Origin of the sequence: uncultured Algibacter sp. (assembly GCF_947487575.1) — a bacterium.
GTDB lineage: Bacteria > Bacteroidota > Bacteroidia > Flavobacteriales > Flavobacteriaceae > Algibacter_B.
This window is the reverse complement of the sequence record NZ_CANKXG010000003.1, coordinates 1-115,343: the sequence shown is the minus strand read 5'-3', so window position 1 is coordinate 115,343 and position 115,343 is coordinate 1. Positions and strand designations below refer to the sequence as shown.

Here is a 115,343-nt window from a genome sequence, read left to right as displayed (position 1 = left end):
GTACGGTGTTGCTAAAAAAACAAAACTTACTGTAACAACAGGGATTATAGTAATTATTCTATCTGTTGTATTGGTGGGAATTGGGAATTCTATTTAAGTAAGTTTATGTTGTAGTCATAAAGCACAGGATAGTTCTAGTTCAGAATAATACTATTTTCGTTTAATTGTACTAGAAAAAGATATGTTAAAAAAATCACTTAATTTTTGTGTTGTATTTTTAATAACAACATTTGTATTTGCTCAAGATTATCCCTTTAGATTGCCTTCAGATATGGAGGCAACTATTAATATTAATTCTACCTCAACAGAAGTATATAATAATTTGTTGCTTGGAACAAATACGCATCATTTTTCAACCACAAAAGAGAAAGATTTAATAAATAAATTAAAGCCTATAACTATAAGGTTTCCACATGGTTTATGGGCTAATTGGTATGACTGGCGTCGTGACGTTACGCGACTTTTTGGAACAGAAAGCTTTCAGTACGAACAAGGCGTAAATAAGACTATTAAAACAAAATCACCCGATTTGTTGGCGAATATAAATATATTCGATAATCTTGATATTAAAGTTGGGATAGAAGGTCTCACAAGTTTAAATACAAGCAGGAAATCAACAACAGGTGAAGGGTTTGATATGATGTGGACGTTCAACATGAGTGCCGACGGTACCGATTTTAATAATGGATGTCCAGAAACCATAGCGCGATACGATGATTTGATTGCTAGAGGTTTTGAGGTGAAAGTTGTGGAAATGGGTAATGAAAATTTTTATCCAGGTCAAAGGAGCTCCATCATACCAAATGCTGAAGATTATATTGCTAGGGCAAAATCGATGTCTGCAGCGCTTAAAGCAAAAGACCCAAATATAAAAGTATCTGTGCCATTACTGCGAAGAGACAGTTGGGCAAACCCTAATTGGAATGCAGATTTAACAGAAGACTTAACTTATTTTGATGCAGTAACGGTACATACTTATGTAGGTTCAGATCCTGATGATGCTACAAATAGCGATGAAGCTTATGGTACAGCACTTACTGCACGTAAGCACTTAGGAAATTCTATTTATAATTATGCGCATCAAGTAGCACCCAATAAACCTATTTGGTTAACCGAATGGGGTGTGAAATCTGGCGGGCCAAATGCAGTATCTGCTTTAGGAATGGCAGATTGTTATATTTTTATGAGTCAAAATCAAGATGTTTTTGAGCGAGCCAATTGGTTTAGTGTAAATGGAAAACTTAATTCACATTACGTTTGGGAAACCTATATTGCTCCTAGTGGTGCTGAACGCCCAAGAATTAAGTATCCTTTAGAAAAAACACTCTTTGGGTCGGCTTATGAAATTATACGTTTAGCACTAGAAAACACTACGTTAATTGAAAGTAATGTTGAAGTAGCAAACCTTGTAGATGGTGTGAAAGCAGTTAACGCAAGAGTAGTAACAAAAGATGGAAAAACTTCAGTTTTTGTTGTAAACCTTAGTAATCAAGATGTGCCATTTAAAGTTAACATTGATGGTGCAACTTATACAGAAAATGCAATGCATAAAGCTATTTCCTTTAGTGCAATGGATGAAGAAAGAGTTATGGGGATTGATGTAGATCCGTTATCTTTAATTAGTGATGATACTAAAGGTATTACTTTACCTAAATTTTCAATAAATATTATAGAATTATCTAACGCATCATTATCTACTTCCGATATTGCAAAACAAGCTGAAGTTAGAATATATCCAAACCCTAATAAAGGGACATTTAATATAAAACTAACCCATGGAGAAGAAGCTCAATATAGAATTTATTCTATAAGTGGTGTGGAAATTCAAAAAGGGGGTTTTGTGTCAACAAAAGAGATTCGTTTTGATAATAATCACACAGGGATTTACATTTTACAACTAAATACTGAGCAAGGTGTTTCAACTCATAAAATCGTTGTTAACTAATATTTATTGTTTTATTCCCTGCATAAATTAACCTCTTTAAATTGAATATGTGCAGTTATATTCCCAGTATCGCTTGTGTCGTAAGCGCCATATCTCGTGTAAACTCGTTCTGTAGTATGGTTGTGTTCAATGTAGATTTCAGTATCGCCAACTGTTGTTTTTGAAAATGCCGTACCATTAATATCGTATCCTGTTTCATAAACAAAAGTATATTCTTGGTTGTAATTTAGGGTTTTAAAGTTTTTTACGTCTCTGCCACCACCAGTATCTATAGTATATGGATTAATGGTTACATGTGTTTCAATTGTATTTTACCACTAGATTTCTTTGCGTAAAGTAAAAATTGTGCACTTCTGTTTGTGCTTCCAGCTTCTTCCCTTTTTAAATATTACCACCTGCATGGGACTGGATAATACAGGTGTTTCCACCACTTAAATCTACAATTTTAAGTGTTCCAATTAGAATAGTTTTTTTACTTATTCCTTGCGAAATAGTTTTAAAAAATCGTTCTACTCGAGTTCTAGTGCCATCATATCGTATTTCGCCACCAGTAATTTTGTAGCTACCCCAACCATTAGTTAAATTTTCATAACCTCCAACAGTATTATCTGTTCTACAATCTAGTGTGCCTTGATTGTTAGGGTTTGAAATATCATCACAAGATTGTGATTGTGACGCTGAAGGTCCTAACTTTGGAAAATCGGATACCTCATCACAAACCTGGTTAGGAGTAGGATTCGAGCTGTCGTCCTCTGCTTCTTCTATTATAGTTTCTTCTTTTTCTACTTTGTTTTCAGAATCGGTAGAACATGACATTAAAAGGGCTAAAAACAAAAAGAGTACACTTTTACCTATTAATTGAGGTTTGTTTTTCATTGCAAAAAATAATTGTTATAAATTGGGTTATCAAATAAGCTATTAAAAATACTTCTAGAACCATTTGTAAGTGTCCTGTTCTATCTTGTGTTATGTTTTTTAAAGCATGAGAGTACAGGATAATTTTAACTGATGTAAACAATAAATTTATGATGAAAATTTCATAAACCTACTTTTTGCTTTATTAAATGGAAAATACAAATTGGGTACTACAATTTTTAGGACGTTTACATCCACTATTGGTACACTTTCCAATAGGTCTTTTGGTAGTTGCATTGCTACTAGAGATATTAACTATAGGAGGTAAACGAAAAGGACTTAGAGAAGGTATTAATTGGATGATTTATATAGGTGCAGGATTTGCAGTATTTTCAGCACTCTTTGGTTGGTTCTTAAAAACTCAAGAAGCGTATACTGGCGATTTAGTAGATAATCATCAATACACAGGTATAGCAACAGCAGTATTAGCAATAGTTACAGCCATAATTTTAAAAAATAGTCTAAAAAAAACCATTGTAAATTTAAAAGCATATCGGTTTATGCTATTTGCAACAGTAGTTTTACTTACCATAGCAGGACATTTAGGTGCCAACCTAACTCATGGTGAAGATTATTTAACATCTGTTTTTCCAGGTAGTAAAGAGGGATATAGTAATAAAGAATCGGGAGCATTACTATCTAAACTTAAAGGAGCAGATTCTTTATCAGAATTACAAAAAGATAAATTAAACTTAGAAGTAAGGGGTCTTTTTGCTCATAAATGTTACCAATGTCATAGTGAAAACAAGCAAAAAGGCGAGTTAGTGCTTGAAACTAAACGAGGTGTTTTTAAAGGAGGCAAAAGTGGACTGGCAGTTGTACCAGGTAAGCCAGAAGAAAGTGAAATTTACAAGCGTATTATACTTCCGGCTAATGATAAAAAGGTAATGCCTACAAAAGGTAAACTATTAACTACAGATGAGATAGCGCTTGTAAAATTATGGATTAAAGAAGGCGCACATTGGTCTGATAAAGCGGTGAAAGTTTTTCCAGAAGCAGCATTAGCCCTAGTGAAGCCAGAATTACCAAAGGTTGAAGATATTACACATCCTATAGATAAATTAATAGCCATTTATTTTGATGAAAATAATCTTGATTGGCAAGAGGTTATTGACGATAGGGCTTTTATAAGACGTGCCTACATGGATGCTGTTGGGTTATTACCAGAACCAAGCGTAGTTAAAAATTTTATAAATGATAATAATCCAAACAAAAGAGAAGCGTTAGTTGATACTTTGCTAAATGATAATCAAAATTACACACAACATTGGTTAAGTTTTTGGAATGATTTGTTACGAAATGATTACTACAGCGTAGGAGGAAAAAAACAGATTACGCATTGGCTGTATAATTCGCTAATGAAAAATAAATCTTATGACCAAATAGTAACTGAATTAGTAAACCCCATAAAAGGTTCAGAAGGTTTTATACAAGGTGTAAAATGGCGGGGTGTTGTTAATGCTAGTCAAAGAACCGAGATGCAAGCAGCTCAAAACATCGGGCAATCTTTAATGGGTGTTAATGTAAAATGTGCATCGTGCCATAATAGTTTTATTAGTAATCTAACTTTAAATCAAGCCTATGGTTTTGCAACTATATTTTCTGATTCCATATTGGAATTGAATCGCTGTGATAAGCCCATAGGGAAAATGGCGAAGGCTAATTTTTTATATCCAGAATTAGGGAGTGTTGAAGGAGAAACCGTTAAGGATAGATTGTTAAAACTATCAGAGGTGATGGTGCAGAGAGATAATGGGAGACTCTACCGAACCATTGCGAATAGGTTTTGGGATCGATTAATGGGACGTGGTATTGTCGAGCCTTTAGATGAAATGGATAATGCGCCATGGGACGCTGAGGTACTAGATTGGTTATCAGCAGATTTTATAGATTCGGGTTCAGATTTAAAGCATTTAATTAAGCGCATCATGACCTCTAAAGTCTATCAATTACCCATGGTCAATTATAAAAAAGCGGAAGATTTAAAAACGAAGTATGTCTTTAAGGGTCCTGTAACACGCCGATTAAGTGCTGAACAATTTTCGGACGCTGTAAGTCAAATTATTGCGCCTTTATACCCACAAGCAGCATTTAACCCTAACGGAGATGATATTAAAGCCATACGTATATGGTACCTAGAAGAAGAGTTGGGAAGAGTAGTACTACCTGAACCTGGTAAAAGGTATTTTAGAAAATCGTTTAATGTTTCAAAAGAAACTATTAAAAAAGGAGAGGTTTTAATTTCGGTTGATAATTCTTATGTACTTTATCTTAATGGAAAAAAGATATTACAAAATAAAAATTGGAAAGTTGTTGATAAAGTTGATGTTACAAGTTATCTGAAAGCAGGAAAAAACTCTATAGCAATTATAGGTGAAAATGGAGGAACTATTGCAAATCCAGCTGGAATATTATTTGCTTTAAAGTTAGACTATGAAAATGGAAAAAGTATACTCTTAAAATCCGATAAATCTTGGGTGAGTTCTCGTGATTTACCAGAAGGCGATTGGGTTGCGGTTGCGTATGATGATAGTTCATGGAAAAAAGTTAGGAATTATAGTACCGGAAATTTTAAGAATTGGGGGCAACTACTTGATTTTACGTTTAAACCACACAGCGAAAAATTTGCACGTGCTAGTTTGGTAAAACAACATCCGTTTATGAAAGCTTTAGGAAGACCTAGCAGAGAAATTGTAACTACATCAAGAGAAGATCAAGCAACATTATTGCAAGCTTTAGAACTTACAAACGGTGAATTTTTTAACGGAATTTTAGAAGAAGGTGCGCAATCGTGGTTAATAAAATATGGAGAGGATAGTAGTGCTATTGTAGATGATTTATATGAACAGGCATTGAATAGACAACCTTCAAATGAAGAAAAAACAATGATGCTAAATGTTTTAGGAAATGTGCCTAAACAAGAACAATTGCAGGATGCGTTTTGGGCGGTTTTAATGTCGCCAGAATTTCAATTTATTAATTAAAAATTAAAAAAATGGATGTAAATAAGTCACGTAGAGATTTTTTGAAAAAAATGAGTGCTGCTAGTTTATCGGCAGCAGCAACTACAATTCCAGGTTTTAGTTTTTTAAGTTCTTGTTCACCTGAGGTTCAAAAAATGGCATCTACAGCAGATACCGTTATTTTACTGTGGATGGCAGGAGGTATGGCACATACCGAGACATTTGACCCTAAAGCTTATGTACCTTTTGAAAAAGGCGTGGAAAGCAAGCGAGTGTTAAGTACTTTTCCTAAGAAACCCACTATAGTTGATGATTTATATTTTTCTGAAGGATTAGAAGGTATTGGAAGTGTAATGGATAAAGGAGCTATAATTCGTTCCTATAAATCTGCAGATTTAGGACATATTTTGCATACACGTCATCAATATCATTGGCACACTTGTTATGAACCACCACAGTCTGTACAAGCTCCGCACATAGGGTCGTGGATAGCAAAGGAATTAGGACCTGCGAATCCTGTTATTCCTCCTTTTATTGCTATGGGGCAACGTTTTACAATGGGGGAGTCTGAAGAGCTCAAGGCGTTTCACTCTGCAGGATTTTTAGGTACAGAATATGGCCCATTTTTAATTCCAGACCCTTCAAGTGGTTTGGAAAGTGTACGTCCACCAAAGGGTATGTCGCTTAAACGTTTTGAAGCACGTTATAAATTGTATAAAGAACTTGCCAATAAAAGCGAGGTCATGGAGCAGGGTAGTGATTATCAGCGTGAGTCTTTAATGCGTTCTATGGAACAGTCGTATCGCTTATTGAATTCGCCAGAAGCCAAAGTTTTTGATTTATCTGAAGAACCAAAAGAAGTTTATGATACATACAATACAGGGCGTTTTGGGTTAGGTTGTTTGTTGGCAAAACGACTAGCCATGAATGGAGGTCGATTTATTAGTGTGTCTACAGAATACGAACCGTTTTTGGGCTGGGATACGCATGAAAATGGACATACGAGACTTAAAAAAATGAAAGCGCTTATTGATAGACCTATAGCTCAACTTGTTAAGGATTTAGATGAAACAGGTCATTTAGATAGAACACTTATTATTTTGGCAAGTGAGTTTAGTCGAGATGCTATTATGGAAGGGAGACCAGGTAAAAAAGTAAAAGACCAAGTGAATCAACCAGATATTATAGAACACGAAAAACATTATGGAATGCATCGTCATTTCACAGACGGCAGTTCTATTTTAATGTGGGGCGGTGGTGTAAAAAAAGGATTAGTTTATGGTAAAACTGCAGACGAAAGACCTTGTTCATCAATAGAGAATCCAGTAGTAATAGATGAAGTGCATCAATCTGTTTATCATGCTTTAGGGATTCATCCAGAAACCCATTATGAAATAGAAGGTAGACCATTTTATACAACGCCAGATGGTAAAGGAAAGCCCATATTAGATTTGTTTGGGAACCCTATGAAATCATCAAAAGAAAACATCGCTTAAAATTTAATTCCGTTATGACAAAGTCTAATATGAATCGTAGAACGTTTATAAATACAACAGCAAAAGCAAGTTTAGGTTTGGCAGTTGTGCCTCATTTTAACATATTAAAATCTAAACCAGAGATGTATGACGATATTATTGGTCATGGCGATTTTAAATATAAAGTACATAAATCTTGGGGAGATTTAGATAGGGATATTACCCCAGTAAAGAATTGTCATGAAATGGTAATGGATTCTCATGGTAGGCTTATAATGGTGGGTGATGACACACATAATAATGTTTTAATATATGATAAATCTGGTAAATTGTTAGATGCCTGGGGGGTACGTTACAAAGGAGGTCATGGATTGTCTTTGTGGAATGATGGCTCTGATGATTTTTTGTTTATTGCAGATACTAAAGGAGGAGAAATTATTAAAACCACAACTGATGGTAAAGAATTAATGATTATAGGGCATCCATCTTTATATGGAGCTTACGACAAAAAGGATAAATTTAAACCTACCGAAAGTGCCATTGGACCTAATGGAGATATTTACATAGCCGATGGTTATGGGTCGCAGTACATACTTCAATTTACAAAAGACGGAGAGTTTATTAGAAAAATTGGAGAAGGAAATGGCACAGGGCAAAACCAATTTCAAACAGCGCATGGTGTTTGTATAGATTACAGAGGAAAAGGAGAGCCTACATTGCTAATAACCTCTAGAGCTAGTAATTGTTTTAAGCGTTTTACATTAGATGGCGTGTATATAGAGCAAATAGATTTACCTGGAGCCTTTGTTTGTCGTCCTGTTATTCATAATGATAATTTGTATTCAGGGGTATGTTGGTCTTCAGATATTGATTATGATGCTTCAAGGCGTATGGAAACTCACCCTACAAAAACAAGCCCAGGTTCTGGTTTCATTACTATTTTGGATGATAAAGGTAAAGTAGTTTCCAACCCTGGTGGTACAAAACCAAAGTATAAAAAAGGAAAACTACAACGCATGGTTCAAGAAAAACCGATTTTTCGTCATTGCCACGATGTGTGTGTTGATAATGATGAAAATTTATACGTGTGTCAATGGAACGCAAATAAAGCGTATCCTATTAAACTTGAAAGAGTCTAAAAGGCTTGTTTTAAAACAACAATGTAAAAACAGTTTCTACATCAGGTGTAGATTTTACCATTAAGTGTCCTTGATGCAATTGCATAATATGTTTAGAAAGACTTAAACCAATTCCTGTACCTTTTTCTTTGGTGGTGAAAAACGGAATAAAAATTTGCTTAAGATTGTTCTCTGATATTCCAGTTCCGTTATCTATAACTTGTATTTCTATATTTCCAGAAGTTGTTTTTATAGCTTGTAGTTTAATTACTCCGTTAGCATGATGAGTTAACGCATCTATCGAATTCTTAATCAAATTGACTAAAACCTGCATAATCTGATTTTCGTCTGCGAAAAGCTCTAAATTAGTTGGTGTAATTTGAGTTTCGAGAGATATATTTTTATGTGCCTTTTCGTTACTTACTAACGTGATTATTTTTTCGAATAATGCAGACACTTTTATAAGTGTTTTATCGGGTTTAGGAATTTTTGTTAAAGAACGATACCCTGTAACAAAATCGGTTAAACCTAAACTTTGTTCTTGTATTACGGCCAATCCTTTTTTTACTTTTTCTAAATCACTTTCTTTTAATTGGTCCAATTGAATTTTACCATTATCAGTTTTGATGATTTTAGATAAACTATCTGAAATAGAAGTTATTGGTGCCAAAGCATTCATAATTTCATGGCTCATTACCTTTATTAATCCCATCCAAGAATCGACTTGTTTGGTGTCTAATTCGCTATAAATATTTTGAATACTAACTAATAAAAGAGACACATTGTTAACTTCTATAGGTTTAGATTCAATTTTTAATTCAACCGTTGCACGTTCGTTCGTTATAGAAATTACCTGTTGCTTAAAAGGTTGTAGTTTACTAACTAAATTATAGACGCTGTTATCTATTTTTTTTAGCTGTTGAATATGTGTAAGCACATCGCAATTCAACAATTTTTTTGCACTTTCGTTGGCAAATAAAATATGCCCTTTGGCATTAATAGATAATAAGCCAACATTGGTGTATGCTAATAAAGTTTGGTAGTATTGTTCTTGGGCTTGGGTATGCAATTTCTCATCTTGAATAATTCTATTAACCTTATTTAAATGCGCATTTAATTGATTTGTTACCGAGTTATTTGTGTTTTCTGAAAAGCTAATGGTAGAATCTGAGTTTTCTATAGCATTAAAGAAAAACATGAGTTTACGGTTGGTGCTGTTTAGAAAATTGACAAGTGAAATTATTTGTAAAATTAGTACGACTCCTAATAATACAGCAACGCCTTTTATATCATTTAAAATAAAATACACTACGCTAGCACATACCAATACTAGCAATAGTACTCTTAAAATTATTTTTAGATATAAATTTTTAGATAGCATTTTAGAATATTAAATTTTATAACGCTTTGTTTTATTGTATAAGGTTTGACGCGTGATACCTAACTGTTCTGCAGCAGTACTATAATTACCATCGTGTTTTTTTAGCGCAGTAATAATCATATTTTTTTCCATTTCGTCAATGGTTATGTCTGCCGTGTTTAATGCTTTTGTTTGCCGCTGATTAAACATAAAATCGTTTACCGTTAATAGATTATTTTCACTTAAAATAACACATCGTTCCATAGTATGTTGTAGCTCTCTAATATTTCCGGGCCAAGTATATTTAAGTAGTTTTTTCTTGATGGCACTACTCAATTTCAATCCTTTTTTATCGTATTTATTCGCATACTTATTTAAGAAAAATTCTGCCAATTCTATAATATCATTGCCACGTTCTCTAAGTGCGGGTACTTCAATATGTATAGTATTTATTCGGTACAACAAATCTTCTCTAAAAAGTCCTTCATCAACCATTTTATTCAAATCGCAATTGGTAGCGCAAACCAATCTAACATTTACAGGAATAACTTTGTTAGACCCAATACGAACGATTTCTTTTTGTTGAATCACTTTTAATAATTTAGACTGTAACTGTAATGGCAAATTACCTATTTCATCTAAAAAAAGTGTACCATTATGAGCAACTTCAAACTTACCTGCTCTATCATTTTTAGCATCGGTAAAGGCACCTTTTACATGTCCAAAAAGTTCACTTTCAAAAAGGCTTTCGGGTATGGCACTTACATCTACATTTACTAAAATTTCTTGATGTTGCGCAGATTGGTTGTGAATAGCTCGCGCAATTAACTCTTTACCAGTACCATTTTCGCCAGTTATTAAAACATTTGCAGAGGTTTTTGCAACTTTTTCAGTAATTTTTAAAACGGCATTTATCGCTGACGAAGTTCCAATAATTTGCTGCTCTGTTTCGTTGATAAGGTGCTTTAATTTTTTTTCGCTTTGTTTTAGTAAACTTACTTCTTTCTTAGATTTTCCTAATTGAAAGGCTGCATGAATGGTGGCTAAAATCTTTTCGTTATCCCATGGTTTTAATACAAAATCTATAGCGCCTTCTTTTAAGGTATTTACAGCTAATTCTACATCGCCAAAAGCAGTCATCATTATTACAGAAGCATCGGGTGCTATTTCTTTTAATTTTCTTAGCCAATAAAAACCTTCATTTCCTGTATTTATTCTGGATGAAAAATTCATATCCAAAAGAATAACATCGTAGCTTTTTAAATCGGTAACCGAAGATATTCCGTTTGGGTTTTGAAGTGTAGTTACAGTTTTGTAAACATCTTGCAACAACAATTCTAAGGCGCTTAGCACCCCTTTATTGTCGTCTACGATAAGTATTTTTCCAGATTGCAACATAATAATCCAAAGCTACAAATAAGAACAATACTCAACTATAAAGTGTAAAATATTTTTACACTTTGTATAAAAATATTTTACATAAAAATGATGATTAGATATTGATGATACTTGTAATCTATTGAATTTCAGTATATTGATTTTTTTGGCACGCATATCGTTATATAAAATGCAAAACAATAAAAAATGAAAAACACTTTCCTGATTTTTGTAACCTACATTGCCTTTTCTTTAAATGGTAATGCACAAAAATTATGGACTTTAGAGGAATGCATTATTTATGCTTGTGAAAATAACTTAGACCAAAAAACAAAAACTTACAATTCGGAGATTGATAAGGAATCGTTTCAACAATCTAAACGAGATTTTTTGCCAGACTTTAGTGCTGTATCAAATTTAAACAGACGATTTGGTAGGTATGTAGACCCAAATAATAACGAGGTTATCAATACTGCAACATCATCAAACACCTACGGAGTAACATCGTCTTTAAATCTGTTTAATAATTTTAAAAAGTGGCACCAAAGGTCGCAGAAAAAACTACTATATCATGCAAGCTTAGAAGCTGTTTTGCAAGCAAAATACAACCTTTCTTTTGATGTGATGAACGCTTTCTATCTTGTAAAATTTAGAGAAGATTTATTGCAAATCACAAAAGAAAAATTAGAAATTTCTAATTTAAACTACGAGTTGGTAACTTCAAAAATAGAACTAGGACTGCTAGCGAAATCTAATTTATACGATATTGAATCTGAATTAGGTACTAATAAATTAGAAATAGCTCAAGCCCAAAACGCCTTAAATGAAGCGACTTTAAATCTTATTCAAATCATGAATTTTAATGGCACGAGTATAAAGCTAAAACCCGATTTAGTAGCATTAAAATCTCTTGATAGTTTAACTTTAGAAACTGTTTTTTCTAAAGCAATTGCATTTCTTCCGTCTATTAAACAACAAGAATTACAGGTAAATGCTTCAGAAAAAAACTTGGCCATTAGAAGGAGTGATTTTTATCCATCATTAGCATTAAATGCGGCGTATAGAACAGGTTATTTTGAAACGAGTATTGATGAAAATGGATTGATAACTCCTTTTTTAGACCAGTTGTCTAATAATGCTGCCAAATCCATTGGTTTGTCTTTAAGAATTCCGATTACCAATAAATGGTCGAAACATTCCAATGTAAAAATTGCTAAAATAAATATCTTAAAAGAAAAGAATATTCTAGAGCAAAAGAAGCAAGAACTTTATAAAGAAATACAAAAAACAATTCAAAAAAACACTGCGCTTTTAGCGGAGAAAGAGGAGAACGAGTCCAACTTAAAATCTAAAGAACTCGCTTTTAATTTTGCTCAAAAAAAGTTTAACAAAGGGCTGGCTACGATTTACGAATTAGAGGTTGCCAAAAATAATTTAGCACAAGCTAAAATTGAAAGAACTAGAATTAATTTACAATTACAATATCAAAAAAAGGCAATAGATTTTTATTGCGGTATTGCTGTTTTTCCTTTTAAATAATAACAAAGAATGGATACTAAAATAGAGAAGAAAAGAACACTACAACCCAAACATATTGGCATAGGATTACTTGTAATTATTTTAATCGCAATATTTCTATACAATAGTTTAGGCACGCCTAGTACATCATCAGAAGTTAAAAAAAATGAAATTACGATAACAGAGGTTAAGCGCTCTAATTTTAATGATTACATTACAATTAATGGCGTTGTAAAACCCATTACTACAGTATATCTTGATGCCTACGAAAACGGAAGAATTGTTGAAAAATATATAGAAGAAGGCAGTATTGTAAAAAAAGGAGATATTATATTAAAGCTAGAAAACAGGCAGTTATATGAGCAAATTTTAGCAAGCGAAAACAACCTAGCTATTAAGCAAAACAATTTAAGAGAAACAAAAATAAATTTTGAGTCGCAACGTGTTTTTAATCAAAAAAGTTTGCTTGAGGCAGAATACAGAGTTATAAAAGCAAACAGGTCTTTTGAGCAAAACAAATCGTTATTTGAAGAAGAATTAATAGCTAAAGAAAATTATATAAGAGCCAAAGAAGAAAAAGAATTGGCTTCTAAACAGTACGATGTTATCAAGTTTAAAGCAAAGCAAGATTCGTTATTAAGTGCTACAGGTATAAAAGAATTAGACAACGATTTAATACGAATGAAAAAAACCTTAGCCATGGTTTATGAAAGAATTGAACACTTAAATGTTAGGGCAACTATAGATGGCCAATTAGGAATGCTAGATGCCGAAATTGGGCAAAGCATTTCCCAAGGACAACGTATAGGACAGATACACGTGTTAACCAATTTTAAAGTACAGTCTAATATAGATGAGCATTATATTGATAGAGTTACGAGACATGTTTCTGCATCTTTAGAACGCGATGGAGAAACCTACGCCTTAAAAACTAAAAAAGTATATCCGGAGGTAAGAGATGGAGAATTTCAAATAGACCTAAGTTTTATAAACGAAAAACCAAACAATATTAGAACGGGACAAAGTTATTTTATAAAATTAGAATTGGGGACACCTACAAATGCGATACTTGTTAGCAGAGGAGCGTTTTCTAATACTACTGGCGGAAATTGGATTTACGTTGTAGATGCTTCTGGTAATTTTGCTACTAAACGCCAAATAAAAATAGGCAAACAAAACCCCCAATATTATGAAATTCTTGAAGGTCTAGAACCTAACGAAAGTGTAATAACATCTAGCTATAAAAATTTTGAAAACAGCGATAAACTTATTTTAAATTAATAACCATGATACAGACAAAAAACCTAACTAAAATATTTATTACAGAAGATATACAAACTAAGGCATTAAACGATATAAATCTACATGTAAAAGACGGAGAATTTATTGCTATAATGGGACCTTCAGGTTGTGGAAAATCTACCCTTTTAAATATACTTGGACTTATTGATATTCCATCCGATGGTAGTTATATGTTTCATGGAAAAGAAATAGGCAACCTAAAAGAAAAGGAGTTAACTAAAGCAAGAAAAGGTAATATTGGTTTCATTTTTCAGAGCTTTAATTTAATTGATGGCTTAACGGTTTACGAAAATGTTGAATTGCCATTAACGTTTATGAACATCAATCAAAAAGAACGAAAAGAAAAAGTAAAAGCTGTTTTAAAACGCATGAAAATAGACCACCGTTCTAACCATTTTCCGCAACAATTATCTGGAGGGCAGCAACAACGTGTTGCTATTGCTAGAGCTGTAATTACTGAGCCTAAATTATTGTTAGCAGATGAACCTACGGGAAATTTAGATTCTAAAAATGGTACCGAGGTTATGAATCTATTAACAGAGCTAAGTCAAGAAGGTGCAACTATTATTATGGTAACTCACTCCGAAAGTGATGCAAATTACGCACACAGGGTCATCAACTTATTTGATGGAAAAATTGTAATGGAAACAAGCAATTAGTAATACAGCCAATTAACTAAATAACTAGATAAAAATGAACTTTATCAAACTAAATATTTTCTATCGTAATTTAAAAAGAGATAAACTTATTTCTATAATTAATGCAGTTGGTTTAATTATAGGTATACTAAGTGCCTTGTTTATTTTAGAGTATGTGTATTACCAAAGAAGCTACGATAGCCACCACGAAAATGCCAAAGATATTTATCGTGTTGCTTACAATCGTTATCAAAATAACGAAGTGTTATGGAAAACAGCCAATTCATTTCCACCAACCGGAAAATGGTTAAAAGAACATTATAGCGATGTTGTAAATCATGCGAGGATAACTCCAAAAAATGAAATAACCATAAGCTATAACAATGCCTCTGGAAGCAAAATTATTTATTCTGAAGATAAAACGTACTATGCAACCTCTTCTATATTTGAAGTATTTACAATTCCATTATTACAAGGCGAAAAAGACCCTTTAAAAGCGCCAAATACAGTAGCAATATCACACCTCGCAGCAGAGCGTTATTTTGGAGAAGAACGTCCATTAGGTAAAACAATAAAAGTAAATGGTAATGAAGATTACATGATAACTGCTGTTTATAAAAAGATGCCAAAAAATTCAATTGTAAAATCCGATTTTTTGTTTTCTATGGAAACCATTTACAAACAACGTCCTAGAATTAGAACAAGTTGGGGCTACGATTATGGCAGTACTTTTATACAACTAAAACCAAATAGCGATTATAAAAAGCTAGAAAACGAAGGTCTTCCTGAGATGATAGCTACCAATTATAAAGAACGTCTAGATTCGCAAGGCAAAAGAGATACATACTATTTACAACCGTTGCAGGATATTCATTTAACCTCTAATATAGAATATGAATCGGAGCCTCCTGTTAACGGAAAAATTATAAGTATTCTTTTTGGATTTTCTATTTTTCTTTTAATTATAGCTTGGATTAATTTTATAAACCTAACTACAGCACGCTCTATAGAAAGAGCCAACGAGGTAGGTGTTAAAAAAATTAATGGAGCCTCTAAAATGAATTTAATAACTCAGTTTTTAAGTGAAGCTTTCCTTTTTAACATACTTTGCTTAGCCATAACTATTGTATTATTTTATGCTTTAAATCCTTGGTTTAAAACCATTACTCAAATAGGCGATTTTAATTTATTTGAGCACTCTAAATTCTTAGGTACATTTATAGTAATTTTTGTTTTAGGCATTATAATTTCTTGTATTTATCCTGCTGTTATATTGCAATCTTATAAACCTGTAACTGTTTTAAAAGGGAAATTTAAAAACAAACGAGAAGGAGTCTTTTTTAGAAAACTATTAGTTACTCTGCAATTTGTAATTTCAGTTGTATTGCTTTGCGGTACACTTATAGCATACAAGCAAGCTACGTTTTTAATGGAAAAAGATATGGGTATTAATTATGCTCAAAGTATAGTAATTAAAGCGCCCAAAACAGGAGAAAAACAGAGTGAATTACAAAGTAAAATTCTTTTAATGAAAGATGAATTGACTCAAATTCCTGAAGTAAAAGGATTTACTTTTTCATCTGATATTCCTGGTCAAGAAATTCAACATTGGTTTAGTTGTAGAAGAAAGGGGTACGACAAAACAGACACAAATTCTTTTTTCCAACTCTCTATAGATGACCAATTTCTAGAATTTTACAATATAAAACTACTTGCAGGAAGACTATTTAGGAAAGGCGAAAAAGAAACTGGAACCAAGAGTATTATTATGAATGTAAAAGCTATGGAACGTGTTGGTTACAAAACACCAGAAGAAGCTATTAATAACTTTGTTGTAACAGGTAGAAATGAAGAGTTTAAAATTATAGGCATTGTTGACGATTTTTATTATCAATCCATCAAAAACGAACCAGTACCAACGGTATTACGACTTACCGATAGTCACAAAGCCTTTTTAACCTTAAAAGTGGCTAGTAATAATACCACCGAAATTATTCAAAAGTTAAAAACCATTTATGAGAACTATTTCCCAGAACAACCTTTTGATTATTTGTCTCTAGAAAATAAGATAAGTAATACCTTGAAATCAGACCGAACGTTCTTATTTGTCTTTAGTTTATTTTCAATACTTGCTATTATAATTGCCGTAATTGGTATTGTGGGCTTAATATTAATCACTATTAGCCAACGTATGAAAGAAATAGGCATTAGAAAAGTCCTCGGCTCAGAATTAATGGATGTCTCTAAACTACTAGCTAAAGAAGTTGCTTCACAGATTATTATAGCTATTGTTATTGCCATTCCTTTAGCTTGGTATGGTTATCAAAATTGGTTTTTAAAAACCTATATTAATAGCATAGAGTTGCATATATGGATGTTTTTAGTTCCTGTTATTGTGCTTTTTATAATCGTTTTTTTAGTAATTCATCTTGTGGCTTTAAGAGCGTACCAAATGACTTTGTCTGAAGTATTGCAAAATGAGTAATTGAACGTGTAAAGCTATGAGTTGAATTGGTGTAGAGTTTAGTGTTAGACACAATTAAAAAGACTAATTCTCTTTCTGAAAAGTGTAACAACTAGCAAAAATGGGCGTCTATTAAACGAGCCTAAACGAACTTTATGAAACATTACCTTAAATATCTATTGCTGTTGGTTATAATAATTACCAATAGTTGTACAAATTCAACTTCAAATAAAGCACAAGAAGACCGTACTAGAAAAAACTATGGTTAACAACCGTTGTAAAATATTAATAAAGTAAAAATGGAGTTGATGAAGAAACTAATATTTAAGATAACGCTATTGTTTACTATAGGTACAATAGGTCAAACTAACCATTTAATAAAAACTGACTATGGAACAATCCATTATAAAATTTATGGACAAGGGTCTCCAATTCTAATTATTAATGGGGGACCAGGGATGAATTGTGAAGGTTTTTCGTCCTTGGCTAAACTCCTAAATGACGATTACATGGTTATTCTATATGACCAAAGGGGAACAGGTAAGTCTAAGCTTAATAGTTTGAATTCAAACACTTTAAATATGGATTTACTGGTGGAAGATATTGAAGTCTTAAGGAAGCATTTAAAAATTAACAAATGGGCTGTGTTAGGACACAGTTTTGGAGGCTTTCTTGCTCAACATTATGCTTCAAAACATTCAAATAATTTGACAGGAATGATTCTCTCTGGTTCAGGTGGAATCGATATGGATATTTTTACTTATTTAGGAGCTAATTTTCACATTCGACAAAGCGCTCAAGAAAAAGATTCGTTAAATTATTGGAGAAATAAGATAAAAAAAGGAGACACTACTTATCTAGCTAAATATAAAGTTGGGAGATTTAGAGCACCTTTATACCTATATGGAGATAAATACATTGAAAAAGTTGCACATAGATTAACTCAGGGAAAACCTGAAATTAGTAAATTAATATTTCAAGATTTACATGAAAAAAATTATAACTGGAAAAATGCAATGTCTAAACTTGAGACTCCTGTTTTAATTATTCAGGGAAGACAAGATATGGTTGGTTCTGGAACTGCATATAAAGCCCATAATGTTTATAAAAACTCTAGATTAATATTTTTGAATGAATGTGGACATTATGGATGGTTAGAGCAAGAAGAAAGATATATTACAGAAATAAAATCTTTTGTAAAAAACCTAAATTAAAATATTGTAAAAAGTAAATGATTTTAGAGTCTTTACTGAAACTCATTATGAAAGTAAAAAATAAACTTATTGTAATAATTGCCCTTCTTTTAACAATCTTTACCTCTAAAGCACAAATTGCCAACGACACCGAATTATACAAAAACATCATTAAAAAGGACAGTCTGTTATTCAATATTGGCTTTAATACTTGTGAAGTAAGTCAGTTTGAAAAACATTTAAGTAGCGACTTTGAATTTTATCACGACAAAGGTGGTCAACAAAATAAAGTAGCATTTTTGAATGCATTGAAGAATGGACTTTGCAAATCTCCAGACCAATATCAATCACGCAGAGAGTTATTGAATTACTCAACAAAAATATATCCGCTTTACAACAATAAGAAGTTGTATGCTGTTATTCAAACTGGAATCCATAATTTTTATGAAACCTTCAATAATGGAAAGGCACAATTTGCGAGTTCTGCGAACTTTAATCATTTGTGGCTTTTGGAAAACAATGATTGGAAACTCAAAAGAAGTTTAAGCTATAATCATAAGAATAAAAAGGAAATACAAACTAAAGATTTGTTCAACCCATTTGAGCTTAAAAAATGGCTAATAGCAAATGATATCCCAATACTTGGACTTGGCATCATAAATAACGGACAGTTAGAGGAAGTTAAAGTAATAGGGAATCTAAACAAAAATAAAAAAGCACCTATCAACACCATATTTAATGTTGCTTCTTTAACAAAACCAGTTACAGCCTATATAGCTCTAAGGTTAGTAAGCCAAAACAAGTTAAGCTTGGACGAGCCAGTTTACAAATACTGGACTGACCCAGACTTAAAAGATGATGAAAGACATAAATTGCTAACAATAAAGCACTTGATAAGTCATCAAACAGGCTTCCCTAATTGGCGTGATGAAAAGTTGAAATTTCAATTCACACCTGGAACAAAATACCAATATTCTGGAGAAGGCTTTGAATACTTAAGAAAGGTATTGGAAAGCAGGTTTAACAAGTCTCTAAGTGCATTAGCGTCAGAATTAATATTTGAACCTTTTAATATGGAAGATACTAGGTATGTTTGGGACGATAAAATAGAAGAGCAAAGACTTTCTTTAGGTTTTGATAAAAGTGGAAAGAGTTACAAAGTTCATAAAAGAAAAGTGGCTAATGGAGCGGATGATTTACTCACAACAGTAGAGGATTATGGAACGTTTTTAACAGCCGTATTAAATGGATATGGACTCTCTGAACACGTTTTCAAAGAAATGCAATCTAACCAAGTCAGTTCCCAAAAAGGAAAGCATTTTGGATTGGGATTTGAAAAATATGACTTCAGAGATGGCAATTTCGCACTTTCACACGGTGGCTCTGATAATGGCGTTCAAACCATTGTTTTTATCTTCCCTAAAACCAAACAAGGAATGTTGATTTTTACAAATGTTGATGATGGCTATAAAGTTTATGAGAGTTTATTAAGCCAATATCTTGGAGAATACGGAAAAGAAATTATTGAAATAGAAACTAAAAAGTAACTATGCCCAACATTAAAAAACTGAAAAGCTTAATGAATAAACTGATAAGCTACATTTTATTGTTCAATATATGTGTTTCCTTTGGGCAAACCACTAAAAAAATAGGAATTGACAAGGTAAAACTTGATAGTTTATTTATAAATCTTGACAAGTATAAACTTGGAATGGGTAGTCTTGCCATTTCAAAACACAATCAGTTAGTATATCAAAAAGCTTTTGGGTACTCTTTATTAAATCAATCAGAAAAAAAATATCAACAACAGAAACATTTTATAGGATTGGCTCAGTTACAAAAACGTTTACAGCAGTTCTTGTTTTTCAATTTATTGAGAAAGGTCAGTTATCGCTTGATGACCATTTAAATAAATTTTTCTCAGAAGTTCCCAACAGTGAATTGATTACGGTTAGAAATTTACTAAATCACTCTAGTGGTTTAGCAAACTATTCTGATAAGACAGATTTTCAACAATGGAAATATGAAAAAAAATCAAAAAAGGATTTACTTGCAATAATCGAAAAATACAAACCACAATTTAAACCAGGAAAAAAACACCAATATTCAAATACAAATTTCTTTCTATTAAGTCTTATTCTAGAAAAAATTTCAGGCGAGTCTTATCAAAAACTATTACAAAAAAGCATATTTCAAAAAATTAACCTTAAAAATACTTATTATGAACAAGCTAAGGACTCCACAAGAAAAAAAAGTAAATCGTATAAGTATACTGGAGGTAATTGGAATCAAGAACGTGAAGATATTGCAGAAAATCATTTAGGTGCAGGTGTTATTGTTTCTAATACATCAGATTTATTAAAATTTATAGATACTCTATTTTCGTATCAATTGATTGAAAAGAAAAGTTTAAACTTAATGACTTCTTTTGATAAAGATTATGGATTGGGTATTTTCAAATTTCAATTTGACTCCTCTTTGGCTTATGGTCACGAAGGAAGAATAAACGAATATTATACTACTCTGATTCACTTTCCTGATGTAGGGCTTTCAATTGCTTATTGCACAAACGGAATTTTATACCCTAGGGATGATATAATTAGTGCTGTTGTCGCAATTTGCTTAGAAAACGACTACAAATTGCCCCATTTTAATGGTGTAAAAATAAATGATAAGAAACTGACAGGCTTATTGGGAACATATGCTTCTAATACTATGCCCATTCAAGTAACCTGTAAAGCGGATAATAACCAGTTGATTGTGGAAACTCAAGGAAAAGAGTTTGAAACCATTAAGATTAACAATAATTATTTTGCTAATTATAAATACGGGTATTTTTTTGAATTTCAACCAGAAAAGAATACTCTACTAATAAAAGAAACGGATAATATTTACATTCTAAAAAAGAAATAAAATGTTTAATAACTCCTAGAATACAGTAACAATTGAATGATTTTAAAGTCCTTATAAAAACTCATTATGAAAGTGAAAAATAAACTTATGGAGAGCTTAAGAAACAATTCGAAACTACTAATATTCTTTTTTATCATCTTTACAGTCCAATCTAAAATATTAGAAATCTTTCGAATAACTCTCCAAGGTTTGCCAAAGCCAAAAAAAAAGCTAGTTTTTAGCTGTTTTAAAAATCACATATTCGATAAAACACCCCATCCTTATATTTTTATTTTAACCACTTATCTTTTTGTTCTTTAGTAATATTTCCTCCAGAAATAACAGTAGCAACGTTTTGATTCTTAAAAGCGCTTTTGTTTTCCAAAATGGCTGCTATACCAACTGCTGCAGAAGGTTCTACTTCCAAATTTAAATGTTTAAACAGTAACTTCATTCCTTTAATAATACTTTCATCCTCAACAAGTATGGCATCATCTACCATACCTTTCATGTCTTTTAAAGCTTGCGGAATAGGTATTCTAACATTAACCCCATCTGCAATAGTTTCACTTTTCTCATGCTTTATTAATGTGTTTGTTTTCCAAGAATTTACCATTGCAGGTGCGCCTTTAGCTTGTACTGCAATAATCTTTATTTCAGGATTGTAATGTTTTAAAAATCTTGCTATTCCATTTAATAGTGCGCCATTTCCTAAAGCTACTAATACTGTGTCAATTTTTTTAGGATATTTTAAAAGTTCTATCCCAATGGTTCCTGCTCCTTCTAAACTTTCTATATCAAGGCTGTCTTCAATAAATCGTGCTTTAATTTCTTGTGCTTTCCGTTTCGCTTCAACCTTTGCCTCGTCAAAATCGTTTCCATATAAAATAACATTTGCTCCTAAAGATTTCATTTTCTTAATTTTAACAGCATTTGCATTATGACTTGCATATACAGTTAGGTTGATATCTTTTTTCTTTGCTGAGTAAGCCATTGCTTGTCCAAAATTGCCTGCACTAGCACATATTATATAAGAACCTGATTTTGCCTTCGAAATAAAAACTTCGCTTCCTCTTGCTTTAAAACACTTCACAGGGTTTTCAATTTCGTTTTTAATAATCAAATTTAATCCTAGTGTTTCATTTAAACTTTTACATTCAAATTGAGGGGAATTCAAAAATATTGGATTAATGATTTTAATAACATCTTCTATATTTTCAATAGATAATCTATGATTTGTATTATTCATGAAATGCAGAATTATTAATCTGAAACTAAATATTTGTGTATTATAGGATTGATGATTTTAGCATGTTTTTTCTTAAATACAAAATGATTGGTATTTGGTAATATACATAATTGCTTCTTTTTACAATTAAGATTTTTATACATATCAATCATAGCATCGAAATGAAAAGCATCATTGTCACCATACACCATTAATAGAGGCGTGCTTATTTTAGCATAATCACGATTTTTAATATATGGGTCATGTAGCCACATTTGCCCCATTAATTGCATAAATCTTTGGTATTTCTCGGGCTCTGGATTAATAGTGTCATATTTTTTCTTTTCACGTTTTATGTAAGCATTCTTTAAATTATTATCGGTAATCATCGTTTTGGCAAAACCAATGAACTGTTTATTTAAGTCTGAAACTGATTTATTTGCACTAACAACAATCATCTTTTCAATTTTTTCAGGGATATCAATTGCTAGTTTTAACGCAACTATACCTCCATCACTATATCCGATAATTTTAATAGTATTCAAATTAAGATAGTTAATAAATTGGATAATATCTTTAGTAAGCAATGAATAACTCATTGCATCCAGATTATTATTTGTTCGCCCATGTCCTCTAAAATCTAGTGCATATACTTTAAATTTTTTTGATAGATACGGAATTAGAAATTGAAATTCTGATATTGACCCTGTTCCGCCGTGCAGTAGAATAATAGGCTCTCCTTCTCCATATTTTTCATAATACATAGTAATCCCATTTACATTTGCATAGGAACCAACAATTGAATTATTTCCATATTGAATATCTTGAAGAGCCTGTCCTGAAACCTTAAAACTAATCCAACAAAAAAATATTAGTATATATTTCATTAAATATATGTTATGGTTTTAGTATTTAATTTTTAATCCGTCATAATTATCAAATTTCCCAGTTATTAACCAGCCTCCAAAACTTTCAGAAACTGCCATAATAAGTGTGTTTTTTCCTTTTTTTAAATTGAGGTATGCAGCATCAAATAATCCTATGGTTCCTAAATATCTGTAGTCTCTAGTTCTAAAGCTATTGTTGCCTTTATATATAGAACTCCCGTTTAATATGGCTACTACTCTATCACTATACCCAAAATGAAATAGTTTTTGTTGGTCTTTATCTGATATAATTTCAATTTTTGCAAAAACAGTATTGGCATTTTTTCTATTTATTTGAATTTTTCTTGAAATATTTGCAGCCATTCCTTCTTCAACTTCTATATGCCCCATCCATTTAGCGTTTTCAAGCTTTGATTGCAATTGGTTAGAATCATCCAAGATTTCTTCTTTAAAAGCATTTGAAACCTCCCATTTTTCTATTAATTTAGGTATGGGCTTTCTGTTTATAGTTTTAAAATCAACCAAATCATTAGCTTTTTTATCAACCGTAATATTAGCAATATGTATAGCGTCCTTATTTGCTAAGTTAATAACCAAATCTCCCCATTTCGTTTCGGTAAATAAATTCCATGACAAATTGGGCTTATCTGAATAATCTAAAAATACTTGAGCCTTATCATCGTTTACAACCAGTTTTACATGAGTCCAATCGTTGTATTTATAATCATATTTAAACGAATACTTTTTACCAAAATATAATTGCCAAGGTGTTACTCCATTAATAATTGCTGCTGCTTGGTTTGCATCTGGATTACCAGATTGGTGTGGACGCAAATACCAATGCTCTCCATTCTTGTCATCAATCATTCTAAAATATACACCAGGAAAAGCACGATTTCCTTTCAATACAATATCAAACTCTATAGTGCCGTTTAAAAACTTCGTGTTTTTAAGCTTAAAAGACCCTGATTTTATGTTGATAGCCTCTTTACCTTTAAAGGATTCAAAGGAATAAGACTTGGCTTTAATTTCCCACTTTGTAGTGTCTATAGAAATGTTTTTTTGTGCTTTTACACTATTAAAGCAAACTGTACTAATTATTAAAACTATAGATAATAATTTTTTCATCGTAAATTATGTTTTTTTGATTAATGATAATAACACTTCAAATATCTATATATGACCAACAAAAGCTAGAGACAAGTTGATACAAGTTCATTCAATGTTGTACAAGTATAATTTTTTAAAGATTTTTGCATAATTATGAGTTTATATCCAGAGCATATATTAGTTAAAAAATGCCTTCAACTAATTGAAGATGAATTACAGTGGGGAGATTCGAATACTTGGCATAATAAAACCTTTATTGAGTTAAGTGAAAAAATTAGAGAAGAAACGTCTATATTACTAAGTGTAACAACATTAAAACGTGTTTGGGGTAGAGTAAAATATAATAGCACCCCAAGTATTAGTACTTTGAATACATTAGCGTTATTTGCAGGTTTTAACACTTGGCGTGATTTTAAAACCAATCATGAAACTACTAAAAATAGAGTATGGTTTGAAAAGAAGATGAATGCTAACAGTTATATTATAATTGTTTTAGCAATTATATTTGCTTTGGGTTTTATTTCTATTTATTCAATGATAGATTCCTCTAAAACTAAACCAAAACATGACTTTTCGAATATTAAATTTAGTAGTAAACCAGTTACTAATAGTTTTCCGAATTCTGTGATATTTGATTTTAACTTAGATAATATCAAATCAGATAGCATATATATACAACAGTATTGGGATGTTACGAAAACAATAAAAATAAAATCTGACCAAAAACAAGCTACGGGAATTTATTACTATCCAGGATACTACAATTCTAAACTTCGTGTTGATGGTAAAATAATCAGGAGGCATGACTTATTTATCAAATCAGAGGGGTGGGTTGGAACGATAGATTACAAACCTACTCCTAAGTATTTATCTGAAAAGCAAATTAAGAATGATAAAATGGGTTTTTCAGAAGCTATTCTTAATGAAATAAAGAAAAGTGGAAAACCTTTAGAATCTACTTTTCATTATATAGATGATTTTGGAAATATATCTGGAGATAATATCAAGATAAGTCAATCTGTTAAAAGTGTTTTAAATGACAAATGGGCTGTTTGCCAGAATTTTAAAATTGTTGTTCTTGGAACAGAAGGGGCTATTATTATGCCTTTTTCTAAGTTAGGCTGTGTGTCTAATCTAGATATTTTATTAAGCAATAACGTTTATTCAGGTAAAGAACACGATTTGTCTGCTTTTGGTGTAGATTTAAATGAAAATAAAGCGATAGATATAAGTATAAAAGATAAGACCGTTAATGTATTTGTTGATAATAGAAAAATATATGAAAATACATACCACAAATCTATAGGGAAATTTGTCGGACTTAGATACCGCTTCTTAGGCGCAGGACAAATTAATACTATTAAAATAGAAGATTTAAATAAAAACGCAAAAGTTCTGGAGTGTTTTTTTAGTAACGATAATTAATTTAAAGCCTAAGAGAATAATCGCATTTTATACACGATAAGTTGTAAAAGCAAAGCAACAATTAAGTGAATAAACTTTTAAAATATAGAGAAAAATCAAGTCTAACTCAGTAACAATTAACTCTCCGAAAGAACTAATATATCTGTTAGAACAATTCAACGTATTGAGGCTGGAAAAGAATTTAAAGGACATACTTTAGAAGCTTTATAAAAAGCTTTAGAAGGCTAGTAAATAATTAAAAAATGCAATATAAGTAGCTAAAAAAGGTTTTAAATGCTATAGGATATTATGAACCGTTACCTACAAATAAAAAAATGAATTACCCGTTAATACTTGCTTTTTTAATAATCAATTTTTCTTTGTTCGCTCAGCATGACATAAATAGGGTTATGCCTGAAAAGGTTGGCTTATCCAGTGATAGCTTAAAGAAAATGAACAATCATTTTCATAAACTTGTGGATAATAACAAATTACCAGGGATACAAACAGCTGTAATGAGGCATGGTCAATTAGTCCATTTTGATAGCTATGGATATGCCGATATTGAAAATAAAAAGATATTAGATACGGAAAGTATTTTTCGAATTTTCTCAATGACGAAACCCATCGTTTCTGTAGCACTAATGCAACTATATGAACAAGGTAAATTTAAGTTAGATGACCCCGTCGCTAAATATATTCCACAGTTGGATTCTGTGTTTGTATATACAGACTCTGCAATTAGCCTTGCTAAAAAACCTATTACCATTAGGCAGCTACTTACACATACAGCAGGTTATGGTAATGGTAGAAGTCCATACCCTAAACTAAATCAGTTATACCGGAAGGCCAACCTTTTTAATTCTAAAAATAATAAAGAATTTGTCGAAGCTTTGAGTAAGATTCCATTGCAGTTTGAGCCAGGTACAAATTGGCAATATGGTCATTCAACAGCCATATGTGGCTATTTAGTTGAAGTTCTTTCAGGCAAAAATCTTAATACCTATTTAAAAGAAGAACTATTTTTACCCCTTGGAATGAACAATACTTTTTTTCAAGTCCCCATAGAGAAAGTAAATAATTTCGTGGTAGGCTATAGATGGAACAAAACGCAAGGAATTACTGTTTCAGATACACCCAAAAATAGCAGGTACACAAAAAACATGACAATGTACCATGCTGGAGGAGGTTTGGTTTCAACAACCTTAGATTACTTGAGGTTTTGTCAAATGCTTCTTAATAAAGGAACGCTGAATCATACACAAATTTTGAAACAAGAGACGGTCGATTTGATGTTGCAGGACCATATCCAAGAAACTAGAAAGCATCAACCCAATCTAAAAATTAGAACTGGAGAATCTGGGTTTGGGTTAGGCTTTGTGATAAGCGGTACTCCTGATACCCTAGAAAAGGTATTTGGATGGGGTGGATTGGCAGGTACTTATTTTAAAATAGATGTGGAGAATAATTTAATTTATATTTTAATGGTTCAATTGCGACCTCATTCGCAATTAAAACTGAGAAGTACCTTTCAAAACTTCATAAAAAGCGCATTAATTGATTAGTATGAAATTCATGACCCGAAAAAACTTAATTCTGCTATTAACGTTAACCTTAACATCTGTTGTGTTTAGCCAAAATATATTTAGGACAGCCTGCAAGGGCAATTTGGTAAGGTTAGATAGTATGCTCGTAAATAGTACCATTAATGTGAAAGACAACCGAGGAAAGTCGTTATTACATTGGGCAGTCGCTTGTAAACAGCGGGAAGTATTTGATTTTCTAATAAAGAGAAACATAAAAATTAATGAAACTGATAATCAAGAAAAAACACCCTTACACGTAGCAGTTCGGTTCAATAATATAGAATATCTTAATTATTTAATTGAATTACAGCCTAACAATAACTGGCAATCTTTATACGGAGCTTCATTAATTGAACAGGCTATATTGAATGGAAACAAAGAAATAACAAAGAAATTAATTAAGAGTGGCGTTGACATAAATATTAAAAACAAAAGAGGAAGTACTGCTTTGGAAATCTCGAAACGATTAGGCACTAAAAATATTTCTGAATTTCTAATTTCTCAAGGAGCAGATAAAAATCTTGTTCGAAAGTTCAAAATGAAAGGAAAATATATGGGGCTAAAAGGACGTGAAACGATTCCTAAAATGTTTGCGCCTAACTTCATTTCTACTGAGGAACAAGAATTCGGTTCAACATTTAACAAAAAGGGAACTGAGTTTTATTTTGGAGTAGATGTAAACGGGCGGAATGAAATTCGTTTTTCAAAAATAGAAGGCAACCAATGGTCTAAACCAAAAACCATTATTTCACATAAACGTTACAGCTATAACGACCCTTTTCTTTCGAATGATGAGAATAGACTCTATTTTATCTCAAAAAGAGCATTAGATGGCATTGGTAAAATTAAAGATGTAGATATATGGTATGTGGAGAGATTGAGCAATGGGTGGTCAGAACCAATAAACGCAGGTTCAACTATTAATACAAATGGGAATGAATATTATATGTCTTTCACAAATGATGGAACAATGTATTTTGCTTCTAATGGGCACACTCGAAAAGACGTCTCCAGAACAGACCATGATATATATTACTCAAGAGTTATTAATAATGAATTTCAAAAGCCTGTATTACTAGATGCGTCAATAAATACAACAGGATACGAAGCAGATGTTTTTGTTGCACCAGATGAATCTTATCTTATATTCTGTTCCATTCGTGATGGCGGATTTGGAAGAGGGGATTTATATATTAGTTTTAAAAACTCGAATGGAAATTGGACAAATGCGGTTAATATGGGTAAAAAAATAAATACCGATAATTATGAATATTGCCCATTCGTTACAAAAGATGGAAAATACTTATTATATACTAGTAATCAAGATATATATTGGGTTAGCACAAAAATTATTAATGAAATAAAAGAAAAAAATAAGTAATTATTAGCTAAATTTATACTTAACTCACACCAGTAAAAATATACACAACACACTAGTTTTAATGCACCATGATTAAAATAAAAAAGGACTTCGTATGGATACTTTTGGTTATTTTAAATTTGCCCTTATTTGGTCAAAATATTAAAATCTCAGAAAGTTTAACAGTCACAAAACTTTCTGAGAACACTTATATTCATACACAAAAGAATAATAATGGAATTGTGTATTTTAATAATGGCGAAGCTGTAATTGTATCTACTCCTGATTCAGAGATAGAAACTCAAAATCTAATAAATTGGGTAAAAAATAAAGCGCGTATAGTAGCTTATGTAATTGATAGATGGCACTCTGATGCAATGAAAGGCTTAAATATTGTAAGGGAAAACAATATTAAAACTTATGCCAATAAACGCACAAAGCAAATTGCCAAACAAAAAGGGTTACCTATAACAGATTTTGTATTTAATATCAAAAAAGAAATCAAGGTAGGAAATGAAAAAATAATTTGTCATTATTTAGGAGAAGCACACACATCAGATGGAATTGTGGTTTGGATTCCAACCCCAAAAATACTTTTTGGAGGAAATGAAATTAGAAACTATAATGGATGGATAGGTAATATAGGAGATGCTAACCTACGAGAATGGTCTAATACGGTAAAGAGAATAAAAAAACATTATGGTACTGCAAAAATTGTAGTTCCTGGCCACGGAAAACATGACGACTCAAAGCTAATTGATTATACAATTAAACTTTACGATTTTTATCCCAAAAAATTAACTGTAGAGGATAAAAGTAAAAAGATAATCAATCCTTTAAAAAACAAAATTATCTCAATAGAATCCAAATCTGATACGATAATTAATACTAAAAGAATATTAACTGATGCAAAAGTAATTGTACAGGATAAATCAAAGTTAATTATAGTTGAAGCAAGTAGAATTGAGTTAAAAGACAATGAACTTAGCATTAAATCAAAAGCCGGAAGAGTTCAAATTTATGATAAAGAAAAAGAGTTTATTTCTTTACGAACAGATGTAAATTTCAATACATTATTTGTGTCAAAACTCAATGAAAACGTTGGGTTAGTTGTAGTCTTGAAAGAAATAACAACTGCCCACAAAATATAAATTTTATTCGATTTTGGGTGTTGATAAAATATAAAACCACTTGTTATATCAGACCGTCTTCACTATTAAATTTTTCAACTATCACTATCATTAAAATCATCCTCAAAAACTATATTTTCTTTTTCATCAGAAAGTTTTACATAGTCTATAGAACCTGTACCTTCATAAATAAATACAAGACTAACTATTTTGTTAAAATCTTATAGATTGGCAAAACGATTATTGGTATCTAAAAGATAATGAAAAATTTGTTGCCCCATCCTCTTTACATTCAGAAGTGATAGACTTTACTAAATGGATGATTGCTGTAATGAACAAGAGATTATTGTCTAAAGAAAGTTATAACGAACTATTAAAAGTACATTCAATTCCAAAGAAAGGAAAATATTATGCTTTGGGATTTGAGACATTCGAAAAACCTTATCACACATTGTTTTTTCATGGTGGGAATAACGACGGATTTACTGGTGCTTATATTTTGGATGTTGAGAAAAAATGGGGATTTGTATTGTTTACAAATTCTGAAATGGGACAAGATTTTTTTAATAAATTATTGTATTTCTTAATAGAAGAGTAATAAAAACAGTTCTTCTAAAAAAATGGTATTATTCGATGTGTTGCAAAATGAGTGATTAAAAAATGAAGAAATATCAAAGCTTTTTAGAAATATATAAGCGTGTATTGAATAATAGTTGCTAAAGGGTTTTGTTTTTTTGTTCACGAGTGTACAGGACACTCTTTGTTTTAAAAATCTGTAGTTTTGAGCAGATTAATAGCAAAAAAATAAGAATGACAAAGAAGTTACTTTATTACGGTCTAACAGTGGTAATATCAGCATCATTACATGCTCAGGATTACCCTTTTAGTTTACCTTCGGATATGGAGGCAACTATTAATATAACGTCTTCATCCAAGGAAGCATATAATAATCTATTACTGGGAACAAATACACATCATTTTTCAACCACAAAAGAGAAAGATTTAATAAACAAATTAGAACCGATAACAATAAGATTTTCACATGGTTTATGGGCCAATTGGTACGATTGGAGACGTGATGTAACAAGGCTTTTTGGTACAGAAACCTTTCAGTACGAGCAAGGTGTAAATAAGACTATTAAAACAAAAACACCTGATCTGTTGGCGAATATAAAAATATTTGATAGTCACAATATTAAGGTAGGGATAGATGGTCTAACAAGCTTAAATGCAACCAGAAAATTTGAAACAGGTAAAGGTTATGATATGATGTGGACCTTTAATATGAGTGCAGATGGCACTGATTTTAGTAATGGGTGTCCAGAAACTATAGCTCGATATGATGATTTGATTGCTAGGGGTTTTGAAGTGAAAGTTGTGGAGATGGGTAATGAAAATTTTTATCCAGGCCAAAGAAGTTCTATTATTCCAAATACAGAAGATTATATAGCTAGGGCAAAATCAATGTCTGCTGTATTGAAAGCCAAAGACCCAAACATAAAAGTGTCTGTGCCATTACTGCGAAGAGACAGTTGGGCAAACCCTAATTGGAATGCAGATTTAACTGAAGATTTAACTTATTTTGACGCCGTTACTGTACATACTTATGTTGGTTCAGATCCGGATGACGCTACCAATAGCGACGAAGCTTATGGAACTGCACTAACGGCACGTAAGCATTTAGGAAATTCTATATATGATTATGCGCACAAAGTGGCTCCAAATAAACCCATTTGGTTAACCGAGTGGGGTGTGAAATCGGGTGGGCCAAATGCGGTATCTGCTTTAGGTATGGTAGATTGCTATATTTATATGAGTCAAAATCAACATGTTTTTGAGCGTGCTAATTGGTTTAGTGTAAATGGGAAATTAAACTCGCATTACGTTTGGGAAACCTATGTTGCCCCAAGTGGTGCGGTACGCCCACGAATTAAGTATCCTTTAGAAAAGACACTCTTTGGGTCGGCCTATGAAATTATAAGATCAGCGCTTGAAAACACCACATTAATTGAAAGTGATGTGCAAGTTCCAAACCTTGTAGACGGCGTAAAAGCGGTTAACGCTAGAGTAGTAACTAAAGATGGTAAAACTTCGATTTTTGTTGTTAATTTGAGTAATCAAGATGTGCCATTTAAGGTGAATATTGATGGTGAGGACTATGTAGAAAATGTGGTACACAAAGCCATATCGTTTTCTAGTATGGATGAAGAAAGGGTTATGGGGATTGATGAAGATCCATTAACTGTGATTAACCAAACTGGTGGGAGTATCACTTTACCTAAATTTTCAATAAATATTATAGAGTTATCTAATGCATCGTTGTCTACTTCAGAAATTGGAAAACAAGATGAGGTTCGCATATATCCAAATCCTAATAAAGGGGTATTTCATATTAAACTGAGTTCTGGAGAAGACGCTAAATATAGTATCTATTCCATGAGTGGGGTTGAAATTCAAAAAGGAAAATTTGTTTCAGGAAAAGGCATTCGTTTTAATAATTACCAAGTGGGTATATATCTTTTACAAATCAAGAGTAGTCATGGTGTTTCAACCCACAAAATTGTGGTTAACTAATTGATTATTTCGATATAGAATTTAGGCAAACATATTGAAGCACTCTCTAATCTTATAAAGGGAGTGCCTCATTATTTATTGATATGGCTTATCCGTATTCTGTTGTTTTTCAATTGCAGTCATGAATTACAATGCTATGCATGAAAGTACAGGATAAGGTTTTTAAGGTATTCTGGTACCTTCAACAATTAATATTTTAATAAAATAATTTTATAAATCAGATCATAATAATGATGAAAAAACAACACTTATTTTCAATTGTATTCTTGTCTTTTTTTTGCTTGTCATGTAATCAAGTAACAACTTCTGGAGCACCAATAGATTTTGAAATGTTATTAGTTAATTCAAAAGAAAATCCGTCGACCATAGAAAGTGAAGAACCACTTTTTTCTTGGATAATAGATGTTGAAGGCTTTAATAAGTCACAATCGGCTTATCACATTTTGGTTGCCTCATCTCAAAAACTATTGGGTGAAAATAATGCAGATTTATGGAATTCAGATAAAGTAAATAGTGATAAATCTACATTTGTAAAATACCAAGGAAAATCTTTACAAGCGCTCCAGAAATACTTTTGGAAAGTTAAAATATGGGATGAACAGGGAACGGTTTCAAAATGGTCTGAGGTTCAAGAATTTGAAATGGGTTTGATGCATCCTGACAATTGGGGTGCTTCAAAATGGATTACACTAAATGAAGATACGCGCACTTCAGAACACCGTTTTAGAGGTTATAAAAGAGGTAACATGAAGAAAGCGAAACCAGTTGACGGTTTTGCAGCTAGTTATTTTAGAAATGAGATAGACCTTAGTAAAGATATCGAAAATGCGCAAGCATATATTTGCGGTTTAGGTTATTATGAGTTATATTTAAATGGAACTAAAGTTGGAGACCATGTTTTAGATCCTGCACCATCAAATTACGATAAGCAAGCCTATTATGTGAATTATGACATTACCGAACAATTAAAATTTGGTAAAAATGCCTTCGGAATTATAGTAGGAAATGGATTTTATGGACAAAATATTTCTTGGAGTAGAGATCCTGAATCCAACAAAAAAGGAGTGTCTTACGGTCCGCCAACCGTACGTTGTTTGGTGAAATTAAATTATAAAGATGGTACATCAGCAGATTTTTATACTGACGAAAACTGGAAAGAAGCTACAGGACCAATAGTATTTAATAATATTTATGGAGGAGACACCTATGATGCACGTTATGAATTAGGAAATTGGAATACAGTAGGTTACAATGATGCTAAATGGGGTAATGCAAAAGTAGCATCACCACAAGTTAAAAAAATAAGTGCGAGTCAAATTCCTCCAATTAAAAAATTAAAAGAATTTGAACCACAAAAGGTTTTTAAAGCACCAGATGGTAATTGGATTGTTGATTTTGGACAAAACATTGCTGGTTGGGTAAAATTAAGCGTTCAAGGAAATGAAGGGCAATTAATTGAAATCACAACAACCGAAGCATTATTAACTAACGGAAAAGATATTTTTCCAGGTTCAACAGGAGGTGGTGCAAATGGAATGGCGCAAATTTACAAGTACATCTGTAAAGGTGATGGTGTGGAGTCTTGGGAGCCAAAATTTAGTTATCATGGGTTTAGATATGCAAAAATAAAAGGTGTTTCTACAAAGCCAGATGCTGATATGATTAAAGCGGTTTTGGTAGCTACAGATATTCAAGAAACTGGAAGTTTTATATCATCTGACGAATTATTAAATAAAATGCACAGTATTAGTAAATGGACTATTGTAGACAATGTTCACGGTATTCCAGAAGATTGTCCACACCGCGAAAAATGTGGATGGTTAGGTGATGCACATGCATTTTGTGAATATGCACTTTACAATTATGATATGTATGATTTCTACAAGAAATATATGGAAGACATCCGTACACAAATGCGGCCAACAAAAGGACATAACACCCCAGATATAAAATTTCAAGTACCAACTATGATTGCTCCAGGAAAGCGAACATCTACCTATGCAAAAATAGATTGGGGTGTGGCTACTATGTATTTGCCTTGGTATAATTACAAGTTTTATGGTGATGATGCCATAGTTAAAGAGTACTATGAAGACATGAGAGATTTAACCAATTTCTATTTAAATTTTAAAGGTGAAAATGGTATTATGCAAGATGGTATGGGAGATTGGTGTCCGCCAAGATGGGACAGACGTAAAAATCCTAGTGCTATGGAATGCGACCCAATTATTTCAGCTAATGCTTATTTTTATGATGTTTTGGGTATTATGGAAACCTTTGCTGAAATGAATAATGATGTAGCTTTCTCTCTAAAAATGAAACAAGAACAACGCGAATTGAAAGAGGCTTTTAACAAAGAGTTTTTAGTTGAAATACTTAATACTAAACACAAATGGTATCAAAGCCAAACGGCAACTGTTCAGGCTTTACAATTTGGTTTAGCACCAGAAAATGAGATTGAAAGTATTGTGAATGGTTTAGCACATGATATTGTAGAAGTTAAAGGCGGGCATCATTCAACTGGAATTCACGGTAATAGATACATTTACACCGTTTTGTCTAAGTACGGAAAAGCAGATTTAGCACATCAAATTTTAACAACACCAGATTTCCCGAGTCAAACTTATGTAATGAATTCCGGGTTTACCACATGGCCAGAGCGTCAATTTGTTTGGGAAGAAATGGAGGGGCCAACAAACTCTTTAAATCACCCAATGCATAGTGGTTTTGCAGCTTATTTTTATGAATCATTAGGTGGTGTTAAATCTTCAGAAGACAAACCAGGTTATAAAGCATTTACTGTAAACCCTGAGTTTCCTACTGCGATTACAAAAACGGAAGTAGTAGTACCAACTCCTTATGGAGATATTACCAATAATTGGATGATAAAAGATGAAGTATTGAGTATGAATCTTAATGTACCGTTCAATACGCAAGCAAGGGTTTTAATTGCACCTTCGGAATTTGAAAGTTTAAAAATAAATGGGGCGTCTATTTCAGAATTTAAACAAAATAATCCTATTGAAATAGAAAACGGATTTGTAATTTTAGGATCAGGAGATTACACAATAGCGTATTCTAAAAATTAAGTTTACAAGACACTAAAAACATCTAAAATGCATACTATGAAACTAACATATAACACTGTTTTAAAACCACTAATCATTATACTATTAGTGTCATTTACCAGTTGTAATTCAAAACCAGAAAACAAAACAACAGCTTCAAAAAATGTGGCCCAAGCGCAAACAGGTAGTTTTGGAGATCAAGGTGATGGTACGTATATTAATCCCATTTTAAACGCTGATTATCCAGATTCTGATATCGAGCAAGTAGGGGATACGTATTACATGATTACATCAAAACAACACATGTCGCCAGGGATGCCTATTCTAGAATCTAAAGACATGGTAAACTGGACTAATGTGGGGCACGTGTTTGAAAGTTTATCATGGGCGCCAGAATACAATTGGGATCGCATGAATGGCTACTCTTTTGGTACTTGGGCAGGTGATTTAGCGTATCATGAAGGTACTTGGTATTGTTACCAAATAGATTATCAACATGGTTTAATGGTAGCAACAGCAAAGGATATTAAAGGCCCGTGGAGTAAACCTATTATGATGCTCCCAAAAGCAAAAGTACTAGACGACCCAGGTGTGTTTTGGGACGAAGAAGCGCATAAAGCTTATGTTATTATCAACACAGCAGGCAAACAAAAAAGCCCAGATAATAAAATTGAAGGCAACGAAAACAGAATTTACGAAATGAGTTGGGATGGAACAAAAATCTTAGGCGAAGGTAAATTAGTCTACACAGGCATGGGAGCCGAAGCTGCCAAAATCTATAAAATAGATGGAACTTGGTATATTTTTTTAGCACAATGGACTATGGGTGATGCATCTACCAAACCAGGTGTAAAAAACCCTAAAAACGATAGAAAACAAATTGTACTACGTTCCAAAGAAAGTATCTATGGTCCATATGAGGTGAAAACTGTTTTAGAAAAAGGAACAGCTTTTAACAACCGTAGCTGTAGCCAAGGAGGGCTAATGCAAGCACCAGATAAATCGTGGTGGTATATGCATCAATTGATTCAAAATGATGATATTCCGTTTCAAGGCAGACCACAATGTTTAGCACCCGTTACTTGGGTAGATGGTTGGCCAATAATTGGCGTAGATGAAGATAATGATGGTATTGGTGAGCCTGTAAAACAGTACAAAAAACCAATAGACGGTTACCCAATTGCAGCACCAAGTTCAGATGATGATTTTTCATCGTCTAAGTTAGGTTTTCAATGGGAATGGAATCACAATCCAAGAAACACACATTGGTCATTAACCGAGCGTGAAGGTTGGTTACGTTTAAAAGCAAGCAAGATTTTACCAAACGAAAAAGGTTATGGGCCAAATATAAACGAGTGGACTAATAATGATGGCTCAGATTCAGATTTCTGGAGAGCTTGTAATACTTTAAGTCAGCGTATCATGGGTATTACCACTGGAACTGCTGTCGCTAAATTCGATATTTCAGGGATGAAACCATACCAATTAGCAGGATTTGTTAGATATGGCGGCGTATTCAATTTATTGGGTGTAGAGGTAGATGAAAACGGAAATAAGAATCTATTTTACATGAATCCTATGGCAGAAAAAACCAAAGGACCAGAGCTAAAGGGTAACGATTTATACGTAAGAACATCAAATAAAATAAACCAAGCCACTTACGAATATAGTCTCGATGGTGAAAACTATAAAAGCTTTGGGCCGACGTTTGAAATTGCTTTTGGAAAATGGACGGGAGACCGTTTAGGGTTCTTTTCATGGAACGAAAAAGAGGATGCAGGATACATTGATGTCGATTGGTTTACCTATGATTACGACGGGCCAAAATTGGCTAAATAAATAGGTTTATAGTTTTGAGGTAATGCCAGATCCAAAATAATTGATATTATTATTCAGCTATTTTGGATTTTGCATTTAAAATAATATCTGAGAATTATCAATCTTGATATTTATAAAAATTGTAGTTTTCTGGAAATTGCTTTAACAAAAGTTTTTTCATATTAGCTTCTACCATTTCGTATTCAAAATTCCCAGATAGGTTCTTATCAGTGATTAAATGAGTTTCATGATTAAACAATTCTGTAGAAAGAACTTTCTTAGTTTTTGAGTCTCGCCATTCTGTATATCTAAATTTGCCATTAGTAACAGTGCACCCCATATATTTTTTTCCTCTTGGGAATAAACTATAGGCAGCTTGGTTCCATGCTTTGTTTGGGTTGTCAATTAGCGGTAAAAGACTTCTTCCATCTACCTTGTGAATGTTTAAGCCACAAGCTTCGGCAATGGTTGGTAATATATCAATGTTTTCAACAAGAGCATCAGATTTCATTTTTTTGGTCTTTGTGCCATAATTAATAATTAATGGTACTCTTGTGTCTATTTCCATATTTGAATGCTTGCACCAAGCTCCATATTCACCTAGTTTATATCCGTGGTCGCTCATAAAAATAATAAGCGTATTTTTTCTTAAATCTAAAGTGTTTAATGTATTTACGATTTTTCCAATTTGGGCATCAATATAGCTTACACAAGCATAATAACCGTTTATGAGTTCTTTAGTTAAATTATCATTTAAGTCACCTTCATCTGGAATATTAGAATAGTTTTTTAATTCGCCCCATTTGCTTAATGAGAGTCTAAACATGCCTTCAGGTTTATTTCTTGAGGGCACTTTAAAGCTGTTTTTATCATAAATATCCCAATATTTTTTTGGTGCATTGAACGGTAAATGCGGTTTGCTTAAACCAACTACCATTAAAAACTTATCATCTTTTAACTGCTTTAACGCTTTTATAGCATTGTTTGCTGCTCTTCCATCTTTATAAGCTTCATCTTCTATATCAATTTTTTCAAAAGCAGGGCCTTTTGCTTTCTTTCCTTCTTTTTTAAGGCGCTTAATAAGGTTCATACTTTCTGCTTTAACATAAGTATTAGCTTCTTTAGCATGATATATGTCCCAAACATCTTTGTCGTCTCTAGAATGGTGGTACACTTTACCAATGCTAACAGTTTTATAGTTGTTGGCCTTAAAAAATTGAGGCATAGATACAATGTCTTTACGTAGCTTTCGCATAGGTGTAAATATATCATAGATGCCAATAGTCTCTGGACGTAAACCTGTAAGAATACTCATTCTTGAAGGTGCGCAAATTGCCTGTTGGCAATACGCTTTATTAAATAAAATACCGTTTTCAGCTAAAGTATCAATGTTTGGGCTTTTAACAATGTTGTTGCCGTAGCAACCAAGCTCATTACGTAAGTCATCAACCAAAAATATTAAAACGTTAGGTTGCTTTTGAGCAAAAGAAATCCCAATTGATAAATAGCAAAAAGCAAATACTAATAATACTTTTTTCATTAATTTTTAAAATTTTAAGATAAAAACAAATTTAATTTTTAAGGTAGTTTGAACCATCCTGCACTGTTATGATAATTTTGTTAAAACTAAAAGAACTTTTGTTCAGCACCATGATAGTGCAGGGTGATGTTTTTTGGATAAAATTTTATATTTGCTAATAATACTTACTTAAAAAACTATATAATGTATACTCCCCATAGGAAAATAGTTGTTTCATTAGCATTTATCTTTACTAGCTTTATGTTTTTTACCTGTTCAAAATCTGATCAAATAGATGAAGAAGAAGTTTTTGAAAATCCTAAACCAGAAGAACCAGAAGAGCCTATAGTGGTAGATCCAGATAAAGTTGTAATGATAAATACGGGGGCGGTAATTGGTGAGATGTATAACTTTTGGTCTACAAGACCTATGATAAACCAAACTCGATTTAGTGCTTCTGGGTTTAGAACAGATATACAAAAGATAAAACCCTATGTGAAAAGTTATAATTTGGTTCGTGTTCTAGGTGGTAGAACAGACAATAAAAATGATTTTTATAAAGGTGTAGATGGCTCAGGCAATATTATAACAGATTTTAGTGACTTGCTAAATGATATGCGCAATTTTATGCTTACAGGTTTTAAACCTAGAATTGTTTTAGATAACGTGCCTTGGGAAATGAATGCTGTAAAAGAAGTGAATACATATGGTAATACCAATCCGCCAGATGATTATGATATTTGGAGGCAATATATTAATGCTTTTTTACAAACATTGATAGGTGAATTTGGTATTAACGAAGTTAAAACATGGCGTTTTAGAGTAGCTACAGAACCTAATTTTACACCACAGCACTGGAATGGCACTAAAGAAGAATTTTTTAAGCACTATGATATTACTGTGGATGAAGTACTAAAAGTAATTCCTGATGCCATTATTGGTCCAGGAAATAATTTGACAGAAGGCGTTGCAACCTTTTCAACCGAAATTATAGATCATTGTGCTACAGGTACAAACTATGCAACCGGTGAAATCGGAACAAAAATGGATTTTTTCTGTATATCATACTACGAAAAAATGGATCAAAACACAATCAAACTCCCTGAAACCGTAGAATCATATAGGGCTAAGCTAAATAGTTACTCACAGTTTAGAGATATTCCTTTTGATATACAAGAGTTTGGAATATTACGTGATGAAAACGGAGAAAGAGGTATTAGTTTAACCGATGGAACAGAATTTGGTGCTAGTTGGTATGCTAGAATTGCAGATTTAGCTTATGATTATAAAATAACTGAAATATATGATTGGGGTCAGGAAATTGAAAATAGTGATTTGCCCCAAGGAAGAAGAAACGTTACTGAAATGTTTTTAAAAATGGAAGGAGGTAATAGACTAGAGACTATTGATAACATTACTGGGCATGCAGGGATTCTGGCAGTTACCAAAGAGGGTAAGATATATTTGTTAATATATAACCACAATACTACAAGAAACAGTTCTTCAAAAAGAACCTTATATCCTCAATTGGAAGGGGGCTTAATTTCTGGTGATTCTAAATGGAAAATGAATGAGTGGACGGTTGATAAAACCCACGGTGTAATGATGCATGAACTTTATAAAGATATAAGAGCAGCAGGTGTTGGAGAAAAAACAAATGGACGTATTTATGGTAATAGACCTTCAGACCGTTTTGAGGATGGTTGGAAAACAGTTTTGAGTACAAACTTATCTAAGTATAAAACTATGGCAGAATTACCACAAACTGTCACTGGTTCTATTGTTGAAAGAATAGACGGTAAAGTTACTTTAAAAGTAGATTTAGAGCCTCATAGTGTTAAGCTTATAGAGCTAATTCCTCAATAAAACAGATATTACTTTTTTATTCATACGTTTTTTAAAATCTCAGGTTACATGTTAACTTGAGATTTTTATTTTATATACATCATAATTTTGTAATGGATTTACTTACAGTTTTAACATATATAGCAGGCCAGTACAGGATAGTAAGGGAAGGAGCAGGATAGTTTATAAATTATTCCACAATATTTTAGGATCTTATTAACAAACAAACTAAAATTAAATGAATTTAAAAACTACACTAGGCACATGTCTAAGTTTTCGTAAAACTTGGATGTGTGTTGTTTTGGCATTGGCATGTATGTCTATGTCAAACGCACAGACTGTAAATGGTACAGTAACTGTCGACGGCCAACCACTACCGGGAGCAACGGTTGTGGTAAAAGGAACTGCCACGGGAACAACTACAGATTTTGATGGTAATTATACCATTAAAGCGGATTCAGGAAATACACTTGTATTTTCTTATGTAGGTTATTTAGTCAAGGAAGTATCAGTTGGGGGACAGACTACAATTAATGTGGCTTTGGAACAAGATAATGAGCTTGATGAGGTTGTGATTATTGGTTATGGTACACAGCGTAAATCTGATTTAACGGGGTCAGTTTCTTCTGTAAGTTCAGAAGATTTAACTGCTGTACCGGTTTCAAGGGTAGATCAAGCCCTGCAAGGTCGGGCTTCTGGTGTACAAGTAACTCAGGTTAATGGGGCACCTGGAGCAGGTACGGTTATTAGAGTAAGGGGTGGTAACTCTATTACTGGTAATAACGAACCACTTTGGGTTATTGATGGTATTATTGTTGGAACAAATTTCAACTTAAACAACATTAATAGTAATGATATCAAATCCATAGAGATATTAAAAGATGCATCTTCAATTGCTATTTATGGTTCTAGGGGTGCAAACGGTGTAGTTTTAGTAACTACAAAAAATGGAGCTGGAGCTGGAACAGGTAAACCACAGATTAGTTTAAATCTTTACACGAGTTCACAAATGTTACCAGAATTACCAGATAGACTCTCTCAAAGGGAGCAAATAGAATTTACAAACGAAAGTGCTCGTTTTAGGTCTGCTGCAGAACCATTTCCAGGTGATCCATCTTCATATCCTGACAATGATTGGGTTGATTTAGTGTTAGGGACTGCTCCAATTTATAATGCAGATATATCTATTTCTGGAGCAACAGATAATATAAACTATTATACTTCATTAAATTATTTTAATCAAGAAGGTATAGTTAAAAGTTCTGGTCTTGAAAAATATATTTATAGAGCAAATCTAGACCTTAAAATAAGTGATAAAGTAAAAACAGGGTTTAGATTAAACTACTCTAGATTAGAGCAAGATAATGCTTTGGCGAGTTTTAGTCAAGCAGCTTTCGGTATTCTTCGCACGCAACCAGTTTATAATGACGATGGGTCTTTTAATGGGTTTAATGATGTTGTTGGTTCGCCATTTAATAATCCTTTAGCAGCAATAGCACTAAATACTAATGAAACGCTTACTAATAACTTATTATCAACGGTTTATTTAGAATATAGACCTTCACCTAAGTGGGTAATTCGTTCTACATTTAATCCTGAATTTAATAATGTTAAACAAAATAGATTTTCGTCAAGTCAATTACCAGGTAATTTAGCTATAGGTGTTACTGATGGAGGTACAGCAAGTGTGAGTATTCAGACAAGAAGTGGCTGGAATAATGAAAATACGGTACAGTATCAATCTGATTTTGGAGAAGATCATAATATTACGGCATTGGCTGGACTTTCATTTCAAAAAGAAGTTAGCGAATCTGCTTTGAGTTCGGCAGCAGGAATTACTAGTGATGCTACTGGTTTTAACCGTTTAGAAAACTCTAGACCAATATTAGCTTCAAATACAAGTGGTTTCGGACAGAGAACAATTGAGTCTATTTTTGGAAGAATTAATTATATTTATAAGGATAAATACCTGTTAACTTTAGTAGGTAGACGTGATGGTAGTTCTGTTTTTGCACCAGGTAATAAATATGCGTTCTTTCCATCTATAGCAGGTGCTTGGAAAATTTCAGAAGAACCTTTTATGCAAAATCAAAATGCTGTTCAAGATTTAAAGTTAAGAGCAAGTTGGGGAAAATCGGGTAACCAAGCTATTGATAATTTTAGTACACTTGCAACCTATACATCTGCTAACACAACACTTAATGGGTCAGAAGTACCTGGTTTAACAATAGATAGACCTGCTAACCCTGACTTAAAATGGGAAACAACGAGTTCTTTTGATATTGCATTAGAAGCCTCTTTGTTTGGTGGTAAAATATTTACAGAATTTAATTATTACTACAAGAAAACTGAAGATTTATTATTGGATGTTACTATTCCAAGACAAACTGGCTTTGAAAGTCAATTACAAAATGTTGGTTCATTGGAAAACCAGGGATGGGAATTGCTTGTAAACTCTACCAATGTTAGAACTTCTAACTTTAATTGGAATTCTACAGTAACATTGTCAGCAAACAGAAATAAAATTTTAGATCTTGGTGGTAAGCAATCTCAAGATATTATAGTAGATCCTATTATAGGGTCTGGTAATACACGTTTAATTGTGGGAGAGTCAGTTCCTGTTTATACAGGAGTTAGATACTTAGGGACTTGGAAAAATCAAGCAGAGATTGATGCATCAGGTAGAACAGATCCACAGGTTGTAGGAGGTCCTATATTTGAGGATTTGAATGGAGATGGTATTTCTTCAACAGAAGACAATATAGTATTAGGTAGCCCATTTCCAGATTTAATTTTTGGTATTGAAAACTCATTTTCATATAAGAATTGGGACTTTTCTTTCTATTTTCAAGGTACACAAGGTAATGAAGTCTATAATTTGAGCATGAGAAATAATTACTTTAATCGTGGGGAGACAGTTAAATTTGGAGACTTACGTGATCGTTGGGTGGAAGGTGTTAATGAAACTTCTAATATAAGTAGAGCTGGTGGAGATTCTGTAACTAACACACCAAGTAACTCAGAGTATGTTGAAGATGGATCGCATATACGTCTTAAAACCTTAAGATTGGCTTATAACTTTCCAGTTGATAAATTAGGATTAGACGGAATTAAAAATGCAACCGTTTATTTTTCAGGAACTAATTTATGGTTATCGTCTAAAACAAGATTGATAGATCCTGAAGCAAGTAATTTTGGACGTAGTAATATAGCACAAGGGTACCTTAGTGCTCAGTATCCTAACCCAAGAATTATAACGCTTGGTCTAAACGTAACTTTTTAAAAAAAACAGATATGAAAACAAAAAATATATTTTTATGTGTCTTTATAGCTTTTGCATGCTTTAGTTGTGAGAGTTTTTTAGAAGAAGACCCTAAATCAATTATTTCTCCTACAACCTTTTTTGCTTCAGAAAATGACGCAAGACAAGCAGTACAGGGGATGTACGCAATTTTAAAGAATAACTCTTTGTATGGTCAAGTAGGGCTGGATCATTTTTATGATAATGGGTGTGATATTATTGAGCCTAATCGTTCTGCAAACTTTGTAGAACCTATTGGGAATTACTCAATGAATGAAGCTTTGGCAGATATTTCTATTCAAAAAATGAGTGTTTCAGATACTTGGAAAGACCTTTATAGAACGATATTAAATGCTAATGTAATTATAGACAGAGTAACAGGTAATGAAGCTATAGGTACTCAGGAGGTAAGGACTGATATTGTAGCTGATGCTAGATTTATTAGAGGTTTATGCTATTGGCATATTACCAATCTTTGGGGTGATGCACCTTATCATACTGAAGTTTTAACACTAGAAGAAATTGGTTCATTAGGAAGAACAGATGAGGCTACAATAATTACAGGTACTCTAGAGGATTTGCAGTTTGCTCAAGATAATTTACAAGATGCCTACACTGAAGACCAAAGTGGTAGAGCTTCAAAATGGGCTGCAGCGATTGTTATGGCTAAAATTTATATGAAGCAACAACAATGGCAGCTAGGTTTAGATAAGTGTTTAGAAATTTTAAACCAATCTCCTCACAGTATATTGCCAACTTACAATGAAGTTTTTGACCAGTTTAACGAATATAATCCAGAGATTATTTGGTCATTGGATTTTGCAAAAGATATTACAGGGCAATTTGACCCAGCGTTTCCTGGCGCTGCTTTTGCCGGTAATAGTAACTGGAGGCCAAGTATGTTTAATCCGCGTTTAAGAGATGAGCCTGCAAATACAGATGAAAGAGAAGCTTTAGGTGATGCACTTAGAGCGAGGGGAGAAGCTTTTAATGGCACTGGCTTACAAATTGCTTCAAAGGATTTTGCAGAAAAATTTCCTGTCAATGATTTAAGAAGAGAGTTAAATATTGTAGATAACTATTTAGGTTTCGATTTAGTTTTCCCTTATATGGCAAAATTCTGGAATCTAGAGTTAGATAGATCTCCTCGTTTTAATCACTCTGATAACAGAATGGTATTTCGTTTAGCAGATGTTGCTTTAATGGCGGCCGAGTGTGAAAACGAACGCCCAGGTGGAAATCCGAATGCAGCTTTTGAGTACATACGTGAAATTAGAGAACGTGCTTATGCTACAGTAGGAGAAGCTGAAGCTATTTTAGGTTTAGACCAGCAAGGGTTTAGAGAAGCTATTTACGATGAACGTAAATGGGAATTAGCTGGAGAAATGCATAGAAGATATGATTTAATAAGATGGGGTATTTTATTAGATGTGGTTCAAAATCTTGAATTTAGATTTTGGAAACCAAACGAAAATATTAAATCATACCATGTGAAATTACCAATTCCACTACAAGAGTTAATAAATAATCCTGCTTTATTAGAGTCAGATCCAACAAATAATGGATATAGATAGAGTATAGTTTTTTAAGTTAGTATTTAAAGACCGAAATTTTTTATTTCGGTCTTTTTTATGTCATAAATTGTAATTTATGTAAATAGTTTTACAGCACAGTACAGGTTACTTTTTAAGGATTCAAAATCTATCTTGCATAGAATTTTAACCTAAAATTACTTCATGAAATTACAGTTTATTTTTTTTGTGTTTTGTTTCACATCCATTATGACTTTTGCTCAAATAAAACATGGGCTAAGGGACGAGCAAGGGCGACATATTATCCCAAGAGGATTTGTTGTAAATACTAATGACCATGTAGGTGAGGTGTTTTTTGATTCAGATGATTATGCTAGAATGGTTAGAATGGGTGCTAACACACAAGTTATTCGGTTGGAGTTAGGTAAACTAAGTAATTTTCCAGGAGGAAAACTTGATCAAAACTACCTTAAGAAGCTAGATGATTTAGTAGCTTTAGGTAAAAATCACGACATTAAAACTGTTTTTAAAATGACGGTTTATGGCGTTGATAAATTTATCTGGGAAGAATTCTGGCAAAATAAAAAGAATGAATATAGTACTTATATAGATGCGTGGAAAGTGATATGGAATAGATATGCCGATGACCCTGCTGTTTTGGGGTATGATGTCGTTAACGAACCAAGGAAATTAACCATGGATATTTCTTATGAAAATCTTACAAATAAATACCTTATTCCGCTTTATCAAAAGATAATTGATGAGAGTCAAAAAATAAATGTGGATAAAATGATACTGTTTCAGTCTATTTTTATGAATAAAGGAGAGAAAATAGATAACAACCAGTATTCTGAAATAACCGCGCCTATTAACAGAAAAAATATCATTTTTGCACCTCATATATACCAAAATGATATCGATTTTATTAAGCGAAATATGGACAGATTTGATAAAGAATCTGATATGTTAAAAGCTCCAATTCTAATTGGAGAATGGGGGTTTCCAACTTTTGCAACAACTGACACCCTTATAGATGGTAAATTAGGGCAACTAAAATATCGTGAACTATATATTAGAACAGCCGAAGTTTTTGACCGTATGGGAGTAGGCTCCATAAAAGCTTGGTTTTTAGGAAACAGAACGATGCAACATTTTCTGTCAGGAGGGCCATCAACTTGGTCAATTTTTAGCGATAGCACTGATGCAGGAACCGTAGAGCGTAAATATATTACCGATGTAATATCAAGACCCTTTCCTCAAACTATTGCAGGTGATATTGATTCCTTTTTGTTCAATCATGCTACGAGGACTTTAGGTATTAAAATAAAACCAGATAACAGTAAAGGCGCATCAAAAATATTTATTGGTGCTAATAGGCATTATCCTGATGGTTTCTCCATTTTAATTGATGACGATATTGTTATGTATTACAATCCTTTAAAAAACGTAGGACTTGAAACTTATAAATGCTCCAAAGACGTAAATCCATCAAATTTTATTTGGGACCCACAAAGCCAAAAACTAATTGTTTTAAAATGGCCAAATAATAGAATAAATTTAAATATAAAAATTGTTCCAGGGCTTCGGAATTTTGATTAAATAGTATAACCAATTTTAAAGAAATGAAGAAATTAGTATTAGTAGTTTTTGTTATAACCACATTATTAAATTGTGATTCAAAAGATAGTACAACAGAAACCACAAGTAAAAAAGATTCTGAAATCGCCTCAAAAGTTGAAGATTTAATAAGTCAGATGACTTTAGAGGAAAAGATGACAGAAATGATACAGGATGCACCTGCCAATGAAAGGTTGGGTATTCCTGTTATGAAATATGGAGAAGCATTGCATGGACTATGGCTTGTTCTTGATTATTACGGTAATACAACGGTTTATCCACAAGCAGTGGCGTGCGCCTCAACCTGGGAACCAGAGTTAATAAAAAAAATGGCTACTCAAACAGCAAAAGAAGCTCGTGCTTTAGGGGTAACACATTGTTACTCTCCTAATTTAGATGTTTTCGCTGGAGATGCTCGCTATGGTCGCGTTGAAGAATCTTATGGAGAAGACCCTTATCTAGTTTCTCGAATGGGCGTTGCATTTATCCAAGGTTTGCAAGGTGAAGGCGATGAGCAATTTGATGAAAATCATGTTATTGCAACAGCTAAACATTTTGTTGGATATCCTGAAAACCGCCGTGGTATAAATGGTGGATTTAGCGATATGTCTGAACGTCGTTTACGTGAGGTTTACCTGCCGTCGTTTGAGGCCGCAGTAAAGGAAGCTCAGGTAGGTTCTGTTATGCCTGGTCATCAAGATTTTAATGGTGTACCATGCCACATGAATACCTGGTTATTAAAGGATATTTTACGAGATGAACTAGGTTTTGACGGTTTTATTGTTTCTGATAATAATGATGTTGGGAGGTTAGAGACTATGCATTTTATTCCTGAAACTAGAGCTAAAGCAGCTATTTTGGGATTAAAGGCGGGTGTTGATATGGACTTGGTAATTGGGAAAAATGTTGATTTGTCAACCTATCATATCAATGTATTGAAGGATACAATAAAGCAGGATCCTTCATTGATGAAGTATATAGACAAAGCCACATCACGTATTCTAACAGCAAAATATAAATTAGGCTTATTTGATTCAAAACCAAAAGAGATTGATGAGAAAACTGTAGAAGCTGGTACTGATGAACATCGTGATTTTGCTTTAGAAATGGTAGAAAAATCTATGATTATGCTAAAAAATGATAATAATCTTTTACCACTAGATTTATCTAAAATAAAATCTTTAGCAGTTATTGGCCCTAACGCTCATGAAGAGAGACCTAAAAAGAAAACCTATAAACTATTAGGTGGCTATTCAGGGTTACCACCATATTATGTTTCAGTTCTTGATGGTTTAAAGAAAAAAGTAGGAGATAATGTGAAAATAAATTACGCTAAAGGTTGTGATATTGATAGTTTTTCAAAAGAAGGATTTCCTGAGGCTATTTCTGCAGCTAAAAAATCAGATGCTGTTGTTCTAGTAGTAGGTAGTTCGCATAGAACCTGTGGTGAAGGTGGAGACCGCTCTGATCTTGATTTGTATGGTGTTCAAAATGAATTGGTAGAAGCCATTCACAAAACAGGAAAACCAGTCATTGCTGTTTTAATTAATGGACGCCCATTAAGTATCAACTATATCGCCGAAAATATACCGTCTGTACTTGAAACGTGGTATGGTGGTATGAGAGCAGGTGATGCTGTTGCCAACGTCATTTTTGGATACGTAAACCCAGGAGGTAAATTAACCATGTCTTTTCCACGCTCCGTAGGACAGGTTCCTGTAACTTATCTTGAGCGTCCTGACTTTATTGGGTCTGGAAAAGGTAAGTATAGATTTAATGATAAGTCTCCCTTATTTTCATTTGGTTATGGGTTAAGTTATACAACGTTTAAATATGGAGAGCCAAAATTAGAAAACGCTACTATTAATCTCGATGAATCAACTACAGTTTCAATAGAAGTTACCAATACTGGGGACAGGCTAGGAGATGAGGTAGTACAAATGTATGTTAGAGATGATTATGCATCAGTAGGGCGTTACTTTAAAATGTTAAAAGGATTTGAGCGTATTACCTTAAAACCAGGTGAAACCAAAACAGTAACCTTTAAATTAGGTTTTGATGAGCTTAATGTATTAAACCAAGATATGAAAAAGGTGGTTGAGCCAGGAACATTTACAATATCAGTTGGAGCTTCATCTCTTGAAAAAGATTTAAAAACTATAACATTAACCGCTAAGAAATAAAAGTAGTTTCTGATTTGATTATTTAATAATATGAATAAGTGTTTTAAAAGTATTATTTGTCTATTTTTTTGTTTCACAGGTTTATTAATAAATGGATGTAGTTTTCAAAATCACGAAAAAAACTTATCTAAAGGCAATAGGTTTAAGTATAATTTCAATCTAGATTGGAAATTTATAAAAGATAATCCAGATCAAGCAGAACTAAAAAATTATAATGATAAATCATGGGCTACTGTAAGTTGTCCGCATACTTTTAATGATGTTGATACTTTTGATGATTTAAGTCATGGTCATCACGATGGAGAAGATAATCAATGGCGCGGTACAGTTTGGTACAGAAAGAATTTTAAACTTCCAGAATCAGAAAAAGGAAAAAAAATATTTATCGAATTTGAATCGGTACGTCAAATTGCCGATGTTTATATTAATGGTAAGCATATTGGTCAAAACCAAACAGGGTTTATCCCTTTCGGATTTGATTTAACTTCACATATTAATTACGGGGAAGAAAACGTGATAGCCGTAAAAGTTAATAACGACAGAGGCGATCATTTTAGAGATAATTTTCCTTTAGTTTGGAATCATGAACATTGGCACCCAACACATGGTGGCATATACAGAAATGTGTTTCTGCATGTTATGGATCCTTTGCATGTAACTTTGCCTTTGTACGATAATTTAAAAACAGTTGGCACGTATGCATATGCAGATAACATCACTAATGATAAAGCAACTGTTATTGTAAAATCTGAAGTTCATAATGAATATCAAGAACAAAAAAGTGTTGTACTTGAAACTTATATTATTAATAAAGAAGGAAATATTGTTCAAAAAGGAACAAATACTCAAGATATAAAAGCAAATGAGAAACTTACATTTGAAACACAATTAAATATTGATAACCCACAACTTTGGTACACTCGTAACCCATACATGTATAGAGTATATACCATAGTTAAACAAAATGATGTTGTTTTAGATAGTTATGAAACACCTCTTGGAATAAGAAGTTTTGAATTTAATAAAGACTCTGGGTTTCATATAAATGAAGAACATATAAAGTTACATGGTTGGGGACAGAAACCAACCAATAGTTGGGCAGGACTTGGTGCTGCTTTACCAGACTGGTTAAGAGATTTTACCTATGATTTAATGGATGAAGCAGGCGGCAATTTTATACGTTGGGGACATTGCGCAGGATCGCCTTCTGAGATTGCTATGGGAGATAAATATGGTTTTGTAACCTTAATGCCAGGTGTTTCAGGTGAGTCTGAAGATGAAGGAGAAACTTGGGATATTCGTATTGCTGCTTTTAGAGATATGATTGTTTACTACCGTAACCATCCATCTATTTTTATATGGGAAGGTGGTAATTGGGCTGAATCTGAAGCACATTATCAGGAAATATTAGATGTTATTAATACTTTCGATCCTAATGGAAAACGATTAATGGGAAATAGGCGTGCCGATAATGCACCATGGTCAGAAAAATATGTGAGTATTGAAATTGGTACTGAAGGTTGGGAAGGAGAATATCCAAACTTACCAATTATAGAAAGTGAATATTGTCGTGATGAATCGCCACGTAGATCATGGGATAAATATTCGCCAGACGATAATTTTTTCAGTCACCCAAATTTAAGCAGAAATACGTATAAATTAACGTCAGAAGAGTTTGCAGTAAGACAAGTAGAGCATTGGTGGAAAAAAATGGGTAAAAAGCCTTACCATAGTGGTGGTGCAAATTGGATTTTTTCTGATGGACCTCATGGTGGTAGATGTCCTACAGAAGTTACCAGAGCAAGTGGAGAAGTAGATGCGGTTCGCTTGCCTAAAGAAGGGTTTTATGCATTAAAATCTATGTGGCGACCAGAGTCACAAGTTCATATAGTTGGGCACTGGAATTATACCGAAGATACAACCAAGCCAATATATGTTATATCCAATACAGCAGCAGTTAAATTATTTGTAAATAATGAGTTGATAGGTACAGATAGTATTCCAGACAATGGTTATGTTTATAAATTTGATAATGTACAATGGAAACCTGGAGAAATAAGAGCAGAAGCTTATATTGATAATGAACTTTCAGTAACACAAGCTAAACGCACCATTGGAAAACCTGTAGCCATTAAGTTAATACCTATAACTGGCTCTGAAGGATGGTTAGCAGATGGATCAGATATTGCTTTAATAGATGTTGAAGTAGTTGATAAAGATGGTAACAGATGTCCATTAGATAAAGGACGTATAGATTTTACTATATCAGGTGCAGGTATATGGAGAGGTGGTTATAATAGTGGTAAAGAAAACACAATTAATAACCTATATCTAGATACAGAATGCGGTATAAATAGAGTGGCAATTAAATCATTATTAAAAGCTGGAGAAGTTATAATTACAGCAAGACGAGAAGGAATAAAAGATGCTACCATTACTTTAAATTCTAAACCCGTAAAATTAGAAGGTGGTTTAAGTACTAAAATGCCACAAATTTATAAAACGGTAGTAAAAGAAGAACAAAAACCAGCTTATACACCACATATTCCGCCTTATGTACCAGGTGTAACTAATAAGAGTAAGTTATTTACAAAGTTTAGTTATACGGGTGACTCTAAAGCGATTTTAAGAACAAATGTGTTTTGGGGAAAGAAACCGTATACTGACTTACAATATAATTATACAAAAATTCCAAGTTATTTACATGGTTCAGAATATGTACGGCTACCAAATTCGGATAGTCGTTATTGGGCAAGAGACCTGTTACAATTTATAGCAGGAGAAGATATGACACTTTATGTAGGACATGATGATAGAGTGTCTCGTCCAGAGTTTTTAATTGAAGATTATGTTGATACAGGGGATGATTTCATTATAGGAGAAGTTAAAATGTCATTATTTAAGCGTAACGTTAAAGCAGGAGAGAGTGTAGTTATGGCAGGAAACAGTGATGGTGATGCGCCAGAAGAAGCAAGAATGTATGTTGTTATTGCCAAAAAAAGGAAAAAGTAAATAATTTTAACACTTACAATAAACTCATATTAAGATAATATTTTAAGGCCACATTGATGAATACAAATTTGAAAGCAATATTTAATATTTTTATAGGAGGTATAATCTGTTTCGTGTTTTTTAATTGCCAAAACACTAAAAGCGTAAAAGAAGAGGTGGTAAAGGAAGCGCCAATAGAACTGCCTAAGAAACCTAATATTTTATGGTTAGTTACAGAAGATATGGGAGCTTATATTCCACCTTTTGGAGACTTAACGATTAAAACACCAAATTTAACTCGTTTAGCTAACGAAGGTGTTATTTATCCTAATTTGTATTCAACTTCAGGTGTTTGTGCACCAAGTAGGGCAGCCATAGCAACAGGAATGTACCCTTCAAGTATTGGTGCAAACCATATGCGTACAACATCTAATACTAAGCAAACAGGTTTGCCTAAGTATGAAGCAGTACCCCCTTCTCAAGTAAAAATGGTTAGTGAGTTGCTACGGGTAAATGGCTATTACTGTACTAACAATTATAAGGAAGATTATCAATTTAGAGCACCAGTTACAGCGTGGGATGAAAGTAGTCCTTATGCACATTGGCGTAACAGAAAAGAAAATCAGCCTTTCTTTTCAATATTCAATTTTACAGAAACACACGAATCTGGCTTATTTGAACCTTATGGTTTTAGACAAATAGAAACAAGACATTACCGTGCTGGAGATAGAACTTATACTTGGAAACAAAACGGACTACCTGAAGCAAAAAATAGAATTGCAGAAGAAGATATTACAAAGCATTTATCTAAAGATACAAAGTTTAATATTCCGCCATACCTTCCAGATAACGACGTTACTAAACGTGATATGTGGAAATTGTACAACAATATTGCCGAAATGGACAATCAAGTTGGAGCCGTTTTAAAGCAATTAGAAGATGATGGACTTTTAGAAAATACCATTATCATTTTCTATGGTGACCATGGAGGGCCATTGCCTAGGCAAAAACGTTTAATTTATGATTCAGGCTTAAATACACCAATGATTATTCGTTTTCCTAATAAAATGAATGCAGGAACTAAAGATGAGCAGTTAATTAGTTTTACAGATTTTGCTCCAACATTATTATCATTAATAGGTGAAAAGCCTAAAGAGTATATGCAAGGACAAGCGTTTTTAGGAAATTATAAGGCTAAAAATAAGCGTAACTATATACATGCAGCTGCAGACCGTTTTGATGAAGTGACCGATGCTATAAGAGCAGTAAAGGATAATCAATTTAAATACATTCGTAATTATAGACCAGAACAAGGCTATTATTTACCACTTGCTTACAGGGAAAAAATTCCAACAATGCAAGAATTATTGAGATTAAAAGATGCAGGTGAATTAAACGATTTACAAATGCAATGGTTTAGAAACTCAAAACCTAAAGAAGAGTTGTTTGATTGTAAAGCAGACCCTCATGAATTAAATAATTTAGCTAATAACCCAGACTATAAAGACAGGCTTAATGAATTACGTTCTGAAATGGACAGGTGGTTAGTTGCTATAGGTGATAAGCCAAACTTACCTGAAGCAGAACTTATCAATCAACTTTGGGAGGGCAGTAAAAGTAAACCTCAAACTTCTCAACCACAATTATCTTATTCTAATGGGAAAGTTCAGATTAGCTGTCAAACAGAAGGCGCATCAATAGGATATAAAGTTAAATATGAAAGCTCTAAAACTCCAGATAACTGGACAGTTTATGATGAACCATTTTCAGTTCCTGAAAATACTAAACTTATAGTTCAGTCGCACCGTATTGGTTTTAAGCCAAGTAATCCAAAAACTATTGATGTTTTAGATTTAAAGTAAAAGAGTCATTTGGACTATAAATTATCCAGATGATAGTATTTAATTTATTTGATTGAATTGAAAAACACATTGGTGGTAGAGATTTCTTTGTGCTAAAAAATGTTTAAAAATGAATACAAAAAGAGTTAATGTGCTATGTAAAAGTATAGTCTTGTTGTTGTGTTTTTGTTTTTTTCAATCATGCAAAGAAAAAAATCAAAAGAAACAAAAAGATGATAAAGATTTTGTAAGCATATTTAATGGTAAAACGCTAGAAAATTGGAAAGGTAATCCCAAATATTGGAGTGTAAAAGATGGTAATTTAACCGGAACTGTTACACCAGAAACCATTCTAAAAAGCAATTCGTTTATTATTTGGCAAGGTGGACAACCTGAGGATTTTGAACTGAAATTAGATTATCGTATTTCAGATTTAGGTAATAGTGGTATAAATTATAGAAGTGTGTCTCTTGAAAATAATCCTTTTGCATTAAAAGGTTATCAATGCGATATTGATGGAAAACAACGTTATACAGGACAGAACTATGAAGAGAAAAAAAGAACAACATTAGCTTACCAGGGAGAAAAAGTAGTTTTAAATACTCAACTAAAGCCTGATTTATCGGGTAATTTAAGAAGTAATATAAAAAAAAATTGTTGGCAAAGTAGAAACGTAGTTAGTGTTCTAGGTAATAAAGATGCTCTTAAATCAAAAATAAATAGCGAAGATTGGAATCAAGTTCATTTGATAATAAAAAACAATACACTTAAACATTATGTAAATGGTGTTTTAATGAGTGAAGTTATAGATGATGATAAATTAAATAGAACAACTAGAGGTTTTATAGGCGTGCAGGTACATGTGGGACCTCCAATGAAAGTAGAGTATCGAAATATTAAATTGAAAGTGCTTTAGAAACTGTTTTACACCTTCTTTTTATGAAAAAAATAAGTTGAATTGTAATGGGGTTCTTGGTTTATTTACAGCTCAAAAAAGAATAAGAAATAAATGCTTACAATAATTGTTAAATATACAGTTGGTTATTTAAGCTCAATATTTTTAGTAAAAAATAATAAAACTAAATAGTATGAAGAGATTAGCTTTTAGAATGAAGTTAAATGAAGGGCAAAAAGAAGCCTATAAAAAACGCCATGATGAATTATGGCCAGAACTTAAGCAATTATTAAAAGATAATGGCGTGAGCGAATATTCCATTTTCTTGGATGAAGAAACTAGTATGCTTTTTGCGTTTCAAAAAGTATCTGGAGAAGATGGTTCTCAAGATTTAGCAAATAATGATGTTGTAAAAAAATGGTGGAATTTTATGGCTGATATCATGGAGACCAATCCAGACAATTCACCGGTTTCAATACCTTTAGAAGAAGTGTTTTATCTGGAATAATTAACTGCACGGTGAGGTAATTGTTTAAAAGCTATCAGTATACTGCAGGACACTTTTTTATTCAAATTGTATAAATTTGTATTTAGAAACCTTTCTTGTTAAGGTAAAAAGAAAAGCTATGAAAAAAGATTACTCCATTAGATTGGTAAACAAAGGGTGTGTATTCGTCTTTTTGTTATTATTACTACCAACGGGTATTTTGAATGCTCAAGTTGTTTTAGAGAAAGAAGTTAAAATTACCGACATAGGGTTGCATTTTGATGGTAATAAAGTTTCAAGTGGTACTGCAAACACCGGAGATAGTGCACCATATGATTATTTTTTCGGACGTAATATTTCTGCTCATGGAGATGCCATAAAAACCTATGGCGATTATGTTTTTATGACGTGGTATCGTGGTGGTAAAGCAGACCGCCATGTGATGCTAACACGGTATAATACAAAAACAGATGCCATGGCGACCATAGAGTTTCCTCATAGGCACACGGGATATCAAAATCAATATTGGATTGGAGAATCTCATAATACTATAGCTATAGGTGTAAGCCCTTTAGATGGAACAATTCATTTGTTGTACGATATGCATGCTTACAGTGCTTCAAGACCTTCCAATGGAAGTTTAGCTAATGATTATTTTAGATATTCATATTCAGTAAAAAATGCAGCCTCTTTGCCAGATGCAGATTTTACTTTGGATAAATTTGTTCCGAATGGTACAGGAGGATATAAACATTTAAGAATGCCAGGAGCCGCTGCTCAATCAGAATTCTTGTCATTAACTTATCCAAGATTCTTCCAAAATGACGGTGGAGAGCTGTTTATGCTTATGCGTGAAGGAGGAAATAACAATGGTATGTATAAGTTTGTTAAATACGATACCAATACTGGAACATGGGGTAACTTCGTAGATTTTAATAGATTAAATGCAAGAAGCCAACCAGGAATCGATTATAACTGGGGACTTTACGGTGATATGAAATATGTAAACGGAAAGTTTCGTATTGGTTTTCAACGTAGGTCTCAAAACAATGATGATAAATATCTTTATCAAAACGGGGTGTATTATGCCTATTCAGATGATCAAACGGCTGCCACAAGTTGGAAAAATCACAAAGGAGAATCTTTTAGTCTGCCATTATGGGATGCCGATTTTATCAAAGTTATGGAGCCGGGAGATTACGTAGCTACAACACAGCCAAATAAAGTATACATCGTAGGTGGTTTTGACTGGACAGTAACTGCTAACGAAGATGTTCATATTATAAGTCAAGTTAGAGATACTGAAAATAACGTAACCAAGAATTTACATACTTATCGACCCTCAGGAGATGCAGATTTTATTACTTCAGAAGATTTTTCTGGAGGTTCAGCAATTTACACATCTGGAGATAGTGTTTTTCTAATTGGGCTAAACAGTGGTGGTCGTGTATTTGTTGAGAAAGCAGAAGGAGGAACAAATAACTTTACTAAAGTATATGAAGCAACAAGTGGGAGAACTTTTGATCATGGCGTAGTGCATATTGAGAATGGAAAAGTTTATTATTACTTAATGGAAGATAAAACGGGTAATGCTCAACCTCTATATCTACAAATTATAGATTTAGATATTGTCCCATTAGATCCTTTAGGTCCCAATAACTTTACAATTGAGTCTAAAGGAGAGACTTGTTCGGGTGTGGGTAATGGAAAGCTAGTAATAAGTGGAGCGGCTGCTCATGATTATGTAGCTACTATTAATGGAATTGACGACTATAGTTTTACTAAAAATAAAACTATTGAAGGCTTGAACCCTGGAATTTATGATTTGTGTATAGAAGTAGTTGGTGAAAATTTTAATCATTGTTATCAAGTAACTATTGAAGCAGCTCCAACGTTAAGTGGTAAAATTAGTATAACAAAAAAATCAGCAAAAGTTTCTGTATCATCAGGAGAAGCGCCATATACCGTAATAAAAAATGGAATGGAGTTGTTTGAAACCTATCAAACTAATTTTACTTTAGATGTTAACGATGGCGACACTATTCAAATAAAAAGCAAAGAAGCTTGTCAGGGAGAAATGTTGAAAACCATTAACTTACTTGAAAACGTTAAAGCATATCCTAACCCTACAAACGGATTGTTTGAGATGTATATTCCAAATAACATAAAAACTATTGATTTAGAAGTGTACAATATGCAATCTCAATTAATAGTTTCTAAAACCTATACGGCAAACGCTGGTAAAGTGCAATTGAATTTAGAAGATAAGCCAAATGGTATTTATTTTGTAAAAGTTAATTCAGAGCAACCAATATTTGTTAAAGTAATAAAGAAATAAAATGAAAAAGATATACTTATATTTAATAGTAGCTGTGGCATTGATTATGATATCTTGCAGTGGCGGTGAAGATGATTCAAACGATACGAAAAAGTCAGAAGAAAATACTGCGCCAACAATACCAATACAAGTTTATCCATTAAATAATACCATTTGTATTGATAATAATATTGTGTTTGAGTGGGATACGTCCACAGATGCAGAAGGAGATAGAATAACCTATACTGTTGAAATTGCTGAGAATAGTGGTTTTTTACCAATATTAAATATAGAAACTAGTGCTTCGTTATCCAAATTGATTAGTTTGGAAAAGGGTAAAGCTTTATACTGGCGCATCAAGGCAACCGATAGTAAGTCTGCAGCTAGTTCCTACTCCCCCGTGATGCAATTTTTAACAGAAGGAGATGGGGTGAGTAATCATGTGCCATTTGCACCTAGTTTAACAGCTCCTTTTTTGAATTCTGAAATAGACGGTACGAGTACTACATTAAGTTGGTCAGCGTCAGACATTGATGGGGACCCATTAACCTTTGATGTGTATTTAGATACAAATGCAGATCCGATAACTAAAGTTGCTGAAAACCAATCTGAGACCACTTACAATGCTACAGGTTTAAGTGTAGCATCTACGTATTACTTTAAAGTGGTCGCGAAAGATGATAGAGGAGGTATAAGTATAGGGCAAGTTTGGAGTTTTACTACGAAATAAGGTGCTTTTATTTGAAATTTTCTGTAGTAGAAATATATATAGCGCAGGGTGGTTTCCAAAAAAAATAAAGGTAAATTTATAAACTAATCTGTTAACAGGTTAATATAAAAGGCTATGAAAAAAAGTTACTCTCATAATTATACTCTGTTATCTGTATTATTGATGTTTTCCTGTGTTTTAAGCAGTCAAGTTGTTTTAGAAAACGAAGTTAAAATTACCGATTTAGGTCTGCACTTTAATGGTAGTAAAGTAGGTAATTCTTCAGCAGATAACGGAACTACTACTACATATGATTATGTATTTGGTCGTAATATATCAGCACATGGAGATTGTATAAAAACATATGGTAATTATGTATTTATGACTTGGTATCGAGGAGGTAAAACAGATAGACATGTTATGTTAACACGATATAACACAGTTACAGAAACAATGGCTACAATAGAGTTTCCTCATAGGCATACTGGTTTTCAAAATAGGTGGTGGCTAGGAGAATCACACAATGCTATCGCGATTGGAGTAAGTCCTTTAAATGGAACTATACATTTATTATATGACATGCATGCTTACAGTGCTTCTAGACCATCTGACGGTTCTCTTGCTAATGATTATTTTAGATATTCTTATTCTTTAGCAAATGTTGCATCTTTACCAGATGACGAATTTACACTGGATAAGTTTGTTCCAAATAATAATGGAGGTTATAAGCACTTGAGGTTAACAGGAAGTGTGTCACAAAATGAATTTATTGCCTTAACCTACCCTAATTTTTTCTTAAACGATGCAGGAGATTTGTTTATGTGGATGCGTGAAGGAGGTAATAATAATGGTATGTATAAGTTTTCTAAATATGATGCTAATACTTCCACTTGGTCTAATTTTATAGACTTTAATGCATTGAATGCCAGAAACCAACCAGGAATAACATACAACTGGGGGTTATATGGAGATATTAAATACGTTAATGGGAAAATGCGTATTGGTTTTCAGAGACGATCACAAAATAATAGTGATAAGTATCAATATCAAAATGGCGTATATTATGCGTATTCTGATGATCAAAGCGGTGCTACAAATTGGAAAAATCACCAAGGACAAGGTTTCAATACACCACTTTTTGATGCCGATTTTATAAAAGTTATGGAACCAGGAGACTATGTTCAAGGAACAAATACAAATGCACTAAGTATAGTTGCTGGTTTTGATTGGACAGTTACTGAAAATGAAGATGTACACATAATAAGTAGAGTACGAGATAATCAATTTGGTGTAACCAAAAATTTACATACCTATAAACCTGCTGGTGCTACTGAGTTTATAACATCAGAAGATTTTTCTGGTGCGTCATCTATATATACTTCTGGAAATGACGTGTTTATTATAGGATTGTCTGGAGGTAGAGTATTTGTAGAAAAGGCTGTAGGTGGTACCAATGATTTTACTAGAGTGTATCAAGCTAGCTCAGGAAGAACTTTTGATCATGGTAGAGTTTATGTTAGTAATGGCAAGTTGTACTATTATTTGATGGAAAATGCTTCAGGTAGTGCACAACCGCTTTATTTACAAATAATTGATTTAGGTATTATACAAGAACCTTTTAGAGTATCTTTAACTTCACCTTCTAATAGTGAATCTTTTGATATTGGAGAAACAATTCAAATTTCGGCAGATGCTGTTGATGAAAATGGAAGTATTTCTAAAGTCGAGTTTTGGGTAAATGGTACATATTTTAGCGAGGATAATTCTGAGCCATATTCAGTGGATTGGACACCAACTGAAGTAGGAGGCTATACCATTCAAGCAATTGCCTATAATGCAAGTGCTGAAACGGTTAATTCTTCCATAATTACAGTGAATACTAAGGTCTTCGATCCAAATGATTTAACAGGCGATATATATAGAATCAAAAATTTTGTAACAGGGAAATATTTACATTCTGTTGGTTCAGACGTTGTTGAAAGTGATACTGGAACGAATGTAGCCTCTGGAGATAAGGAATGGGAATTTGTAAAGGCTGGTAATTTTTATAATATTGAAAGTAAAAGAGCGGATAGAGGTATATTAAGGGCTGCCGGAAATCCTCCAAATGATATTATTAATACTGGTTTTGGAGCGCCGCGAGAAGATGGTGATAAACAATTTAATGTCGTTTATAATGCCGCAGATAACTCATATCAATTCCGAACCCCAAACAATGTAAATTATATATATCACAATGCTAATGGTATTATTGAGCATGTTGCCAATAGTGATGATAGATCTAAATGGATTGTTGAATCTACAACACTAAGTACTCCAAAATTAGAACCTAACCCTTTTCTAGCAAGGATTTTTCCTAATCCTGCAACCAATAGTTTTACTGTTTTACTTAATGATGCAAATAAGGCAAATATTATTATAAACGATATGCTAGGAAAAGTAATTTATCAAAACGCGATACATTCTAATAGAATTGAAATTGAAAATAATGGACGTTTCAAGTCTGGTTTATATATTATTAAAGTAGTTGATCATAACCAAAGAATTTTTCATTCTAAACTTATAATTAGGTAAAAAAGTAAAAAACATTTTTACTTGTAAAATTCAGATGATAAGCGATTCATATTTGAATTTCGAGACAGTACAGGATAGTTTTTTATGAAAAAAAATGGAATTTGGTGATCAGTTTTTTTGTCTAAATTTAAAAACTGAAAAGGACTATTATCTAGTGTGTTTAAAATGAAATTATCAAAAAAAACAGTAAGGTTAACTTTATTTTATTGCTGTATTGTGACATTTTTTGTTTGTGTGTCCTGTAATGAGGAAGCAATAAAAAAACCACAAGAATTAAAACTTTCAGAAGGTTTTAAAAACCCAACAGGATTTTATAATGCAAACCCAACGTTTTCATGGAAACTACCTGTTTTAGAACAAATTAAATCGCAATCTGCTTATCAAATAGTTGTAGCATCATCAAAAGAACTATTACCAGATAATGCTGATTTATGGGATTCTAAAAAGCAAAAAAGTACGCAATCTACTTTTGTAAAGTATCAAGGAAAAGCATTAAAATCAAGACAAAAAGTATATTGGCAAGTAAGGTATTGGAACCAAGATGAAAAGGCTTCAGATTGGAGCGAAACCAATTCTTTTGAGCTGGGACTATTAAATAATTCCGATTGGCAAGCCCAATGGACAGGATTAGATACTGCAAAAGATAGCATTAAAGGTGTTCGTAAATTTTTAATGCACAGGCCACAATATTTAAGAAAAGGTTTTGAGTTAGCTTCTGATGTTGTTTCAGCAAGAATGTATATTACAGCAAAAGGTGTTTTTGATGTGCATTTAAATGGAAAAGATGTTAGTGACGATGTTATGACTCCAGGTTGGACACCATATAATCATCGTATAGAAACATTGACTTATGATGTTACTGAACTTTTACAAGCAGGTAAAAACGCTTTAGCGGTTGAGTTAGCTTCAGGATGGCATTCAGGAAGAATTAGTAGAGGTAGAGCGTTATATGAAAATTTTGCATCACCAAAAATTCTATGTCAGTTAGAAGTTGTGCTGAAAGATGGTTCGAAACAAACCATTGTTTCTGATGAATCTTGGAAAGGAACAACCAACGGACCAATACGTTTAGCAAGTGTTTACGATGGCGAAGTATATGATGCAAATTTTGAAATACCAAATTGGAACACTGTTGCTTTTGACGACTCTAACTGGAAATCGGTTGAAGTTGAGGCAATTGCTAAGGATGTTAAATTAGCTCCCAAAAGACATCACACCGTAAAAAATCAAATCGTTTTAAACGATGTAGAAATTATTTCGGTTAAAGAAAATACATCGGTTTTTAATATGAAACAAAATATGGTAGGTGTGCCAAGAGTAAAAGTACCCATGAAAAAAGGCGATACTTTAAAAATACGTTTTTCTGAAATGTTACTGAAAGACAATACCTTTTATACTAAAAACTACCGTTCTGCAAAGTCAACAGATTATTACGTAGCAGCTAAAGATGGTATTGTAGAATATGTTCCAAAATTTACGTTTCACGGATTTCAATTTTTAGAATTGAGTGGTTACGATAAAAATGCGAAACCAAACGCTTCTTGGGTGCAAGGTATAGTACAACATTCCAATTTTGAGAAAAACGGAACGTTTACATCATCTCACGATAAGTTAAATCAATTACAAAGTAATATTACTTGGGGGTTACGAGATAACTTTTTTGATGTGCCTACAGACTGTCCGCAACGTGACGAACGCTTGGGTTGGACAGGAGATGCACAAGTAATTGCACCAACAGCATTGTTCAATTATAGTACTCACGCTTTTTGGACGGCTTGGTTGCAAAGTTTAAGAGAAAATCAGTCTGAACACAAAAATGGTTTAGTACCTTTTATAGTGCCCGATGTGCTGCAAAACAAAAACGGTGGTTCTGGTTGGGGCGATGCCTGCGTTATTGTTCCTTGGGATATTTATAACATAACAGGAGATGTTACTGTACTTGAAGATAGTTATGAATCTGCAAAAAAATGGGTTGGATACTACCAATCTAAAGTTAGAAAAAAACCTTATATCCCGATAATGCATTCTTTTGGAGATTGGTTGCAGCCATATCCTTCTAAAAGTTTAAAAAAGGGAAATAGAGGAGATACACCAAAGGAATTGATTAATACCGCTTATTTTGCGCATTCCGCACATTTAATATCTAAAATTGCTGGTGTTTTAGGTAAAACGGATGATGCAAAAAAATATGCAGCTTTATACAAAGCTGTTGCCAATGCTTTTGAAAATGAATTTTTTGATGAAAACGGAAAGTTTAAACAAGAAAGACAAACGCAAACAAGTTATTTACTAGGTATATATTTAGAATTATTTCAACCAGAAACCAAACTAAAAGCACAAAATCACTTGCTTGAAGAAATTAAGAATGCCGATTATCATTTAGGAACAGGATTTTTAGGAACACCAATTCTACCAAAGGTTTTAGATGATATGGGAGAAATCGATTTGATGTATAAAATTTTGTTTAAAGAAACCTATCCATCTTGGTTTTACTCTATAAACCAAGGGGCAACGACGATGTGGGAACGTTGGAATAGCTTTAGTAAAGAAGGTGGTTACAATTCACAAAGTATGAATAGTCTAAATCATTATGCATACGGAGCTATTGGGCAATGGATGTACGAGCGTATCGCAGGTTTAGCATCGTTAGCACCAGGATATCAGAAAATTAGAATTGCACCTTTACCAAATACCGAGTTTTTAACGTCAGCTTCAGCAAGTGTAAAAACACCTTATGGAAAAGCGTCATCATCTTGGAAAATTGAGAATGATTCTTTTAAACTTGATGTTGTTATTCCACCTGGCACATCTGCAGAAGTGCATATTCCTTATGGAAATAAAGATAATTTATTAGAAAATGGAAGTATTTTTACAAAGAATTCAAATTTAAAATTAATGAGTTCTGATGATAATTCAGTAATAATTTTAGCAGAACCAGGAACTTATAACTTTCAAACTAAACTTTAAATCATGTTAAAAAAAATGAACTTAAAATATTTTGGATGTGCTTTGTTTGCTTGTGTGTTTTTGAGCTTTACGGCATGTAAAGAACAGGTAACTATAGCAGAAGCTCAAAAATTAACCATTTCAGAAGGGTTTGAAAATCCGTTAGGGTTTTATGATAAAACACCTAGTTTTTCATGGCAATTGCCAGTTTTAGAAGGCGTTTTAAGTCAATCAGCATATCAAATAGTAGTGGCTAGTACCCCAGATTTGTTACCTGACAATGCAGATTTGTGGAACTCAGAAAAGCAACAAACAGCTCAATCTACTTGGGTAAAATATGATGGAGCAGCTTTACAATCACGTCAAAAAGTATATTGGCAAGTAAAATACTGGAACCAAGATAACGAAGCTTCAAAATGGAGTGAAATTAGTCATTTTGAGTTGGGTTTGTTAAGCAATAACGATTGGAAAGCAAAATGGATTGGCTTAGATACCAAAAAGGAAAAGCTTTTAGGAAGTCAAGAAAATATCATTCACAGACCACAATATTTAAGAAAAGGTTTCGAATTGTCTAATGATGTAGCATCAGCAAGATTATACATTACAGCAAAAGGAGTATTTGATGTATCTATAAATGGAGAAGATGTCAGTGATGATGTAATGCCTCCTGGATATACGCCTTATAAAGAACGTATTGAAACAATCACTTACGATGTTACCGATTTAATAGAATCTGGACAAAATACCATAGGTGTTGAGCTTGCTGCAGGATGGCATTCAGGACGTTTAGGTTGGAAAAAAGAGTTGTGGGTTGATACAGAAACGCCTAAAATGATATTTCAATTAGAATTAACGATGAAAGATGGTTCTAAAGAAATGATTTTATCTGATGATACTTGGAAAGGTACAACAAACGGACCAACTAGAATATCAGAAATTTACGATGGAGAAACCTATGATGCCAATTTAGAAATGCCAAATTGGACTACAAATAATTTTAATGATAAAACATGGGAGTCTGTAAATATGTTTCCTGTAACGAATGACATCCGTTTAGAGCCAAAAAGACATACCACTGTTAAAACTAAAATTGAATTAGCAACACAAGAAGTTGTAGAAAAAGGGGGAGTAGCTGTTTTTGATTTTCAACAAAATATGGTAGGTGTGCCGTTACTTAAAGTACCTATGAAAAAAGGGCAAACGCTAAAAATTCGATTTGCAGAAAAGTTATCTCCAGATGGTACATTTTATACCCAAAATTATAGAAGTGCGCAGTCAACGAATTACTATACAGCTTCAAAAGATGGTGTTATAGAATGGATGCCAAAATTTACATTTCACGGATTTCAGTATGTAGAATTAAGTGGATATGACACTTCAAAAACCCCATCAAAAGATTGGGTAACAGGATTAGTGCAATATTCAGATTTTGAAGAAAACGGAACATTTACATCGTCTCACGAGAAGTTAAATCAACTACAAAGCAATATCGTTTGGGGATTAAGAGGAAACTTTTTTGATATTCCAACCGATTGTCCACAACGTGACGAACGTATGGGATGGACAGCCGATGCACAAGTATTTGCCCCAGCATCTATGTTTAATGCCGATGTATATAAATTTTGGGCAAGCTGGATGCAAAGTGTTGGCGAGTCGCAATCTGATAATGGAGCTGTGCCATGGGTCGTACCAGATGTGTTATTTAATAATAAAGTAAGTGCAGGTTGGGGAGATGCATGTACCATTATTCCTTGGAAGATTTACTTAAGAACAGGAGATAAAAAAATCCTCGAAGAGAATTTTGAAACCATGAAAGGTTGGGTAAAATACCATGAAAGTGTTACTAAAAATTACATCTCTTCTATGGGCTTTTTTGCAGACTGGTTACAGCCGCTTCCAGAAAATGATAGCCCTAAAGGTGATACTTCACATTCCTTAATAGGAACTGCGTTTTTTGCACATTCGGCAAACTTAACAGCAAAAACAGCAAAAGCTTTAGGTAAAACCGAAGCGTTTGAAAAATACAATGCGATTTACAAAACGGTTGCAAATGCTTTTGAAAATAAGTTTTTTGAAAACGGAAAAGTAAAAGGTGTTGCAGAAACACAAACCTCTTATTTATTGGCTTTAGCCTTTGATTTACTATCTGAGGATAATAATGCAAATGCTAAAAAACATTTATTAAGAAAAATAGCAGAAGCCGATAATCATTTAAGAACAGGATTTTTAGGAACACCATTATTATCTGAAGTTTTAGATGCAACAGGAGAAATAGATTTGATGTATAAGATTTTGTTCAATGAAACGTATCCTTCTTGGTTCTATTCTATAAATCAAGGCGCAACCACTATTTGGGAACGTTGGAATAGTTATAGTAAAAAAGATGGTTTCAATCCAATGAAAATGAATAGCTTAAACCACTATGCTTACGGTGCTATAGGAGAATGGATGTATGAGCGTATTGCAGGAATAGCACCTTTGGAAGCTGGTTATAAAACCATTAGAATAGCGCCTGTGCCAAAAGAACCATTAACATCTGCGGCAGCTAGTTTAAATACACCTTACGGAAAAGTAGTTTCTTCTTGGGAAATAAAAGGAAGTAAATTTGAATTACATGTAGTAGTTCCTCCAAATACAACGGCAAAAATTACTATTCCTGCTAATACAGAAAAAGAATTGATATTAAACGGTAAAACATTTAAAGGCGATAATCGTGTAAAATTAATTGATAATACAGTATCTGGTTTTGAATTGTTAGTTCAACCTGGAGATTATAAATTCACGTCTCAACTTTAATTTGATGAAATTTAAAATTTCACTTCTTTTTTTTGTGATTGCTTTGGTAAGTTGTAAAAATCAGAAAAACCAAACAAAAGAGAAACAGGTTGAAAAAATTGAAGTATCAATAGAAAAACAGGAGAACAATCCTGTAATTCGTCATATGCGTACTGCAGATCCGTCTGCCCATGTTTGGGAAGACGGAAAAGTATGGATGTACACTTCTCAGGATATGGAAGATGCTACATTCTATGATTCCATGGATGGATATCATGCCTTTTCATCAACAGATATGGTAAATTGGACAGACCATGGTGAAGTATTACATTCTAGAGATATTCCCTGGGGAGCAAAAGGGTGGATGTGGGCGCCAACTGCCATTTATAAAAATAACAAGTACTATTTACTTTATCCGCATTCTGTAAAAGGTTCAAAAGACGACATGCGTTGTGGTGTAGCAGTTAGTGATGTACCTCAAGGACCATTTAAAGACATCGGTTGGATAAAAGGTGTTGAAGGACAATGGTTAGATCCTTGTGTTTTTACTGATGATGATGGGAAAACGTATTTGTACTGGGGTGTTAGAGAGCCGAAAATGGCTTTGTTAAAAGATAACCTTTTGGAATTGGCTGAAACTCCTAGAAGTATAGCGTATGGAGCTGAAAATTTCTTTGAAGCCAGTTATATGCACAAATACAACGGAAAGTATTACTATTCTTATAATGCAGGTTTAGGTGGTTTTTATGCTATGGGAGATAGTCCTTACGGACCATTTGAATACAAAGGAGCCATCAATCCAAAGCAAAGACAAGATCATCATTCTATAGTTGAGTATAAAGGACAACATTATTTCTTTTACCACTGGCAAGGTTGGAATGGTGGTTCAAAATTTAGAAGAAACACGTGTATTGAATATTTATATTATAATGAAGACGGAACGATACAAGAAATTAACGCAACCAAAGAAGGAGTTCAAAAAATTAAATAAAACCAACCCAACAATTATTCAAAAAATGAAAATTAAATTATTTTCGATAACTCTATTACTAACCGTAGTTACTTTATCAAGTTGTAAAAAAGAAACAAAATCTGAGTCAGTATCAGAAAGTTCTAAAGAAGTATCTAAAAAGCCAAACATTGTATACATTTTAACCGATCAATGGAGAGGTTCTGCATTGGGATATGCAGGAAATCCTGATGTAAAAACACCTAATTTAGATGCGTTTGCAAAAGAAGCTGTCAATTTTACAAATGCAGTATCTGTAACACCAGTTTGTACACCACATAGAGCAGCGTTGTTAACAGGTAAGTTTCCAACAACTACAGGAATGATTGTAAACGATGTGTATTTGCCTTCGGAAGAATTGTGTATGGCAGAAATATATAAAGAAGCGGGCTATAATACAGCTTATTGGGGTAAATGGCATTTAGATGGTCATGGACGGTTAAACTACACTCCAAAAGAAAGACGCCAAGGTTTTGACTATTGGAAGGCTCTAGAGTGCTCACATAATTACACCAAAATGCCGTATTATTATAATGAGGATCCTGAGATAAAATACTGGAATGAGTATTCGCCATTTGCAATTGTTAAAGATGCCAATAATTATATAGCTGAAAATGCCAAGGACGACAAACCGTTTTTAGCATTCATTTCAATTGCAACACCGCATTTTCCACATCATAATGCGCCTAAGAAGTATAAGGATATGTACCCACCAGAATCTTTAACCTTAAACCCAAATGTTGCTGAGAAGTTTAAAGATAGAAGTCGTGAAGAATTACAAGGATACTATGCACATGCAACCGCAACCGATGAAGCCATTGGAACCGTTTTAGATAAATTGAAAGAGCTTGACTTATTAAATAATACTATCGTTGTATTTTCGGCCGACCATGGTGAAATGATGGGAGCACATGATGTTAGACCTTTCCAGAAACAGCTGGCATGGAATGAATCTATTAGGGTTCCGTTTTTAATTAGTTACCCGGGAATAGATAAACAAAAAGGTGCAGTTGTAAATGCGCCTATAAACACGCCAGATATTTTACCTTCGTTGTTAGGACTATCCAATATAGAAATCCCAGAAGATATAGAAGGAGAAAATTTGACAGCACTAATACAGAATCCTGATTCTAATTCAGATAGGGCAGCATTAGTAATGAATGTTGCACCTTTTGCAGGAAGTTATAATAATCTACCATATAGGGCCATAAGAACTAAACAATATACCTATGCAAGAACAACAGATGGGGCAAGTATGTTTTTTGATAATGTTGCAGACCCATTTCAAATGAACAACTTGTTAGGTAAACCTGAATTCAAAACAATTCAAACACAATTAGATAATAAATTGAATGAGAAATTAGCTCAAATAAAAGATGAGTTTAAACCAAGAGATTATTATCTCAAAAAATACAACTACACATTTGATAAGAAAAAGCCTGCTGTTCCCCATTGGGAATTTGAAAAAGGTAAGGGAGTTGTACAGTCACCAAAACCAGTAAATTAAAACTTCCATATATCTATATTAATCAATATTATTAAAATGAATAGATTACTAGCATTATCAATAATAGGATTGTCATTTTTAGCTTGTAATAAAAACAAGTCTACTGAAATTAAAGAAGAAAAGCCTAACATCATTTTTATTCTTACAGATGACCAAAGGTGGGACGCTTTAGGTTATGCTGGTAATGAGTTAGCCCACACGCCAGAAATGGATAAACTAGCAAAAAGTGGTGTGTTTTTTAAAAACACCATTGCCACAACACCCATTTGTGCTGCAAGTAGGGCAAGTATATTTAGTGGGTTGCAAGAACGTACACACAATTACAGTTTTACCAGTAAAGCTATGAAAGATGAGTATATGGAGCATGCTTTTCCTAGAGTTTTAAAAAAATCGGGATATTACACGGGTTTGTACGGTAAATTTGGAGTGAAATATAAAAAACTGGACTCACTTTATGATGTTCATGAAAATTACGATTTAAGGTACGACCGTAAAGATATTACCAGTTATTATTACAAAACTTTAGAAAAAGATACAGTACACTTAACACGCTATACAGGAGAAAAAGCACTACAGTTTTTAGATAAAGCGCCAACAGATAAACCATTTTGTTTGCAGTTGAGTTTTAGCGCACCCCATGCAAGCGATAATACAGTTGAGCAATATTTTTGGCAAGAAGAAAACAATCATGTTTTAGAAAATGTAACCGTGCCAGATGCTAATATTTCTTCAGATGAAGACTATAATAAATTGCCAGAATTGGTAAAGGATGGATTTAATCGTTTACGTTGGTATTGGCGTTATGATACTCCAGAAAAGTACCAACATAGTGTTAAAGGGTATTTCAGGATGCTTGCTGGAATTGATAACGAAATAGCTAAAATTAGAACAAAACTAGAAGCCAAAGGTATAGCAGATAATACCATAATTGTTTTAATGGGCGACAATGGGTTTTTCTTAGGTGAAAGACAAATTTCAGGTAAATGGTTAATGTACGATAACTCATTAAAAGTGCCTTTAATTATATATGATCCAAGAAATAAAACACATAAAGATGTTGATGCTATGGCATTAAATATAGATGTACCATCTACGATTTTAGACTTTGCTGGCGTAGAAGCCCCTAAGAGTTGGCACGGAAAAAGTTTAAAACCATTTATTAACGAAAAAAATGTGGATTTAGAACGTGATACGATTTTAATAGAGCATTTATGGGACTTTAAAAATATAGCACCAAGTGAAGGGGTTAGATCCAAAGAGTGGAAGTATTTTAGATATGTAGATGACAAATCTATTGAAGAATTGTACAATTTAAAAGACGACCCAAGAGAAACAAACAACCTTGTGAATGATAAGCAATACCAAGATGTTTTAAATAACTTAAGAGCTAAATGTGAAGATTTAATAGAAAAGTATAAAGATCCTTATGCTTTAATTATTGAAGATAACACGTTTGATGGTAAAGCATTTCATTGGAAAGTATCTAACACAAATCAAAAACAAACAGCGTTTCAAATTTTAGTAGCATCATCTCAAGAAAATATTGATAATAATATTGGAGATGTTTGGGATAGTAAAAAAATAGAAAGTGATACAACCGAAGTTTTAAAAGCGAATCAATTTAGGCTTAAAGAAAATACAAGCTATTATTGGAAAATGCGGATTTATGACGAGTTAAATAGAACTGGTAGTTATACAAAAGCTCTAAAAATTTGAAAAAATCAATAAGTATTAAAGCATTTTATAAAACAATCTAATTACGTTTTTGATAGGAGAAATTTGCCATTCCTTTTGGAACTTTGTTATAGCTAAGGGTATTACAATCACTAAAATCTGTTCAATAATAAATGAAGACAGCTTTGTTAAACAGTTATATTAAAAAAACTTTGTTTAATTTAAATATAAAATGATAAAGAAGTTTACTTGTTTGCTGTTTTTGGTAATTGCTGTATCATGCAAAACTAAAGATGAAAAGCCAAATATTCTTTTCATTTTAGCTGATGATTTAGGGTATTCTGATTTAAGTTGTATGGGAAGTTCTTATTATGAAACGCCCAACATTGATGCTATAGCAAATAACGGTATGGTGTTTACAAATGGTTATGCGGGGTGTCAGGTTTGTAGTCCTTCGCGAGCAACACTCATGACGGGTCAATTTACAGCTCGACATGGTATTACAGATTGGATTGGTGCTCCAGCAGGAGAAGATTGGCGCACAAAAAAGCGCTTTTCTAAAGTGCTTCCTGCGGAATACAAACATCATATGGACACCAGTACAATAACACTGCCTATGGCTTTAAAAGATGCGGGTTATTCTACATTTTTTGCAGGAAAGTGGCACTTGGGAGATGTGGGGTATAGTCCTGAAGATTATGGTTTCGATATTAATAAAGGAGGGTACCATAGAGGTAGCCCAGCAGGAGGATATTTTTCACCCTTTAATAACCCGAAATTAGAAAATAAAGAAAAAGGAGAAAATCTTTCTATGCGATTAGCTAAAGAAACGGTTGGTTTTATGAAAGCATCAAAAGATAAACCATTTTTGGCATACCTGTCTTTTTACGCTGTTCATGGTCCAATACAAACAAATAAAGAGAAGTGGAATAAGTACCGTAATAAAGCAGAGGAAAATGGTATTCCAGAAAAAGGTTTTGAAGAAGGTTATTTTTTACCTATGCGAAAGTATCAAGATAATCCAGTATATGGTGGTTTAGTAGAAACTATGGATGATGCAGTGGGCTTGGTTTTAGAAGCACTTAAACAAAATGATTTAGATAAAAATACAATCGTGATTTTTACTTCTGATAATGGTGGAGTGACTTCAGGTGATAATTACTCAACCAATTGTTTACCATTAAAAGGAGGTAAAGGTTATCAGTGGGAAGGTGGTATAAGAATTCCATATATAGTAAATGTACCATGGATGAATCATCAAGGTAAAAAGAGTCATATCCCTGTTGTAGGAAGCGACTTTTTCCCAACAATACTCGATTTAGCAGGTTTGCCTTTGCAACCGCAAGCGCATATTGATGGTAAAAGTATTTTGCCTGTATTAAAAGGATATAACATAGAAGAACGTCCGTTATATTGGCATTATCCGCATTATGGAAATCAAGGGGGGAGACCCGTTTCTATGATGCGTAAAGGAGATTGGAAACTTATACATTATTGGGGAGATGGGCATGATGAGTTGTATAATTTAACTCAAGATATTCATGAGGACAGCAATTTAGCTTTATCACAATCAAAAAGAACTCAAGAAATGATTGAAGCATTAATGAATTGGTTGAATGAAGTTGGAGCTAAATACCCTAGTCCCGATCCACTTTATGATTACAAAAAAGAACAAGTAGCAATATCGAAAAAGAAAGCAAGTATGTTTAAATTTCATGAAAGATTGCGTAAAGATATGTTGCGTAAAGATTGGAAGCCTAATAAAGCATGGTGGGGAAGTCTACCAACTGATGATTAGGTTAACTGGAGTTTTTTAAAATGAATTAAATAATAAAAAGCACTTAAAAATAGTATGGAAATTAATTTAAAAATTAAAATTTGTTTAGCTTTTACATTCGCGTTTTTGTCAATGCTATGTTTTTCGCAACACACAGAAATTAACTTTAATAATAGCTGGAGTTTTGTTCTAGAAGATAATCCTTCATTTTCAGAAGAAAAAATAGATGATTCTGCTTGGCAAACATTAAATATACCACACGATTGGTCATTTGAAAAAGGGGTAAGAAAAGGAGGCGATCAAGGACAAGGTGGTGGTTATCATGATGGCGGTATTGGTTGGTACAGAAAATACTTCAATATTAAAAAAGAAAGCCTGTCAAAAATCACTTACATCAATTTTGATGGCGTGTATATGAATAGTGAAGTTTGGATAAACGGGAATTACATTGCAAAAAGACCTTACGGGTATATTAGTTTTAGATACGATATTTCAAAATACTTAAAAGAAGGAAGAAACACGATTGCAGTAAGAGTAGATAATGCTTTAGAACCTTCTGCAAGGTGGTATCATCCTTGTGGAATATACGCACCTGTAAAATTGATTGAGGTAAACAAAACCCACATTCAACCCAACAGCATTTTTATAAAAACACCTTCCATCAATAAAAATAAAGCACAGGTTGTTGTTGATGCTGCAATTAATGGAGAAATTAAAAAGTTGAAATATGAAGTAAAACTATTCTCTCCAGAAGGAAAAGAGTTGACCAATAATTGTGAAAAACTAGAAAATACAAATCCATCATATCAGTTTGAAATAGAGAATCCACAATTATGGAGTCCAGAAAGTCCAACGCTATACAAAGCAGTGACTCAAATTTTAGATGGTAAAAAAGTAATTGATGAAATAGAAACAAGGTTCGGATTCAAAACCGTAAAATGGGAAACCAAAACAGGTTTTTGGCTAAATGGAGAAAACGTAAAACTGAAAGGTGTTTGCGAACATTGGGAAGGCGGACCAGTAGGTGGTGCTTGGACAAAACCAATGCTACGTTGGAAATTACAGAGTCTAAAAGATATGGGCATCAATGCTATTCGTCCTTCACATAACCCAACACCACCGATGTTTTATGATATCTGTGATGAAATTGGGTTGCTGGTTATGGATGAAATTTTTGATGGTTGGCACAAAAAAGCACCTCAAGATTATGGAAAACAAGCCTTTGACGAATGGTGGAAACGCGATGTAAAAGAATGGATTACAAGAGATAGAAATCACGCCAGTATTTTTGTTTGGAGTTTAGGTAACGAAACACATAGTGATGTTGCCCCAGAAATGGTGGAATTTGGAAGAAATTTAGATCCAACACGATTGTTTACTTCAGGCGCAGGAAATCCAGAAGATATGGATATTGAGGGTGTAAACGGTGGTTCAGAAACCAAATCCTTTATTGAAGGTAAAACGTTAGAGAAACCGTTTATCTCAACTGAAGCACCTCATACTTGGCAAACTAGAGGGTACTACAGAACGCAAACTTGGTGGCGCGATAACGAATTACCAGGAACTTACGAATTACCAAATTTAACAGAAAAAGAAATTTTCTTTTACGAAGGCATTAATCCTAAAAACTGGCGTAATAGAAAACAAAGTTTCAATTCGTCTTATGATAATACAACCGTAAGAGTTTCAGCAAGAAAATATTGGGAAGTTGTTCGGGATAATCCTTGGCATAGCGGAAATTTTAGATGGACAGGTTTCGATTATTATGGAGAAGCTGGTTTAGTACATGGCGGTTTACCTTTTAATTTATTTATGGGTGGCGCTTTAGATGTAGCTGGATTTAAAAAAGATTTATTCCATTTTTATAGAAGCCAATGGACAACTGAACCTATGATACACATGTTGCCACATTGGTCGCATCCAAGAATGAAAAAAGGAACGGTTATTCCTGTTTGGGTATATTCTAATGCCGATGAGGTAGAATTATTTTTAAACGGAAAATCTTTAGGAAAAGACAAACCAGGAACCGTTTGGAACGAAATGCAATGCGAATGGATGGTGCCTTACCAAGAAGGGAGGCTAGAAGCGGTAGCGTATATTGATGGTAAAGAAGTAAAAAGAACCTCATTTTCTACAGCCAAACAGCCTTCAAAATTAAAGACAAGTTTGCAGAAATTAGCAGGAGAAGGTAGTTTTGAAGCAAGTTACATCATCACATCAGAAAGTTTAGATAGCAACAACAGTTTGTATCCTTACGGAGAAAATAAGGTATACTATAATATTCAAGGAGATGTAAATAAGGTTTCTATGGAAAATGGAAATCCTATAGACCAAACTAGTAGAACAAAATCAGATTACAGAGCATTGTTTTTTGGAAAAACAAGATTGTTTTTAAGAGAACTACCAAATGCAAAAAATGCGACTATTGTTACCGCATCAATTTTAGGAGATAAAGCACTATACATTTCAAATCTAATAAGTATTAATGCAGCTTCAGTTCAAGTTTTAGGCGAAAATAAATCTTCAAATTTAGAAATTCTATACACTTTAAACGGAGAAAACCCAGAAACAAATGGACTAGAGTATAAAGGTGCTTTTGAAATTTCAGATGGTACAACTGTAAAAGCCATTGTAAAACAAAACGGAAAAGTGGTTTTACATATGGAAGAAACTTTTGGTAAAAATGAAGGCTTGTTTTGGGGAGATGAACATTCTAAAGACATGTGGATTGGAAGAGGAGTAAATATTTCTGCCGAAGAGGGGATTCTTGAAGGTGATGCAAAAGTAAGCAACAAAGCGCGCCGTTATAAAGGTAGCGGTTTTGTGAGATTTGATGGAAAAGAAGGCGCAATAACTTTTTATCAAGAAAACGATGGTGAAGAAGGGGATTACAGTATGCGTTTTAGATATATGCATAATAATGAAGGGAAATTGCATACTATGAAATTGTATTTGAATGATGAATTTGTAAGGACTTTGGAATTCAAACCAACAGGAGGCTGGGAAAAAGAATGGAAATTTGTACCCGCTATATTAAGGCTTAAAGCTGGAGCAAATAATATTAGGATAGAAACAACTGGTGAAAGCGGACCTTATATTGATGAATTATTTATTGATTAAAATAAAATTTTAACGATGGCAACAGTAGTATTTATTATTTGCGGTTTAATAGTGCTTAATGCCTTATTGATGATGTTTAGTTGCAATAAAGATTGATTTAAATAAACCTATTAATGAAATTATGTAAAACGTATTTGTTTTCAATAGTCCTTATAGCGGTCTTTTATGGTTGTAATAATTCAAGCGGTAAAACTAGTATAAATGTTTCATACTCTTCTGATTTATTTCAATTTCATAAAAATGTTTTAGAGTATTATATAAATCAAAAAACTGATGATGCTAAAATCCAAGGTTTATTATCAGATTTTCAAGAAGATGGTTCTTGGTCAAACATAGATTACACCAATAAAATAAGAGGTGGTTGGCCTGTGAAAAACCATTTAAAGTATGTGCAAACTTTAGCAATCAATTATAAAAACGAGACTTCTAAATATTATTTGGATAAGAATCTTTCAAAAAAAATTCATAAAAGCTTAAATTTTTGGTTGGATAACGATTTTCTAAGCACAAATTGGCACGACCAACATATTGGCGTTCCAGAGTTGCTGTTGCCAATACTTTTTTTAATGGAAGAAGAACTAAGTCAACAGCAGTTAGACAAGTCTTCGATTCTACTTCATAGGGCTAAAATAAAAATGTCTGGTCAGAATAAAGTTTGGTTATCTACCAACGTCATGTTACGCTCATTGTTATTACGAAAACCAGATTCGGTTGCTATAGCCAGTAAAGCCATTCAAAATGAATTACAAATAGCCAAAGGTGTTGGTGTTAAATTAGATTGGTCGTATCATGAGCATGGTGCGCAAATGCAATTTGGTAATTACGGTTTGTCTTATCTAGAGGATATGATAAAATGCTACACGTTTGTGAGCAATACACCATTTAAATTTGAAGCCAACAAAATTGAATTTTTAAGAAACATTATTCTTAAAGGACAGCAATGGGTCATTTGGAATGATACTTACGATGTTAGCGCTTCTGGAAGACAGCTTTTTGAGAATGAACAAATAAAAAAAGCAAACCGTCTTAAAGCATGTATTCAAAGTATGAAGATGCTAGACAAGGACAATGTGAAAGTTTATAATGAGGCTCTTGATGCTAAAACCCTCGCAGGAAATAAACATTTCTGGAAATCTGATTTTCAAGTACACCGCAGAAAAAACTTCTACTTTTCTGTTAAAATGAGTTCGGAGCGCGTTGTAGGTACAGAGTCTGTTAATCAAGAAAATATTCAAGGCTATTACATGGGGGATGGTGTGTCCTTAATATCAACGCATGGAAAGGAATACGAAAATATCTTTCCATTTTGGGATTGGAAAAAATTATCAGGAACCACTATAATTCAAGATAAAGACCCATTACCAATTATTAAGTTTAGTGGTTTCAAAACCAATAGTGTTTTTGTTGGAGGCGTTAGTAATGGTGAAAATGGTATTGCTGTAATGGATTATAATCGTGATGGATTAAAGGCTAAAAAATCATGGTTTATGTTTGATGATGCCATTGTTTGTTTGGGGAGTGGCATTTCAACAAACGCAAACCATCAAGTTACAACATCAATAAATCAGTCTTTTTTAAAAGGTGGCGTTGTAATCGGAAAAGATGGTGCTTTAGAAACCAGTGTAAGAAGAAAAAGAGGAATTATACCAGATTGGGTTTTGCACGATAATATTGGGTATTTATTTCCTGATGGAGGCAATGCAAGTATTTCTACTCAAATATTAGAAGGTAGTTGGAACAAAGTTGCAAAACGATACAGACCTGTAATACTTACAGAACATATATTTAAATTGTGGTTATCTCATGGTAATCAACCTAAAAATGGCTCCTATAGTTACATTTTAGTACCAAATGCATCAGAAGAAAAAATGATGAGTTTATACAAAAGCAATCCTTTTAAAATTATGAATACCAAAGTGCAACAGTCTGTTGTGATGACTGACGAAAAAAAAGCAGGTATTGTATTTTATAAAAAAGGAACAGCTACAATTAAAGGAGGGGTTTCTGTAGACGCACCTTGTGTGATATTATTAGAAGAACAATCAGATCATTTAGATTTTGCAATTAGCGATCCTTCTCAAAAGCTCACTAAAATTGGCGTATCTATTAAAGGGAATTATAGTATTGAAAATAGTAATTATAACAATGGTAAAACTCATTTTGTAATTCATTTACCTAAAGGAGAACAAGCAGGAAAAACGGTTCAATTGCAATTAAAAAGGAATTAAAAAAGTATGAAAAAGACAGTTATAATTTATATACTTAATTTAATAGTAGTCACATTTACGTTTTCAGCTAAATGCCAAAGCATTGAAAATCAGGAAAAAATAAAAGAAGAACTAGTAAAAGGCTTTCAAAATCCACCAGATAGTGCAAAACCATTAACATGGATGCATGTAATGAGTGGCAATATGAGTAAGGTTGGTATAACCAAAGATCTTGAAGCAATTGCAGATGTAGGTATTGGTGGTGTTTTAATTTTTAATATTACTCATAATATTCCTAACGGGCCTATACAATTTAACTCTACCGAGCATATTGAAATGATGACATTTGCAGCTACAGAATGTGAACGTTTAGGCTTAAGTTTTGGTATACATAATTGTGACGGCTGGACAGCAAGTGGAGGACCATGGGTACCCGTAGAACATTCTATGAAACAATTAGTTTATCGCGAAACCATTATTGATGGTGGAGAGATAAACATGATTTTACCCGAACCAAGTAAAATTGCTAACTTTTATCGAGATGTTGCTGTACTAGCATACCCAGCTTTGAATTCTGAGCTTAAGGATAGCAACAACCCTACTAAAATCTCGTGTTCAGAACCTAGTTTTGATATCAATATAGCTACTAATGGTAAAATTGATGAACGCTCAGAATTAATAGTTCCTAAAGATGGAAATACATGGATTCAATGGGATTTTATAGAACCATTTACCGTGAAGTCATTTCTTTTAAAAGCACAAAAGCAACGTTACAAAAATCCTTTTAAGTTGCAGAGTTCTAATGACGGAGTTCATTTTAAAGATGAATTAACAATGAAGATGTCTAGGCATGGTAAGTATGAATATACTATTGACGAAACTTTTGAAGGTATAACAGCGCGTTATTTTCGTTTTGTAACAAATGTACCGTTAGACATTGCAGAAATTAGCCTTACCAATACCTCACGTTATAATAACATGATATCGCGTACAAGTATTCTAAGAAAAAATAATGGAGGGCTACCAAACATAAAAGAGGTGGATAAAAGCATGGTTATTAATAAAGATGCTATTCTAGATTTAACCCGTTTTATGGATGATAAGGGCGTGTTGAAAACAACATTACCAAAAGGGAAATGGACCATTATGCGTTTTGGGTATACTACAACAGGAGTTGTTAATGATCCAGCATCTATTGCCGGTACCGGTTTAGAAGTGGATAAATTTAGTCGTGAATCTTTTGATGTGTTTTACGAAGGACATGTACAAAAGATGATTGACGCAGCAAAAGATATGGCTCCTAATGCTTTTCAGTTTATAGAAATAGACAGTTACGAAGTAGGAGGACAAAATTGGACAAAAGCATACGAAAAACAATTTGAGGATGCATATGGTTACGATCTTATTAAATTTTTACCGCTCTATGCAGGGCGTTACATTGATAATGCACAGACAATAGACGGCGTGCTTTGGGATATCCGTAATTTTAATAGCAAGCTCATGTCCGATAATTATTATGGTTATTTTAATGATAGGTGTCATGCTGATGGTTTTAAAACATATTTAGAACCCTATGGTAATGCTGGTTTTAATAATTTAGATATTGCAAGCAAGACTGATATTCCAATGGGAGAGTTTCATGCAGGTCATAAACTAATGCTTAGAGATGCCGTTTCTGCTGCCCATATTTATGGGAAAAACTTAATTTCTGCCGAAGCATTTACTTCGGGAGGTAATATTAGTTTTGAAGGACATCCAGGATTTTTTAAAAATAATGGAGATGAAGCTTTTAGTCATGGTGTTAATGAAATTATGTTTCATCGTTTTGCACACCAAGCCAATACGCATGTTAAGCCAGGTATGGGTATGAGTAAATTTGGTTCTCACATAGATCGCACTCAAACATGGTGGGATAACGCTGGTAAAGCTTGGTTTAAATATTTAGCTAGAAGCCAGTACTTGTTACGTAAAGGTATTCCTGTTGTCGATATTTTAGCTTTTGTGGGTGATGGTTCTCCAAATACAACAGCGACTCGTAAAGGGGTAAGAGATTTACCCAACCATATTAACTATGATGGTATAAATACCGATGTACTTTTAAATCGGGTTAAAGTAGAAAATGGCAAATTAGTATTGCCAGAAGGTGGTAAATATCATGCACTTTATTTAAATAATGTGAAGCAAATACACCTTTCAACATTAAAGAGAATAGCCGATTTAGCGAATCAAGGTGTTATTGTTATAGGACGAAAACCTAATAAAATAGGGGGTTACAGTATTTCTGAAGCCCAACAAATAGAATTTAATCAATTACTAGAAAAAGTTTGGGATAAACCTACAACATATGATGTTATTGAGTGGGAAACACTATATGAAAAACATAATATCCCTGTAGATTTAAAGATAAAAGCGGGTGAGCATATTAATTATACGCATCGTAAAACGGCTAATGAGGATATTTATTTTTTCTTTAATCCAGATAACACCAAGCGTGTTTACGAATGTACTTTTAATGTAGATGGTAGAATTCCAGAACTTTGGAATCCTATGAATGGTGAAACTACATTATTAAGTACTTTTGAACATGTTGATGGCAAAACTAAAGTTTCTATCTCAATGGAAGCTAAAGCGTCTACTTTTGTTGTGTTTCAAAAATCATCAAACGGAATTAACTCCGTTAAACCTTCAACAGCTGTAAATAATACGAATCTAAGTTTTAAATTAAATAATTCTGGAGATACAGAAATAGAAGCAATACAAAACGGTCTTTATGAGGTTGCCTTTACTAATGGTAGTAAACAAGAAGTAGACATTCAAAATATACCTTCTCCCATATTAATAAAAGGGGATTGGAAAGTTACTTTTCCCGATTTAAAAATGGGGTCTCAAACCTATACTTTTCCAAAATTAAGCAACTGGACTTTACACGAAACAGAAGGTGTAAGGCATTATTCTGGAACGGCTATTTATCAGAAGACGTTTAAAGTAGATAAAAAACTATTGAATACTAATTATAAGTTAAAACTAGACTTAGGTCAAGTTAATGTAATAGCCCGAGTTATTATAAATGATCAAGATATGGGGGTGCTTTGGATGTCTCCTCATAAAGTGGATATTACTTCAGTACTAAAGGCAGGAAAAAATGATTTACGAATTGAAGTTACAAATCAGTGGACAAATCGTTTGATTGGAGATGAAAATTTCCCTAATGTTTCTGGTTACGATTTACGACCACATCTTAATAGCACATTGTTAATAAAAGATCCACAGTTATCACTCATTAACCGAAATAATATGGTGGATTGGTATACGAATAATGAGCCTGCACCTTTGGGCCAGCGCTCTACTTTTACCACGCATCCATTTTATAAAAAAGGAGACGATTTGTTACCTGCAGGATTGGTAGGGCCTGTGAAAATAGAAGTTTCGAAAATAATAATTGATAAGCGATAGATATAATGAAGAAGAAAGTAAGTGTAATTTTAACGGTTTTATTATGTGTTATTACCCTTTATGGGCAAGATACAAGTCGGGTTTTAGAATCAGGTTTTAAAACACCTCCAAATGAAGCGAAAGCGAGAACTTGGTGGCATTGGATTAGTGGGAATGTTTCCAAATCAGGCATTACAAAAGACTTAGAAGCCATGAAACAAGTGGGCATTCAAGAAGCACAATTGTTTAATGTGCACTTAGGTTTTCCAAAAGGTGGCGTTACCTATTTGAGTGAAGAATGGCTGGATTTATTTCACTTTGCAGCTTCAGAAGCAAAACGATTAGATTTAGACTTGGCATTTCATAACAGCGCAGGTTGGTCCTCTTCTGGTGGTCCTTGGGTTACAGAAGAAAACGCCATGCAAACTGTAGTTTTTAGCGAGCTTGTTGTTGATGGTGGTAATGTATTGAAAACAGAACTCCCTAAGCCAAAAACCAAATTCAGTTATTACCAAGATATCGCTGTTTTGGCGTTTCCAAAGCCTAAGACGTCTGTAAAAATTGATGGATTAGATTATAAAATATTATCAGATAGAATCAGAAATCATTTGTTGCCAGATACCAAAGAAATTCCAAATGCAGCCATTATACAAAAGGAAAGTATCATTGACATTACGTCTAAATTTTCTGAAAATGGTATTTTAGAATGGAACGTTCCAAAAGGCGAATGGGTTATTTTACGAATTGGGCATACGCCTAATGGAGCAAAAAATAGGCCTGCTGTTGATGGAGGCCATGGTTTAGAGGTCGATAAAATGTCTACAGCTGCTTTAGATGATTATTGGAACAAAGGTGTGCAGCCCATTTTAAATAAATTAGGAGACTTAGTAGGGAGTACTGTAAATAATTGTTTGATTGATAGTTACGAGGTGGGTTCGCAAAATTGGACCACTGGTTTTGAGCATCAATTTAAAAAAATACGAGGTTATGATTTAACACCGTATTTACCAACTTTAGCTGGCTATTACGTAGAAAGTGGCGAAATTACTGAGCGTTTTCAATGGGATTTTAGAAGAACTATAGGCGATTTAATTGCTGAAAATTATTATGGTCACTTTGCAGAATTATGCCATAAAAACAAATTAAAATTTTCTGTAGAACCCTATTGGGGACCTTTTGATAATATGCAAGTTGGCGCCAAAGGTGATATTGTGATGTGCGAGTTTTGGAGTGGAGGTTATCCGTTTTTTGATTCATCAAAATTTGTCTCTTCTATAGCCCACTTAAATGGAAGTAGCATTGTTGGCGCAGAATCCTTTACAGGAATTGGCGGATGGGACAAACACCCTGCAACCATTAAATCTATTGGAGATAAAGCTTGGGCAGAAGGCATAACCCGTTTTATATTTCACACCTATGTGCATCAACCTTGGGATATTGGACCAGGTATGGCACTAAGTTATCACGGTTTTGATTTAAACCGTTTGAACACTTGGTGGACACAAAGTAAATCGTATTTAGATTATATCGCCAAATCGCAATATTTATTACAACAGGGGACTAATGTTGCAGATGTTTTGATGTTTACTGGAGATTCTTCTCCAAACACCGCTTTTTTATTACCTGAATTAAAGAAATCTGGTTATGATTATGATTTAATTGGAGCTAATAAATTGGCAGAATTATCTGTGAAAAATGGAAAAATTGTTACGAAATTTGGAGTAGCATACGAAGTATTGAGCCTACCAGAAAGCGATTGGATAACACCTAAAACACTAAAGATTATAGAGTCATTGGTTAAAAAAGGCGCAAAAATTATTGGTAATAAACCAAAGCGTTCGCCAAGTTTGAGCAATTACCCAGAAAGTGATGTTTATGTAAAAACAACAGCTAATGCACTTTGGGATAAAGGTTTGATAAAAACTATTTCAATTGCTGAGTTCTTAAATAACGAGCATATAACACCAGATTTTTCCATTGTTGAAGCAAATATGGAAGACATTGGGTTTATTCACAGAAAAACAAAGGACGCTGATATCTATTTTATAGCCAATGACAAAAAGGAAAAAGTAGCATTTACAGGACGTTTTAAAGTCGCAAACAAATTACCTGAAATTTGGAATGCTGAAACTGGAGACATAAAAAAAGTAGCCGTTTGGAAAAGTAATGATGATGGTACTGTAAACATTCCAATTACTTTAGATAGTGAACAGGCTGTTTTTGTAGTATTTAAAGAAAATTCAGTAGATAAAAATTACATTGTTGAAGCTGATGTAAAATTAGAAAAACCAACACCAACACCACTATCTAACTTAAAAATCATAAAAGCAGAATATGGTAATTTTTTACAAGAAGGATTGGTAGATATTACGGATAAAGTAGCTGCAAAGGTAAATGGTGGAGCATTAAATTTTCAGATGTCTAGAGGATTTTGCGATTGCGACCCAGCAATGGGCTATGTCAAAGAGTTTAGAATGGAATATCAAATTGGAGATAAAGTAGAACACATTCATGCCGAAGAACGAGAGTTTGTTAAAATTGATGCAGGCAATCAACCCCTCAAAATAATTTCTGCGGTATTTGGTAAATTTAAAGCAGAAACCAAAGGTGTGCCTAAAAACTTTGAAGCTTTTGATATCACTAAAGACATCGAAAAACAAGTGACTTCTGGAAAATTGAATATCAAAGTTTCAGATGAATTGGTAAATGGAAAAGCATTAAAAAATGCTAATAATTTTCTGAAAATTACATTTGAAACCGATGGGAATTCAAGAACAACTATAATTCCAGAAGGAGAATTTTTGAATTTAAGTAGGTCTATACCTTCATCAGAAATTTATAAAATAAAAGGCAATACCATTTGGAAAACACCTTTTTCTGGAAGTTTGTCGTATACAAAGGCATCAGGAAAATCTAAAGAAATAAAGGTTAAGGTTCCACAGCCAATAGACCTGTCTGAAGATTGGGACGTTACATTTCCTTTAAAAAACGGTCCAGCACTAAAGAAGCATTTTAAAACATTATCGTCTTGGTCGGAAGCAACTGAAGAAGAAATCCAACATTTTTCAGGTACTGCGATTTATGAAAAAGAATTCACTTTATCTAAAAAACAGTTATGTAAAGAGAATGCTTTTGAATTGGATTTAGGGAGTGTAGCTATTGTAGCCGAAGTGTTTGTAAACGATAAAAAGGTAAGTACCTTATGGAAGGCACCTTTTAGAGTTGCTATTGATGATTATGTGAAAAAAGGCAACAATACTTTAAAAATAAAAATTACCAATTTATGGGTAAATCGCTTAATTGGCGACGAAAAAGAACCTTTAGATTACCAGCGCCAAGGTAATAAAACCAAGGCACTTCCTAGTTGGTTGTCACATCCAGAATCTCGTGATTCCAAAAGACAAACCTTTTCCTCTTGGAAACATTGGGAAAAAGATGATGAATTAAAAATGTCTGGTTTATTAGGACCCGTGAGAATTAATGTATTTAAATTGAAACACATAAAATAAGTTTAATCATGAAAACCAGTAGGTATATAGGTTATTTTGTCCTAATCAACTTTTTGTTTTTTAGAAGTTTAGTTGCACAAACTAAAACTTACTTGTCCGGTACTTATGCTGATACTGCTGTAGACTGGGAATTTAAAATGTCTGAAGGACGTAATAGTGGCTATTGGACTACCATTCCTGTGCCATCAAATTGGGAAACCAAAGGCTTTGGCTATTACACCTATGGTAAAGACCATAAGGATTATAAAACAAAACCTGAAATTGGATTTTATCGTCATAATTTTAAATTCAATTTAAATTCAGACAAACGCTATTTTATTGTTTTTCAGGGTTCCATGACAGAAACAACTGTGGTTTTAAATGGACAACAAATAGGAGAAACACATGTAGGTGGTTTTACAGAGTTTAAATATGAAATCACTAAATTTTTAAAATCAGGAAACAATATTTTAGAAGTTGAAGTATTGAAACCAGCAACGCATCCACAAGTAGTAAAAGCAGAACGCATTGCAGATTACTGGTTGTTTGGAGGCATTTTTAGACCTGTTTATATTGAAGAGTTACCCACAAATTTTATAGATCGCGTTGCTATTGATGCTCAAATGAATGGCGATTTTAAAATGGATGTATTTACAGATGCTTTTAAAGAAAATGTATCATTAACAGCACAAATTTACGACAGTAATAATCAAAAAGTAGGGAAGTCATTTTCTGGAAAAATTTTAAAAAATAAAGGTCATTTAAAGGCTAGTTTAAAAAATGTTGCACTATGGTCTCATGAATATCCAAACTTATATCGTGTTGAGGTTACTTTAAAACAAAAAAAGAAACTATTACATACCTATAAACAAAAATTTGGATTTAGAACCTTTGAAGTCCGAGACCACGACGGTTTTTACTTAAATGGCAAGCGAGTTTTATTAAAAGGAGCAAACATGCATAGTTTCAGACCAGAAACAGGGCGTACATTAACCAAGCAAGATATGCTCGATAATGTAAAACTAATGCAGGAGATGAACTTTAATACCGTGCGTATTTGTCATTACCCGCCAGATGCTGAGTTTTTAGACCTATGCGATTCTTTAGGGCTAATGGCAATGGACGAATTACCTGGTTGGAGGCATCCCTATCCCGATGAAATTGGTAGTAAAATCGTAAAAGAACTGGTGGTAAGAGATGTCAATCATCCATCAGTAGTACTTTGGAGTAATGGTAACCATTTGGCACACAATCCTAAATTTGATGACGTTTTTTTTAAATGGGATATACAAAAACGACGTCCTTTAAAAAACGAAACCAAAACAGGGGATATTTATAAAAACTACTCACCCGATTTTGATATAGTAAAAACCAATTTTTATCCTTCTTATACTTTATTAAAGCAACGTTTGTTTAAAGAAAACCATATAGTGTTACCCAATGAGGCCTTACATGCGCTTTATGATGGTGGGGGCGGTGCAAACCTAAAAACCTACTGGGATGCCATTGAAAAATCTAAAGTTGGTGGAGGGTTGATGATTTGGGCACTTTTTGATGAAGGTTTGCGAAGAACCGATATGAATAATCAACCTTTTCATCAAGGGAATAATGCACCAGATGGTATTGTTGGACCCAATGGAGAAAAAGATGGCAGTTATTATGCGGTAAGAGAAATTTGGTCGCCAGTACGTATTAAAGAAGATAAAATAACATCACGGTTTAATGGCAAATTAACTATTGAGAATAAGTTTGATTTTGTGAATTTAAATGAATGCAAAATCAAATGGAAGCTCATTGCTTTTGAAACTCCAAATACATCGACATCAGGATTTAGAACCGTAGCATCAGGAAATGTTAATTCGCCTTATATTTTACCAAATGAATCAGGACAGTTAAGGACAGATTTACCAAAAAACCTCCCTAAATTCGATGCTTTAATTATTGAAGTTTTTGATAATAAAGGGCTATTAGTCTATGAAAAACGATTACAACTTGAAAAAGAAACAGTCTTTTTTCAAACATCAGCACAAAATAAAGTCATTCAAGACCAAAAGAATCCATTCCTTTTTTATATCGGGGATACCACAATTTTGTTTGATGAATATACAGGAGTTTTAAAAACAGTGGCTGTAAAAGGAAAAGCAACGAGTATAAAAAATTTCCCTTTTGTTGATATAAAAAGGGCTGACACACTAAAAGTGAAATCTAATAATAAGCTTGCGATAAAGGCTTCAATTAAAAATAAGGATGATTATTTTATTATTGAAAGTAAAAACCAAAATGGTTTTGAATGTATTAGATGGACGATTAAACCAACGGGAGAATTAAAATTAGATTATACATATGCGGTAAAAGAAGGTGTTTATGAATATGCTGGAATTGGTATGGAAGTAAGCGCTAAAGCAATAAAAAGTAAACGTTGGCTAGGAGAAGGCCCTACAAGAATATGGAAAAATCGTGTAGAGGGTGGTATTTATAATGTGCATGCAGTAGAAAAAAAGATAAATATTCCTGGAGAAATTTATAATCAACCAGAATTTGAAGGGTGTTTTGCACCTTGGAAATGGGCTGTATTTCATATGGAAGATAATGTGTCTGTAGGTTTTCAAAATAATAGCGATGTCATTTTAGGGGTATTAAACCCTATAAATGGTGAAAATGCAAAAATGGCAGATTGGAAATATCCTAAAAAGGAAGGGTTTTATTTTTTTAATGCCATTCCTGCGGTAGGCTCAAAATGGAAAAAACCAACAGAGTTTGGACCTGATGCGCAACCAACTAAAATAAATACATCCTTATCAGGATCGGTGTCCTTATTTGTGAATTGGAATAATGTTAAAAACGATAACAAAATTTTTAAAATATCAATAGAATAAAAATATACAAAGCATCAAAGCGATGAAACTATTTTTTCTTAGTGGAATATTGAAGTAAAAGAGCGAATAATTAGCATCAGACTTATTGCCGAGTGTTAAGATTAACACATTAATTTTCAATGATAAACAAACATCATATAATTAGAATTTGTCTATGTTTCATCTTGATAGGATGTAACTACAAAAATAAAGTGATACATAATGTTGATGTAAAGAATCAAAAGGTAGACTACTTTGCCAACAACGGTTTTGGAAATGCAGTTGCTATTGTGCAGCATCCTGCAGGGGTGTATCATAAAGACATCACTTACGTTGCTTACCAAGGGCCGTTGGAAGATCCTTATGTAGTGTCTTATAATCACACTACAAAAGAATGGAAAGGACCATTTAAAGCGGGAATAAGTCAAATGGGAAAAGACCCAAACCGTAAGAAAAAAATAGATAATCATGGTAAACCTGCAATTCTTATTGATGATTCAGGCTATATTCATATTGCCTATGGAGGGCACGGAGGCACCCCTGCAGATGGTGAAAATACATTAGGAAATCATCACTACGGAAAAAATCTTCATGCAGTTTCTAAAAAACCCTTAGATATTTCTGACTGGGAAACATTAGATAATATTTCTTTATTTGGAACCTACAGTCAGTTTATAAAAATGGATAATGGCGATATGTATTTGTTTTACCGTCATGGAGCACATAGGAGTAACTGGGTATATCAAAAATCAATTGATAATGGTAAAACATTTGAAGAGCCAGTTTCCTTTTTAAAGCATAAAAGAAGAACTGATATTGAAGCCGAAGATTCTTGGTATCCTTGGGTAAGCAAAGGTAATGGAGATGATATTATTATAGCTTTCGATTACCATATTTGTAGAGATAATAAAAACGCTCAAGATGCAAGAGGACACATTCCAGAAAGACATAATTTGTATTACATGGTTTTTAATACGAAAACCAGAAAATGGAAAAATGTTAAAAATGAACCTTTAGAAATGCCTTTAACCAAGGAAATGGCAGATAGAAAAACATTGGTAAAGGAAATACCTAACGATTGGACGTTTCAAGGTGTAGCAGATGTTGACCCCAATGGCAATCCACATGTTGGTGTTTTGGTTGGGCCTGACATAGGCGAAAAAAGAAGTGGTCCTAAACGTTTACAACTTTTTAGATGGGATGGACAAGAGTGGTTACAAAGTGAGAATCCAGGTCTTCCTAACGGTAATGGCGATTTAGAAGTAAAATCTACCACTGAAGTAAGCCTATATTTAGAACATGAAAGTAAAGGTGATGTTGGAGAAATAAGCAGATGGGATAGCTCTGATGCTGGAAAATCGTTTAAAAAGAGCACCGTTTTTTTAAGTAGAAAGAATTCCGGTTTTGTGATATCGTCGCTTATCGATAATCCACATCCCGATGCTAGAATCATTGTTGCACAAAAAGAGGATGGTACTGATTTTAGAAAAATGTATCTTATAGGAGAAAATGGACCTATAAAAAGAAATAAAAAAGAAAGTATAATAGCAAAACCAATAATAAAACAAACCAAAAATTAATATATCTAACCTAAAATGAAAATGATTAAAAAAATATCTTTAGGAATATTAGTAGTAAGTATCTTAGTTTCTTGCGGAAAAGGAACTAAAAAAGAAACTGAAAGTGTTTCTAATAAAGAGCAAACACCACCTAACATTGTATTCATATTATCAGATGACCAATCGTGGACAGACTACAGCTTCATGGGAGATGAAAATATAGAAACTCCAAGGATAGACAAATTTGCTTCAGAAAGTTTAACCTTCACACAATCCTATGTGCCAACGCCATTATGTTCGCCTTCTTTGGCAACAATCATCACGGGCTTATATCCTAAAGACCATGGAATCTTAGGAAATGATAAGGTTTATGATCGTGGAAATATCCGTGGAAAAGCAAGAGCAGAAGCCTATAAACCTGTAATTTCAGCTTTTGAAAAACAAACCACACTCCCAGATATGCTTAAGGAAAAAGGTTATCTGTCATTTCAAACAGGTAAATGGTGGCACGGTAACCACAAAATAGGTGGGTTTGATTATGGTATGACACATGGAGATCCAACGCGTGGTGGAAGGCATGGTGATTATGGTTTGGAAATTGGAAGAAAAGGTTTAGATACAATTAACAGCTATGTAGATTTAGCATTAAAAGAAAAGAAACCGTTCTTTTTATGGTACGCACCATTTTTACCACACAGACCTCATAATCCTCCGCAACGTTTATTCGAAAAATATAAAAAGAAAACAGATTCAGAGCATTTAGCAAAGTATTGGGCAATGTGTGAGTGGTTTGATGAAACTTGCGGACAATTATTCGATTTAATTGAAAACAAAGGTTTAACAGAAAACACACTTTTTGTTTATGTATGTGATAATGGTTGGGCCCAAAACCCTGACAAAAGCGGATACTTAAAACATTCTAAACGTGCGCCTTACGATATGGGAATCCGTACGCCAATTATGTATAAATGGGCAGGTAAAATAAAACCTAAAATGGATGATAAAACCATTACAAGTAGTATAGATATGATACCTACAGTACTTGATGTTTTAGGAATTGAAAAACCAGAAAATTTACCAGGTGTAAGTGTTTTAGATGAAAACGCATTAGCTGAGCGTAAAGGAATTTTTGGAGAAGTATATGCACACGATTTTGATACAATTGAAAATAGTATGTTTTATAATATGGCCATTTTTCCACCGTATAAAATTATCATACCAGATCCTGTACGAAAGAAGGACGAAGTGGTGCAGTTATTTAATATTAATGAAGACCCTTTTGAGAAGAATAATATTGCAGAAAGCAATCCTGAGATTATTGCACAATTAACGGAAAAGATTAAAACCTTTAGAACGGAGTAGAGCATGAAAAAAGCGCACCTTTTATTATTGTTAATGTTTGCTTTTGTTTTTTCATGCAACAATGAAAAAAAGAAGGAAGAAAAAGAAGAAGTCTCTAAACCCAATGTACTTTTTATAGCAGTAGACGATTTAAACAATTGGATAAGTCCAATCGATAATTTTTCAAATGTAAAAACACCTAATTTTGATCGGTTGGCAAAAATGGGAGTTACTTTTACAAATGCCCATGTGCAAGCGCCACTTTGTGGACCTTCAAGAGCTTCATTAATGACGGGTTTACGTCCTTCTACAACTGGTATTTATGGAATGACTCCTGATAATAAAATCAGAAGAGCAGGTAACCCAGCTACAAAGGACATTACATTTTTACCCGAATATTTTGAAGAAAATGGGTATCATACCATGGGTGTCGGAAAATTGTTTCATATCCATGCACCAGACAGTGTGTTTAACGAATCTGGTGGTCGAGTAAAAGGTTTTGGGCCTTATCCTAAAAAACGATTTGTTTGGGATGGTTTTGGAAAAGGTATTAGAGGAACGCATGGAAGAACAAGTACAGACTGGGGAGCTTTTCCAGAAAGCGATACCTTAATGCCAGATCATCAATCTGTAAATTGGGTTACAGAGAGACTGCAAAGAAATTACGATAAACCATTTTTTATGGGACTTGGGTTTTTACGTGTTCACGTACCATTATACGTCCCTCAAAAATGGTTTGATATGTATCCTTTGGAGGCTATTCAAACTCCACCTTACAAATCTGATGATTTAAATGATATTCCTCCAGTGGGGATGCAAATTAACGATTTACCCATGATGCCATCTACAGAATGGGCAAAAGAAAGTGGCGAATGGAAAAAGATAGTACAAGCCTATTTAGCCTGTATGAGTTATGTAGATTATGAGCTAGGCCGTGTGTTAGATGCTTTAGAACAGAGCAAATATGCCGATAACACTGTGGTAGTTTTATGGTCGGATCATGGCTACCGCTTAGGTGAAAAAGGTACCTTTGCTAAGCATGCCCTTTGGGAAACAGCAACAAAAGCGCCATTAATGTTTGCGGGGCCAAATTTACCGAAAGGCAAGAAAATTAATGCACCTGTAGAAATGCTATCTATTTATCCAACACTTCTAGAATTAAGTGGATTACCAGTCTATGAAAGGAATGAAGGGAATAGTTTAGTGGCCATGATGGAAAATGACGAAGGATTAGAAGAAGCTAGAGCCATAACAACCTTTGGTATGAATAATCATGCTATAAAAGTAAATGGTTTCAGATATATACAATATGAAGATGGTACAGAAGAACTTTACAATCACAGTACTGATCCTAATGAATGGACTAATGAAGCTAATAATCCTAAATTCAAAAATAAAATTGAAACGCTAAAAACGTTTTTACCAAAAACGAATGTCAAGTGGGATTCAGAATCCAATTATACGTTTCAGCCATATTTTGTAGAGCAGAAAAAACGCGTAAATGGTTTATAAGAAAACACTTATACATGGTTAGGGTAAATAGATAAAACTTCAAAAGATAAATTTCATTATAAATAGTTTTCTTATTAAACAGGATATTTATATGTAAAAATACATGTAAATTTGTAAAAAAAAATGTTATTTAATCTTAAATTATAATAATTATGCTATATGAAAAAAAAATAAAAAAGGGATTAACTTTTATTATATTGCTTTTTGGCTTATCAAATATTGATGCACAAGTTACACTCTCTACAGATTTTACAGACAATGCTAAGCAAAATGAACCTTTGCATAATATATGGTCTGTCGCAAATCGCATTAGTCCAAAAAATGGATCCAATATTCGTCCAGGACTGAAGATGAATACGGTTAGGATGATTGGTGGAATCAAAAAGACTGTAAATGGCGAAAATGTAAAAGACTTAGATTTTGATACCTGTTTGTATGATTCTATCAATAATGTGTATGTGTATAGATTTGAACGTTTAACAGATAGATTAGATAAAATCATCAACTCTCAAACAGAAATTCATCAAATTGTGTTAGACCAACCTTCTTGGGCTTTTCAACACGGTTACACTTTTATTCCTGAAGGAACTAGAGATAATGTTAATTTTAGAGAAGATGAGCAAATATCTATTTACGGAAATTCTTTACCACCAGCAAATAAACAGGCATATCACGATTATATAAAAGCGTTAATGACGCATTTAGTAGCTACTTATGGAGAAGAAAAAGTATTGTCTTGGCGTTTTAGAGTAGGTTCAGAAATTGAAACTCCGGACCATTGGTTTGGAACCAAACAAGATTTTATAGAGCATTTTGAAAATACAGAAAAAGCAGTAAGAGAAGTGTTGCCAAATGCTGTTATTGGTTTACACACAAGAGCTCCAGATTTTGTTTTTAAAAACGGAACGGTTTTAAATTATAAAGGCGAACCTTTTGCTTCTTTTGCAGAAGATTTAATTGAATATTGTGCTGATAATAATGTAAGATATGATTTTTGGGGAGTCTCTGACTACGTGGTTTTAGGTAATGGTACTTTACGTGATATGAGCATTAAGTATAATCATTTATTTGCTGATTTGGTAAATCATCCAAAGTGGAATGATAATGCTATTATTGATTTAATGGAGTATGCTACTGTTACTACTATGAATGGTGCTGATGGCAAAGGATTTATAAATGCAGAAACAACCCACGCAGAAATTGTAGAATTGTATTTTTCTAATATTTATTATAAAAATAAAGACAAAGGTTTAGATTTAATTTACAGATGGGGTAATAGAACAGGGTCTCAAGATCCTCCAGGAATTACTGTATTAAATACAATGAATGGTAAGGATCATTATACAACAGTTGTTTCTGGGACTCCACAAACTTCTACAAATGATTTGGATGCTATTTTTTCTAAAAAAGAAAATACTACTGAATATGATGTGTTGCTTTATAATTACAACAACAGTTCTTTAAACTACAGAGATAGCGAAAATGTAAACGTGTCTTTTACCTCAGAATTACCAGAAGGTACCACCTTGTATTACAGAAGTATAGCTTATAGTGAAGACAATAATAAACTTCAAAATTTCTTAAAAGAAAATGCTGGTTTTGTAAAAAGCGGGTTTAATGATAGAGGTTCTCCAGATAGAATTTTAACTGAAGCTGGTTTAGCTGCGTATGATGCATATGATAATCCAAATCCACATACCTATAGTGAATGGAAAAGCATTATGACAACTGCACGTAATGACGGTGAATCTGGCTCTGTAATGTCTGTAGATACTGAACTGCCTTCATTTGCGTTCGAAAAGTTTGAATTTAGAACCGAAGATTATTTTGTAACAGCTATCGCACCAGCAACTGTAGTATGGACAACTACAGAAGATTTTGCACCTTGGACAGCAGTAACTGCAGGAATGAATGTAAATACTGATAATGATAAATTGACTTTAAATTATTCAAGTGGATTTGCATTGCCTATGGCCGCAATAACAGGATTAAATATCAATTCAGATTTATATGAAACATTACAATTGGTAGTTAAGAATAATACAGAAGGTACAAGTCTTCAAATGGCAGCAAATATTCCAGGAGCTGAATTTGCCACAGGTAGAAAAAAAATCACTATTCCTAACGATAATCAATGGCATACCATAGATGTAGATTTAACAAATTGGGGGCATTGGGCAGGAATTATCAATGAATTTAAGGTATATGAAAAAGTAAATACAGGTAGTATTGTTTTTGATAGAATAGAATTTATTCCCAATGCAAATGTTGAGGTATTTGATGTAACTCTAAACAAACAAGGCAATGGTTTGTTAAATTATACAAGCGGGACTTCTTTTGGAGGGCAGCAATTTGATTTTAACGCCATTGCAGAACAGGGTTGGGTGTTTCAAGGTTGGTCTGGAGATATAGTAAGTACCGAAAATCCGTTATCAATAACCGTAAATTCAGACTTAAATATTACGGCAACATTTGTTCAAGATGGTTTGTCTGTGGATGATTTTCAACAAAACAAAATATTTACCGTGTATCCAAATCCAAGTGAAAGTGGTGTGTTTATGCTGAAAAATTATGACTCAGAAAACTGGGATGTTTATAATTTTACAGGAGCCAAGGTTTTATCTGGTAAAGGGGAAACTATAGATATTTCTAACTTTTCAAATGGCATGTATATCATTAAAATAAATAATAGTTATAAAAAAATATTATTTAATTAATTGAAAAGAATTCCTCGACGTTCTGCGTCTGGGTTTCCATTGAAATTATCATTCCCATGAAATCAAAGATTCATGAATCCAATGATTTTAAATATGAAATAATGAATAAAACGGGAATCTAAATATGAAATTTTGGTTTTTGATATTAATAGTCAACATAAAAACCAACAGAATGCCCCTATGGCTTTGCCTTAGGGGTAGATTGTTTAAAGAAATTTTTTATTAAAAATAAATTAGGGTGAAGTTGTTTTCAAAAATTTCAGTATTCATTTTATTAGGCATTCTTTTTTTAAGTTGCAAATCATCGTCTTCGCAAAAGGAAAAGACCATTGAAAAAAAACCAAACATAGTATTAATCTTTGCCGATGATTTAGGTTGGACAGATGTGAGCACGGGCAATACGAGTGGAGGTAGAGGTTCTAAAATATACGAAACCCCAGAAATTGATAAATTGGCAACTCAAGGGATGTCATTTACACACGCTTATACTAATCAAAACTGTGCGCCGTCAAGAGCGTCGTTGATTAGCGGTCAATATCCAACAGGTGCAGATAATCAAGTGTATAATGTAGGGTCATTAAGCAGGCAAGATAAAAGAACAAAAGGTTTTCCAGATTTACCCATAAAACCGTTTCAACAGAAAAAAGTGATTGCGGAAGATGGTGTTAATTTATTTGACGTACTTAAAACCCAAGGTTATCAAACAGCTTTTGTAGGTAAGAGTCATGGCACACCGCACCCTTTAGTGGGGAATTATGGAATTGACTTACCTGCGGATATTCATCATATCATTGCTGCTCCTGTAGACGGAAAGCGCATTAAGTCGTATTACTTGGCATTAGAATCTGATCGAAAAGGCTGGACGTTCAGCTCAGAATACGTAGATAAATACGCGATACCTTACAATCAAGATTATATCAATACAATTCTTAAACCTTATGCTTCACGAAGCGAAGTATCTCTTTTAGATAAAACTCCAAAACACCTCACCGATGCTATTGGCGATTTTTCAGTAGATTATATTAAAGAGAAAGCAAATGGGGGACAACCGTTTTTTTTATATGTGCCTTTTCATGCGGTACATTCTAAGGTTGTAGGTCGAAAAGATCTAACCGAAAAATATAAAAAGAGAGGTTTAAATAAACGCGTTGCAGAATATGCTTCTATGATTGAGTTGTTAGATCAAAATATAGGTAAGATTAACCGTGCTATAAAAGATCCTAATAGCGATGACGATTTCTCTGACGATATCAGTAACAATACAATTTTTATTGTTTATTCAGATAATGGAGGTTTGAGAGACAATAAACCACTTACAGGGAAAAAGGGGAATTTAACAGAAGGTGGTATTAGAGTACCTTTAATCTTTCGTTATCCAAATGTAATTAAGGAAAACACGGTGACAAATCAATCAGTACATTGTATCGATTTTTTACCGACACTGGCAGAATTTGCAGGAGTTAATATGTCAAAACTAGAGAAACCCGATGGTAGTAAACCTTTGTATGATGGTGCATCTTTTGCCAAAATTCTTAAAGGCGAAGAAAAATGGTTGTCAAGAGAAAATTTATTTTGGCACCTTCCGGGATATATGGATGAGCGGTTTTCGCCTTCAACAGTAATTCAAAAACGAGTTGGAGAGGATTATTATAAACTCTTCTATTTTTATGAAACAGAAACGTTTGCCATGTATCATTTGAATGAAGATTTACCCGAAAAAAATAACCTTTTAGAAAGTCCTACTTCAAAAGAAATAGAAATTGCTTTAAGTATGAATGCAGATATGCTGGCATGGTTAAAAGCAAATAATGCCCCAACGGGAACTTGGGTGAAGAATGGAGAAAACGTGCCATATCCTTTAAAAGATGGTGTTAAAAAACATAAAGATTAAGAATAAAAAGAAATGAATAAAAAACATCTAGTACTAATTTTATTAGGGTTTTTAGCTTTAGCATTTACATCGTGTTTAGGAAATAAACATACAGATACGAAACAAAAGGACTTAGCTAAGGTTGAACAAAAAACAAATGTCCTAACCAAACCCAATCTAATTTTCTATTTAGCCGACGACCAAGATGTATATGATTATGGGTGCTACGGCAATGAAAAAGTGAAAACAGTAGCAGTAGACCGTTTAGCTAAAGAAGGCATGCTTTTTAACAATGCTTTTACTGCTCAAGCCATTTGTGCGCCAAGTAGATCGCAACTTTTTACGGGTAATTATCCTTTGAAAAACGGCTGTTTTGCAAATCATACAGCTACAAGACCAAATATAAAAAGTGTGACGACTCAAATGAAAAATTTGGGATATGAAGTAGTTTTGGCTGGTAAAAGTCATGTAAAACCAGCAAGTGTATACCAGTGGGATAAAGAGTGGGAGCCCGTTCCTAAAAAAGATGTGCCTAGAGATTATATTCCTTTAGATAGTATAGAAAGTTATTTCCAATCAACGAAAAAACCATTCTGTATGTTTATCACTTCAAAATACCCACATGGAAAGTATTTTGATGTTGAAAATCCAAAAGCAGAAGCTATTAAGTTTTTCCCATTTAATGAGGATAAAAAAAATGACAAAGCTTTTGTAAAAAAGAAAGCAGGGTATTACAGAAGTATTGAAGAAGATAACACACAAATAGAAGGTGTTTTAAAATTGGTAGATGAGTATTTAGGTGATAACACATTATTTATTTACAGTGCAGATCACGGGGTTTCAGGTAAATTTACGGTAAAAGATATTGGTTTAAAAGTGCCATTTGTAGCGCGTTGGCCAAAAGTAATTAAACCAGGATCTACTTCAAATCAACTCATTCATTATACCGATGTTCTCCCAACATTTATGAACATAGCAGGGGGGAAGTCTCCAGAAGATATGGATGGGAATAGTTTTTTACCGATTTTACAAGGAGAAGATGTTGAAGTAAACAAATATGTGTATGGGGTAAGAACAAATCAAAATATTTTAAATTCTGAGGTTTTCCCTTCAAGAATGATACGTAATCAACGGTATAAATACATTCAAAATTTTAATTCTTTAGAAGTTGTTGAACAAAATTTAACGGGAAAACCTAATGTAGATTACTTTATAAAAAGAGGTGCAAATAAATATAAAAGTGAACCTTTTGAAGAGTTATATGATTTGCTAAATGACCCTTATGAGCAAAACAATTTAGCTAAAAACGGAGAATTACAAGCGATTAAAGAACGATTAAAAAAGGATTTATTTAGTTGGATGAAATCACAAGGAGATATTTTAGATGAATCTCTTGGTAATATGCCAATTATAACCCCTAAAGGAAAAAAAGGATTTAAACTAGATCAAGATACCCCTAGACGAAAAATCCCCGATTCCATAAAAAACACACTAAAAAAAGACGACTATATTGTCATTGAGCATTGGTAAAAAAACTTAGAAAAATGAATAAATTCTTCACATTCGCATTTGGTTTAGTAATCCTTTTCATGTCATGTAAAAATGAAAAAGAAAAAACCACAGAGAAAAAAGGCAAAAAACCAATGAACGTTTTGTTTATTGCTATTGACGATTTACGACCTGAATTAGGTCTTTATGGTGCGCCACAGGTAAAGTCGCCCAACATAGATCAATTTGCAAAAGAAGCTGTTGTTTTTAATCGTGCCTACTGTAATGTGCCTGTTTGTGGTGCTTCAAGAGCTAGTTTATTAACAAGTATTTTACCCACAAAAAATCGTTTTATTGATTATAGAGCTAAGGCGCAAGAAGATGTACCAAATGCAAAAACACTACCAAGCATTTTTAAAGATGCTGGCTATACTAGTATTTCTAATGGGAAAATTTTTCATTATAATAAAGATGTGCAGGAAGCTAGTTGGAGTGAAAACCCATGGATGCCAGAAGGAGGGCACAGAGTGAGTTATGATTCAACAACAAATGCGGTACTTATGAAATCGGGTAATGGTCGTGTGTATGAAGCCCCAGAAGTAGATGATAGTGCATATCCTGATTATAAAATTGCACAAAAAACCATTAGTGATTTACGTCGTTTTAAAGAAACAGGAGAATCTTTTTTTATGGCTTGTGGGTTTTTCCGTCCGCACATGCCATTTTATGCGCCTAAAAAATATTGGGATTTGTATGATAGAGATGCTATAGAGATAGCAGGCAACCGTTATTTACCTGAAAATGCACCTAGTTCTTTACGAGGTAGTACTGAATTTAAAACCTATAGTTTGGGAGACTATAAGCCAAATACTGACGAATTTCATAAAATGATGCGTCATGGTTATTATGCTTGTGTGAGTTATGTAGATCAGTTAGTTGGAGAGGTTCTTGGTGAGCTAGAAACTCTTGGTTTGGCCGAAAATACAATTGTTGTATTATGGGGAGACCATGGTTGGCATTTGGGAGAACACGAATTTTGGGGAAAGCACAATACATTGCATAATGCGTTACAGGTACCATTAATTGTAAAAGTACCTGGAAAAGCCAAAGGACAACATACCAAAGCTTTGGTAGAGAGTGTTGATATATATCCGACACTTTGTGATTTAGCCAATTTAAACACGCCTAATTATATTATGGGCGAGAGTTTTAAATCTGTTATAGATAATCCTAAACAGTCATTTAGAGAAAACGCTTATGCGCGTTTTAAAAAAGCTGATGCTATTGTAACTGAAGGTTTTACATATTCTTTATACGAAAACGGTGAAGAGATGTTGTATAATCTTGAACAGGACCCTAAAGAGAATAGGAATATCGTGGCGGATGCTAGCTACAAAAAAGTGCTTGAAGACATGCGAAATGCGCTGAAAATAAAGCAAGAACAAGCTAATAGCTATAAGTAAGGTAGCTTGTAGTAGAATTGTGATAAAAATCAGTTGGATGTTTTCTAAAAATAAGAAGAGGCTTTTTAAAACTAAAATAGTTCTGCTACTAATACTATTAATTACAAGTTATTTAAATGTAATTAGTCAAGAATTAGAGCGTCCATTCATTTTAGTGAAGTCTAGTGAACGTAATCAAATCCTTGAAAAAATAGATGCTCAGAAATGGGCTAACGACATCTATTTTGATTTAAAAACAAAAACCGATATTCAGGTTAATAAATTTCACCAAAACCCAAAATCATATTTAAAGCAACTTCCATTTAATTGGTCTGAAGCTCAAGAAAATAGTTTTCCACCTTTTTATAAAACTTTCCATATAGAAAACGGTGTCCAAAAAAATCTTGATAATGCAACAGATGCCGAAAAGAAACATATGGAATTATTGATTAAATACCTGCAAGTTGCTTTGGATTGTGGGATGATGTATTATTTAACACAAGATGAAAAATATGCATACGTAGCGAGTAGTATATTATACTCATTTGTGAAATCAGTACAAAAATCTAAAGTTTCAGATTGGAAAGGCAGAGGAGGCTGGTTATTTCCTTACGATGGCTTTAGAGAAGTTCGTGTTTTAGGGTATAGATTGCCTTTAATTTATGATTTTATTCATCCCTATATCAATAAAGGAGGTGCTTCGTTTGATATTATAAAAAACATTAAAGTTGGTTTCTTATTTGAAGAAGCCCAAAATGTATTTAAAACCTACGCCAATATTACGGTAAACTATGGTCAAACTGGATCTAATCATTGTGTGTTAGAAGCGCCAAATTTGGTGTATAACGCATTGGCTATCGATGATGAAGCCGAGCGTGAAAAATGGTTGTCTTATTTCTTAACTGAAAGTACAGAAAATCAAGATGCCTTACCAGTTATGTATAAAAATTATAAAAACAAAGGTGATATTTGGCCAGAGACATCGCAGTATTTAAATCATTCTACATCACTTTTAGCAAAATTAATGCTAGTAGTAAACCGTTATAAGCCACCATTAAAGTTAGGAGAAACCTACCCAAATATTTTATATGCTTTACCAAGGTTAGACTATTTTGTATATCCTAATCATGAAATTGTACGTTGGGGTGATGGGCACAGAAATGCTCATGCACCCTACGAAGCTTATGAAAACGCTTATGTTTTAACTAAAATGGATGGTTTAGAGGGTTTACAGGGAAAATTTTTTCCACTTATAAAAAGAGCGATGGTTAAAGGGAAATACCGAAGAAATAGCCCAGAGGCTTTGTTTTGGTATACTGAGGCCATCAATAATAAAAATACTAAAATTGAATTATCAAGGACAGATAGAGTTTATCATGCAGGCATTGTTTTACAACGTAATTTAAGTAGTACAAATAATCCAATAGATGGGTTAATGTGTTTTGTAGGAGGAGCACACATGGTTCATGGGCACGCGGAAGGCATGAATATAGAGTTGTATGGAGAAGGGCAGGTTTTAGGTGTTGACCATGGAAGGAAAAATTATGGACAAGATCTTCATGAGAACTACTCTAGAATATTTGCTGCGCACAATACAGTAATAGTAAATGGTAGTTCTCAAGGAGAAGGTGGATGGGTTAATTTAGGTATAAATACGGTAAAATTAATTTCTATGGAACCAGAAGTTGGGAAGGAAGGAGTTTCCCCATACCATTCTTTTAGTCAAACTAGTTTTGTGGATGATAAAGGTGAAAAAGCAGAAGCAAAACAAGAACGGACTCTGGCTTTAATTAGAACATCTCCAACTACGGGTTATTACGTTGATGTATTCCGTTCAAAATCTAAATTACCAAATGAATATCATGATTATCTGTATCATAATATAGGGGATAAGTTGATTTTTGAAAATACAGATATGGGTTTTAAAAAAACACCGAATCGGTACATGGCTAATACAAATGTAGATTGGATTCAAAACAAAAAATATAGAAACCCAGGGTGGCACTTTTTTAAAGATGTTAAAACATCAAAAACCTACGATAAAGCTGTTAAAGCTACTTTTGCTACAAAAAGACTAAGCCCTGGGGAAATTTTCATGCAACTTCATATTCCAAGTTTTAAAAATAGGTCATACACCAAGGTAAAAGCACCTATAACTTTTGAAGCACCAAAACCTTATGGTAATTTACCAACACCAACATTAGTAATTCGCAACAAAGGAGAAGCTTGGAAAAATCCTTTTGTGGTAGTATATGAGCCTTTTAGTAAAAGTGAAGGTTCATCTGTAAAATCGGTAAATAAAATAGAAGAAAATGGTGTTTATAAAGGTTTAAAAGTCGAAACTTTTGTGTCATCGAAAAAAATGACTCAATATATTATAACACAATCTAAAAATCAAGTTTTTAAAAATGAAGCCTTAAATTTTTACTTTAAGGGCACTTTTGCTATAATTTCATTGGATGAAAATGAAGTGTTAAAAAGTATATATATTGGAGAAGGCGAAAAATTAAAATTTAAGAATGAAGAAATTGTCACTGGAGGAAGTACTGCTTTCTATAAAGAGTATTAATAAAGAATTTAGATTTATAATTATGTTTTCAAGAGTACTGGTTTTACTTTTTGGCTTACTACTCTTAACAGGATGTCAATCAAAAGATGATTTAACCTTGGTTTTTGTAGGAAGCTTTACAGATAAGAAATCTGGTGAAGGTATACATGTATATGAGTTTAATACTAGAACAGGAGAAAGCACTCTTAAATTCACCTTAGATAGTGTAATAAATACCTCTTTTTTGAAACTTTCTCCTAACGGAAAATATTTATATTCCGTTGTTGAAAGCCAAATGAATTACAATGGAAAAGTAGCTTCTTTTGAAATAGACATTATAAATCAAAAAATTGATTTAATAAATACACAAGATTGTGGTGGTCGTAACCCTGCTCATATAGAAATTGATAAAGGTGGAATATTCTTAATAAACTCAAACTATTCTGATCCAAGTTTGAGTGTTTTTAAAATTAATAAAAACGGAAGTCTTAATCCATATAGTCAAGTTTTAAGGTTTAAGGATAGTAGTATTGTAGAAAGCCGCCAGAGTGAAGCACATATACATTCTTCTAATTTTTCACCAGATAATAAATATCTATTTGCTCAAGATTTAGGGGCAGATAAAATTAGAGGATTTGAGTTTAAGGACGAAGCAAGCAATATTATACTTCAAAATGAAAATCAAATAAAAATAAAACCAGGTAGTGGCCCTAGGCATTTTACATTTCACCCAAATGGAAAATTTGGATATAGTATTTCGGAATTAAGTGGTAAAGTGGCTCTATTTAATTATCATAAAGGTAAGTTAGGTTTTATTGAAGATTATCTGTCTAATAAACAAAAGCAAGAAGTTTATAGAGCTGCCGATATTCATATCTCTCCTGATGGAAAGTTTTTATATGCTTCTAATCGTGGGCCGAAAGAAGATAGTATTTCCATTTTTTCAATTAATCAAGACAATGGAAAGCTAAGTTTAGTTGGTCATGAACCTGCTTATGGCGAGCATCCTAGGAATTTTGCTATTTCTCCTGATGGAAAATTTTTATTAGTGGCAAATCAATTTTCAAACAATATTGTTGTATTTAAGAGAAATGATAAATCAGGAAAACTTTATAGGCTTCCTAATGAAATAAAGGTCAATAGTCCCTCAAGTATTCAAATGCGAACCTATAATATAAATTAAAGTAACGCTATTTTAGAGTGAATCTCTAACAATAAAATTAAATGGAACTTTTACCTTGCCTTGTGATTTGTTTAGAATCATTTGAGCTGCGGTTTCCCCCATAACCTTAAAATCGGTGGACATTACAGTAATTCCCAGTAATTCTTTTAAAGGCGTGTCATTATAAGATATTATGCCTATTTCCTCACCTAATTTAAACTCATCTTCTCTTACCTGCTTAACAAGATTAACTAAATCGGCTTCTTCAATAGTTATAAATAAATCTCCTTTTTTTAATATCATATCATCATAAACCTCGTTTAGAATTTCAAAATCTAACTTGTGTTCAACACAAAATTTTCTAAATCCATGTAAAATCCTTCTAGGGTATGGGTATACAGCCTTTTCTGGGTATACTAACATGATTTTTTTGTATTTTTTTATTTTTGATATTCCTTCTGTCAAAGCATTGTAGATGTCATTTTCGAAATCCTGATAGATTTCTACAAGGCTACTATTTATGTTTGGTTTTATATTGTCTAGAATTATTAATTTGTCTTTTGGTATTTTCTTTATGGATTTAATGACATTATCTGTTAGGCTTACATGTTTTAGTTGCTCTGTTTTAAAATGTGGCATTATAATAAAGTAATCATAGGCAGACTTGTTTTTATCTAACAAGTTCAAAAAAAGTGTTTCATCACAATGGTATATGTGTAAATCGGTGTGGGAATTTGGGCCAATGGTATCAATAAAGTGATTGTAAGTTCGTAATTTATATGAACTTAATTTATTGATTAAAAATAAAATATTGACTTTTGAAATTAATTTGGTTCTTGAAATATAAAATCCTTTACCTCGTATAGAGGTTATAATGTTTCTGTCTTTAAGGATGCTATAAGCTTTTTCAACAGTGTCTCTAGATAAATAAAACTCTTCACTAAACATATTTATTGAAGGAATCTTTTGATCCATCGTTAAATTGCCAGCAGATATATTATCAATAATTGAATCTATAATTTGTTGGTATTTTGGTATTCTTGAGCTTTCATCAATCTTAATATATTTAATTAGGTTCATTTTCTTTAAATTAGATAAATGAAAATAAAGCTTTTTTTTGATAAACTAAAATAATTTGTAGTTACAATTATTTTAGTTTAAAGCGGATAGTAATTTGGGTCTTATATAGATTGTCTATCAATAAAATTAAAAGGCACTTTATATTTGCCGTTTTCATTATTTAAAATCATGCTAGCTGTTGTTTCTCCCATGACTCTAAAGTCCGTTGAAATAACAGTGATACCTAGAAGCGCTTTTAAAGGTGTGTCATTATATGAAATAACACCTATGTCTCCACCTAAAACAAATTCTTTATCTCTTAGTTGCTCAATCAGATTAACTAAATCGTCCTCATCTATAGTGATAAATAAATCGCCTTTTAAAAGAATCATATCATTGTAAACTTGATCTAAAATGGAAAAATCTAAATTATGCTCAACACAAAATTTCATAAATCCATTCTTAATGCTTTTGGGGTAAGGGTAAATTGTTTTTTTTGGGTAAATAAGAATTATTTTTTTGTATTTAGAAATCTTTTCAATGCCATTCTTTAAAGCATTATAAATGTCTTTTTCATAATCCTCATAAACTGTGATAATATTATCTTTTAAAGGAACCTCCTTATTATCTAAAATAACTAGTTTGCTTTTAGGGATTTTATTTATTGCTTGAGAAATGGCAGTAGTGGTACTAGTGTGTTGAAGGTCTTTAGTTTTAAAATGAGGCATTATTACATAATAATCATAGGCTTTTTTATGCTTGCTTAATAAGTTTAAAAATAATGATTCATCACAATGGTATATGTGCAAGTCAATATAAGCATTAGGTCCAATACTGTTTAAAAAAGAATGATAAATTTCCATTTTGTACCAGCTCAATTTATTGATGAGAAACAAAATATTTAATTTCTTTATTAGTTTAGTTTTAGAAATATAGAAGCCTTTACCTCTTATGGGAGTTATTATATTACGATCTTTAAGGATGCTATAGGCTTTTTCAACAGTGTCTCTTGAAAGGTATAAATTTTCGCTAAGCCTATTTATAGAAGGTATTTTATCATCGAATTTAAAATTTCCTGAAGATATATTGTCTATAATGGAGTCTACAACTTGTTGGTACTTAGGGATTCTAGAGTCTTCGTCAATCTCTATAAATTTATGTATTTCCATTAATATATGTTTTTAGAACTTGTATTTTTTATCACTTTAGCGCTGTAAAATTCTATAAGCTATTTCAAGTACATGGGGTTGCATTCAGTAATATCAATTTTTTAGAGGTAGGCTTGATTTGAAAAAATATGGTTTTAGTTGTTTTCTTTTGGAAAATATTTAAATCCCACTAGATTATCAATGCCATACTCCAAAACGATTTCATATTTCTTATCTATATATTTGTTTTTTTAAAAGTGAATGTTGGACTACGAAATTTCAAAAACTCTAAGTTAGCTTTTAACTAGAAGTGTTTATCCTGTAGTGTCCTGTTGTTATAATCTTTTTAATGGATTCTAAAAAAATATAAAAATTTACAGCTATCAGAAAACTTAATTATATTATGAATAATAGTACTTCGCGAGCTTTTGTGGGTTATAATTTTAAATTCTTTAAAGTAATATTCATTTTTACGGCATAGTACAGGATACAAAAGTTTTTAGTGTACTATATTTTTGGTTCTATAATTTATTTTACATCAATATGGAAGAAATTACCAATACAAAAAAATTTAAATATGTGGATTATTTGTGGGATGAAGCAAAAGCTGCATCACTTGGAGATAATCAAGTAGATTTATTTTTATACCGCTCAAATATTTTAGGGGCAGATTTAAGAATCACTAATTATGGTGGTGGAAATACAAGCTGTAGAACCGTAGAAAAAGATCCTCTTACCAATGAGGATGTTGAGGTAATGTGGATTAAGGGTTCTGGTGGTGATATAGGTACTTTAAATAGAGCAGGTATTGCTGGTATTTATGTGGATCGCTTACGTAATTTAAAAAATGTTTATGGAGGCATAGAAGATGAAGATCGTATGGTAGGTTTATTTAATCATAGTATTTATGATTTAGATAGTAAAGCGCCTTCAATTGACACGCCACTTCATGGATTATTACCATTTGCTCATATAGATCACTTACATCCGGATGCTTTAATTGCAGTTGCAGCAGCAAAAGATAGTAAGCAAGTAACCAAAGAAATTTGGGGAGATACTATGGGTTGGGTACCATGGCAACGACCAGGTTTTGATTTAGGTCTGCAAATTGAAAAATGTTTAGCTGATAACCCAGGTATTAGAGGTATTGTTTTAGGGAGCCATGGTTTATTTACATGGGGAGATACATCTTATGAGTGTTATATGAATAGTTTAGAAGTTATTGAAATGGCTTCTGAATTTATTGCCAAAAAAATTAAAGAAAAAGGAAGTGTATTTGGTGGACAAAAAATTGAGAGTTTGCCAAAAAATGAACGTTTAGAAAAAGCAGCTCAAATTATGCCTTTGCTAAGAGGGTTGTGTTCTTCCGAAAACAGAATGATTGGTCATTTTTCTGATACAGATGTAGTCATGGAGTACATCAATAGTAATGATTTAGAAAGATTGGCGCCAATGGGTACATCGTGTCCAGACCACTTTTTAAGAACAAAAATTCAGCCGTTAGTATTAACCTTAGATAAAAATGAAGATTTATCTGATGCTGATGCAATCTTAAAGAAATTAGAACCAGCATTTGAAGCTTATAGACAAGAATATGCTGATTACTATAATACATGTAAGAAGGGCAATAGTCCTGCAATGCGTGATGCAAATCCAGTAATCATTATATACCCTGGTGTTGGTATGTTTAGTTTTGCAAAAAATAAGCAAACCACTCGTGTAGCTAATGAGTTTTACATAAATGCAATAAACGTAATGCGTGGTGCTGAAGCTATTACAGAATATACTTCACTACCAAGACAAGAAGCTTTTGATATTGAGTATTGGTTGTTAGAAGAAGCTAAGCTACAACGTATGCCAAAAGAAAAGCCATTATCTCGAAAAGTAGCTTTGGTTACAGGAGCAGGTGGCGGAATAGGTAAAGCAATTGCTGATAAATTAGCTGCTGAAGGTGCTAATGTTGTACTTACAGATATTAATGAAGAAGCACTTATTGAAGCAAATGGAACTTATGCTAGAGATGTTTCTACTTATGCTATTTGTGATGTAACAAATACTGAATCTATAGCAAGTGCTTATAAAAAGGCAGTTATTGAATTTGGAGGTGTTGATATTATTGTACATAGTGCAGGGTTAGCAATTTCTAAACCTTTGTTAGATACAACAGATAAAGATTGGAATATATTACAAAGTATATTAGTTAAAGGTCAGTTTGACTTAGCAAAACAATTCTCTGCAATTACTCGTAAACAAGGTCTAGGCGGAGATTATATTGCTATTGCAAGTAAAAATGGCTTAGTAGCTGGTCCAAATAACGTAGCTTACGGTACTGCTAAGGCAGCACAACAGCACATGGTTCGTTTATTAGCTGCTGAATTAGCTAAAGATAAAGTACGTGTAAACACAGTAAACCCTGATGGCGTTATTGTAGGAAGTAAAATATGGGAAGGTGCTTGGGCAGAAGGTAGAGCCAAAGCTAACGGAATTACCGTTGAGGAACTTCCAGCATTTTATGCAAAAAGAAACTTATTAAATGAAATTATTACACCAAATGATATTGCAAACGGTGTATTTTCTTTAGTAGGTATACTTGACAAATCTACAGGAAACATTATTAATGTTGATGGTGGAATGGCAAATGCTTTTGTAAGATAAAAAAATAGTAAAAATATTGTTTAGTTTAGTTGAGTAAAAGGAAAACTTCCATAAATTCCAGATGGAGTTTATGAGGTTTTCTTTTTTTTATTTGAAGATGTTAAAATTATGAAAATACAAAAAGAGCAAATATCAGATTATAATAAAAAGGGATTGGAAAATCATAATGAGAGTTTTGATTTTCTGGCAAACAAATTAAGTAAAAATGGCTTTGATGTTAATAGTATCATATCCAAATTAGCCGATTTTCAAGTTGCTATTCCTAGTTGGGCATTAGGTGCCGGAGGAACGCGTTTTGGACGTTTTTCTTTTTATGGAGAGCCTTCCAATTTAGAGCAAAAAATTGATGATGTTGGAGTTTTACATAGTTTAACTCAAACTGCAGGTGCAGTATCTTTGCATATTCCTTGGGATATACCTTCGGACTATGCAGCTATAAAAGAACGTGCCGATTCACTTAATATTAAATTTGATTCTGTAAATTCTAATACCTTTCAAGATCAAAAAGATGCTAAAGAAAGCTATAAGTATGGTTCTTTAAGCAATACAAGTAAGGCGGTTAGAGATCAAGCTATTGCTCATAATTTAGATGTAATAAATATAGGGAATAAATTAGGTTCAAAAAGTTTAACTGTTTGGTTAGCTGATGGATCTTGTTTTCCTGGTCAAAATAATTTCCAAACTGCATTTCAGAATACTCAAGATAGCTTAATAGATATCTACAAAGGTCTTCCGGATGATTGGAAATTATTAGTAGAATATAAACCTTACGAGCCAAACTTTTATAGTACGGTTATTCAGGATTGGGGTGCTTCTCTTATGTTGGCTAATGGGTGTGGCGATAAAGCTTATACACTTGTAGATTTAGGACATCACTTACCAAATAGTAATATAGAACAAATTGTTTCAATTTTACAATTAAAAGGTAAATTGGGAGGTTTCCACTTTAACGATAGTAAGTATGGTGATGACGATTTAACCGTGGGAAGTATTAAGCCTTATGCATTATTTTTGATTTTTAATGAATTGGTTTATGGAATGCAAAACAACCCACAAAACCCAGATTTAGCATGGATGATTGACGCAAGTCATAATGTGAAAGACCCTTTAGAAGATTTAATTCAATCTTTAGAGGCTATTCAAGAGGCTTACGCTAAAGCAATGCTTATAGATCAATCAGCATTAAGGGTGGCGCAAATGGATAATGATGTTGTTAAATGTCAAGAAATTTTGCAAGGAGCTTATAGAACAGATGTTAGGCCTTTAATAGAAAAGGCACGTTTAAATAGTGGTGGAGTTTTAAGTCCTATTGGTGCTTATAGAGATTTAAAGGTTAGAGATGCACTAATTAAAGAAAGAGGAAGAAATACAGTAGCTACAGGACTTTAATTTTTTACTATGAAAAAGGTAACAGCTGTATTTGATATAGGTAAAACTAATAAAAAGTTCTTCTTATTTGATAAAAATTTTAAAGAAGTTCATAAAGAGTACATTTCTTTTGATGAAATTGAAGACGAAGATGGGCATCCTACCGAAAACCTTCCTGCGCTAAAAAAATGGTTAAAAGAAGTTTTTGATAGAATTCTAAAATCGAATAAGTACGATGTTAAGGCTATTAATTTTTCAACTTATGGAGCTAGTTTAGTTCATATAGATGAAAATGGAAACCCGTTAACACCATTGTATAATTATACGAAGTCATTACCAGCAAACATTGTTTCTTCTTTCTTTGAAACTTATGGGCCGAAAGAAGAATTTCTTAAAGATACAGGTTGTGCAGATTTAGGAATGTTAAATTCTGGATTGCAGTTATACTGGATAAAGTTAACCAAACCTGAGGTTTATAAAAAAATCAAATATTCTTTACACTTGCCACAATATTTGAGCTATGTTTTTACAGGTATTGCTTTAAGTGAATATACAAGTATTGGTTGCCATACAGCATTGTGGGATTACGGTAAAAAAGATTACCATAGTTGGGTTTATAGCGAGGGTTTTGATAGAATTTTACCACCTATAGTTTCTACAGAAACAAGTATAAATATGAACTACAATGGTAGTCGTATAAAAATTGGTGTAGGTATTCATGATAGTTCTGCAGCTTTATTACCTTATGTTAGAAGTATTAAGAAAAAATTTATTCTGGTATCAACAGGTACTTGGAGTATTGTTTTTAATCCTTTTGCAGACAATTCTAATTTAGCTACTACTTACAAAGAAGATACACTAAACTATATGCGGATTAATGGTAAACCTGTTAATGCTTCCCGTATATTTTTAGGTAACGAATATAAATTGCAGGTTACAAAATTAGATAAACATTTTGGTGTTAATGGTGATTATCACCGTTCTGTAAAGTTTGATTATGATACCTATTTTGAAATTGTAAAAGACTTTAAGCATAGTTACAGATGGGATAGCATAATAGATGAAAATATGCCTGAAGAAACAGATATATCTTATCATAAATACGAGCACGCCTACCATCAGTTAATGATTGAACTTGTTTTATTGCAAATCAAATGTATTAAGGAAGCCCTAGGAGGTGATAGTATTGCAAGAATATATGTAGATGGCGGTTTTAGTAACAATGATATCTATATAAAGCTCCTTTCACACCATTTCAGAGATAAAAAAATAAGTACAACAGATGCTTCTTTGGGATCAGCCTTAGGAGCGGCAATATCAATTTCTGATAACAAATTGAATTCTAAGTTTCTTAAACAAAATTATGCACTAAAAAAACATGTGCCCTTTATTGTAAAAGGTTAGTTTTTAAAAATACAAATATTAATGAATTTTATTTACTACTAAATATTTCATTTCAAATTATATAAAATGTCAAAAAATATAAAGTTAATACACCCAAGAGATCAAATTACCGAAATTATAGATAGAATCTATAAAAGAGGAATGACTACCACTTCTGGTGGAAATATATCTATTATTGATGATAGTGGCGACATATGGGTTACACCATCAGCTGTTGATAAAGGTTCGTTAAGACCTTCAGATATTATATGTGTTAAAAAAGATGGAACCATTATAGGAAAGCACAAGCCATCTTCAGAATTTCCGTTTCATAAAGCTATTTATGAAGGAAGACCTGATATTAAATCAGTAATTCATGCCCATCCTCCAGCTTTAGTCTCTTTTAGTATTGTGCGTCAAATACCTAATACTAATATTATTTCACAAGCAAAGCATATTTGTGGGCCTATTGGTTACGCAGACTATAGAATCCCTGGAAGTGAAGAATTAGGAGAGGTTATAGCAGACGAATTTAAAAAAGGATATAAAGCTATAATAATGGAAAATCATGGAACCGTTTTAGGTGGTAGTGATTTAACTGATGCTTTTGAGCGTTTTGAAGCTTTAGAGTTTTGTGCTAGTACTATTTTATATGGTTCTCAAATAGGGACACCAAAATATTTAACTGACAATCAGATTGATGAATTTGAAGCACAGGCTACTGGTGTGTTGCCAGAAATGGAAAATACAGAATATCCTTCAGATGAAAATGAAAAGCGTTTAGAAATTTGTCAAATTGTACAACGTTCTTGCCAGCAAGGCCTTATGATAAGTTCTTACGGAACTGTTTCTATGCGATGGAAAGATAACGACTTTTTAATAACACCTACAGGTATAAATCGTTGGGATATAGATGTTGACGATATAGTACAGATTAAAGACGGAAAGCGAGAAGCTGGAAAAATTCCTAGTAGAGCTACATGGATTCACCAAGAAATCTACAATCGTAATCCAGATGTTAATTCTATTATTATGACTCAGTCGCCTTATTTAATGGCATTTGGAGTTACAGGAGAATATTTAAATGTTAGAACTATTCCAGAAAGTTGGATCTTTTTACAAGATATTAGTGCTGTTAAATATGGTGACCATTTCAGGAAAAACAATAATTCTCAAATGGTAGATGATTGTTCTACTGCTTTAATCATTGAAAACGATTCAGTTATTATTACTGGAGATAAACTTTTACAAACCTTTGATTATTTAGAGGTAGCTGAGTTTAGTGCTAAATCTATTGTCTTAGGGAACTCTCTTGGAGATATGGTGGCTATTAATGATGAACAAGTAGAAGATTTAAGAAAGAAATTCTTATCATAATAAAACATTATGGCAGTAAAGTTTGATACCCGATATCCATCTATTGATGATTTGAGAACTAAAGCTCAAAAGAAAATTCCAAAGTTTGCTTTTGAATATTTAGATGGAGGCTGTAATGAAGATGTTAATTTAATTAGAAATACATCAGAATTGAGGGAGGTACAACTTAAACCTAATTATCTTCGTAAACATCATGGGTCTTCTCAAAAAACCAAGTTGTTTGGAATTGAATATGATGCGCCTTTTGGTATTGCTCCTGTAGGATTACAAGGCTTAATGTGGCCTAATTCACCTGAAATTTTAGCTAAATCAGCTTTTGAGCATAATATTCCTTTTATACTCAGTACGGTAACAACTACAAGCATAGAGCGAGCAGCTGAATTAACGGAAGGAAAAGCATGGTTCCAATTATATCACCCTACAGAAGATAGTTTAAGAGACGATATTATAAAAAGGGCAGAAACAGCAGAATGTCCAGTTTTAGTTATTTTATGCGATGTGCCTAGTTTTGGTTTCAGACCAAGAGATATTAGAAATGGATTGGCAATGCCACCAAAAATGAATATTAGTAATATTCTACAGGCCTTTGGAAGACCACATTGGAGTTTACAAACTTTAAAACATGGAATTCCAAATTTCGCGAATTTATTACCATACATGCCTAAAAATTTAGATTTAAAACAATTAGGTAAATTTATGGATCAAACATTTTCTGGGAGACTTAATGAAGAAAAAATCAAGCCAATTAGAGATATGTGGAAAGGTAAATTGGTTTTAAAAGGTGTTGCTTCTCATTATGATGCAGAACAAGCTATTCGATTAGGGTTAGACGGAATAATTGTATCTAATCATGGTGGTAGACAACTAGATGCCGGAGAATCAACAATAAAACCACTAGCAAGTATTGCCGAAAAATATGGCGACCAAATAGAAGTGATGATGGATAGTGGTATTCGTTCTGGTCCAGATGTTGCAAGAGCTATGGCTTCTGGTGCTAAATTTACTTTTATGGGACGCTCCTTTATGTATGGTGTTTCAGCATTAGGTAATAAAGGAGGGAATCATACTATATCATTATTAAAAACAGAGTTACAGCAGGTTATGGAGCAATTATGTTGTGAGAAAACAACAGATTTTCCAAATCATTTAATAAAATGATTTTTTAATTAGCAAGACTAAGTTAAGGAAGTTTTTCTATAAAAAATGTATAGGCTTTCTATTAGAAGAAACGTATAACTAAACCAACTAAAACATTATGAAAAATTATAAGCAATACATTAACGGACAATTTGTTGAGTCAAAAGCGACTTCAGTAATTGAAATATTAAACCCATGTACTGAAGAAGTAATTAGTACAATATCTTCTGGTACGGTTGAAGATGCAAATAATGCACTTGAAGCGGCACAAGCTGCACAACCAGCGTGGGAAGCTTTGCCAGCAATACAAAGAGCTGCGTTTTTGCATAAAATGGCCGATGTTATTAGAGAAAACAGAGTCTTTCTTGCTGAAACGTTATCTAAAGAGCAGGCCAAAGTTATTGGTTTAGCACAAGTTGAAATTGATGTAACAGCTGATTATTTTGATTATAATGCAGGTTGGGCAAGACGTATTGAGGGAGAGATTATTCAAAGTGATAGAGAAAAAGAGCATATTTATTTACACAAAGTTCCAATTGGAGTAGCTGTAGGTATTTGTCCTTGGAACTTCCCATTTTTTGTAATGGCTAGAAAAGTAGCGGCATCTTTAATTACAGGTAATACATGTGTTATCAAACCAAGTTCTGAAGCGCCAAATACCATTATGGAATTTGCAGATTTCATTCAAAAAATAGATTTGCCAGCAGGTGTATTAAATTTTGTTTGTGGTGCAGGTAGAACGGTTGGGAATGCGCTTTCAAAAAGTCCTATTACAGGTATTATCAGTTTAACTGGTAGTGTTGGTGCAGGTCAGCAAATTATATCTGCTGCAGCAGAAAATATAACTAAAGTATCTTTAGAATTAGGAGGTAAAGCACCTGCTATAGTATGTGCTGATGCTAATATGGATTTAGCTGTAAACTCAATAGTGTCATCAAAAGTTATCTTTAGCGGACAAGTATGTAACTGTGCAGAACGTGTTTATGTAGAGGATAGTATTTATGATGAGTTTGTTGAAAAAATAACTAAAAAAATGAGTCAGGTTACTGTTGAAGATGCTTTAACAGGAACAAATGCTGATATGAGTAGTTTGGTGTCTAAATCTCAAATAGATAAAATTTCAGAAATGGTAGAATTTGCCAAAAAAGAAGGGGCTGAAGTTTTAGTAGGCGGTAGGCGTCATGAAAATTTTGATAAAGGATATTTCTATGAGCCAACGCTTTTAACGAATGTTTCTCAACAATCTGAAATTATTCAAGAAGAAGTTTTTGGACCAGTATTACCAGTAATGAAATTTAATACTTTAGATGAAGCTATTGCATTATCAAATGATTGCCAATTTGGATTAACATCGTCAATATTCTCAGAAAATTTCAATAACATTATGAAGGCTACAAATAGTTTACATTTTGGAGAAACTTATGTAAATAGAGAACATTTTGAAGCTATTCAAGGTTTTCATGCAGGTTGGAAAAAATCTGGAGTAGGTGGCGCAGATGGTAAGCACGGCATGGAGGAGTACTTACATACTCGTGTAGTTTATGCTAAGTATTACTAATAAATATCATTAAGAATGTCTAGTCCTAAATAGTCGATACAGATTATTAAAGGATTAAATTTATTAATTAAAACTGAACAATCATATGATTGT

General features: G+C 33.0%; 68 protein-coding genes (1 of these 68 running past the window's edge). 59 read left to right on the top strand and 9 right to left on the bottom strand.

Annotation, left to right across the window (positions count from 1 at the left end; genetic code table 11):
• Positions 1-97 carry the final stretch of an L-rhamnose/proton symporter RhaT gene (rhaT, locus tag Q0870_RS04155; RefSeq protein WP_298551388.1) on the top strand. Its footprint begins 956 nt before the window's first position, so the window shows 97 of its 1,053 coding nt (coding positions 957-1,053); the start codon falls outside the window, past its left edge; its stop codon occupies positions 95-97.
• An 84-nt stretch (positions 98-181) separates the two neighbouring features.
• A complete protein-coding gene (locus tag Q0870_RS04150) occupies positions 182-1,945 on the top strand; it encodes a T9SS type A sorting domain-containing protein (protein WP_298551386.1) in 1,764 nt (587 codons plus the stop codon).
• 381 nt (positions 1,946-2,326) lie between these two features.
• Here the strand turns inward: Q0870_RS04150 and Q0870_RS04145 are convergent, their stop codons facing one another.
• Positions 2,327-2,821 (bottom strand): hypothetical protein, encoded by a 495-nt coding sequence (locus tag Q0870_RS04145; protein ID WP_298551384.1) that lies wholly within the window; start codon positions 2,819-2,821, stop codon positions 2,327-2,329.
• Between the two features lie 188 nt (positions 2,822-3,009).
• Between Q0870_RS04145 and Q0870_RS04140 the strand changes: the two genes are divergently transcribed.
• Genes Q0870_RS04140 through Q0870_RS04130 form a run of 3 tightly spaced genes read left to right on the top strand, consistent with a single transcriptional unit; the run spans position 3,010 to position 8,437 of the window.
• Positions 3,010-5,844, top strand: coding sequence for a DUF1553 domain-containing protein (locus Q0870_RS04140; protein ID WP_298551382.1), 2,835 nt, complete (start codon positions 3,010-3,012; stop codon positions 5,842-5,844).
• A gap of 11 nt (positions 5,845-5,855) precedes the next feature.
• Positions 5,856-7,319, top strand: a complete 1,464-nt coding sequence (locus tag Q0870_RS04135; protein ID WP_298551380.1) for a DUF1501 domain-containing protein — start codon at positions 5,856-5,858, stop codon at positions 7,317-7,319.
• A gap of 14 nt (positions 7,320-7,333) precedes the next feature.
• Positions 7,334-8,437 (top strand): 6-bladed beta-propeller, encoded by a 1,104-nt coding sequence (locus tag Q0870_RS04130; protein WP_298551377.1) that lies wholly within the window; start codon positions 7,334-7,336, stop codon positions 8,435-8,437.
• A gap of 10 nt (positions 8,438-8,447) precedes the next feature.
• Here the strand turns inward: Q0870_RS04130 and Q0870_RS04125 are convergent, their stop codons facing one another.
• Both Q0870_RS04125 and Q0870_RS04120 read right to left on the bottom strand, forming a co-directional pair.
• Positions 8,448-9,614: a PAS domain-containing sensor histidine kinase gene (locus Q0870_RS04125; RefSeq protein ID WP_298551375.1), complete on the bottom strand. Its 1,167-nt coding sequence runs from the start codon at positions 9,612-9,614 to the stop codon at positions 8,448-8,450.
• A 192-nt stretch (positions 9,615-9,806) separates the two neighbouring features.
• A complete protein-coding gene (locus Q0870_RS04120; RefSeq protein WP_298551373.1) occupies positions 9,807-11,174 on the bottom strand; it encodes a sigma-54 dependent transcriptional regulator in 1,368 nt (455 codons plus the stop codon).
• A gap of 186 nt (positions 11,175-11,360) precedes the next feature.
• Between Q0870_RS04120 and Q0870_RS04115 the strand changes: the two genes are divergently transcribed.
• From Q0870_RS04115 to Q0870_RS04080, 8 genes are all read left to right on the top strand, one after another.
• Positions 11,361-12,692, top strand: coding sequence for a TolC family protein (locus Q0870_RS04115; protein WP_298551371.1), 1,332 nt, complete (start codon positions 11,361-11,363; stop codon positions 12,690-12,692).
• Between the two features lie 9 nt (positions 12,693-12,701).
• Positions 12,702-13,952 (top strand): HlyD family efflux transporter periplasmic adaptor subunit, encoded by a 1,251-nt coding sequence (locus Q0870_RS04110; protein WP_298551369.1) that lies wholly within the window; start codon positions 12,702-12,704, stop codon positions 13,950-13,952.
• A 5-nt stretch (positions 13,953-13,957) separates the two neighbouring features.
• The gene (locus tag Q0870_RS04105) at positions 13,958-14,632 is read left to right on the top strand and encodes an ABC transporter ATP-binding protein (protein ID WP_109403607.1); all 675 of its coding nucleotides are present in this window, start codon (positions 13,958-13,960) and stop codon (positions 14,630-14,632) included.
• A 34-nt stretch (positions 14,633-14,666) separates the two neighbouring features.
• Entirely contained in the window at positions 14,667-17,096 is a 2,430-nt protein-coding gene (locus tag Q0870_RS04100) for an ABC transporter permease (protein ID WP_298551362.1), read from the top strand.
• Positions 17,097-17,383: 287 nt separating this feature from the next.
• Positions 17,384-18,289 carry an alpha/beta hydrolase gene (locus Q0870_RS04095; protein ID WP_298551360.1) on the top strand — a complete coding sequence of 302 codons (906 nt, stop codon included), beginning with the start codon at positions 17,384-17,386 and terminating at the stop codon, positions 18,287-18,289.
• Between the two features lie 47 nt (positions 18,290-18,336).
• Entirely contained in the window at positions 18,337-19,815 is a 1,479-nt protein-coding gene (locus Q0870_RS04090; RefSeq protein ID WP_298551358.1) for a class A beta-lactamase-related serine hydrolase, read from the top strand.
• A 32-nt stretch (positions 19,816-19,847) separates the two neighbouring features.
• Positions 19,848-20,177 (top strand): hypothetical protein, encoded by a 330-nt coding sequence (locus Q0870_RS04085; protein WP_298551356.1) that lies wholly within the window; start codon positions 19,848-19,850, stop codon positions 20,175-20,177.
• On the top strand, positions 20,066-21,181 hold the full coding sequence (locus Q0870_RS04080; protein ID WP_363317923.1) for a serine hydrolase domain-containing protein: 1,116 nt from the start codon (positions 20,066-20,068) through the stop codon (positions 21,179-21,181). Before Q0870_RS04085 ends, Q0870_RS04080 begins: the two co-directional genes overlap by 112 nt.
• 268 nt (positions 21,182-21,449) lie before the next feature.
• Here Q0870_RS04080 and Q0870_RS04075 read toward each other — a convergent pair whose 3' ends face one another.
• Genes Q0870_RS04075 through Q0870_RS04065 form a run of 3 tightly spaced genes read right to left on the bottom strand, consistent with a single transcriptional unit; the run spans position 21,450 to position 24,403 of the window.
• Entirely contained in the window at positions 21,450-22,409 is a 960-nt protein-coding gene (locus Q0870_RS04075) for a pyridoxal-phosphate dependent enzyme (protein ID WP_298551354.1), read from the bottom strand.
• Between the two features lie 14 nt (positions 22,410-22,423).
• Positions 22,424-23,275: an alpha/beta hydrolase gene (locus Q0870_RS04070; protein WP_298551352.1), complete on the bottom strand. Its 852-nt coding sequence runs from the start codon at positions 23,273-23,275 to the stop codon at positions 22,424-22,426.
• A gap of 18 nt (positions 23,276-23,293) precedes the next feature.
• Entirely contained in the window at positions 23,294-24,403 is a 1,110-nt protein-coding gene (locus Q0870_RS04065) for a hypothetical protein (protein WP_298551350.1), read from the bottom strand.
• Positions 24,404-24,538: 135 nt separating this feature from the next.
• Between Q0870_RS04065 and Q0870_RS04060 the strand changes: the two genes are divergently transcribed.
• The 8 genes from Q0870_RS04060 to Q0870_RS04025 all read left to right on the top strand — a co-directional run bounded on the left by Q0870_RS04060 (position 24,539) and on the right by Q0870_RS04025 (position 37,346).
• On the top strand, positions 24,539-25,810 hold the full coding sequence (locus Q0870_RS04060; protein ID WP_298551348.1) for a hypothetical protein: 1,272 nt from the start codon (positions 24,539-24,541) through the stop codon (positions 25,808-25,810).
• Positions 25,811-26,199: 389 nt separating this feature from the next.
• Positions 26,200-27,354 carry a serine hydrolase domain-containing protein gene (locus tag Q0870_RS04055; RefSeq protein WP_298551346.1) on the top strand — a complete coding sequence of 385 codons (1,155 nt, stop codon included), beginning with the start codon at positions 26,200-26,202 and terminating at the stop codon, positions 27,352-27,354.
• 1 nt (position 27,355) lies between these two features.
• Positions 27,356-28,756 (top strand): ankyrin repeat domain-containing protein, encoded by a 1,401-nt coding sequence (locus tag Q0870_RS04050; RefSeq protein WP_298551345.1) that lies wholly within the window; start codon positions 27,356-27,358, stop codon positions 28,754-28,756.
• A gap of 68 nt (positions 28,757-28,824) precedes the next feature.
• Positions 28,825-29,886: a subclass B1 metallo-beta-lactamase, long type gene (bla, locus tag Q0870_RS04045; protein ID WP_298551343.1), complete on the top strand. Its 1,062-nt coding sequence runs from the start codon at positions 28,825-28,827 to the stop codon at positions 29,884-29,886.
• A gap of 277 nt (positions 29,887-30,163) precedes the next feature.
• Positions 30,164-30,463 (top strand): hypothetical protein, encoded by a 300-nt coding sequence (locus tag Q0870_RS04040; protein ID WP_363317919.1) that lies wholly within the window; start codon positions 30,164-30,166, stop codon positions 30,461-30,463.
• A 212-nt stretch (positions 30,464-30,675) separates the two neighbouring features.
• Positions 30,676-32,439 carry a T9SS type A sorting domain-containing protein gene (locus Q0870_RS04035; RefSeq protein ID WP_298551341.1) on the top strand — a complete coding sequence of 588 codons (1,764 nt, stop codon included), beginning with the start codon at positions 30,676-30,678 and terminating at the stop codon, positions 32,437-32,439.
• A gap of 230 nt (positions 32,440-32,669) precedes the next feature.
• Entirely contained in the window at positions 32,670-35,528 is a 2,859-nt protein-coding gene (locus tag Q0870_RS04030; protein WP_298551340.1) for an alpha-L-rhamnosidase, read from the top strand.
• A 36-nt stretch (positions 35,529-35,564) separates the two neighbouring features.
• Positions 35,565-37,346 (top strand): glycoside hydrolase 43 family protein, encoded by a 1,782-nt coding sequence (locus Q0870_RS04025; protein ID WP_298551338.1) that lies wholly within the window; start codon positions 35,565-35,567, stop codon positions 37,344-37,346.
• A 97-nt stretch (positions 37,347-37,443) separates the two neighbouring features.
• Here the strand turns inward: Q0870_RS04025 and Q0870_RS04020 are convergent, their stop codons facing one another.
• Positions 37,444-38,865: a sulfatase gene (locus Q0870_RS04020; protein WP_298551336.1), complete on the bottom strand. Its 1,422-nt coding sequence runs from the start codon at positions 38,863-38,865 to the stop codon at positions 37,444-37,446.
• A 183-nt stretch (positions 38,866-39,048) separates the two neighbouring features.
• On the opposite strand from Q0870_RS04020, the gene Q0870_RS04015 reads away from it, so the two are divergent.
• The 32 genes from Q0870_RS04015 to Q0870_RS03860 all read left to right on the top strand — a co-directional run bounded on the left by Q0870_RS04015 (position 39,049) and on the right by Q0870_RS03860 (position 103,586).
• Entirely contained in the window at positions 39,049-40,710 is a 1,662-nt protein-coding gene (locus tag Q0870_RS04015; RefSeq protein ID WP_298551334.1) for a hypothetical protein, read from the top strand.
• Between the two features lie 217 nt (positions 40,711-40,927).
• Entirely contained in the window at positions 40,928-43,972 is a 3,045-nt protein-coding gene (locus tag Q0870_RS04010) for a TonB-dependent receptor (RefSeq protein WP_298551333.1), read from the top strand.
• A gap of 11 nt (positions 43,973-43,983) precedes the next feature.
• Complete coding sequence (locus Q0870_RS04005) at positions 43,984-45,564, top strand: RagB/SusD family nutrient uptake outer membrane protein (RefSeq protein WP_298551332.1); 1,581 nt, start codon at positions 43,984-43,986, stop codon at positions 45,562-45,564.
• Positions 45,565-45,726: 162 nt separating this feature from the next.
• The gene (locus Q0870_RS04000; protein ID WP_298551330.1) at positions 45,727-47,121 is read left to right on the top strand and encodes a cellulase family glycosylhydrolase; all 1,395 of its coding nucleotides are present in this window, start codon (positions 45,727-45,729) and stop codon (positions 47,119-47,121) included.
• Between the two features lie 23 nt (positions 47,122-47,144).
• Positions 47,145-49,322 carry a beta-xylosidase gene (locus tag Q0870_RS03995; protein ID WP_298551328.1) on the top strand — a complete coding sequence of 726 codons (2,178 nt, stop codon included), beginning with the start codon at positions 47,145-47,147 and terminating at the stop codon, positions 49,320-49,322.
• A 30-nt stretch (positions 49,323-49,352) separates the two neighbouring features.
• Positions 49,353-52,334: a sugar-binding domain-containing protein gene (locus tag Q0870_RS03990; RefSeq protein ID WP_298551326.1), complete on the top strand. Its 2,982-nt coding sequence runs from the start codon at positions 49,353-49,355 to the stop codon at positions 52,332-52,334.
• A gap of 56 nt (positions 52,335-52,390) precedes the next feature.
• Positions 52,391-54,175, top strand: coding sequence for a sulfatase (locus tag Q0870_RS03985; protein WP_298551324.1), 1,785 nt, complete (start codon positions 52,391-52,393; stop codon positions 54,173-54,175).
• 109 nt (positions 54,176-54,284) lie between these two features.
• A complete protein-coding gene (locus Q0870_RS03980) occupies positions 54,285-55,070 on the top strand; it encodes a DUF1080 domain-containing protein (protein ID WP_298551322.1) in 786 nt (261 codons plus the stop codon).
• A gap of 172 nt (positions 55,071-55,242) precedes the next feature.
• Positions 55,243-55,557, top strand: a complete 315-nt coding sequence (rhaM, locus tag Q0870_RS03975; RefSeq protein WP_298551320.1) for an L-rhamnose mutarotase — start codon at positions 55,243-55,245, stop codon at positions 55,555-55,557.
• Between the two features lie 118 nt (positions 55,558-55,675).
• Positions 55,676-57,874 (top strand): BNR-4 repeat-containing protein, encoded by a 2,199-nt coding sequence (locus tag Q0870_RS03970; RefSeq protein ID WP_298551317.1) that lies wholly within the window; start codon positions 55,676-55,678, stop codon positions 57,872-57,874.
• A gap of 1 nt (position 57,875) precedes the next feature.
• Positions 57,876-58,583 (top strand): fibronectin type III domain-containing protein, encoded by a 708-nt coding sequence (locus Q0870_RS03965; protein WP_298551314.1) that lies wholly within the window; start codon positions 57,876-57,878, stop codon positions 58,581-58,583.
• 114 nt (positions 58,584-58,697) lie between these two features.
• Positions 58,698-61,136 (top strand): BNR-4 repeat-containing protein, encoded by a 2,439-nt coding sequence (locus Q0870_RS03960; RefSeq protein WP_298551312.1) that lies wholly within the window; start codon positions 58,698-58,700, stop codon positions 61,134-61,136.
• A gap of 165 nt (positions 61,137-61,301) precedes the next feature.
• Positions 61,302-64,103, top strand: coding sequence for a family 78 glycoside hydrolase catalytic domain (locus Q0870_RS03955; RefSeq protein ID WP_298551310.1), 2,802 nt, complete (start codon positions 61,302-61,304; stop codon positions 64,101-64,103).
• A gap of 15 nt (positions 64,104-64,118) precedes the next feature.
• Positions 64,119-66,878 (top strand): family 78 glycoside hydrolase catalytic domain, encoded by a 2,760-nt coding sequence (locus Q0870_RS03950; protein WP_298551307.1) that lies wholly within the window; start codon positions 64,119-64,121, stop codon positions 66,876-66,878.
• Positions 66,879-66,882: 4 nt separating this feature from the next.
• Positions 66,883-67,848 carry a family 43 glycosylhydrolase gene (locus Q0870_RS03945; protein WP_298551305.1) on the top strand — a complete coding sequence of 322 codons (966 nt, stop codon included), beginning with the start codon at positions 66,883-66,885 and terminating at the stop codon, positions 67,846-67,848.
• Positions 67,849-67,873: 25 nt separating this feature from the next.
• A complete protein-coding gene (locus Q0870_RS03940; RefSeq protein WP_298551303.1) occupies positions 67,874-69,373 on the top strand; it encodes a sulfatase in 1,500 nt (499 codons plus the stop codon).
• Positions 69,374-69,409: 36 nt separating this feature from the next.
• Positions 69,410-71,089: a sulfatase gene (locus Q0870_RS03935; protein ID WP_298551301.1), complete on the top strand. Its 1,680-nt coding sequence runs from the start codon at positions 69,410-69,412 to the stop codon at positions 71,087-71,089.
• A gap of 190 nt (positions 71,090-71,279) precedes the next feature.
• Complete coding sequence (locus Q0870_RS03930; RefSeq protein WP_298551299.1) at positions 71,280-72,845, top strand: sulfatase; 1,566 nt, start codon at positions 71,280-71,282, stop codon at positions 72,843-72,845.
• A 54-nt stretch (positions 72,846-72,899) separates the two neighbouring features.
• Positions 72,900-75,944 (top strand): sugar-binding domain-containing protein, encoded by a 3,045-nt coding sequence (locus Q0870_RS03925; RefSeq protein ID WP_298551297.1) that lies wholly within the window; start codon positions 72,900-72,902, stop codon positions 75,942-75,944.
• A gap of 113 nt (positions 75,945-76,057) precedes the next feature.
• A complete protein-coding gene (locus Q0870_RS03920) occupies positions 76,058-78,172 on the top strand; it encodes a polysaccharide lyase family 8 super-sandwich domain-containing protein (RefSeq protein WP_298551295.1) in 2,115 nt (704 codons plus the stop codon).
• A 6-nt stretch (positions 78,173-78,178) separates the two neighbouring features.
• Positions 78,179-81,604 (top strand): glycosyl hydrolase, encoded by a 3,426-nt coding sequence (locus Q0870_RS03915; RefSeq protein ID WP_298551293.1) that lies wholly within the window; start codon positions 78,179-78,181, stop codon positions 81,602-81,604.
• 5 nt (positions 81,605-81,609) lie between these two features.
• Positions 81,610-85,092 carry a glycosyl hydrolase gene (locus tag Q0870_RS03910; protein WP_298551291.1) on the top strand — a complete coding sequence of 1,161 codons (3,483 nt, stop codon included), beginning with the start codon at positions 81,610-81,612 and terminating at the stop codon, positions 85,090-85,092.
• 8 nt (positions 85,093-85,100) lie between these two features.
• A complete protein-coding gene (locus tag Q0870_RS03905) occupies positions 85,101-87,947 on the top strand; it encodes a glycoside hydrolase family 2 TIM barrel-domain containing protein (protein WP_298551289.1) in 2,847 nt (948 codons plus the stop codon).
• A 191-nt stretch (positions 87,948-88,138) separates the two neighbouring features.
• Positions 88,139-89,506 (top strand): BNR-4 repeat-containing protein, encoded by a 1,368-nt coding sequence (locus Q0870_RS03900; protein ID WP_298551286.1) that lies wholly within the window; start codon positions 88,139-88,141, stop codon positions 89,504-89,506.
• A gap of 21 nt (positions 89,507-89,527) precedes the next feature.
• The gene (locus Q0870_RS03895) at positions 89,528-90,847 is read left to right on the top strand and encodes a sulfatase-like hydrolase/transferase (protein WP_298551284.1); all 1,320 of its coding nucleotides are present in this window, start codon (positions 89,528-89,530) and stop codon (positions 90,845-90,847) included.
• A gap of 3 nt (positions 90,848-90,850) precedes the next feature.
• The gene (locus Q0870_RS03890) at positions 90,851-92,338 is read left to right on the top strand and encodes a sulfatase (RefSeq protein ID WP_298551282.1); all 1,488 of its coding nucleotides are present in this window, start codon (positions 90,851-90,853) and stop codon (positions 92,336-92,338) included.
• Positions 92,339-92,490: 152 nt separating this feature from the next.
• On the top strand, positions 92,491-95,055 hold the full coding sequence (locus Q0870_RS03885) for a T9SS type A sorting domain-containing protein (RefSeq protein ID WP_298551280.1): 2,565 nt from the start codon (positions 92,491-92,493) through the stop codon (positions 95,053-95,055).
• A gap of 238 nt (positions 95,056-95,293) precedes the next feature.
• Positions 95,294-96,946, top strand: coding sequence for a sulfatase-like hydrolase/transferase (locus tag Q0870_RS03880; protein ID WP_298551278.1), 1,653 nt, complete (start codon positions 95,294-95,296; stop codon positions 96,944-96,946).
• 12 nt (positions 96,947-96,958) lie between these two features.
• On the top strand, positions 96,959-98,455 hold the full coding sequence (locus tag Q0870_RS03875; RefSeq protein WP_298551276.1) for a sulfatase: 1,497 nt from the start codon (positions 96,959-96,961) through the stop codon (positions 98,453-98,455).
• Between the two features lie 14 nt (positions 98,456-98,469).
• Positions 98,470-99,876 carry a sulfatase gene (locus Q0870_RS03870; protein ID WP_298551274.1) on the top strand — a complete coding sequence of 469 codons (1,407 nt, stop codon included), beginning with the start codon at positions 98,470-98,472 and terminating at the stop codon, positions 99,874-99,876.
• 37 nt (positions 99,877-99,913) lie between these two features.
• A complete protein-coding gene (locus Q0870_RS03865) occupies positions 99,914-102,424 on the top strand; it encodes a heparinase II/III family protein (protein ID WP_298551272.1) in 2,511 nt (836 codons plus the stop codon).
• Positions 102,375-103,586 carry a lactonase family protein gene (locus tag Q0870_RS03860; RefSeq protein WP_298551270.1) on the top strand — a complete coding sequence of 404 codons (1,212 nt, stop codon included), beginning with the start codon at positions 102,375-102,377 and terminating at the stop codon, positions 103,584-103,586. The genes Q0870_RS03865 and Q0870_RS03860 overlap by 50 nt, the downstream gene beginning before the upstream one ends.
• 12 nt (positions 103,587-103,598) lie before the next feature.
• On the opposite strand, the gene Q0870_RS03855 is transcribed toward Q0870_RS03860, so the two are convergent.
• Both Q0870_RS03855 and Q0870_RS03850 read right to left on the bottom strand, forming a co-directional pair.
• Positions 103,599-104,645, bottom strand: a complete 1,047-nt coding sequence (locus tag Q0870_RS03855; protein ID WP_298551268.1) for a GntR family transcriptional regulator — start codon at positions 104,643-104,645, stop codon at positions 103,599-103,601.
• Positions 104,646-104,746: 101 nt separating this feature from the next.
• Positions 104,747-105,793, bottom strand: coding sequence for a GntR family transcriptional regulator (locus tag Q0870_RS03850; RefSeq protein WP_298551266.1), 1,047 nt, complete (start codon positions 105,791-105,793; stop codon positions 104,747-104,749).
• 522 nt (positions 105,794-106,315) lie between these two features.
• On the opposite strand from Q0870_RS03850, the gene Q0870_RS03845 reads away from it, so the two are divergent.
• From Q0870_RS03845 to aldA, 6 genes are all read left to right on the top strand, one after another.
• Complete coding sequence (locus tag Q0870_RS03845; RefSeq protein WP_298551264.1) at positions 106,316-108,427, top strand: bifunctional aldolase/short-chain dehydrogenase; 2,112 nt, start codon at positions 106,316-106,318, stop codon at positions 108,425-108,427.
• Positions 108,428-108,535: 108 nt separating this feature from the next.
• A complete protein-coding gene (locus tag Q0870_RS03840) occupies positions 108,536-109,816 on the top strand; it encodes a sugar isomerase (protein ID WP_298551262.1) in 1,281 nt (426 codons plus the stop codon).
• 9 nt (positions 109,817-109,825) lie between these two features.
• A complete protein-coding gene (locus Q0870_RS03835) occupies positions 109,826-111,199 on the top strand; it encodes an FGGY family carbohydrate kinase (protein ID WP_298551260.1) in 1,374 nt (457 codons plus the stop codon).
• Positions 111,200-111,265: 66 nt separating this feature from the next.
• On the top strand, positions 111,266-112,555 hold the full coding sequence (locus tag Q0870_RS03830; protein ID WP_298551258.1) for a class II aldolase/adducin family protein: 1,290 nt from the start codon (positions 111,266-111,268) through the stop codon (positions 112,553-112,555).
• 9 nt (positions 112,556-112,564) lie between these two features.
• Positions 112,565-113,713: an alpha-hydroxy acid oxidase gene (locus tag Q0870_RS03825; protein ID WP_298551256.1), complete on the top strand. Its 1,149-nt coding sequence runs from the start codon at positions 112,565-112,567 to the stop codon at positions 113,711-113,713.
• A gap of 97 nt (positions 113,714-113,810) precedes the next feature.
• Positions 113,811-115,250 (top strand): aldehyde dehydrogenase, encoded by a 1,440-nt coding sequence (gene aldA / locus Q0870_RS03820; protein ID WP_298551254.1) that lies wholly within the window; start codon positions 113,811-113,813, stop codon positions 115,248-115,250.
• Positions 115,251-115,343 lie beyond the last annotated feature (93 nt).

What these genes read in the sequence shown, in the direction of transcription:
- Q0870_RS03875 (WP_298551276.1), top strand. Translation starts at nt 96,959, where the DNA reads ATGAATAAAAAACATCTAGTACTAATTTTATTAGGGTTTTTAGCTTTA.
- Q0870_RS03960 (WP_298551312.1), top strand. Translation starts at nt 58,698, where the DNA reads ATGAAAAAAAGTTACTCTCATAATTATACTCTGTTATCTGTATTATTG.
- Q0870_RS03990 (WP_298551326.1), top strand. Translation starts at nt 49,353, where the DNA reads ATGAATAAGTGTTTTAAAAGTATTATTTGTCTATTTTTTTGTTTCACA.
- Q0870_RS04050 (WP_298551345.1), top strand. Translation starts at nt 27,356, where the DNA reads ATGAAATTCATGACCCGAAAAAACTTAATTCTGCTATTAACGTTAACC.
- Q0870_RS04030 (WP_298551340.1), top strand. Translation starts at nt 32,670, where the DNA reads ATGATGAAAAAACAACACTTATTTTCAATTGTATTCTTGTCTTTTTTT.
- Q0870_RS04065 (WP_298551350.1), bottom strand. Translation starts at nt 24,403, where the DNA reads ATGAAAAAATTATTATCTATAGTTTTAATAATTAGTACAGTTTGCTTT.
- Q0870_RS03825 (WP_298551256.1), top strand. Translation starts at nt 112,565, where the DNA reads ATGGCAGTAAAGTTTGATACCCGATATCCATCTATTGATGATTTGAGA.
- Q0870_RS04130 (WP_298551377.1), top strand. Translation starts at nt 7,334, where the DNA reads ATGACAAAGTCTAATATGAATCGTAGAACGTTTATAAATACAACAGCA.
- Q0870_RS04005 (WP_298551332.1), top strand. Translation starts at nt 43,984, where the DNA reads ATGAAAACAAAAAATATATTTTTATGTGTCTTTATAGCTTTTGCATGC.
- Q0870_RS03970 (WP_298551317.1), top strand. Translation starts at nt 55,676, where the DNA reads ATGAAAAAAGATTACTCCATTAGATTGGTAAACAAAGGGTGTGTATTC.
- Q0870_RS04025 (WP_298551338.1), top strand. Translation starts at nt 35,565, where the DNA reads ATGAAACTAACATATAACACTGTTTTAAAACCACTAATCATTATACTA.
- Q0870_RS03930 (WP_298551299.1), top strand. Translation starts at nt 71,280, where the DNA reads ATGATAAAGAAGTTTACTTGTTTGCTGTTTTTGGTAATTGCTGTATCA.
- Q0870_RS03945 (WP_298551305.1), top strand. Translation starts at nt 66,883, where the DNA reads ATGAAATTTAAAATTTCACTTCTTTTTTTTGTGATTGCTTTGGTAAGT.
- Q0870_RS03985 (WP_298551324.1), top strand. Translation starts at nt 52,391, where the DNA reads ATGAATACAAATTTGAAAGCAATATTTAATATTTTTATAGGAGGTATA.
- Q0870_RS03915 (WP_298551293.1), top strand. Translation starts at nt 78,179, where the DNA reads ATGAAAAAGACAGTTATAATTTATATACTTAATTTAATAGTAGTCACA.
- Q0870_RS04020 (WP_298551336.1), bottom strand. Translation starts at nt 38,865, where the DNA reads ATGAAAAAAGTATTATTAGTATTTGCTTTTTGCTATTTATCAATTGGG.
- Q0870_RS04125 (WP_298551375.1), bottom strand. Translation starts at nt 9,614, where the DNA reads ATGTTTTTCTTTAATGCTATAGAAAACTCAGATTCTACCATTAGCTTT.
- Q0870_RS03980 (WP_298551322.1), top strand. Translation starts at nt 54,285, where the DNA reads ATGAATACAAAAAGAGTTAATGTGCTATGTAAAAGTATAGTCTTGTTG.
- Q0870_RS03925 (WP_298551297.1), top strand. Translation starts at nt 72,900, where the DNA reads ATGGAAATTAATTTAAAAATTAAAATTTGTTTAGCTTTTACATTCGCG.
- Q0870_RS03940 (WP_298551303.1), top strand. Translation starts at nt 67,874, where the DNA reads ATGAAAATTAAATTATTTTCGATAACTCTATTACTAACCGTAGTTACT.
- Q0870_RS03965 (WP_298551314.1), top strand. Translation starts at nt 57,876, where the DNA reads ATGAAAAAGATATACTTATATTTAATAGTAGCTGTGGCATTGATTATG.
- Q0870_RS04000 (WP_298551330.1), top strand. Translation starts at nt 45,727, where the DNA reads ATGAAATTACAGTTTATTTTTTTTGTGTTTTGTTTCACATCCATTATG.
- Q0870_RS04100 (WP_298551362.1), top strand. Translation starts at nt 14,667, where the DNA reads ATGAACTTTATCAAACTAAATATTTTCTATCGTAATTTAAAAAGAGAT.
- Q0870_RS04075 (WP_298551354.1), bottom strand. Translation starts at nt 22,409, where the DNA reads ATGAATAATACAAATCATAGATTATCTATTGAAAATATAGAAGATGTT.
- Q0870_RS03995 (WP_298551328.1), top strand. Translation starts at nt 47,145, where the DNA reads ATGAAGAAATTAGTATTAGTAGTTTTTGTTATAACCACATTATTAAAT.
- Q0870_RS04120 (WP_298551373.1), bottom strand. Translation starts at nt 11,174, where the DNA reads ATGTTGCAATCTGGAAAAATACTTATCGTAGACGACAATAAAGGGGTG.
- Q0870_RS03845 (WP_298551264.1), top strand. Translation starts at nt 106,316, where the DNA reads ATGGAAGAAATTACCAATACAAAAAAATTTAAATATGTGGATTATTTG.
- Q0870_RS04140 (WP_298551382.1), top strand. Translation starts at nt 3,010, where the DNA reads ATGGAAAATACAAATTGGGTACTACAATTTTTAGGACGTTTACATCCA.
- Q0870_RS03910 (WP_298551291.1), top strand. Translation starts at nt 81,610, where the DNA reads ATGAAGAAGAAAGTAAGTGTAATTTTAACGGTTTTATTATGTGTTATT.
- Q0870_RS03885 (WP_298551280.1), top strand. Translation starts at nt 92,491, where the DNA reads ATGCTATATGAAAAAAAAATAAAAAAGGGATTAACTTTTATTATATTG.
- Q0870_RS04110 (WP_298551369.1), top strand. Translation starts at nt 12,702, where the DNA reads ATGGATACTAAAATAGAGAAGAAAAGAACACTACAACCCAAACATATT.
- Q0870_RS03830 (WP_298551258.1), top strand. Translation starts at nt 111,266, where the DNA reads ATGTCAAAAAATATAAAGTTAATACACCCAAGAGATCAAATTACCGAA.
- rhaM (WP_298551320.1), top strand. Translation starts at nt 55,243, where the DNA reads ATGAAGAGATTAGCTTTTAGAATGAAGTTAAATGAAGGGCAAAAAGAA.
- bla (WP_298551343.1), top strand. Translation starts at nt 28,825, where the DNA reads ATGATTAAAATAAAAAAGGACTTCGTATGGATACTTTTGGTTATTTTA.
- Q0870_RS03905 (WP_298551289.1), top strand. Translation starts at nt 85,101, where the DNA reads ATGAAAACCAGTAGGTATATAGGTTATTTTGTCCTAATCAACTTTTTG.
- Q0870_RS04115 (WP_298551371.1), top strand. Translation starts at nt 11,361, where the DNA reads ATGAAAAACACTTTCCTGATTTTTGTAACCTACATTGCCTTTTCTTTA.
- Q0870_RS04145 (WP_298551384.1), bottom strand. Translation starts at nt 2,821, where the DNA reads ATGAAAAACAAACCTCAATTAATAGGTAAAAGTGTACTCTTTTTGTTT.
- Q0870_RS04015 (WP_298551334.1), top strand. Translation starts at nt 39,049, where the DNA reads ATGTATACTCCCCATAGGAAAATAGTTGTTTCATTAGCATTTATCTTT.
- Q0870_RS03895 (WP_298551284.1), top strand. Translation starts at nt 89,528, where the DNA reads ATGATTAAAAAAATATCTTTAGGAATATTAGTAGTAAGTATCTTAGTT.
- Q0870_RS04055 (WP_298551346.1), top strand. Translation starts at nt 26,200, where the DNA reads ATGCCTGAAAAGGTTGGCTTATCCAGTGATAGCTTAAAGAAAATGAAC.
- Q0870_RS03950 (WP_298551307.1), top strand. Translation starts at nt 64,119, where the DNA reads ATGAACTTAAAATATTTTGGATGTGCTTTGTTTGCTTGTGTGTTTTTG.
- Q0870_RS03870 (WP_298551274.1), top strand. Translation starts at nt 98,470, where the DNA reads ATGAATAAATTCTTCACATTCGCATTTGGTTTAGTAATCCTTTTCATG.
- Q0870_RS04135 (WP_298551380.1), top strand. Translation starts at nt 5,856, where the DNA reads ATGGATGTAAATAAGTCACGTAGAGATTTTTTGAAAAAAATGAGTGCT.
- Q0870_RS04010 (WP_298551333.1), top strand. Translation starts at nt 40,928, where the DNA reads ATGAATTTAAAAACTACACTAGGCACATGTCTAAGTTTTCGTAAAACT.
- Q0870_RS04035 (WP_298551341.1), top strand. Translation starts at nt 30,676, where the DNA reads ATGACAAAGAAGTTACTTTATTACGGTCTAACAGTGGTAATATCAGCA.
- Q0870_RS03850 (WP_298551266.1), bottom strand. Translation starts at nt 105,793, where the DNA reads ATGGAAATACATAAATTTATAGAGATTGACGAAGACTCTAGAATCCCT.
- Q0870_RS03920 (WP_298551295.1), top strand. Translation starts at nt 76,058, where the DNA reads ATGAAATTATGTAAAACGTATTTGTTTTCAATAGTCCTTATAGCGGTC.
- Q0870_RS04095 (WP_298551360.1), top strand. Translation starts at nt 17,384, where the DNA reads ATGAAGAAACTAATATTTAAGATAACGCTATTGTTTACTATAGGTACA.
- Q0870_RS03855 (WP_298551268.1), bottom strand. Translation starts at nt 104,645, where the DNA reads ATGAACCTAATTAAATATATTAAGATTGATGAAAGCTCAAGAATACCA.
- aldA (WP_298551254.1), top strand. Translation starts at nt 113,811, where the DNA reads ATGAAAAATTATAAGCAATACATTAACGGACAATTTGTTGAGTCAAAA.
- Q0870_RS03860 (WP_298551270.1), top strand. Translation starts at nt 102,375, where the DNA reads ATGAAGAAATTGTCACTGGAGGAAGTACTGCTTTCTATAAAGAGTATT.
- Q0870_RS03865 (WP_298551272.1), top strand. Translation starts at nt 99,914, where the DNA reads ATGTTTTCTAAAAATAAGAAGAGGCTTTTTAAAACTAAAATAGTTCTG.
- Q0870_RS04090 (WP_298551358.1), top strand. Translation starts at nt 18,337, where the DNA reads ATGAAAGTAAAAAATAAACTTATTGTAATAATTGCCCTTCTTTTAACA.
- Q0870_RS03955 (WP_298551310.1), top strand. Translation starts at nt 61,302, where the DNA reads ATGAAATTATCAAAAAAAACAGTAAGGTTAACTTTATTTTATTGCTGT.
- Q0870_RS03840 (WP_298551262.1), top strand. Translation starts at nt 108,536, where the DNA reads ATGAAAATACAAAAAGAGCAAATATCAGATTATAATAAAAAGGGATTG.
- Q0870_RS04085 (WP_298551356.1), top strand. Translation starts at nt 19,848, where the DNA reads ATGAATAAACTGATAAGCTACATTTTATTGTTCAATATATGTGTTTCC.
- Q0870_RS04070 (WP_298551352.1), bottom strand. Translation starts at nt 23,275, where the DNA reads ATGAAATATATACTAATATTTTTTTGTTGGATTAGTTTTAAGGTTTCA.
- Q0870_RS04060 (WP_298551348.1), top strand. Translation starts at nt 24,539, where the DNA reads ATGAGTTTATATCCAGAGCATATATTAGTTAAAAAATGCCTTCAACTA.
- Q0870_RS03890 (WP_298551282.1), top strand. Translation starts at nt 90,851, where the DNA reads ATGAAAAAAGCGCACCTTTTATTATTGTTAATGTTTGCTTTTGTTTTT.
- Q0870_RS04105 (WP_109403607.1), top strand. Translation starts at nt 13,958, where the DNA reads ATGATACAGACAAAAAACCTAACTAAAATATTTATTACAGAAGATATA.
- Q0870_RS04150 (WP_298551386.1), top strand. Translation starts at nt 182, where the DNA reads ATGTTAAAAAAATCACTTAATTTTTGTGTTGTATTTTTAATAACAACA.
- Q0870_RS03835 (WP_298551260.1), top strand. Translation starts at nt 109,826, where the DNA reads ATGAAAAAGGTAACAGCTGTATTTGATATAGGTAAAACTAATAAAAAG.
- Q0870_RS03935 (WP_298551301.1), top strand. Translation starts at nt 69,410, where the DNA reads ATGAATAGATTACTAGCATTATCAATAATAGGATTGTCATTTTTAGCT.